Annotated in this window: 85 protein-coding genes and 1 tRNA gene (2 of these 86 only partly in view); 29 read left to right on the top strand and 57 right to left on the bottom strand. The window is 67.8% G+C overall.

Going from position 1 to position 115,343, the window contains the following annotated elements:
* From lgt to YM304_RS16975, 4 genes are all read left to right on the top strand, one after another.
* On the top strand, nt 1–473 hold the final stretch of the coding sequence (gene lgt / locus YM304_RS16990; protein ID WP_015442949.1) for a prolipoprotein diacylglyceryl transferase. Its footprint begins 487 nt before the window's first position; only the last 473 of its 960 coding nucleotides appear in the window; its start codon lies off the left edge, out of view; the stop codon is at nt 471–473.
* Between the two features lie 146 nt (nt 474–619).
* Complete coding sequence (locus tag YM304_RS16985) at nt 620–2,731, top strand: alpha-galactosidase (RefSeq protein ID WP_041298392.1); 2,112 nt, start codon at nt 620–622, stop codon at nt 2,729–2,731.
* 146 nt (nt 2,732–2,877) lie between these two features.
* Nucleotides 2,878–5,535 (top strand): hypothetical protein, encoded by a 2,658-nt coding sequence (locus tag YM304_RS16980; protein ID WP_015442947.1) that lies wholly within the window; start codon nt 2,878–2,880, stop codon nt 5,533–5,535.
* A complete protein-coding gene (locus YM304_RS16975) occupies nt 5,532–6,701 on the top strand; it encodes a GNAT family N-acetyltransferase (protein ID WP_015442946.1) in 1,170 nt (389 codons plus the stop codon). The genes YM304_RS16980 and YM304_RS16975 overlap by 4 nt, the downstream gene beginning before the upstream one ends.
* A gap of 262 nt (nt 6,702–6,963) precedes the next feature.
* On the opposite strand, the gene YM304_RS16970 is transcribed toward YM304_RS16975, so the two are convergent.
* Together YM304_RS16970 and YM304_RS16965 are read right to left on the bottom strand one after the other, a co-directional pair.
* A complete protein-coding gene (locus YM304_RS16970; RefSeq protein WP_015442945.1) occupies nt 6,964–8,091 on the bottom strand; it encodes a citrate/2-methylcitrate synthase in 1,128 nt (375 codons plus the stop codon).
* A 99-nt stretch (nt 8,092–8,190) separates the two neighbouring features.
* On the bottom strand, nt 8,191–8,919 hold the full coding sequence (locus YM304_RS16965; protein ID WP_154723516.1) for an SCO6745 family protein: 729 nt from the start codon (nt 8,917–8,919) through the stop codon (nt 8,191–8,193).
* A gap of 82 nt (nt 8,920–9,001) precedes the next feature.
* Here YM304_RS16965 and gatC point away from each other — a divergent pair, with 82 nt between their 5' ends.
* The 4 genes from gatC to YM304_RS16945 all read left to right on the top strand — a co-directional run bounded on the left by gatC (nt 9,002) and on the right by YM304_RS16945 (nt 12,944).
* Nucleotides 9,002–9,316 carry an Asp-tRNA(Asn)/Glu-tRNA(Gln) amidotransferase subunit GatC gene (gene gatC, locus YM304_RS16960; protein ID WP_015442943.1) on the top strand — a complete coding sequence of 105 codons (315 nt, stop codon included), beginning with the start codon at nt 9,002–9,004 and terminating at the stop codon, nt 9,314–9,316.
* Nucleotides 9,316–10,764, top strand: a complete 1,449-nt coding sequence (gene gatA / locus YM304_RS16955; protein ID WP_015442942.1) for an Asp-tRNA(Asn)/Glu-tRNA(Gln) amidotransferase subunit GatA — start codon at nt 9,316–9,318, stop codon at nt 10,762–10,764. The genes gatC and gatA overlap by 1 nt, the downstream gene beginning before the upstream one ends.
* A 59-nt stretch (nt 10,765–10,823) precedes the next feature.
* Entirely contained in the window at nt 10,824–12,230 is a 1,407-nt protein-coding gene (gatB, locus tag YM304_RS16950; protein ID WP_041300430.1) for an Asp-tRNA(Asn)/Glu-tRNA(Gln) amidotransferase subunit GatB, read from the top strand.
* 87 nt (nt 12,231–12,317) lie between these two features.
* Nucleotides 12,318–12,944 (top strand): DedA family protein, encoded by a 627-nt coding sequence (locus tag YM304_RS16945; RefSeq protein WP_015442940.1) that lies wholly within the window; start codon nt 12,318–12,320, stop codon nt 12,942–12,944.
* A gap of 45 nt (nt 12,945–12,989) precedes the next feature.
* On the opposite strand, the gene YM304_RS16940 is transcribed toward YM304_RS16945, so the two are convergent.
* Nucleotides 12,990–15,077, bottom strand: a complete 2,088-nt coding sequence (locus YM304_RS16940) for a YecA family protein (RefSeq protein WP_015442939.1) — start codon at nt 15,075–15,077, stop codon at nt 12,990–12,992.
* Between the two features lie 63 nt (nt 15,078–15,140).
* Entirely contained in the window at nt 15,141–15,962 is an 822-nt protein-coding gene (locus YM304_RS16935) for an alpha/beta hydrolase (RefSeq protein ID WP_015442938.1), read from the bottom strand.
* Between the two features lie 317 nt (nt 15,963–16,279).
* On the opposite strand from YM304_RS16935, the gene YM304_RS16930 reads away from it, so the two are divergent.
* Entirely contained in the window at nt 16,280–27,097 is a 10,818-nt protein-coding gene (locus tag YM304_RS16930) for an SdrD B-like domain-containing protein (protein WP_015442937.1), read from the top strand.
* Between the two features lie 75 nt (nt 27,098–27,172).
* Here YM304_RS16930 and YM304_RS16925 read toward each other — a convergent pair whose 3' ends face one another.
* The 4 genes from YM304_RS16925 to YM304_RS16905 all read right to left on the bottom strand — a co-directional run bounded on the left by YM304_RS16925 (nt 27,173) and on the right by YM304_RS16905 (nt 30,493).
* A complete protein-coding gene (locus YM304_RS16925; protein WP_015442936.1) occupies nt 27,173–28,225 on the bottom strand; it encodes a hypothetical protein in 1,053 nt (350 codons plus the stop codon).
* 19 nt (nt 28,226–28,244) lie between these two features.
* Nucleotides 28,245–28,769 (bottom strand): LemA family protein, encoded by a 525-nt coding sequence (locus YM304_RS16920; protein WP_015442935.1) that lies wholly within the window; start codon nt 28,767–28,769, stop codon nt 28,245–28,247.
* Nucleotides 28,769–29,449, bottom strand: coding sequence for a hypothetical protein (locus tag YM304_RS22930; protein ID WP_015442934.1), 681 nt, complete (start codon nt 29,447–29,449; stop codon nt 28,769–28,771). Before YM304_RS22930 ends, YM304_RS16920 begins: the two co-directional genes overlap by 1 nt.
* A 192-nt stretch (nt 29,450–29,641) precedes the next feature.
* The gene (locus YM304_RS16905) at nt 29,642–30,493 is read right to left on the bottom strand and encodes an AraC family transcriptional regulator (RefSeq protein ID WP_015442933.1); all 852 of its coding nucleotides are present in this window, start codon (nt 30,491–30,493) and stop codon (nt 29,642–29,644) included.
* Between the two features lie 94 nt (nt 30,494–30,587).
* On the opposite strand from YM304_RS16905, the gene YM304_RS16900 reads away from it, so the two are divergent.
* Entirely contained in the window at nt 30,588–31,436 is an 849-nt protein-coding gene (locus YM304_RS16900; RefSeq protein ID WP_015442932.1) for a VOC family protein, read from the top strand.
* A gap of 56 nt (nt 31,437–31,492) precedes the next feature.
* On the opposite strand, the gene YM304_RS16895 is transcribed toward YM304_RS16900, so the two are convergent.
* The 3 genes from YM304_RS16895 to YM304_RS25105 all read right to left on the bottom strand — a co-directional run bounded on the left by YM304_RS16895 (nt 31,493) and on the right by YM304_RS25105 (nt 33,851).
* Nucleotides 31,493–32,155, bottom strand: a complete 663-nt coding sequence (locus tag YM304_RS16895; RefSeq protein WP_015442931.1) for a hypothetical protein — start codon at nt 32,153–32,155, stop codon at nt 31,493–31,495.
* A gap of 76 nt (nt 32,156–32,231) precedes the next feature.
* Entirely contained in the window at nt 32,232–33,377 is a 1,146-nt protein-coding gene (locus tag YM304_RS16890; protein WP_015442930.1) for a cation:proton antiporter, read from the bottom strand.
* A gap of 27 nt (nt 33,378–33,404) precedes the next feature.
* Complete coding sequence (locus YM304_RS25105; protein ID WP_051071479.1) at nt 33,405–33,851, bottom strand: cation:proton antiporter regulatory subunit; 447 nt, start codon at nt 33,849–33,851, stop codon at nt 33,405–33,407.
* 184 nt (nt 33,852–34,035) lie between these two features.
* Between YM304_RS25105 and ilvD the strand changes: the two genes are divergently transcribed.
* From ilvD to YM304_RS22925, 3 genes are all read left to right on the top strand, one after another.
* Nucleotides 34,036–35,745, top strand: a complete 1,710-nt coding sequence (gene ilvD, locus YM304_RS16880) for a dihydroxy-acid dehydratase (RefSeq protein WP_015442928.1) — start codon at nt 34,036–34,038, stop codon at nt 35,743–35,745.
* Nucleotides 35,746–35,786: 41 nt separating this feature from the next.
* On the top strand, nt 35,787–35,975 hold the full coding sequence (locus YM304_RS16875) for a hypothetical protein (RefSeq protein WP_015442927.1): 189 nt from the start codon (nt 35,787–35,789) through the stop codon (nt 35,973–35,975).
* Between the two features lie 62 nt (nt 35,976–36,037).
* Complete coding sequence (locus tag YM304_RS22925; RefSeq protein WP_015442926.1) at nt 36,038–36,883, top strand: transposase; 846 nt, start codon at nt 36,038–36,040, stop codon at nt 36,881–36,883.
* Between the two features lie 34 nt (nt 36,884–36,917).
* Here the strand turns inward: YM304_RS22925 and YM304_RS16865 are convergent, their stop codons facing one another.
* Nucleotides 36,918–38,171: a serine hydrolase domain-containing protein gene (locus YM304_RS16865; RefSeq protein WP_041300418.1), complete on the bottom strand. Its 1,254-nt coding sequence runs from the start codon at nt 38,169–38,171 to the stop codon at nt 36,918–36,920.
* 83 nt (nt 38,172–38,254) lie between these two features.
* Here YM304_RS16865 and YM304_RS16860 point away from each other — a divergent pair, with 83 nt between their 5' ends.
* Complete coding sequence (locus YM304_RS16860; RefSeq protein WP_162142101.1) at nt 38,255–44,479, top strand: Ig-like domain-containing alpha-2-macroglobulin family protein; 6,225 nt, start codon at nt 38,255–38,257, stop codon at nt 44,477–44,479.
* A 10-nt stretch (nt 44,480–44,489) separates the two neighbouring features.
* Here the strand turns inward: YM304_RS16860 and YM304_RS16855 are convergent, their stop codons facing one another.
* Both YM304_RS16855 and YM304_RS16850 read right to left on the bottom strand, forming a co-directional pair.
* Complete coding sequence (locus YM304_RS16855; protein WP_015442923.1) at nt 44,490–44,852, bottom strand: DUF3054 domain-containing protein; 363 nt, start codon at nt 44,850–44,852, stop codon at nt 44,490–44,492.
* A 10-nt stretch (nt 44,853–44,862) separates the two neighbouring features.
* On the bottom strand, nt 44,863–45,378 hold the full coding sequence (locus tag YM304_RS16850; RefSeq protein ID WP_015442922.1) for a flavin reductase family protein: 516 nt from the start codon (nt 45,376–45,378) through the stop codon (nt 44,863–44,865).
* Between the two features lie 65 nt (nt 45,379–45,443).
* Here YM304_RS16850 and YM304_RS24845 point away from each other — a divergent pair, with 65 nt between their 5' ends.
* The 3 genes from YM304_RS24845 (at nt 45,444) to YM304_RS16835 (ending at nt 47,839) form a co-directional block, all read left to right on the top strand.
* Entirely contained in the window at nt 45,444–45,917 is a 474-nt protein-coding gene (locus YM304_RS24845) for a 5-formyltetrahydrofolate cyclo-ligase (RefSeq protein WP_015442921.1), read from the top strand.
* Nucleotides 45,918–45,977: 60 nt separating this feature from the next.
* Nucleotides 45,978–46,964 carry a threonine dehydratase gene (locus YM304_RS16840; protein WP_015442920.1) on the top strand — a complete coding sequence of 329 codons (987 nt, stop codon included), beginning with the start codon at nt 45,978–45,980 and terminating at the stop codon, nt 46,962–46,964.
* Between the two features lie 86 nt (nt 46,965–47,050).
* Nucleotides 47,051–47,839, top strand: coding sequence for a hypothetical protein (locus YM304_RS16835; RefSeq protein WP_015442919.1), 789 nt, complete (start codon nt 47,051–47,053; stop codon nt 47,837–47,839).
* Between the two features lie 38 nt (nt 47,840–47,877).
* Here the strand turns inward: YM304_RS16835 and YM304_RS16830 are convergent, their stop codons facing one another.
* Nucleotides 47,878–48,750, bottom strand: coding sequence for a LysR family transcriptional regulator (locus YM304_RS16830; RefSeq protein ID WP_015442918.1), 873 nt, complete (start codon nt 48,748–48,750; stop codon nt 47,878–47,880).
* A 61-nt stretch (nt 48,751–48,811) separates the two neighbouring features.
* On the opposite strand from YM304_RS16830, the gene YM304_RS16825 reads away from it, so the two are divergent.
* A complete protein-coding gene (locus tag YM304_RS16825) occupies nt 48,812–50,122 on the top strand; it encodes an inositol-3-phosphate synthase (protein ID WP_015442917.1) in 1,311 nt (436 codons plus the stop codon).
* Between the two features lie 344 nt (nt 50,123–50,466).
* On the opposite strand, the gene YM304_RS22915 is transcribed toward YM304_RS16825, so the two are convergent.
* A complete protein-coding gene (locus YM304_RS22915; protein WP_051071478.1) occupies nt 50,467–51,261 on the bottom strand; it encodes a transposase in 795 nt (264 codons plus the stop codon).
* A 210-nt stretch (nt 51,262–51,471) separates the two neighbouring features.
* Between YM304_RS22915 and YM304_RS16815 the strand changes: the two genes are divergently transcribed.
* Complete coding sequence (locus YM304_RS16815) at nt 51,472–52,320, top strand: bifunctional 5,10-methylenetetrahydrofolate dehydrogenase/5,10-methenyltetrahydrofolate cyclohydrolase (protein ID WP_015442915.1); 849 nt, start codon at nt 51,472–51,474, stop codon at nt 52,318–52,320.
* Nucleotides 52,321–52,455: 135 nt separating this feature from the next.
* On the opposite strand, the gene YM304_RS25100 is transcribed toward YM304_RS16815, so the two are convergent.
* Nucleotides 52,456–53,163 carry a hypothetical protein gene (locus tag YM304_RS25100; protein WP_162142099.1) on the bottom strand — a complete coding sequence of 236 codons (708 nt, stop codon included), beginning with the start codon at nt 53,161–53,163 and terminating at the stop codon, nt 52,456–52,458.
* Here YM304_RS25100 and YM304_RS16810 point away from each other — a divergent pair.
* Entirely contained in the window at nt 53,144–60,172 is a 7,029-nt protein-coding gene (locus YM304_RS16810) for an SdrD B-like domain-containing protein (protein WP_162142098.1), read from the top strand. The genes YM304_RS25100 and YM304_RS16810 overlap by 20 nt on opposite strands.
* A gap of 108 nt (nt 60,173–60,280) precedes the next feature.
* Here YM304_RS16810 and YM304_RS22910 read toward each other — a convergent pair whose 3' ends face one another.
* Nucleotides 60,281–61,138: a LytR C-terminal domain-containing protein gene (locus YM304_RS22910; protein WP_154723511.1), complete on the bottom strand. Its 858-nt coding sequence runs from the start codon at nt 61,136–61,138 to the stop codon at nt 60,281–60,283.
* A 192-nt stretch (nt 61,139–61,330) separates the two neighbouring features.
* Between YM304_RS22910 and YM304_RS16800 the strand changes: the two genes are divergently transcribed.
* Nucleotides 61,331–62,089: an enoyl-CoA hydratase gene (locus tag YM304_RS16800; RefSeq protein WP_015442912.1), complete on the top strand. Its 759-nt coding sequence runs from the start codon at nt 61,331–61,333 to the stop codon at nt 62,087–62,089.
* A gap of 39 nt (nt 62,090–62,128) precedes the next feature.
* On the opposite strand, the gene YM304_RS16795 is transcribed toward YM304_RS16800, so the two are convergent.
* The gene (locus YM304_RS16795; protein ID WP_015442911.1) at nt 62,129–65,284 is read right to left on the bottom strand and encodes a transglutaminaseTgpA domain-containing protein; all 3,156 of its coding nucleotides are present in this window, start codon (nt 65,282–65,284) and stop codon (nt 62,129–62,131) included.
* 67 nt (nt 65,285–65,351) lie between these two features.
* On the bottom strand, nt 65,352–66,398 hold the full coding sequence (locus YM304_RS16790) for an AAA family ATPase (protein WP_015442910.1): 1,047 nt from the start codon (nt 66,396–66,398) through the stop codon (nt 65,352–65,354).
* A gap of 344 nt (nt 66,399–66,742) precedes the next feature.
* Here YM304_RS16790 and YM304_RS16785 point away from each other — a divergent pair, with 344 nt between their 5' ends.
* Nucleotides 66,743–67,078 carry a hypothetical protein gene (locus tag YM304_RS16785; protein ID WP_015442909.1) on the top strand — a complete coding sequence of 112 codons (336 nt, stop codon included), beginning with the start codon at nt 66,743–66,745 and terminating at the stop codon, nt 67,076–67,078.
* Between the two features lie 98 nt (nt 67,079–67,176).
* Here YM304_RS16785 and YM304_RS16780 read toward each other — a convergent pair whose 3' ends face one another.
* Nucleotides 67,177–70,707 carry an indolepyruvate ferredoxin oxidoreductase family protein gene (locus YM304_RS16780; protein ID WP_015442908.1) on the bottom strand — a complete coding sequence of 1,177 codons (3,531 nt, stop codon included), beginning with the start codon at nt 70,705–70,707 and terminating at the stop codon, nt 67,177–67,179.
* On the opposite strand from YM304_RS16780, the gene YM304_RS16775 reads away from it, so the two are divergent.
* Nucleotides 70,667–71,275, top strand: coding sequence for an Lrp/AsnC family transcriptional regulator (locus YM304_RS16775; protein WP_197536897.1), 609 nt, complete (start codon nt 70,667–70,669; stop codon nt 71,273–71,275). The genes YM304_RS16780 and YM304_RS16775 overlap by 41 nt on opposite strands.
* A 30-nt stretch (nt 71,276–71,305) precedes the next feature.
* On the opposite strand, the gene YM304_RS16770 is transcribed toward YM304_RS16775, so the two are convergent.
* From YM304_RS16770 to YM304_RS22905, 5 genes are read right to left on the bottom strand one after another with little or no spacing between them, the layout of a single operon-like run.
* On the bottom strand, nt 71,306–71,944 hold the full coding sequence (locus YM304_RS16770) for a GNAT family N-acetyltransferase (RefSeq protein ID WP_154723509.1): 639 nt from the start codon (nt 71,942–71,944) through the stop codon (nt 71,306–71,308).
* Entirely contained in the window at nt 71,934–72,452 is a 519-nt protein-coding gene (locus tag YM304_RS16765) for a hypothetical protein (protein WP_015442905.1), read from the bottom strand. The genes YM304_RS16770 and YM304_RS16765 overlap by 11 nt, the downstream gene beginning before the upstream one ends.
* Complete coding sequence (locus YM304_RS16760; protein ID WP_015442904.1) at nt 72,449–72,919, bottom strand: DUF501 domain-containing protein; 471 nt, start codon at nt 72,917–72,919, stop codon at nt 72,449–72,451. Before YM304_RS16760 ends, YM304_RS16765 begins: the two co-directional genes overlap by 4 nt.
* Complete coding sequence (locus tag YM304_RS16755; protein WP_015442903.1) at nt 72,919–73,611, bottom strand: SRPBCC family protein; 693 nt, start codon at nt 73,609–73,611, stop codon at nt 72,919–72,921. Before YM304_RS16755 ends, YM304_RS16760 begins: the two co-directional genes overlap by 1 nt.
* Complete coding sequence (locus YM304_RS22905; RefSeq protein ID WP_162142097.1) at nt 73,578–74,276, bottom strand: nucleotidyltransferase family protein; 699 nt, start codon at nt 74,274–74,276, stop codon at nt 73,578–73,580. Before YM304_RS22905 ends, YM304_RS16755 begins: the two co-directional genes overlap by 34 nt.
* Before the next feature lie 240 nt (nt 74,277–74,516).
* On the opposite strand from YM304_RS22905, the gene YM304_RS22900 reads away from it, so the two are divergent.
* The gene (locus tag YM304_RS22900; RefSeq protein WP_015442901.1) at nt 74,517–75,203 is read left to right on the top strand and encodes a C40 family peptidase; all 687 of its coding nucleotides are present in this window, start codon (nt 74,517–74,519) and stop codon (nt 75,201–75,203) included.
* A 132-nt stretch (nt 75,204–75,335) separates the two neighbouring features.
* On the opposite strand, the gene YM304_RS16740 is transcribed toward YM304_RS22900, so the two are convergent.
* The 4 genes from YM304_RS16740 to YM304_RS16730 all read right to left on the bottom strand — a co-directional run bounded on the left by YM304_RS16740 (nt 75,336) and on the right by YM304_RS16730 (nt 78,688).
* Nucleotides 75,336–76,148 (bottom strand): XdhC family protein, encoded by an 813-nt coding sequence (locus YM304_RS16740; protein WP_015442900.1) that lies wholly within the window; start codon nt 76,146–76,148, stop codon nt 75,336–75,338.
* Nucleotides 76,145–76,462: an XdhC family protein gene (locus YM304_RS25440; protein ID WP_070105374.1), complete on the bottom strand. Its 318-nt coding sequence runs from the start codon at nt 76,460–76,462 to the stop codon at nt 76,145–76,147. The genes YM304_RS16740 and YM304_RS25440 overlap by 4 nt, the downstream gene beginning before the upstream one ends.
* 172 nt (nt 76,463–76,634) lie before the next feature.
* Nucleotides 76,635–77,783 (bottom strand): vWA domain-containing protein, encoded by a 1,149-nt coding sequence (locus YM304_RS16735; protein WP_015442898.1) that lies wholly within the window; start codon nt 77,781–77,783, stop codon nt 76,635–76,637.
* Nucleotides 77,780–78,688, bottom strand: a complete 909-nt coding sequence (locus YM304_RS16730) for an AAA family ATPase (RefSeq protein ID WP_015442897.1) — start codon at nt 78,686–78,688, stop codon at nt 77,780–77,782. The genes YM304_RS16735 and YM304_RS16730 overlap by 4 nt, the downstream gene beginning before the upstream one ends.
* A 68-nt stretch (nt 78,689–78,756) precedes the next feature.
* Between YM304_RS16730 and YM304_RS16725 the strand changes: the two genes are divergently transcribed.
* Both YM304_RS16725 and YM304_RS24145 read left to right on the top strand, forming a co-directional pair.
* Nucleotides 78,757–80,544, top strand: a complete 1,788-nt coding sequence (locus YM304_RS16725) for an alpha-amylase family glycosyl hydrolase (protein ID WP_015442896.1) — start codon at nt 78,757–78,759, stop codon at nt 80,542–80,544.
* Nucleotides 80,545–80,615: 71 nt separating this feature from the next.
* Complete coding sequence (locus tag YM304_RS24145; protein WP_015442895.1) at nt 80,616–81,347, top strand: SDR family oxidoreductase; 732 nt, start codon at nt 80,616–80,618, stop codon at nt 81,345–81,347.
* Here YM304_RS24145 and YM304_RS22895 read toward each other — a convergent pair.
* The 11 genes from YM304_RS22895 to YM304_RS16670 form a co-directional block, all read right to left on the bottom strand.
* Complete coding sequence (locus YM304_RS22895) at nt 81,255–82,262, bottom strand: phosphatase PAP2 family protein (RefSeq protein ID WP_015442894.1); 1,008 nt, start codon at nt 82,260–82,262, stop codon at nt 81,255–81,257. The two genes, YM304_RS24145 and YM304_RS22895, sit on opposite strands and share 93 nt — an antisense overlap.
* Before the next feature lie 108 nt (nt 82,263–82,370).
* Nucleotides 82,371–83,195, bottom strand: a complete 825-nt coding sequence (locus YM304_RS16715) for an FAD binding domain-containing protein (RefSeq protein ID WP_015442893.1) — start codon at nt 83,193–83,195, stop codon at nt 82,371–82,373.
* Between the two features lie 76 nt (nt 83,196–83,271).
* Entirely contained in the window at nt 83,272–85,674 is a 2,403-nt protein-coding gene (locus YM304_RS16710) for a xanthine dehydrogenase family protein molybdopterin-binding subunit (protein ID WP_015442892.1), read from the bottom strand.
* A gap of 96 nt (nt 85,675–85,770) precedes the next feature.
* The gene (locus YM304_RS16705) at nt 85,771–86,229 is read right to left on the bottom strand and encodes a (2Fe-2S)-binding protein (protein WP_015442891.1); all 459 of its coding nucleotides are present in this window, start codon (nt 86,227–86,229) and stop codon (nt 85,771–85,773) included.
* Between the two features lie 144 nt (nt 86,230–86,373).
* Nucleotides 86,374–87,258, bottom strand: coding sequence for a cobalamin-binding protein (locus tag YM304_RS16700; protein WP_015442890.1), 885 nt, complete (start codon nt 87,256–87,258; stop codon nt 86,374–86,376).
* Nucleotides 87,259–87,318: 60 nt separating this feature from the next.
* Nucleotides 87,319–87,750, bottom strand: a complete 432-nt coding sequence (locus YM304_RS16695) for a hypothetical protein (protein ID WP_015442889.1) — start codon at nt 87,748–87,750, stop codon at nt 87,319–87,321.
* A complete protein-coding gene (locus tag YM304_RS16690; RefSeq protein ID WP_015442888.1) occupies nt 87,747–88,442 on the bottom strand; it encodes an HAD hydrolase-like protein in 696 nt (231 codons plus the stop codon). Before YM304_RS16690 ends, YM304_RS16695 begins: the two co-directional genes overlap by 4 nt.
* Nucleotides 88,439–89,431 carry a potassium channel family protein gene (locus YM304_RS16685; RefSeq protein WP_015442887.1) on the bottom strand — a complete coding sequence of 331 codons (993 nt, stop codon included), beginning with the start codon at nt 89,429–89,431 and terminating at the stop codon, nt 88,439–88,441. The genes YM304_RS16690 and YM304_RS16685 overlap by 4 nt, the downstream gene beginning before the upstream one ends.
* Before the next feature lie 195 nt (nt 89,432–89,626).
* Entirely contained in the window at nt 89,627–90,160 is a 534-nt protein-coding gene (locus YM304_RS16680) for a TetR/AcrR family transcriptional regulator (protein WP_154723507.1), read from the bottom strand.
* 67 nt (nt 90,161–90,227) lie between these two features.
* On the bottom strand, nt 90,228–90,800 hold the full coding sequence (locus tag YM304_RS16675) for an HD domain-containing protein (protein ID WP_015442885.1): 573 nt from the start codon (nt 90,798–90,800) through the stop codon (nt 90,228–90,230).
* 60 nt (nt 90,801–90,860) lie between these two features.
* Entirely contained in the window at nt 90,861–93,155 is a 2,295-nt protein-coding gene (locus tag YM304_RS16670) for a xanthine dehydrogenase family protein molybdopterin-binding subunit (protein ID WP_015442884.1), read from the bottom strand.
* Between the two features lie 447 nt (nt 93,156–93,602).
* Here YM304_RS16670 and YM304_RS16665 point away from each other — a divergent pair, with 447 nt between their 5' ends.
* Nucleotides 93,603–96,521: an FAD-binding and (Fe-S)-binding domain-containing protein gene (locus YM304_RS16665; protein WP_162142096.1), complete on the top strand. Its 2,919-nt coding sequence runs from the start codon at nt 93,603–93,605 to the stop codon at nt 96,519–96,521.
* Between the two features lie 34 nt (nt 96,522–96,555).
* On the opposite strand, the gene YM304_RS16660 is transcribed toward YM304_RS16665, so the two are convergent.
* The 6 genes from YM304_RS16660 to YM304_RS16635 form a co-directional block, all read right to left on the bottom strand.
* Nucleotides 96,556–97,065, bottom strand: a complete 510-nt coding sequence (locus tag YM304_RS16660) for an FtsB family cell division protein (RefSeq protein WP_015442882.1) — start codon at nt 97,063–97,065, stop codon at nt 96,556–96,558.
* A gap of 97 nt (nt 97,066–97,162) precedes the next feature.
* Nucleotides 97,163–97,951: an Fpg/Nei family DNA glycosylase gene (locus YM304_RS16655; RefSeq protein ID WP_015442881.1), complete on the bottom strand. Its 789-nt coding sequence runs from the start codon at nt 97,949–97,951 to the stop codon at nt 97,163–97,165.
* Nucleotides 97,938–98,660, bottom strand: a complete 723-nt coding sequence (locus tag YM304_RS22890) for a hypothetical protein (protein ID WP_015442880.1) — start codon at nt 98,658–98,660, stop codon at nt 97,938–97,940. Before YM304_RS22890 ends, YM304_RS16655 begins: the two co-directional genes overlap by 14 nt.
* Complete coding sequence (locus YM304_RS16645; protein ID WP_015442879.1) at nt 98,657–99,127, bottom strand: SRPBCC family protein; 471 nt, start codon at nt 99,125–99,127, stop codon at nt 98,657–98,659. The genes YM304_RS22890 and YM304_RS16645 overlap by 4 nt, the downstream gene beginning before the upstream one ends.
* Nucleotides 99,128–99,209: 82 nt before the next feature.
* A complete protein-coding gene (eno, locus tag YM304_RS16640; protein ID WP_015442878.1) occupies nt 99,210–100,490 on the bottom strand; it encodes a phosphopyruvate hydratase in 1,281 nt (426 codons plus the stop codon).
* Entirely contained in the window at nt 100,483–101,790 is a 1,308-nt protein-coding gene (locus tag YM304_RS16635) for a DUF4032 domain-containing protein (protein WP_015442877.1), read from the bottom strand. Before YM304_RS16635 ends, eno begins: the two co-directional genes overlap by 8 nt.
* Before the next feature lie 83 nt (nt 101,791–101,873).
* Between YM304_RS16635 and YM304_RS16630 the strand changes: the two genes are divergently transcribed.
* Entirely contained in the window at nt 101,874–103,712 is a 1,839-nt protein-coding gene (locus YM304_RS16630) for a hypothetical protein (protein ID WP_015442876.1), read from the top strand.
* Between the two features lie 33 nt (nt 103,713–103,745).
* Here YM304_RS16630 and mazG read toward each other — a convergent pair whose 3' ends face one another.
* The 8 genes from mazG to YM304_RS16590 form a co-directional block, all read right to left on the bottom strand.
* Nucleotides 103,746–105,233, bottom strand: coding sequence for a nucleoside triphosphate pyrophosphohydrolase (gene mazG, locus YM304_RS16625; protein WP_015442875.1), 1,488 nt, complete (start codon nt 105,231–105,233; stop codon nt 103,746–103,748).
* On the bottom strand, nt 105,230–105,988 hold the full coding sequence (locus tag YM304_RS16620; protein WP_015442874.1) for a hypothetical protein: 759 nt from the start codon (nt 105,986–105,988) through the stop codon (nt 105,230–105,232). The genes mazG and YM304_RS16620 overlap by 4 nt, the downstream gene beginning before the upstream one ends.
* A 73-nt stretch (nt 105,989–106,061) precedes the next feature.
* Nucleotides 106,062–109,535, bottom strand: coding sequence for a transcription-repair coupling factor (mfd, locus tag YM304_RS16615; RefSeq protein ID WP_015442873.1), 3,474 nt, complete (start codon nt 109,533–109,535; stop codon nt 106,062–106,064).
* Nucleotides 109,536–109,616: 81 nt separating this feature from the next.
* Nucleotides 109,617–110,237, bottom strand: a complete 621-nt coding sequence (gene pth / locus YM304_RS16610; RefSeq protein WP_041298389.1) for an aminoacyl-tRNA hydrolase — start codon at nt 110,235–110,237, stop codon at nt 109,617–109,619.
* A gap of 76 nt (nt 110,238–110,313) precedes the next feature.
* Nucleotides 110,314–110,985, bottom strand: a complete 672-nt coding sequence (locus YM304_RS16605) for a 50S ribosomal protein L25 (RefSeq protein ID WP_015442871.1) — start codon at nt 110,983–110,985, stop codon at nt 110,314–110,316.
* A 431-nt stretch (nt 110,986–111,416) separates the two neighbouring features.
* The gene (locus YM304_RS16600) at nt 111,417–112,406 is read right to left on the bottom strand and encodes a ribose-phosphate diphosphokinase (RefSeq protein ID WP_015442870.1); all 990 of its coding nucleotides are present in this window, start codon (nt 112,404–112,406) and stop codon (nt 111,417–111,419) included.
* A 38-nt stretch (nt 112,407–112,444) separates the two neighbouring features.
* A complete protein-coding gene (locus YM304_RS16595; protein WP_015442869.1) occupies nt 112,445–113,530 on the bottom strand; it encodes a bifunctional UDP-N-acetylglucosamine diphosphorylase/glucosamine-1-phosphate N-acetyltransferase GlmU in 1,086 nt (361 codons plus the stop codon).
* Nucleotides 113,531–113,729: 199 nt separating this feature from the next.
* Nucleotides 113,730–113,800 (bottom strand) — tRNA-Gln (locus YM304_RS16590).
* Between the two features lie 110 nt (nt 113,801–113,910).
* Here YM304_RS16590 and YM304_RS24135 point away from each other — a divergent pair.
* The gene (locus tag YM304_RS24135; protein ID WP_015442868.1) at nt 113,911–114,003 is read left to right on the top strand and encodes a 30S ribosomal protein bS22; all 93 of its coding nucleotides are present in this window, start codon (nt 113,911–113,913) and stop codon (nt 114,001–114,003) included.
* Between the two features lie 38 nt (nt 114,004–114,041).
* Here the strand turns inward: YM304_RS24135 and YM304_RS16585 are convergent, their stop codons facing one another.
* Both YM304_RS16585 and rsmA read right to left on the bottom strand, forming a co-directional pair.
* Complete coding sequence (locus YM304_RS16585) at nt 114,042–114,794, bottom strand: 4-(cytidine 5'-diphospho)-2-C-methyl-D-erythritol kinase (RefSeq protein ID WP_015442867.1); 753 nt, start codon at nt 114,792–114,794, stop codon at nt 114,042–114,044.
* Between the two features lie 5 nt (nt 114,795–114,799).
* A protein-coding gene (gene rsmA / locus YM304_RS16580) for a 16S rRNA (adenine(1518)-N(6)/adenine(1519)-N(6))-dimethyltransferase RsmA (RefSeq protein ID WP_015442866.1) crosses the window boundary here: on the bottom strand, nt 114,800–115,343 show its 3' portion. Its footprint extends 290 nt past the window's final position; only the last 544 of its 834 coding nucleotides appear in the window; its start codon lies off the right edge, out of view; the stop codon is at nt 114,800–114,802.

The following is a 115,343-nucleotide window of genomic DNA, read 5'->3' as shown; positions in this document are numbered from 1 at the left end:
AGATCGACGCCGACCACCTCGTCCGCAACCCGGCCACCGGCGAGTTCTTCGAGCTCGGCACCACGTTCCATCCGACATTCCTCTACGAACTCCTGTGGAGTCTCGGCATCGTCGCCGTCCTGCTCTTCATCGACCGTCGCCGAGCGAACGGCGAACGCCCACCCGCCAACGGCTCACTCATGGGTCTCTACCTCGCCGGGTACGGACTCGGTCGATTCTGGGTCGAAGGGCTGCGCGTCGACCCGGCCGACGAGATCGGCCCGTTCCGCTGGAACCAGTGGGTCGCCCTCGCCGGCATCGTCGGCGGTCTCGCCCTGTGGGCCGCGTTGCGCAACCGTCCCGCCGCCGAGCGCCCAGCTGCCGACGACGATCCGCTCGACGACGACCGCCACGAACAACTCGACCTCAGCGACGTCGTGAGCGTCCCCGCCGACAGCGACGCGGACGACTCCGCTTCGACCACCGACGACTGACCGACGACGATCACGCCGCTCCCGGAGCGACGTCATCGACCAGTCCAGACCTGTTCGACCTGTCGAGGCTTGTCGAGGCGTCGCGGACCGGCTGGCGTGGTGTCAAACGTCGGTAGCGTGCTGGCGTCAACGTGGACAGGGGAGTCATGTCGAAGATCGTTCGTCTGGTGCAAGAGCACGCCGAAGTCGTCGTCGACGTGTCGACCGGTGCGCCGAACATCGTCCACTGGGGAGCGCCACTCGGTGACCACGCCGACGCCGACGCGATCGCTCGGGCGCTCGACCGGCCGGTCGTGCACGGCAGCCTCGACACGGTCGCGCCGATCACGGTGGTGCCCGAGCACGGGTCGGGCTTCCCCGGTCGTCCCGGACTGAACGGACGACGAGGGGGCGGCCGCTCGTGGGCCCCCAGGTTCGTCACGCAGACCCACTCGCACATCGGCAACACCGTCATCGTCGACGCCATCGACGAGGTCGCCGGACTCGCGCTGACCACCAACATCACCCTCGACCACGCCCTCCGGGTCAACGTCACGCTCGAGAACATCGGCGACCGTCGCTACTCGCTCGACTCGCTCGTCGTCACCGTGCCGCTCCCCGAACACGCCGATGAACTCCTCACGTTCGACGGCCGGTGGGCGCGCGAGTTCCATCCCGTCCGCCGAGACTGGACCAGCGGGTCGATGCTCGTGGAGAACCGGCGCGGTCGAACGTCGCACGAGGCGGTGCCGACCGTGTTCGCCGGTCGGCGCGGGTTCGGCGAGTGGCACGGTGACGTGTGGGGCGTCCACGTCGCCTGGTCGGGCAACCACCAGCTGTACGCCGAACGGCTGCCCGACGGTCGGCGATACGTCCAAGGCGGCGAGCTGCTCCACCCGGGCGAAGTCGTGCTCGAACCCGGCGACACCTACACCACACCCGACGTCGTCGGCGTCCACTCGCCCGACGGGCTCACGGCCGCCACATGGGGCTACCACCGCTCGATCCGCAGCCTCCGTGTGCATCCCACCACGCCGCGGCCCGTGCTGCTCAACACGTGGGAAGCGGTCTACTTCGACCACGACATCGACAGACTCCGCGCACTCGCGTCGACCGCTGCCGACCTCGGCATCGAACGCTTCGTCCTCGACGACGGTTGGTTCGGTTCACGCCGCGACGACCGCAGCGGGCTCGGCGACTGGTTCGTCTCCGACGACGTGTACCCCGACGGGCTCGGCCCGCTCATCGATCACGTCACCGGACTCGGCATGGAGTTCGGCATCTGGGTCGAACCCGAGATGGTCAACCCCGACAGCGACCTCTTCCGCGACCATCCCGACTGGGCGCTGGTCACGCCCGACTACGAGCCGGTGCTCGGCCGGCGGCAACTCGTGCTCGATCTCGCCAACCCTGCCGCCTTCGATCACGTCCTGGGACAACTCGACGCACTCCTGCGGGACCATCGCATCTCGTTCGTCAAATGGGACATGAACCGCGACCACGTCCACGGCTCGGGAGTCGACGGCGCAGCAGGATCGCGGGCGCAGACGCTGGCGGTGTACCGGCTCGTCGACGAGCTTCGTACCCGCCATCCGACGGTCGAGATCGAATCGTGTGCGAGCGGTGGCGGGCGGATCGACCACGAGATCCTTCGCCGCACCGAGCGAGTCTGGACGAGCGACTGCAACGACGCGCTCGAACGCCAGACCATCCAGCGTGGTGCCTCGATGCTGATCCCGCCCGAGGTGATGGGCGCCCACATCGGCCCGCCGAGGGCGCACACCACCGGGCGCACACAGACGCTGTCGTTCCGGGCGGCGACCGCGATGTTCGGTCACCTCGGCGTCGAATGGGACATCACCCGCTTGTCGGATGACGAGTCGGCGGGTCTGCGGTCGGTCATCGCGATGTACAAGGAGTACCGCGGGCTGCTGCACAGCGGTGACGTCGTCCGCTTCGACACCGACGAGGGATACGTCGCACACGGTGTGTACGCGCCCGATCGCTCGGAGGGCATCGTGTCGTTCGCCCAACTCACCACCACGCAGAGCCTGATGTCGCCGCCGTTGCGGCTGCCCGGCCTCGACGCCGAGGAGTCGTATCGCGTCGAGCATCTTCGACTCCCGCGCGAACGCTGGGGGAGCGCCGGCGCCCAGCCCGGGTGGTTGGCGGACAAGGGTGGCGTCGTGCTCACCGGACGACAGTTGGCCACCCACGGCATCCGACCTCCGACCCTGCACCCGGAGTCGGCCGTGCTCTTCACCCTGACCAGGCTGTAGTCGCTGCGCATCGGTCGCTCGGAGGCCGGTCGCCTCGGGCCTTCGCTCGCGTTGCTCGACCCGACGCGGCCAAGACTGGATGTTGGCATCTCCTGCCGCGCGGAATCTGTTCGATGAGTCGGTGCGTCTGATCTAGCTTGCGGGAGGTGGGGGATCAGCGATCGCCGAGCAAGTGGTGGGCACTCGGTGCGCTGCTGCCGCTCGTGCCGTTCGCCCTCATCGGCCGTCTCGCTCCCACGCACCTGCTCAGTCGGCTCTACTTCTCCGGCGACCCGTGTCGCTGGGAGGTCGCGGCACACGGCGGGTTCGAAGCGTTCGTCGACAGCGGCCTCGAGTGTGAGGCATTCATCCGCTCGGACGCGTCCGCTGCGCTCTTCGACCCGAGCGGTCTCGACGACGTGCGTGGCGCGCTCGTGCTCGACCTCGCGTTCGCCGCGACGTTCGCCGTCGTCGGCTTCCTCCTGCTGAGGGCAGGGCACCGTCACTGGGCGCCCCGCCGACGTCGCGGCGACCGGTGGCTGTGGCGACACATGCCGAAGATCGCGGTCGCCGCCGGACTGCTCGACCTCGTCGAAACGAGCGGGCAGCTCGTCTGGCTCGATCGTCGCCCACCCGAACTCGTCACCTGGCTGATCGCGTCGATCGCCTGGTGGAAGTGGGCCATGTACGCGCTCGCGCTCGTCGGGTTCTTCGGCCTCGTCCTCGGACCCGTCACCGCCCGCGGCATCCGACCGGTGATGAACAAGCTGCTCGGACTCGTCGATCGCGTCTTCGACGACGGGGTACCGATCGATGCCACGCCGCCCGACCGTGTCACGCGTCCCGAACCGGAAGAACGACTGGGCATCACCGCGTCAGGCGGAGGCATCCGATCGGCGGCCGTGATGGCCGGTCTCTTCAAGGGCCTGGCGCGTGACGGGACGCTGCAGCGAGCAACCTGGCTCCACGCCGTGTCGGGCGGAGGATTCACCTCGGGCGGTTGGCGCGCGTCGAGCGTCGCTCGTGACGAGGTCGACCTGTTCTCCGATCGTCCACCGCCAGACCCGCGAGGCAGCACGTCACACCCGTGGATGACGAGCTTGCGCACGCGGCGGCGCTACCTCGACAACGGCACCTGGTCGATCGTGGGTGGAGTGATCGGTGTCGTCGTGCGCACCATCATCGTGCTCGGCAGCGTCGTCGCAGCGGCGGTGCTCGTCGGCTGGGCGGTCGGATGGCTGACCGGGTCGGCAGCCATCCATCCCGGATTCTCCAACCGTCTCGACCCGACCGAATTCGCCGACCTGTACACGTGGCGTCTCGTGCTTCCCGGTCTCGTCCCGGTCGCGATCGCCGTCGGCGTGTTCGTCTGGAGCCGAACCAGTCCCGATCAGCGACTGCGCAAACAGGCCGACGGATTCTCGATCGCCCTCGGTTCGCTGGGCGTGTTGCTGCTCGTGTTGCTCGTTGCGATTCCGATCGGCATCTGGGTCGGCCGACCGTTGCTCGATTCCGGCCTCGACGCCAGCACCGACACGCCCGGCAGCGGCGCCGAGTCGAGTGCCCGGTGGGTCGGCCTGTTCTCCTCGGCGGGGCTCGCCGCCGCGGTGTGGCGAATGCTGCAGGCCGAGGTCACGCGACGTTGGAGTCGACTCGGCGGTGTCTTTCTCGTCGTCGGGCTGCTCGCGCTCGCCGGCAAGGTCGCCGACGATCGAGCGAACGGCGAGGGTTTCTTCAGCGTCTGGTGGGTGCCGGTCGTGGCGGTCGCGTGGCTGGTGTTCGCCGACGTGTTCCCGAGCCACCGCCTCACCCTCAACGGCATCTACCGCAAGCGCCTCGCCGAGACCTTCCTGCTCGGACGTGGCGACACGCCACCGCTCGACACGATCCCGTACAGCCAGGAGCCGGTGTGGCCGTACTATGCCGGCGCCGACGGCCCCGAACTCGTTCTGTGCGGCACCGCACAGTCGACCCGACTCGAACTCGGCGGACTCCCGGCGCTCGGCTTCGCGTTCCGCCCGTCAGGAGTCAGTCTGTACGGCAACGATCACGGGTTCCCGACGTCGCGGTATCCGACGGGTTCGTCGTGGCAGGGATTTCCTCGCCGATGGACGGTGTCGCGCTCGATGGCGCTGGCGGGAGCGGCGTTCTCGTCCGCGATGGGTCGACAGTCGTACGGCTCGACCAACGCGCTGCTCGCCGCGGTCAACCTGCGCCTCGGCATGTGGGTCCCCAATCCCCGCCGCCACGACTGGTTCGACAGCGACACGCCCGACCGCAACGGCGTGCCGTACCCGCCGCCGCGCGTCCACCTCGGCTACTTCGTGAAAGAACTGTTCAATCGGTACGACGCCCGCGACGACGCCTTCGTCTACGTCACCGACGGCGGCCACCGAGACAACCTCGGGGTCGTGGAACAACTCCGAGAGCATCCCGACCGGATGATCATCCTCGACGCGAGCGGCGACCAGCGTGGTGGTTTCGGCACGATGCGCCAAGCGATCGCTCTGGCCGATGTCGAACTCGACGTACAGATCGACCTCGACTGGGAACCGCTGCTCTGGCCGGAACACGACGTCCCGCAGGACTGCATCACGACCGGTACCGCCCGCTTCCGTGACGGCAGTGGGCACGAAACTGCGATCGTCTACGCCAAGGCGCAGGTGTGCGACACGACGCCGGCGTCGCTTCGCCAGTTCGGCGCCACCGATCCCCGCTTCCCCGATTACTCGACCGGTGATCAGTTCCTCACCGAAGAGCAGTGGGACCGGCTCGTGGAATTCGGTGGACACATGGCCGACCGGATCCGTACGTTCATCTCGTGACGCTGACGTATCGAGTCCCGACCGACGACGATTTCGATGCGCTGTTGCGGCGCGACGAGGAAGCCTTCGGTGACGTGTTCGACGATGCTGCTCGCCTCGCAGCGCGTGACGCCGTCGATCTCGACCGGTTTCGGATGGTGCTCGACGGCCGCGACGTGGTCGGGCTGGCGGGCAGCTTCGAGATGGAGCTCACCCTTCCCGGCCTCGCGGTGGTTCCGCTCGGCGGCACGACCTGGGTGTCGGTGGCGCCGACGCACCGCCGCCAAGGGATCCTGCGTCGACTGCTCGACGACGTCCACCGCGACATCGCCGATCGAGGCGCGCCGATCGCCGGGCTGATCTCGAGCGAGGGCGGCATCTACGAGCGCTTCGGCTACGGCATTGCCACGCGATCTCGGGTCACCACGATCGACCGTCGTCTCGTGTCGATCGCTCCTGACTTCGTGCCAGCGCCTGGCTCGGTCCGCTTGGTCGATCCGATGGAACTCGTCGACGAACTGGTCGAGATCCACACGCGGTATCGCCGTGCCCGCGCCGGCGAGGTCGATCGAAGTGGCGCGGTGATGAAGCGTCGGCTTCATCGACTCGGTGCCGGTGTGCGCTGCGCGCTGCACGCGGACGGGTATGCGCTGTGGAAGATCGTGAGCAACTGGGGCAATGCCGAACCGCAGCACCGTCTCGATCTCGGCGAACTGACCGCGTGCACGGCCGACGCTCATGTCGCGCTCTGGCACGTGGTGTTGTCGCACGACCTCGTCGGGCCGATCCGTTCGGAACAGGCGATCGGGCTCGACGATCCGTTGCCGTACCTGCTCACCGATCAACGAGCGGTCCGGACCGACGCGGTGCACGACATGTTGTGGCTGCGACCCGACGACGTCGGTCGGCTGTTCGCCGAGCGCAGCTATCGCGTCGACGACACGTTCGTCATCGAAGTGAACGACACCGGCGAGCGCTGGCGGGTGACGGCGGATGATGCCGAGCCGACCGACACCGCCGCCGACCTCGTCTCCACACGTGCGGGTCTCGGCTCGCTGCTGCTCGGCGGCACGTCGGTCACCGAACTCGCCCGCGGCCGCCGCGTCGAGATCGACCCGGCCCTGCTGGGGCGCGCCGACGCCTTCTTCGGCTGGTCCCCAACCCCCCGCTGCACCACCATGTTCTGACGGAAGACCGAGGGTGATTTCTGCCCAGGCTCGATGTGTACGCGTGAGGGTGATTCCTGCCCAGGCAAATTGTCGTCGCGTGGGGGTGATTTCTGCCCAGGCCAAATGTCGTCGCGTGGGGGTGATTTCTGCCCAGGCTCGATGTGTACGCGTGGGGGTGATTTTTGCCCAGGCTCGATGTGGTCGCGTGGGGGTGATTTCTGCCCAGGCTCGATGTGTACGCGTGGGGGTGATTTTTGGCCTGGCTCGATGTGGTCGCTTGTCAGGTGCGGACGGGGCGGGCGAGGCCGCGGTAGCGGACCGGGCGTTCGTCGAGTTCTTCGAGGTAGTGCGCGGTCCAGCCTGCGGTTCGGGCGATGGCGAACAACGGGGTGTCGGCCGGGAAGCCGCCCACGAAGTGCAGCGCGCCGAGCGCCAGGTCGATGTTGGGATGCTGCGGCACCGACGCTCCCGCCTCGACGAGCAGCGACTCGACGATCGGGAGACGGCGCTGTGGATCGGGGAGTTGCCGCACCTTGCCGAGCAACAGATCGAACCGCGGGTCACGCTGTCGATAGATCTTGTGTCCGAACCCTGCGATCCGTTGCCGTGCAGCGCGAAGTTCGTCGAGCACGACGCGCGCCCCGCGCTCCTCGGCATCGACGAGCAGATCGTGGGCGAAACGCGCCGCCGATCCGTGCAGCGCACCTTCGACCGTTGCCAACCCAGCGAGCATCGCCGCACCCGGTGACGAGCGAACCGACGCAGCGACTCGCACCGCCAACGTGCTCGTGGCCAACTCGTGGTCGGCCAACAGCACGAGGGCCGAGTTGACCGCCTCGACCAGTTCGGTCGGGGGATCCGGGTGCCACGTGCGCGTCAGGCGACGTGCGAACGTTCCGGTGGTCTCGGCATTGCCGAAGTGCGGCGGGATCGAGGCGAGGAATGCCCTGGCGAACTCGGGCGCGTCGTCGTTGGGGCCCGACCGGATCAACGCCGTGGCGAGCACCATCAGCTCGGTCACGTCGAGGTGCTGTGACGCCTCGATGCCGTCGACCGCCCGCCACACCGGCGTCGAACGGGGGAGTGACCGGGTCCACAGCAGTTCGGCAACACGCTCGAACGGCTCGTCGATCAGCGACTCGACCGACCGGTTGCGGTAGGAGAGGCCGTCCTCGTTGAGCTGAGTGACCGAACTGGCGATGAGGACGTCGATCGTCGGCGGCGGTGCTTTCGACACCCGCTTGCTGCGCGTGTTCAACGCGTCGAGTTCGGCGACGTCGAACAGGGAGGCGCGCCCGTCGGCGGCCGTGACACGGCTCACGCGGCCGCGACTTACGTAGGCGTAGAGCGTCGGCAGCGACACGCCGAGACGGCGGGCTGCTTCGGGAGCTCGGACGAAGGTGGTCACGTGTCCACTCTGACCCACCGCGGCGCGTAGATCAACGTTGATTCGGTCAACGTTGACGCGTCGAGCATCGGCGTCGCGCCGACGAGCGTCTCGCTCGGGTCAGACGCCGAGTGCCGCTGCCATCGCTCGAGTGCCGGCGACCAGCGCCTCCGACTGAGCTTCGCTGAGCGGGAAGAAGGCGTTCAGCAACATCGTGTTCGTCGCCTCCTCGGCCGCTGCCATGCGCTCGTCGCCGTCGATCGGTACCGCGGGCGCTTCCTCCCAGCCGAACATCGCGACGTCGCCGGGACGCTTGATGGCGTGGGCCTGCGCATCGGTCAGCCCGTTCGCGAGCACGGCGCACAGATGAGCGCTGCCACGGAGTTCGCGGAGCACCGCAGCTTTCTGCATCGCGCATGCCGCCGGCTCGTCGGCGCAGTTCATGCCGGAGATGCCGGCGAACAGCGGGAGGCCCGCCGGGCTGGCCGCGCTGATGACGACGTCGGCTGCCTCGATGTACGCCTCGAGCCCGTCGAGCCCGGCGAAGTGTTCGGCGCCGCGCTTGCCGCACTCGTCGAAATAGGCCTGCGCACAGGTCAGCGGGTCGATGGTCTGCTTCGCGCTGTTGTAGATCTTGTCGATCAGCGACGGGTGAAAGTAGCCGAACGCCGACGACACGACCGCCGCCGACACGTCGCCGAGCACTCCGGCACGGCCGAGCACGTAGAAGCGGAAACCGTCGAGCCCCAGTTCCTTGCCGGCCGCCACCGTCTTCGGGTCGAAGTAGAACGCCGCGCCGATGTTTCCCGTCGGGCCGGCGATGGTGGTGATGGTGTCTTCGGGAGTCATCACGCCATCGTTGTGCATGGCGACCCACGCGGTCGAAACGAAGCCGGGCCTCCGAATCGGGGCCCAGATAGCCTCACCCGCTGTGACGTCTCCAGAACCCACTCGAATCACGCCGGAGGCGGTGGCCAAAGTGGCAAGCCTCGCTCGGCTCACGTTGACCGACGACGAGTTGCACCAGGCGACCGATGAGTTGGGCGCGATGCTCGACCACTTCGCCGACATCGATGCACTCGATCTCGACGACGTCGAGCCGATGATGCAGCCGACACCGCTCGCCAACGTCATGCGTGACGACGTCGTCGGGGTGATGCTCGACCGCGACGAAGTGCTCGCCGCCGCACCGGTCGCGGAAGACGGACGATTCCGGGTGCCGCCGATCATCGGACTGGACGACTGATGAGCGAGCAGATCCAGACCGCAACGCAGATCGCCTGGAACGTCCGCAACGGCGTCACCAAGGCGACCGACGTCGTCGAGGCGCACCTCGCCCAGATCGATGCTCGCGAGGGCGAGGTCCACGCCTTCAACCTCGTGCTCGCCGACGAAGCGCGAGCGCGAGCCGCCGAGATCGACGACATGGTCACCGTCGGCCGCGACCCGGGCCTCCTCGCCGGCGTGCCCGTCGCGCTCAAAGACAACATGTGCACTCGCGGGGTCCCGACCACGTGCTCGTCGAAGATCCTCGACGGATGGAAGCCGCCGTACGACGCCACGGTCGTCACCCGTCTGGCCGAGGCCGGCGCCGTCACGATCGGCAAGACCAACCTCGACGAGTTCGCCATGGGGTCGTCGACCGAGAACTCCGCGTTCGGGCCCACCTACAACCCGCGCGACCTCAGTCGCGTGCCCGGCGGTTCGTCGGGCGGCTCGGCTGCTGCGGTCGCCGCCGAGTTCGCTCCGGTCAGCCTGGGGTCCGACACCGGCGGGTCGATCCGCCAGCCCGCAGCGCTCTGCGGCGTGGTCGGCGTCAAGCCCACATACGGATCGGTGAGCCGACTCGGCCTCATCGCGTTCGGATCGTCGCTCGATCAGATCGGGCCGTTCGCCCACACCGTGGCCGACGCAGCGCTCACCCTCGAAGCCATCTCCGGCCACGACGCTGGTGACTCGACGAGCATCCAGCAGGGTCCGCTCGACCTCACTCGCCAACTCGAATTCGGCGTCGCCGGTCTGCGTATCGGCCGCATCACCGATCTGCCCGAAGGTGCCAGCCCCGACGTGCAGGAACGCCTCGAGGTCGCCTTCGACACGCTCCGTTCGGCAGGCGCCGAGATCGTCGACGTCGAAGTACCGGCGTTCGGCTACGGGCTCACCGCCTACTACCTGATCGCCCCGGCCGAAGCGTCGAGCAACCTCGCCCGCTTCGACGGCGTCCGCTTCGGCCACCGCGTCGACGCTGCCGACACCAACTCGATGTACATGGCCACGCGCACCGACGGCTTCGGCGCCGAGGTGAAGCGGCGCATCATGCTCGGCACGTACGCGCTGTCGGCCGGCTACTACGACGCCTACTACGGGCGGGCACAGAAGGTCCGCCGCCTCATCGCCAACGACTTCGCCGCGGCCTACGCCAAGGCCGACGTGCTGCTCACCCCGGCGTCGCCCACCGTTGCGTTCGAAGTCGGCGACAAGTCGTCCGACCCGCTTGCGATGTACCTGTGCGACACGTACACGATCCCGTCGAACCTCACCGGCGACCCCGGCATGAGCGTGCCGTTCGGTACGGGCGAGCACGGCCTCCCGGTGGGCGTGCAGATCCTCGCACCGGCACTGAAGGACCCGGTGATGTTCCAGGCCGCACACGTCCTCGAGCAGCACATGCAACACGAAGGAGGTGCGTCATGAGCATCGTCTACGCGAACGACGACGGCTACTTCCCGTCGAACGACGAACACGAGAAGTGGATGCACGACGGCTACGAGATGGTCGTCGGGCTCGAAGTCCACGTCGAACTCGCCACCGCCACCAAGCTGTTCTCGGCGTCGCCGAACCGTTTCGGTGACGAGCCGAACACCAACATCGACCCGGTCACGCTCGGGCTCCCCGGTGCGCTCCCGGTGCTCAACCGGCAGGCGGTGGAGTTGGCGATGCGGCTCGGACTGGCACTCAACTGCCGGGTGCAGAAGTCGACGTTTGCCCGCAAGAACTACTTCTACCCCGACATGCCCAAGGCGTATCAGATCAGCCAGTACGACGAGCCGATCACCGCCGACGGCTGGCTCGACCTGCCCGACGGGTTCCGCGTCGGCATCGAACGCGGTCACCTCGAGGAAGACACCGGCAAGTCGACGCACGTGGGTGGCACGGGTGGCCGGATCCACGGCTCCGACTACTCGCTGATCGACTTCAACCGCGCCGGCGTTCCGCTCGTCGAGGTCGTGTCGCGGCCCGACATCCGACATCCCGAGCAGGCCAAGGCGTACGTGTCGGAGCTGCGTGCGATCCTCGTCGCCATCGGGGCGTCCGACGCCAAGATGGAGGAGGGCTCGATGCGCGTCGACGCCAACGTGTCGGTGCGCAAGCCCGGCGCCGACTTCGGCACGCGATGCGAGATCAAGAACGTCAACTCGGTGCGTTCCGTCGGTCGGGCGATCGAGTACGAGGCGAAGCGCCAGATCCTGCTCATCGAGAGTGGCGAGAAGGTCGTCCAGCAGACCCGTCACTGGGACGAGAACGACGGCAAGACCCACACGCTGCGGTCGAAGGAAGACGCCGACGACTACCGCTACTTCCGCGAACCCGATCTCGTCGTGGTCGATCCCGATCCCGAGTGGATCGAGCGGGTGCGCGCTGCGCTGCCGGTCCTGCCGGCCGAACGGCGTCGACTCCTCGCCGAGGCTGCGGGCGTCGCGACCGACAGCGAGGCGGTCATGGTGGTCGTCGAGCGCGGTCAGGACTCCTACGTCCTCGAAGTCGCCAAGTTGGGCGGCGATGCGGCGATCGCGCTCAAACACGTGAAGGAACTCGCCGAGGCGGGCGACATCCCGGCGGTCGACATGGCCGAGCTGACGACGATGGAGTCGTCGGGGGCGCTCACCGCCACGCAGGCCAAGCAGGTCGTCGCCGAGATGGTCGAGAGCGGTGGCACCGCCGCCGACATCGCCGCGGCGAAGGGCTTCGAGGCCATGGACACGTCCGAGCTCGAAGCGATGGTCGACGCGGCGATCGCCGAGCAGCCCGACGCGTGGGAGAAGTTCTGCGCGGGTGAGGGCAAGGCGATGGGTGCGCTCGTCGGCGCGGTGATGAAGGCGTCGAAGGGGCAGGCCGACGGCAAGGCCGTCACCGCCCTCCTCAACCAGAAGAAGCCCTGACCCGGACGGTTCGTCTCAGAGACAAACCGTCCGGATCGACATCTCGACGCGTTTCGGGGCTGGTGACGTCTACGATCTGGCGCACGCATGCTGGCGAACATCATCACCGACCTCACCGACAAGCTGGACGAGTTCTCGTCGAACTGGTGGTTCCTGCTCGTCATCTTCATCATCGCCCTGCTCGACTCGATCATCCCGGTCGTGCCGAGCGAGACGACGGTCATCATCGGCGGCGTCGCCGCGGGGCAAGGCAACCAGAACATCGCCCTCGTGATCTTCGCTGGTGCGTTCGGTGCCTTCTGCGGAGACAACATCGCCTATTGGATCGGTGACAAGTTCAAACGCCGGGTCTACGCGTGGGCCGACAAGAAGCCCTCTCGGCGAGATCGACTCGACGGCGCCGCCCGCCAGATCAAGAAGCGGGGCGGGATGCTGCTCATCACCGCACGGTTCATTCCGGGCGGACGCACCATCCTGACGGTCTCGTCGGGCGTCACCGAACAGCCGCGTCGCTGGTTCATGGCGTGGATCGCCGTGGCCACCACGATCTGGGCGTCGTATGCCGGCCTGCTCGGGTTCTTCTTCGGCAAGCAGTTCGAAGACAACCACACGCTCGCGTTCTGGCTGGCGTTCGCCACGGCACTGAGTATCACCGGACTGATCGAACTCGTCCGTTGGCTCCGTGAGCGGCGCAAGCGGCCGGCCGCCGCCTGAGCGACCTGCGTTGCGGCCGCATGGCCTACGCCACTGGGGACGCGCTCAGGACTCGCCGGCGGTGCCGCCGAGTTCGGCGATGAGGTTCTCGAGTTCGGTGAGATCGAGGCTGTCGTTGAACATCTCGGCCATCTCGTCGTGCGTCTCGGCCGCCTCGAAGATCGAGCCGATCGTGATCGCCACCGTCTCGACCTGTCGGGTGGCGAACCCCTGCAGGAGCGGCTCGACCATGTCGTCGTTGATCGGGATGAACCCGCTGTAGGCGCGATACGAGTCGCCGACGGGCACGAGCCGCCCGATCATGCACCAACCCTGTTCGAGGGGTTCTTCGGGGATCGATTCGCGAACCGTCAGACGCGAGCGGGTCGACAGGTCGATGAGGTCGAGCGCCTCGTGCGTCGACCGGGCCACCTCGAACACGCTGCGCTGACTCTCGGCCCAGGCCTCGGCCAGGGCGACTTCATCGGCCGGGAGCAGGGCGCGTTTGGCGTCGAGGAATCGGCCGGCGAGCCCGGCCTCGTGGAGCGCCATGTCGGTCGGGAGATACGACTGCGTGACCATGCGGCGCAGCCCCGGATCGGTGACGTCGCCGAGGATGTCGTCGGCGATGGCGGTGGGAAGGTGCGGTGCGACGAGCCCGAGGTAGCGCATCATCTTGACGTACAGCCAGCTGGCCCGGTGCTCGATCGTGTGGAGCTCGTTGCCGAGGTGACACTGCTTGTACTTGCGCCCGGAGCCGCAGGGGCAACGGTCGTTTCGGCCGGCCATCGGTTTCGGTCGGAGTGCGACGAAGGGAGCGATCTCCTCGGCCAACTCGACGCCGAACCCGTGGGTCGCGTTGACCGGATCGAACGGCGCGTCGAGGTCGATCTCACCTTCGACGCCCGCTCGGTCGAGCAAACGGCGGGCTTCGATCGGATTCGACCGATCGGCCTCGATGGCTGCGAGATCGGCCAAGACCAGCGCATGCTCCGAGTCGGCGACCCGCTCCAGCACGTCGACGGCCTCGGTCGTCTGCCCGTTGATCGAGAGCTGACGAGCACGCAGCCACGACACGCCGGCCAGAGGTTCGTCGCCGAAGGCGTCGACGAGGTGATCGACGATGTCCTGGAGCGGCTCGCCGGGCTGCTCCAGGTCGGTCCAGTGATCCCACGCGGCTTCGGCGACGTCGGCGTCGTCGAGCATCGTCGCGACGAGTTGCAGTGCGCTGGCGACCTCGTCGGGAGTGTCGCCGAGCGCGAGTTCGCCGGTGTCGGTGCGCGCCGTCGCGGCGCCTGTCAGGAGCACGAACATGTTCGCCTGGGCGCGGGTGAGCCCGTACTCGATCTCGGTTCGTCGAAGTCGGAACTCGTCGTCGAGCAGGGTCCAGTCGGTGCCGACGGGACCGACGAGGCGGTGACCGTGCAATTCGAGGTCAGCGGCGGCGAGGAGGTCGGGGATCGGGGTGAGTGGCGCCGAGCGATGCTGTTCGGGTTCGGCGATGAGCATGTCGATGATGACGTCGTGGCTCGACGCGGTGACGACGTCGGCCGGCTCGTCGGCCAGGATGCCGGTGAGTGATTCGGTGCGTGCACAGCGTTCGAACGCGGCACGCACCGCGGCGATCTGTTCGTCGGATGGCGCCACGCTCGTGCCGGTGGCGAGCTGCACGGTGTGTTCGTCGACCAGCGTGACGGCGGCGACGCCGTCGGCGTACTGCTCGAGCGAACCCTGTGGCCAGATGACGACCTCGCGGTCGACCCCGTCGACGTCGAAGCCGTTGGTGCCGAGCGCTCCGAGCGGCGTGCCCTCGGCGTCGACGACCGTGACCTCGCCTCGGGCGAACCACCCGGACAGCGCGGTGAGGTGTGGGTCGGCGAGCAGGTGGTCGTCGGCCGCGTCGGCGTCGTCGATCGGAACGTTCCAGGTGACCGCCCGGGCAACGGCCGGGAGGTAGGCGATGCGCCCGTCGATGAGGCGCGTCAGCGACTCGTCCAGTTGCGTCACGTGCGTCAACTCGTCGACGCCATGGGCGTCGGTGGGCCACGTCGTGACACCGCGTTCGGCGAAGGCGGCCCTCAGTTCGTCGACCGTCATCGCCGATGCGCCGAGGACGTCGATCACCGAGTCGAGTGTTGTCGTGGGGTCAGCCATCGCTCCAGGCTGTCGCCGCCGTCGCCCGATCGCTACCGTTCGGCGCGGATTGCGTCGAACGCGTCAGGCCAGGCGGTCGTCGAGCCAGGCGACGATGGCGGCGAGGACCTCGTCGCGCTCGGGCTCGTTCATGCACTCGTGTCGAAGACCGTCCCAGACTCTGCGAGTGACGTTCGGCAGCGCAGCGAGTGGCTCGGAGGCGCTCGGCGGGACGAGGGTGTCGTCGGATCCGTGGAACACGTAGGTCGGTACCTGCAGCCGAGCGAGCGAGTCGTTGGCCGCTCCCATCGCGCGCAGAGTCTCACGGCCGAGGCGCGCCGTCGACGACGACTCGCGCAGCGGGTCGGTCTCGTAGGCGCGCTGTACCTGCTCGTCTCGTGACAGCACGCTGCCGTCGAAGTCGGCAGGGAGCCGCAGGCCCGGCAGGATGGTGCCGACCGCAGGAGCCAGCGTGCGCTGCCAAGCGGGAAGCTCGGCAGCAAGCGCCGGCGAGCTGAGCACGGCCAGGTCGGGTTGCGGACGGTCGCTCACGAGGTACGTCGTGGCGACGAGTCCGCCGAGCGAGTGGCCCATCAAGATCACGGGAAGCTCGAGCGCTCGCTGTCGGACGACGAACGACTCGAGGTCGCCGACGAAATCGTCGAACGAATCGACGTAGGCGCGGCGACCTTCGCTCAGGCCGAACCCTCGCTGGTCGTACGAGACGACGTCGACTCCCGCGGTCGCGAATGTGGCGCCGACGTGCTCGTACCGACCGGAGTGCTCACCGATGCCGTGCACGAGCACCATCGCGGCCCGAGCTGGTGTGGCGGCGGGGGCCCAGTGCCGGACGAGGAGTTCGAGCCCGTCGACCGTCGAAGCGTGAGACGTGGTCGACGCGATCATCGACGCTGATGCTACCGCTGCGAGTCCACGTCGAAGAGAGCAGGCGAGTGGCGACAGCGACCGTCCACCGGACGGTTTGTCTCTGAGACAAAGCGTCCGGGTGGGCATCCCCCGGAACCGTCAGGGAATTGACTACCGTTTTGCCCGTCACTTGCCCGATCCTCCCTCAACACCAGGTCAGGCCCCGAAAAACTTCTCGGAGTTTGTGTCGACATCCTTCAAGTTGTCGTGGGACCTGCCGAAACAACACTGGTGCGTACGCGCGCCGTGCTGTCGCCCCGCCCGCGGCAGCTGCATCGAAAACCGGAGCCCCCCACATGAAGACCATGATTCGTACCGCCGTCGTCGGCGGACTCGCCGCGAGCGCGATCGCCGTCCCGTCGGCACTGCCGACCCCGATCGTCGAAGCGGCAGGAGACCCCGATGTCGTGCTCACGAAGGCGATGCCCGAGGAAGTGTTGTACGGCGACCCGATCACGGCGACGTTGACCGCCACGACCGCCGCAGGGGAGACGACCGACGGCTACAACCTCAGCTTCACCGACACGTTGCCGGAGGGTGCGGTCTTCGCAGGGTCGGATCCATCGCCGAGTCGGATCATCGATCTGCCCGGGGCGAACGGCACGGCGATCGTGTGGGAGAACGTCGCCGACCTGCTCGCGGGTGCATCGGTGAGCCTGTCGTACACGTTCACCATCGATGAGACGGAATTCGACATCGGCGACGACGTGGTGAACTCCGCCGGGGCGTACGTGAGCAGCAACCCGCGCGACATTCCCGACTTCGACTCGGAGGGCGCCAACATCGCCAACGCGCAGACCGACGGTTCCGACACGGCGATCGCCGCCACCACGCTCATGCCGTTCGAACTGCGAAAGACCGCGCAGGGCGACGAGAACGAGCTGCTCCGCGGCGTGCACGATCACAAGACGATCTTCACGCTCACGGTCGACAACAACCAACTGGTCGGCTCGAGCGATTTCACCCTCGTCGACTACCTCCCCGCAGGGCTCGAGTTCCTCGAATGCGGCGACGTCGACAACTCGTCACCGGGCGAGGAGTACCCCACCTCCGGCCGCATCGACGGCACGCCGGCCCCGACCCCGATCATGCCGATCCCGTGTCCGGTCCCGACGTCGGTCACGACGGTCACCGATCCGGTCCACGACGGCACGGCGCTTCCGCCGGGCGTCTACACGCGCGTCGAGTGGGACGCAGCGACGCTGATCGCCGCGTCGCCGACCGACGACCTGACCCCGACCGGCCTCGCCCCCACCGAGAGTTTCAGCATCTACTACGTCGCAGCGGTTCCGCTGCGTGAGAACGTGCAGGCGTCGCTCACCGACACGGCAGCGAACCTCGACAACAACACGGGTCCGCTGACGTACGACGAGCAGGAACTCGTCAACCGGGCGTTCACCGGCGGCACGACCGACGGCGACGACTACACCGACGACGACCGCGCGCTGGTCACCGCCGAAGACCTCAGCATCCACAAGAACGTCGACAACGGCACGTTCACCCACGGGGCCAGCGCCGAATGGGAGTTCACGGTCGAGTCGAGCGAGTACCACCTGTCGACCGACACCGTGATCACCGTCACCGACACGATCCCGAACGGGCTCGAGTACACCTCGTCGAGCCTGCCGCCCTCCGCAGGTCCGACGCCTGGCCCCGTCGGCGGAGGCCCGGTCGACGGCACGCAGATCGTCGAGTGGCAGCTCCCGGCGTTCACGGCACCCAACGGTGTCGTCACGTGGACGCTGGCCACCACCGCGCTCGCCGACTACCGCGCGCCGCTCAGCGGCCCGGTCGCAGCGAACGATGCGTGGTCGAACACGGTCGTGCTCACCGCTGACGCGACGATCATGACCGACAACGACGGGTCGAGCACGCCGAACCTGCCGGTGCCGGACGACTCGGCAGCGAGTCAGGCCGCCGACGACGTCACGATCGTGAAGGAGGTCGCCGATCCGGTCGCCGGGACGGTCACGTGTGGCGACGGATCGGCGCTGACCTTCACCGAGGACGTCGCCTACGACTACCGAGCCGGCGACCGCGTCTGCTGGCGTCTCACGGTCGAGTTCCCGCTCAACCTCGACACGCTCTCGCCGCTCATCAAGGACTACCTGCCCGGCGGCTACGCCTACGAGAGCTGGGACTTCGGAGCGAACAACGACTTCGGCGTTCCCGGCGGCGGCGGCGCTCCCGCCGGTGTGAACTTCACCTCGACTGTCGATGACATCGCCGAAGGAATCCTCATCTGGGACCTCGAAGATGCCGAACCCGTCGGATCGACCTTCGAAGTCGTCGTGTCGACGCTGATCACCGGTGGTGCCGCACTCACGAACGCCGACATCACCCGCAACCTGATGAAGTTCAGCTACCAGAACACGGCGAACAGCCTGTTCCAGGATCGCAGCGACGCCGATGCTCGCTACGTCGAACCCGTACTCTCGATCGCCAAGGGACACACACCCGGTGGTCGCTTCCTCGGAGGCGAGACGGTCGACTACACCGTCACGGTCACCAACCAGGGCTTCCTCGACGCCGACAACGCCACGATCACCGACGCGCTCCCCGCCGGGATCACGTGTGACGACGTCACCCTCACCGCGGTCGGAGCGCCGGCGGCGGTCACGTGTCCGTCCGGCACGTCGACCATCACCTGGACCGGCATCGACATCGCAGCCGCAACCGAAGAGGCACCGGTCGGATCGGGCGTCGTCGAGACCCCGGGAAGCACCGCGCTGACCTACTCGGTGTTGCTCCCGATCACGCTCAACCCGAACACCAGCCTCACCAACACGGCGACCCTCGTCGACTACCAGACCGCCACGAACACCGGCACGCCCAACGACTGGACCTCGGGCGAGACCGCCACCGACACCATCCAGATCGTCGACGCGACGATCGCCAAGACCCGCACCACCGGGACCACGCAGACCGGTAACAACGCGGCGAGCCAGGCGACGATCGGCGAGACGATCACCTACACCGTCACGGCCACGATCCCCGGTGGCACCACCACGACCAGCGGCGTGATCAGCGACACGATGCCGGCCGGCATCCGACTCGACAACGCCACCGTCACGCTCAACGGCGGCGCCGCACCGGGAACGTTCGTGAGCGACGCCACCGGCTTCACGTTGACGCTGCCCTCCCCGTACACCAACAACGCCGGCAGCGACGTGTTCGTCTTCACCCTCACGACCACCGTCACCGACGTGCCGGGAAACGTCGGACCGGGCTCGAGGAACAACGTGGCACGGCTCGTCTGGAGTGCCGGCAACCGCACCGCGAATGCGTCGACCAACATCGTGGAGCCGTCTCCGACCGTCTCGAAGGCCAACAACACCGGTGACGACCTCGTCACCCCGGGCGAGTTCGTCCAGTACACCCTCACGGTCGCCACGACCGGATCGGCAGCCAACGACGTGGTCATCGTCGACACCCTGCCCGATGACGTGATTCCACTGGTCGGACCCGGCCCTGCCGCAGACGTGGCCGACGGCGGAACCGTCGCCAGCGGTGGCGAATGGGACCTCGGCACACGGACGATCACCTGGGACCAGGCCGACATCGCGGGCCTCGCGACGGTGAGCGCCGGGAGTCCGGTGACGATCGTCTACGACACCCGCATCAACAACCCGCTCACCGGCGACATCCGACTCACGAACAACGTCGACCTCACCGCGACCTCGATGCCCGGAGCCGACCCGGACGAGCGCACCTACACGGCCAGCGCAACCGACACGGTGGTCGCTCCCAGCATCTCGGTGCTCACCAAGACTGCCGATCCGACGACCGCCACCGTGGGTGACACGGTCGACTACACCGTCACCGTCGGCATCCCCGCCGACGTGATCGGCTACGACCTCACGATCCTCGACGACCTGCCCGCCGGAACCGAGTACGAATCTCTCGTCTCGGTCTCGTGCAGCGAGCCGGCGGCGGCGCCATGTGCCCCGGCTCGGTCAGCATCGGAACTGAGCGCTGACGGCGACACCGGCACGATCGGCTTCTACGTCGGCGACGTCAACCCCGGCTCACCCGAGGCACAGACGATCACGCTCGTCTACCGCGTCCGTGTGCTCGACGATGACGTCAACGTGGTCGCTCCCGCCGACCTCGACAACTCGGCTCGCTCGCTCCACAACATCACGAACAAGATCGCGGGCACGCCGACCGGTATCCCCGCCGGACCGTTCGACAACGAATCCGCCGAGCGGGTCGGCACGGTCGGCGTGGTCGAACCCACGCTCGTGATCGACAAGGACATCGCCGGACAGACCGGCGACTCCGACACCCGACGCCACCAGCCCGGCGACACCGCCACGTTCACCGTCCGCGTCGAGAACACCGGAACCTCCCCGGCGTACGACGTCGTGGTGACCGACACCCCCGACAGCCGGCTCACCGACTTCACGCCGGCGGCAGGCGTCTCGACGTCAGCGCTCACCGATGGTGACCAGAGCGACGGCACGCTCGGCTGGTTCATCGCCGGCCCGATCCAACCGGGCGCGGCCAACGCGATCACGCTCACCTACACACTCGACATCCCGAACACGCTCGGCCCTGCCGACGAAGTCGTGTCCGGCTTCGAAGTGACCAACACCGCCGACATCCCGCAGTACTTCGGTCATCCCGAAACGACTCGGACGGCGAACCCGACCATCGCCTACCGCGAGTACGGCGCCGGTGACTACGACGTCACTCCCGACACCGTCAACATCGAACTCGACCTGGCTCGCATCGGCGATCGCGTCTGGTACGACATCAACGGCGACGGCGTCCAGGATCTGGGCGAGCCGGGCCTCAACGGCGTCGACATCACCGTGACCTATTTCGGCCCCAACGGCGTCGCCGGTGGTGGCGACGACGAGACGTTCACCGCCATCACCTCGGGCAATGGCGACTGGCAGGTCATCGAACTGCCCGGCGGCGCCTACCGGGTCGACGTCGACAGCACCGACGTACCGGCAGGTATGAGTCCCTCGTGGGACCTCGACGACCTGCTCGCATCGCCCGACGGCGACTGGGACGGCACGCTCGCCCAGAACGGCGACCGTGACGACGTCGACGCCGGATTCACCGGCAGCGGCTCGATCGGCAACCTCGTCTGGTTCGACCAAGACCTCAGCGGGGCGCAGAACAGTCCCGAGCCTGGCCTCGGCGGCATCGACGTGACCCTCGTGTGGGCCGGTCCCGACAACGACCTGGGAACCCCCGGCGACAACGTCACCTACACCGACACCACCACGGCGACCGGGGCGTACCTCTTCGAGCAGTTGCCCGCGGGCGACTTCCAGATCACGGTCGACGGCAGCGACCTGCCGACCGGCATGTCGTTCGTCTCCGACCCCGACGCCGGCACCGCCGACGGCGTGTCGACGACCACGCTCACGGCCACCGGCCCAGGCGTGGACGACCTCACCCAGGACTTCGGCGCTGCCGGCTCGCTCACGATCGGCGACACCGTCTATCTCGATCGCGACGGCAGCGGCGACCAGGCAGTCACCGGCGAGCCCGGCCTCGAAGGCGTCACGGTCACGCTGACCTACGCGGGCGCCGACGGCATCCTCGGCAACGCCGACGACATCGTCTTCACCGACGTCACCGACACCAACGGTGAGTACGGCTTCGCCAACCTGCCGCCCGAGGACTACCGCGTCACGGTCACCGGCCCGCTCCCGAGTGGATCGGTCAACTCCGACGACCCCGACACCGCCGGAACCGGCGACAGCACCAGCGTCGTGGCACTGACCGTCGACGACGAGGATCAGGACTTCGGCTACTCCGCGGACTCCGAGATCGGCGACCGCGTCTGGTGGGACCTCGACCGAGACGGCGTGCAAGATGCCGGTGAACCCGGCATCAACGGCGCGACCATCACGGTCACCTACCTCGGCCCCGACGGCCTCGCCGCCGGCGGAGACGACCTCGTCTTCACCACCACCACGAGTGGCGACGGCGACTGGTCGATCACCAACATCCCCGATGGGGAATACACGGTTGCGGTCACCGCAGGCATTCCGGCCGGCTTCGACCAGACCTACGACGACGACGGCATCGCCACACCGAGCACCAGCAGCACGACGCTGACGACCCTCGACGACGACCAGGACTTCGGCTACGCCGGCAACTCGTCGATCGGCGACACCATCTGGCTCGATCGCGATGGCGACGGCACGATCAACGGCGACGAGACGGGCATCCCCGATGTCACCGTCACCGTCACCTGGGCCGGCCCCGACGGCGACCTCGGTACCACTGGCGACAACGAAGTGTTCACTCGAGTCACCGATGACGACGGCCTGTACTCGGTCGTCGGTCTTCCCGCCGGCACGTACGAGGTCGAGGTCGACACCGCGACGCTGCCCGGCAACGTGTCGGTGACCTACGACGTGGTCAACGGAACGACCACACCGTCGAGCACGGCGGTCGTGACGCTCGGAACCGCGGAAGATCTCGACACCGTCGACTTCGGCTACCAGGGTGACTCGTCGATCGGCGACACCATCTACTGGGACCGCAACGGCGATGGCGACCAGGACACGCCCGGCGACAGCACCGACGAGCCCGGTCTCGAAGGCGTCACCGTCCAACTCGTGTGGGCCGGCCCCGACGGCGACCTCCTCACCACCGACGACAACGCCACCTACACCACGCTCACCGACAGCGACGGCAACTATCTCTTCGATGGTTTGCCCGAAGGCGAGTACGAGGTCAACGTCATCGCCGGCCTTCCTGCCGGGATGACGAACACCGATGACGAAGACGGCGACAACGACTCGTCGACGCCCGTCACCCTCGGAGCCGCCGACGATCACGACACCGCCGACTTCGGCTACAACGGGTCGGCCACGATCGGCGACACCGTCTACCTCGATCTCGACGGCAACGCCGAACAGGCGGCCACCGGCGAGCCCGGCGTGCCCGGGCAGACGGTGACCCTCAACTTCGAAGGTGCCGACGGCACGCTCGGCACGCCCGACGACATCGTGCTGGCCACGGTGACCGACGCCAACGGCGAGTACGAGTTCACGAACCTGCCCGACGGAGAGTTCCGCGTCACGGTCGTCGGCGGCATCACCGACGATGCTTCCAACTCCGAAGATCCGGACGGTGGCACGCCGAACCAGTCCGACGTGGTCATCGCCGGCGGCGTCGACGACCTCGATCAGGACTTCGGCTACGAGGGCGACAACGCGCTCGGCGACACCATCTGGTGGGACATGAACCGTGACGGGGTCATCGACCCGGTCGCCGACGAACCACGCCTCGCGGGCGTCGACGTCCGCATCACCTACGCGGGAGCCGACGGCATCCTCGGTGGCGCAGGCGCAGCCGACGACATCGTCATCTCCACCGAGACGACCGGCGCCGCCGGTGACTACTCGGTCGACCGACTGCCGAACGGCGACTACAGCGTCGAGGTCATCACCTCGACCCTGCCTGCCGGCATGGACAACACGTACGACGCCGATGGCGGCACGGCGACGCCGAACGACATCAGCTTCGTCAACCTGCCCGGCGCCACCGACAACGACCTCCAGGACTTCGGCTACGCCGGAACCGGGTCGATCGGCGACCTGGTCTACTTCGACCGTGACGGCGACGGCGTCCGCGGCGCACCGCTCGACGAGCCCGGCATCGCCGGCGTCGAAGTGACGCTCACGTTCGCCGGTGCCGACGGCATCCTCGGCGGCGCTGGCGCAGCCGACGACATCGTCGTCACGCAGATCGCCGGCTCCGATGGCGAGTACGACTTCACCGGTCTTCCGGCGGGCGACTACACCGTCGAGGTCACGAACGGCATTCCGACCACGGCCGTCAACTCCGACGATCCCGACGTACCGGGCGAGCCCGACGTCGGCGACAGCAGCTCCTCGGTCACGCTCGCAGCGGGCGAAGACAACGATGACCAGGACTTCGGCTACGACGTCGAAGCCGGGCTCGGCGACCGCGTCTGGTGGGACTTCGACCGCGACGGCGTTCAGGACGAGGCGACTCCGGGCAGCCCGCGCGAACCGGGCATCAACGGCGTCGAGGTCACCGTCACCTACTTCGGTCTCGACGGCGTTCGCGACCTGCCCGGCGACCCCGACCCCGACGACGAGGTGTTCGTCACCACCACAAGTGGCGACGGCAACTGGATGGTCAACGACATCCCCGAGGGCAACTACGCCGTCGAACTGACGGGTGGCCTGCCTGCCGGCTTCACCAACACCTACGACCCCGACACCGGGCTTCCGGGCGCCGACGGCAACGCCGAACTCGCCGGGCACACCGGCCTGAACGTGGCGCAGGACTTCGGTCTCGCCGGCGACTCGTCGATCGGTGACACCGTGTGGCTCGACCTCGACGGCGACGGCACGATCAACGGCCAAGAAGTCGGCCTCGAAGGCGTCACCGTGAACCTCACGTGGGGCGGCCCCGATGGGATCGTCGGCGGTGCCAACGGTGCCGACGACGTCGTCATCGCCGTGGTCACCGACGCCAACGGCAACTACAGCTTCGAGGGTCTCCCCGCCGGCGAGTACGTCGTCACGGTCGACCCGGCCTCGTTGCCCGACGGCCTCACCCCGTCGTTCGACCTCGACGGCGACATCACGACGCCCGACGGTTCGACGCCGGTCACCCTCGGCGCGGCCGAAGACATCGACACCGTCGACTTCGGTTACCAGGGCAGTTCGTCCATCGGCGACACGATCTTCTTCGATCGTGACCGTGACGGCACCCAGCAGGTGGGTGGAAACGGCGACGAGCCCGGCCTCGCCGGCGTCGTCGTCACGCTCACCTGGGAAGGCGAGAACGGGATCTTCGGCGACGCCGACGACGAGATGTTCACCACCTTCACCGACACCGACGGCTTCTACGAGTTCACCGGCCTCCCGGCCGGACAGTTCCAGGTCGATGTCGACACCACGCCGACCGGCGGTCTGCCGGTCGCGGTGACGAACACGGTCGACGAGGACGGCAACAACAACTCGTCGACGCCGGTCGTCCTGGGCGTCGACGACGTCCACGACACCACCGACTTCGGCTACGCCGGCGTCGCCTCGATCGGCGACACGATCTTCATCGATCTCGACGGTGACGGCGAGCAGACCGGCGACGAGCCGGGCGTGCCCGGACAGACCGTGACGCTCACCGGCGATCAGGGCACGTTCACCACCGTGACCAACGCCGACGGCATGTACAGCTTCGACAACCTGCCCGACGGCGACTACATCGTCACCGTGGTCGGCGGGATCGTCGACACCGCCGTCAACACCGGCGACCCCGACAGCGCCGTCGGCGCCGGCGACAGCACCGCGGCGGTCACCATCTCCGGTGGCGTCCCCAACGACGAGCAGGACTTCGGCTACCAGGGAACCGCCGCACTCGGCGACACGCTCTACTTCGACGTCGACGACGATGGCGTCGACGACGGCGCAGCGACCGAACCACGCCTCGACGGCGTCGACGTGGTCGTGGTCTGGTTCGGACCCGACGGCGTTGCCGGCGGCGGCGACGACGTCGTCATCCCGACCGACCCGACCAACAGCGACGGCGTGTACAACGTCACCGGTCTCCCCGCCGGCACCTACAGCGTCACCCCCGACGAGGGCGACATCCTGCCGGGTCTGGAGGCCACGGTCGACGCCGATGGCGGAGCCGACGGCACGAGCACGGTCACGCTCGCCGACGGAGAGGTCGACCTCGACCAGGACTTCGCCTACACCGGCACCGGCTCGATCGGTGACACGGTGTGGCTCGACCTGAACGACGACGGATTCCTCGACGACGGCGAACCAGGACTCGAAGGCGTCACGGTCACGATCACCTGGCTCGGACCCGACGGCGTTGCCGGCGGCGACGACGATGTCGTCTACACGACCACGGTCGCCGACGATGGCAGCTACCTCGTCGAGAACCTGCCGGCAGGCGAGTACACCGTCGAACTGTCGGGCGTGCCCGGCGGGCTCACCGGTGCCACCTCGTCGGCCACGACGTTGGCTCCCGGCGAAGACGACCTCGACCAGGACTTCCCGTTCATCGGCAGCGCCAGCGTCGGTGACACGGTCTTCCTCGACGTCGACGACGACGGCGTGCAAGACAGCGGAGAACCGGGCGTCGGTGGCGTCACCGTCACCGTCACGTCGTCGGGTTCCGACGGCGAACTCGGCACCGACGACGATCTCGTCATCGTCACCACCACGGCGCCCGACGGCACCTACACGGTGACCGGCCTTCCCTCCGGCCCGACGCAGGTCGCGGTCGACCCGGGGACGCTGTTGCCGGGGACCGTGCCGACCTCCGACGCCGACGGCGACGACCCGAGCGTGTCGACGATCGACCTCGAGGCAGGGGAGAACGACGTCGACCAGGACTTCGCCATCGCCGGCGACGGTGTCATCACCGGCACGGTCATCGACGAAGGCGACGGCTCGGGAATCCCGAACGTGACGATCACCATCACCTACGACGGGCCCGACGGACCCCTCGTCATCGTCACGACCAGCGGCCCTGACGGCGGCTACGAGGTCACCGGCCTCCCCGTCGGCGACTACACCGTCGAGATCCTGATGGAGGATCAGCCCGACGGCTACATCCCGACGGCGCCGACCAGCGTCGACGTCACGGTCACCGCGAGCGACCCGACGCCGCCGAACGTCGACTTCCCGTTCGTCGAGCCGGGCTCGATCGGCCGGACCATCTTCATCGACATGAACAACAACGGTGTCCAAGACGCCGGTGAAGGCGGCGCTTCGGGCGTCACGGTCACGCTGCTCGACGAAGACGGCAACGTCGTCGCCACCACCGAGACCGACGAGGACGGCAACTTCCTGTTCGACGATCTGCCACCCGGCACGTACACGGTCGTGCTCGACCCCGACACGTTCCCCCACGGCCTCGGTCTCACCGTCGATCCCGACGGCAATCCCGACGGTCGCTTCGTGGTCACGATCGGACCGGGTGAAGACAGCCGGGCCGCCGTGTTCGGTCTGGCCCCGCCGGTGCTGCCCCGCACGGGTTCGGGCGTCGGCGTGCTCCTGCGGATGGCGGCACTGCTGCTGGCCGCCGGTGCGGTGCTGATGCTGCTGCGTCGTCGCCGTGACGACGACGTCATCACGATGAAGCTGTAGAACACCTTCGAGCGTCATCGGTGACACGGATCTCCGTGTCGCCGGTGGCGCCTGCGACGGCCTCGCCGGTGAGCGTCAGTTCGCTCGGAGATCGGGGAAGCGCTGATACGTGTCGATCAGCAGATCGACGATGTCGGGGAGCTGTGGTTGCTCGTCGCTCCGCAGCAACCCTCGCTCGCGCAGGTCGCCGAGTAGACGCCGCTCGATCTCCGCGATCGTGAGCGTTCCGCGAGCCGCCTCGAAGGCGCGCTGAGCCTCGGCGTTCTCGAACCAGTACGCCTTCCACGAGATCGAGATCCGAACGGCGTCGACCGGGTAGCCGCCGATGCGCTCGCCGTCGGGAGCGCTCATGACCCACTCGCCGTCGTGGTGGTGCAGCGTTGCGCCGGCGACGATGTCGACCGGCGCGGGTTCGTCGTCGGCGCCGACCCGTTCGACGCCGTGGTAGATGGAGTCGGTGTCGAGCACCATCGCCGTGTTGTCGGTCGCCTCGAACCGCCGCGGCGCGCCGTCGGGCCCGTCGGGGAAATAGCGCAGCGCGCCGCCGGGGGCGTCACCGAAGTACGAGATGCCGGTGGTGATCGGCACCCGGAGGTCTTCGAACAGCCCGCTGGCGCGCATCACGACGAGCAACCACTGCGGCGTGATCGCCCGCTCGGCCCCGGCGAACTCCGGCACGTCGATGTGGACCGCCAGCTCCTGGCCCGGGACGAGCAGGTTGAGGTAGAGGATCGCCGGTGCGACGACCGCCTCGCCGCCGTTGTCGCCGTAGATCGAGCGCGCGGCGTCACGCAGCGCCGGCAGCGTGTTGAGGGCCTCGAAGCCGGGGACGACGACCCGGTCGGCGTGCATCAGCGTCGACCGGAAGTAGCCCGTCCGCCGGATCAGCGTCGACGGTGGTTCCTGCACACCCGCGTAGCCGCCGGTCGTGATGTAGTTCCGCGCGGCGTCGTAACGCTCTGCGACCTTCGACTCGAGTTCGCCGCTCGACTTCTCGGCCGCGTACAACCCGTACGGCCCGCCGGCCAGGATCCCCGCGTTGATCGCCGCCGCCTCGTCGGGCGCCATCAACGGATCGAGGTGCACGTGCTGCCGTTCGGCTGCCACTCGGGTCAGGAGGTGCGTCATGGGCTCTGGTGTAGCAGAGTCAGTCGGGATCGAAATACGCCGCGCGCTCGAATCCGTGGCGGGCTGCGACGAGGTTCGAGGGGAACGCCTCGGTGCGACGATTCAGCTCGGCGACCTTGATGTTGTAGAAGCGCCGGGCTGCCCCGATGCGATCCTCGGTCATCGCGAGTTCGTGCTGCAACGTGAGGAAGTTCTGTTGCGTGTCGAGCGCCGGGTACCGCTCCCGGAGTGCGACCACGGCGCGAGCAGCGGCCGCGAGCTGCTGTTCGGGTTCGGAACGAGCATGTGCGGTGTGAGCCGCCTGGGCAGCCGACCGCTCCTTCGCGACGAGGTCGTCGAGCAGGCGTCGTTCGTGCGCCGCCGCGCCGCGGACGCTCTCGACGAGGGGCGGGATCAGCGCGTGACGTCGCTCGAGTTCGGTGTCGATCGTGGCCCACGAGTCGGCGACGACCTGCCGAGCGGCGACGAGGCGATTGAACGAGAGCAGGTAGGCGAGCGCCAGTGCGCCGAGTACCACGACGACGGCGATGAGCAGGTTGATCATCACGCCTTGTTGTACAGGGTCTGCAACACGCGTGGGAAACGTTCGGGCACGGTGACCGCCCACTCGAGGTAGTCGAGCATGGCGTTCGGGTCGAGACGCCCGCTGACCTCGATCAGCAGGAGGTCGTCTCGGAGTTCGTAGTCGGACGTCGAGGCATACCCCTGCTCGTCGAGGAACCAGTTGATCGCGGCGCCGTCGAGGAGAGTGACGGCGAAGCGTTCGTCGTCACTGTCCACCTTGAACCGTTTGTTGAACCGCTCCGACTCGACCTCGATGTCACGGCGCCCGACCGCGCGAGCCAGCTTCGAGAAGAGTCCTTCTCGACCGATCGTCGTGTGCGGGGCACGGAACGGAAGCGTCACGACCGCGCACGTGTGGTGGTAGGTCGACGTCCGGTGACCACCGTCGCCGTCGGACCGGCGCACCTTGTAGGTGAACTCGAACACGGTGTTGCGGTCCTCGGGCTTCGTGAACCGCATCGAGATGTGTCGCGAGTCCCCCTTGCGCAGCAGATCGAACCCGCTGAACGGCACCGCAGCCCGGTCGACCACGACCCGATAGCCGCGCGCTGCCGCCGCGCTGATCGCGGCCTCCTTGCGCTTCTTGTTCCGGAGGTATCGGTAGCCCTGCAGCGCGCCGAACACCACGAGGGCGAGCACGATGAGTGAGGCGGGGTCCATGTGCCTCATCATGCCAATCGAGGCGCTGCTGGTGCGCCGCATTCGTTCTCAGCGGTGGGTCGCCACCTCGGTGTGTCGACGACCTCCGGCCGATCGTTCGGATGCCGAGCAGGTCGTGCGTGGGCGCTGCGGTCGCCGACCGCGCCGGATCGTTTGTCGAGCTCGCCTCGGCAATCCGGCTGCCATGAACTGCTAGAGGTCGTACTCGCGGACCGAGGCCCGGAACGCCGAGGGCGTCGTGCCGGTCTCACGGCGGAAGTACTTCACGAAGTTCGTCGCCTCGTCGAATCCGAGCTGTTGGCTGACCGTAGCGACGGTGTCGTCGGTGAGCGCGAGTCGACGTCTTGCTTCGAGCACGATGCGAGCGACGATGACGTCTTTGGCCGAGACATCCGCGATCCCACGACATGCTCGGTTGAGCGTTCTCGCTGAACAGCCGAGCGTGTGTGCGTACGGGGCCACGAGGTGCCAGCGTCGGTATCCGTCGTCGACGGCGGAGCGGTAGTCGCGATAGCGCCGCAGCACGTTCGGATCGACGAGTTGGTGTGTGGTCGCCGCGCTCACGCCGAGCGCGAGGCGACTGACGAGCACCGCGGTCTGGATCTCGAGGAGCTGCCCCACCTGCTGGCGATCCACGGGCAGCTTCGCGTCGGCGTCCATTCGATCGAACAACTCGGCGACCGCGCCGGCGGCTTCGTGGTCGAGGCGTACGTGCGCAGGCAGCTCGTGCGTGTCGTCGGCGACGAGATGTCCGCTGACGATCAGCATCCAGCCCGTCCAGTTGCTCGGAGGTCCGAAGCGATGGACCTGCCCGGGGGAGATCACGAGGCATGACCCGCCGACCAGCTCGTGCGTCTCGAAGTCGACCACATGGGTGTACGACCCGGACCGGACAGAGATGAAGCACTGGAAGTCGATGCGCTCGAAACCACGGTGTGGATCCGATGCGACGCGGGCCCGTAGCTCGGCTGCGTCGATCAGCTCGATGTGGAGCCGGTACGCGTCGTCGTGCGGGCGATAGCGAACCGGGACGACGTCGACCATGTCCGATTCTTACCATCATTGGCCCCGTTCTGACCTTGCCTCCATCGACGGCGTGCTTCAGGCTCGAACCAGGAACCGAACGAAGGGGAAGCGAATGGACATACGAGGTCTGGGCTACATCGGAATCACCGCTGAAGACGTCGACGAGTGGCGCCCGTACGGTGAGATGTTGGGCGCAGCGGTGGCCGACGACCGCGCCGGGCTCCGATTGCGGTTCGACGAACGGCCGTACCGCGTGCTCGTCGGAGCAGGCGCCGACGGCCTGGCGTTCGCCGGATGGGAGCTACCGGACTCGGCGGCGCTCGAATCGGCCGCCGCCCAGCTGACGGCGGCGGGACTCACGATCGATCGTGGCTCGGTCGAGGAGTGCGAGCATCGGTTGGTCCGAGGGCTGTTGCGTGTCACCGACCCTGGCGGTTTCGTACTCGAACTGTTCCACGGGCCGATCCTCGATCATCGGCGCTTCGTCTCGCCGGCGGGCATCAGCGGGTTCACGATGGGAGCTCATGGCATGGGGCACATCGTGCTCGGCACCCCCGCACTCGACGCTTCGATCAGCTTCTACACCAGCGTGCTCGGCTTCCAGATCAGCGACTACTGGCGACCCGGAGACGAGGACGTGGTCTTCCTCCGGTGCAACCAGCGGCACCACAGCCTCGCGCTCGTCCCGGCACCCGAACCGGCGCTCTACCACTTCATGGTCGAGGCTCGGACGCTCGACGACGTCGGCTACACGCTCGACCGTCACATCGATGCGGGAACACCGATCTCGATGACCCTCGGCAAGCACACCAACGATCACATGGTGTCGTTCTACAGCCGCTCTCCCGCAGGGTTCGACGTCGAGTTCGGATGCGGCGGCCTCCTCGTCGACGACGCGACGTGGACCGTGACCCAGATCACCGAGCCGAGCTTCTGGGGCCACCGTTCCCCGACTGCATAGCCACGTCGAGGTGGGCGCACCGAGTCCGTACCGCGGAGAGCATCAGCCGGGCTCGGTCAGATCGGGTAGAGCGAGGTGAGCACCTCGGGGAGGTGGCCCGGTATTCCGACGGCCCAGTCGTGGAAGCCGAAGAAGAACTCGTGGTCCATCCGATCGGTGATGCACAGCATCCACGGACCCCAGAACTCGAAGCGGACCGCGTGCGCAGCGTTGCCACGGAGGAACCAGTCGATGGCACGCCCGTCGAGCATCGTGATGGCGAACCGTTCGTCGTCGCTGTCGACTCGGTACAGGTCGTTGAACCGCGGCGACTCGACCTCGATGTCGCGGCGCCCGAGGCGCGCCCCGAGCTTCGACCAGAAACCTTCCGGACCGATCTTCGTGTGCGGCGCAGCGAACGGCAGCGACACCAGCGCACAGGTGTGTCGATGCGTCTGAGCGGTGTCGCCGCTCCCGGTCGTGTACTCGTACGCGAACACCGAGTCGTGTTTGCCGGGCCGCCAGAACTGGAACGACACCTTCTTCGACTTGCCGCGCTCGAACAGGTCGAAGCGCAGCTCGGGTGGTCCCTTGGTGGAGGGGTCGACCTGGAATCCGTAGCGCGCCGCCATCGCGACGGCCGCGGCGACTCTGCGCAGCCGCGCCCGCCTGATGATCAGGAATGCCACGCCCAGGCCGGCAGCCAACACGGCCAACGTCACCAACGAAACGACGTCCATTCCTCCCGACGGTAGCGACCGAGGTCGCAGTCGTCGTTCAGTCGGCCTCGCGCCTCTCGGCGTCTTGGCAAGCGCGTCAGGTGGCGAGCTTCGCCGCGAGCGGGCCGACGATCGCGGTGACGAGCACGTAGCCGGCGGCGAGCGCACCGAGTTCGGGGCCGTCGGCGAGGTCGGCGCCGAGCGCTGCGATGACGATGGAGAACTCACCGCGAGCGATCAACGCGGTGCCGACACGGAGGCGACCACGTTTGCCGGCACCGATCCGGCGGGCGGCGTACCAGCCGGTGCCGATCTTCGTCGCCGAGGTGACGACGGCGAGAGCGAGGGCCGGCAGCGCTGCGTCGAACAGGTCGGCCGGATCGATCTGAAACGAGAAGAAGACGAAGAACGTCGCGGCGAACAGGTCGCGGAGCGGCGCGATGAGACGGTGAGCTCGGTCGGCGACGGCACCCGACAGCGCGATGCCGACGAGGAACGCGCCGATCGCTCCCGACACCTCGAGCGACTGGGCGCCGCCGGCGACGAGCAGGATGAGCCCGAACACGGCGAGCAGCAACGATTCGTCCGATCCGCCACCGAGCGCCGACGTGAGATGCTCACCCCAGCGGAGGGCGGCGAAGAGGATGATCAGCACGGTGACGATCGCGATCGTCACGCTCGTGGCCATGGCAAGCGCCGTGCCGCCGACGATCAGGGCCGCCACCACCGGCAGGTAGACCGCCATCGCCAGGTCTTCGATGACGAGGAGGTTGAGGATCGCCGGGGTCTCGCGGTTGGCCAGACGGCCGAGGTCGGCGAGCACCTTCGAGATCACACCCGACGACGAGATCCAGGTGACGCCGCCGAGCAGCGTGGCCGCGATCGGATCCCAACCGAGCAACATGCCGAGCGCGAAGCCGGGCAGCGCATTGCTCGCCATGTCGACCAAGCCCGGCGGAACGCCGGTGCGCAGCCCGTTCTTCAGCTCGGCCTGCGAGTACTCGAGGCCGAGGGTGAACAGGAGCAGCAACACGCCGATCTCGGCGGTGAGCGAGATGAACTCCTCGCTGACGCTGACCCGAGCGATGCCGCCGTCGCCGAACGCGAGGCCGGCGATCAGATACAGCGGAACGGCGGTGACGCCGATCCGCCCGGCGAGCCGCGAGACCAACGCGAGTCCGAGCGCGACGGCGCCGACCTCGAGAAAGGCGAGCGCTGCTTCAGCGCTTCCCGCAGCCAGCATGAAGTCGTGCCTCCGCCCGAGGCCGAGTCAGCTCGCGGCGAGCAGATCGTGGAGAGCGGCCAACCCCTCGAGGGTGCCGACGGCGACGATGACGTCGTCTTCTTCGAACACGAACTCCGGCCCGGGAGCGGGAATCGTCGAGTCGTCGCGAACCACGGCAACGATCGACGACCCGGTTCGCGTGCGGTAGGCGCCGTCGCCGATCGACGTCGAGATCGCCGGTGACCCGGTGTGCACCGTGAGCCACTCGATGCCGAGGCCTTCGATCTCGTGCAGCACCGCGCCGACGCTCTCGGTCACCTGGCTCGTACCGAGCAACTCCGACATCGTCTGCGTGTCGTTGGACGTGAGCGTCACCATCGTGGTGCAGGCGTCGGGGTCGTCGGTGTTGTACGCCACGATCTCTCGGCGGCCGTCGCGATAGACGAGCACGCCGACGTCACGGCCTTCCTCGGTGGTGAAGTCATGACGCACCCCAACCCCGGGGAGCTTGGTCTCTCGCACAACAGGCATGCCACAGTCTGCCCCACAACCAGCGAACCTGGTTATTTCCATCCCGGATGGAAATAACCAGGACGGAAATGACCAGGTGGCGTCGCTGAGGGTGGTGGCCAGCACACCAGGTGGCGGGTTGCGCTGCGCCGCTACTCTCGCAGGCATGAGCGACAACGCACCGAACACCCCTGTCGACGTCAAGCCACGGTCGCGTGACGTCACCGACGGCATGCAGAAAGCGCCCTCGCGTTCGATGCTCCGCGCGGTCGGCATGGGCGACGACGACTGGGAGAAGCCCCAGGTCGCCATCGCGTCGTCGTGGAACGAAGTCACCCCGTGCAACATGACGCTGCGCAAGCTCGCCGAGCACGCCAAGGCCGGCGTCAACGCAGCCGGCGGATTCGGCATGGAGTTCGGCACGATCACGGTCTCCGACGGCATCTCGATGGGCCACGAAGGCATGAGAGCTTCATTGGTGTCGAGAGAGGTCATCACCGACTCGGTCGAAACCGTCATGCACGCCGAGCGCCTCGACGGGTTCGTCGGACTCGCCGGCTGCGACAAGTCGATCCCCGGCATGCTCATGGCCGCCGCCCGTCTCGACCTCGCCTCGGTGTTCGTGTACAACGGCTCGATCATGCCGGGCGAACACAACGGCAAGGCGCTCGACATCACGTCGGTGTTCGAAGCGGTCGGTGCCCACGCCGCCGGCACAATCGACGACGCCGAACTGCACGACATCGAAGTCAAGGCGTGCCCCGGTGAAGGCGCGTGCGGTGGCATGTTCACCGCCAACACGATGAGCTCGATCGCCGAAGCGCTCGGGATGAGCCTCCCCGGTTCGGCCTCGCCACCCGCGATCGACTCGCGCCGCGAAGACGACGCACGTCGTGCCGGTGAGGCATGCGTGCGACTTCTGGAAAAGGGCCTCACGCCGCGCAAGATCATGACGAAGGCGGCGTTCGAGAACGCGATCGCGCTCACCTCGGCGCTCGGCGGATCGACCAACGCCGTCCTCCACCTCCTCGCCATCGCGAACGAGGCGGGCGTCGCGCTCGAACTCGACGACTTCAACCGGATCGCCGATCGCGTGCCGCACATCGCCGACATGACCCCGGGCGGCAAGTTCCACATGAGCGACCTCGACAAGGTCGGCGGCGTGCCGATGGTGCTCAAGCACTTGCTCGACCACGGCATGCTCAACGGTGACTGCATGACCGTCACGGGCAAGACCATGGCCGAGAATCTCGCCGAGATGGACCTGCCCGGCCCGGACGGTGTGGTCGTGCACCCGATCGATGCGCCGATCCACAGCGAGGGTGGCATCAACATCCTGACCGGATCGCTCGCACCACAGGGCTCGGTCGTCAAGGTCGCCGGTCTCACCGCCGACCAGATGCACTTCGAAGGCCCGGCTCGCGTGTACGACGACGAGTCGTTCGCGATGGAGGCGATCCTCGCCGGCGAGATCAACGCGGGCGACGTGATCGTCATCCGCTACGAGGGCCCCAAGGGCGGCCCGGGTATGCGCGAGATGCTCGCCATCACCGGCGCCCTCAAGGGAGCCGGCCGCGGCGGCGACTGCGCGCTCATCACCGACGGTCGCTTCTCCGGCGGCACGTGGGGATTCTGCATCGGTCACGTGGCCCCCGAGGCCGTCGACGGTGGGCCGATCGCGTTCATCGAGGAGGGCGACCGGATCCTCATCGACGTGCCGACGAAGCGTCTCGACCTGCTCGTCGACGACGACGTGCTCGAGCAGCGCAAGCAGGGTTGGCAGCCGAACGCTCCTCGCTACACCACCGGCGTGCTCGGCAAGTACGCCCGCCTGGTGCAGGGCGCCGAGACCGGAGCGATCACCAACCCACTCTGACCCGGGTCGAGGGAGCCGACGCTCCGACCTAGCCTGTGCCCATGGCGAACCCTGGTGGAGTACGTGGATTCGGAGCGACGGTCGTCGGTTGGCTGATCGTCGCCGTCATCGTCTACTTCTTCTTCGGGTTCCTCATCGGCACGATTCGCTGGGTCTTCCGCTTCATCGTGGTCGTCGTGCTGATCGGCGCGCTGCTCACCGTCTGGTTCAAACTCCGCGGCGACGATTAGCGGACGGTTTGTCTCAGAGACAAACCGTCCGGCTGTGACAGGGCTGTGCGCATGATCGGTCGATGGGCTATCCCGATCGCATCATCCCCGACGGCAGCATCCATCACGTCATGAATCGTGGCGTGGCTCGCCAACCGATCTTCTTCACCGACAAGCACCGCATCGAGTTCGGTCGACTCCTCGCCGAGATCCACGAGCGCTTCGGCATCGAAGTGCTGGCCTATTGCCTCATGGGCAACCACTATCACCTGATCGTGAGGTGCCCGGCGGGACGATTGTCGGAGGCGATGCAGCACCTCGGTTCGACCTTCGTGCGCCATGTGAACGACGAGGTCGGGCGCGACGGTCCGCTGTTTCGCAGCCGATTCAAGTCGATCCTCGTCGACAGCGACCGGTATCTGCTTCGAGCGGTTCGCTACGTCCATCGCAACGCACTCGACCTCGCCGGGGTCACGTCACCGGCCGGCTATCGCTGGTCGAGCCACCGGGCCTACCTCGGGCACCGCCGCAGTCCCGAGTTCCTCGACACGAGCGTCGTGCTCGAGATGTTCGGCAACGACGTGGCTCGATTCGATCGCTTCGTCTGCGATAGCGAGATCCGACACCCATCAGCCGATCGCCCCGATCTCGCCGACCTGCGTCACACGATCGAACTCGCAGCGATGGTCGCCGACGACGCCGACGACACCTCGTCGGCATCGATCGTGCGGTCGGCCTCGATGCTGCTCACCGAGATGCTGACCGGCGCCGAACGTCAGCAGTGGATCGACGAACTGGGCGTGCCGAACCGCGAGGCGCTGCGCAAGGCGATGGGGCGGGCCCGGCAACGGATGGCGTCGATGGTGATGCTCGCCGATGTGATGGAGTTCGTCGCCAACGAGTTCGGCTTGGCCCGACCCGCAGCCTGACCCGGACGGTTTGTCTCTGAGACAAACCGTCCGGTCAGTCGGCGAGGGACTGATACACGAGCTGCTGGAGGAGGCCGCGGATGGGGTAGGTGCTCGACGGGAGGAGTTGGGTGAGGAACACTGCGATGAGGTCTTCGTGGGGGTCGACCCAGAACGCGGTGCTCGCGGCACCGCCCCACGCGAACGAACCCTCGGAGCCGATGATCTTGTGCTCGGCGCTCTCGAGTTCGACCGAGAAACCGAGGCCGAAGCCCATCCCGCTGAACTCGGTCTCGGCGAACAGCGGGCGGCCGAACGCTTCGAGCTCGGCGCCGCCGGGAAGATGGTTGCGGGTCATGTAGTCGACCGTGCGCGATCCGAGGATGCGCACGCCGTCGAGTTCGCCGCCGTTGAGCAGCATCTGCGCGAAGCGCAGGTAGTCGGCCGCCGTACCGCAGAGCCCACCGCCACCGCCGAGCATCGTCGGCTTCTTGTCGAGCGGCGCCGACGGCATGACCGCGGCATTCGCCGACGGCCCGTCGCCCCGGGCGTTGCCCGTCGGCTTGGGGAAGTAGAGCTCGGCGAACCGATCCTGCTTCGACGGGTCGACCCAGAACTCGGTGTCGGTCATCCCGAGCGGATCGAGGATTCGTTCGCGGAAGAACTCGTCGAGCGACTGACCCGAGATCACCTCGACCACGCGACCCAACACGTCGGTCGACACCCCGTACAACCATTCGCTGCCCGGCTGGAACGCCAACGGCAGTGCAGCCCACGCGTCGCACGCGCCTTCGAGGTCCATGCCCTTCGGCATGCCCCACTCGAACCCGGCCTGGCGGTACAGCGCGTCAGTCACGTGGTTGTTGTGGAACCCGTACGTGAGGCCCGACGTGTGCGTGAGCAGATGCCAGATGCGCATGGGCTCGGTGAGCGCCTCGGTCACCGGGGCGACGAACGAACCCGACCGATACACACGGCTCTCGCCGAACGACGGGATGAACTTCGACACCGGGTCCTTGAGCTGGAACCGGCCCTCCTCGTAGAGGATCATCGCCGCCACCGACGTGATCGGCTTCGTCATCGAGAACATCCGCACGATGGTGTCCGTCGACCACTCGGTGCCCTCCGCGATGTTGCGCAGCCCGTAGGTCGACTCGTACGCCAACTGCCCGTGTCGCATGATCGCCACCTGCCAGCCCGGCAGTCGACCGTCGTCGACGTACGGACGGAAATGGTCGTCGATCCGAGCGAAGCGGGACGGGTCGAAGCCCAACGACGACGGATCTGCGGTGACCTGCGGGTTGCTCATCGGGCCAGCGTTGCAGATTGTGTCGCGAGTCGGGAACCGGAACCGATCGGGCATCGTCCAAGCTCCGGATGGAACGACGTAGCGTGAACGCACGGAGGTGCACGATGGAGCACGGCAGCCGCACGAAGCCCAACCGCATGAAGCGCAGCATCGGAGTACTCGCCGCAGGGGCGATGTTCGCTGCAGCGTGTACCGGTGGGGGAGGGTCGAGTTCCGACACCTTGCCGACCGGACCGAGCACCACCGGCCCCGGTGGCGCCACCAACACGCCCGTCGGCACCACGACCGCGACCGGGTCATCCGGCGCCACGAGCACCGACGACACGTCCGGCCGGCTCGGGTTCCGTCTCAGCGAAGGACAATCGTCGGCTGCGGAGCCCGCACCGATCGAGCCCACCGACGGCACGCTGCTCACCTCGGCCGAGATCGACGCCGTCCTCGATCGCCTGCCCGAATGGGACCTTCCCGACGACGACACCCAAGAGTTCAATCGACCGGTCGCCTCGCTCGGCCCGCCGCTCGTCGGAGACACCATCGCCACACCGTTCCCGCCGGCACCCGACGAGCCGACCACCCCACCCGACGTCGCGTCCGAACCACTCGACGTGCTCCGCTTTCAGCCGGAAGGCCCCGTCGACGTCGCGCCGTTCCTGTCGCTGACCTTCAACGAGCCGATGGTCCCGCTGGCCACCCTCGAGCAGCTCGACGCGGTCGACGTGCCGGTCGAGATGTCGCCCGCCGTCGACGGCCGCTGGCGGTGGATCGGCACGCGCACCCTTCGCTTCGAAGTGTTGCCCGAGGCCGACACGAGCATCGATCGCCTGCCGGCTGCCACCGAGTTCACCGTCACGGTGCCCGCCGGAACCGAGTCGGCGAACGGGGCGGTGCTCGCCGATGCCTTCTCGTTCTCGTTCTCGACGCCACCAGCGGACCTCGAGTGGGTCACGGGACTCAGTGACTCGATGCCGCTCGAGCCGGTGTTCGTCGCACAGTTCGACCAGCGCGTCGACAGCGACGCGATCGTCGAGCTGATCGACTTCTCGGCCGGCGACGTGATCGACGTACGTCTCGCCACCGACGCCGAGATCGAGGCCGACGACAGCGCTCGCAACGTGATGGCCGGGGCGCTGCCGAACCGCAGCGTGGCCTTCGTGCCGGTTGCTCCGCTCGCACCCGACACCGCCGTGTCGATCTCGATCGGCCCCGGCATCCCGTCGCTCGAAGGTCCGCTCACCAGCAGCGCTGCGTACAGCGACGCCGGCCGCACCTACGCACCGCTCACCGTCACCGACCGCAACTGCGGGTACGGCGACTGCCGCCCGTTCAGCCCGTTCATCATCGAGTTCAACAACTCGCTCGACCCCGAGCTGTTCGACCCGGCCACGGTCCGGGTCGAACCGGCCGTGCCCGGTCTGCGCGCCGAGGTGTCGGGATCACAGCTCGTCGTCCGCGGTGCCACCTCCGGCAACACCACCTACACCGTCTCGGTCGCCGCCGAGCTCACCGACGTGTTCGGGCAGACGCTCGGCGAGCTCTACACCACCGACTTCTCGGTCGGACCGGCGCAGCCGTTCCTCACCGGACCGAACCGTCGCTTCGTCACCACCGACCCGTTCGCACCGACGCCGAGCCTCGCGTACACCAGCGTCAACCACGACGAGCTGTACGTCACCGCGTGGCGGGTCGACCCGTCGCAGTATCGAGACTTCGAGACGTACGTCGACTCGCTCTACGACCGCGACGCACCACGTGACCCCGAGTGGACCCCGGCGCTCACCGCGGTCATCGACATCGACGCCGACCCCGACGAGATCACCGAGACCGTGGTCGACCTGGGCGACGCGTTCGAGGTGTCGGACGGCCCGATCGTCGTCCGCGTCGAAACCGACCCCGACCTCACCCCCGACGACGACGAGTACTGGCAGAACCAGCCGATCATCACCTGGGTGCAGTCGACCACGCTCGGCGTCGACGCGTTCGTCGGCAGCGACGAGTTGATCGTCTGGACCACCGACCTCCTCACCGGCGATCCGGTGCCGAACGCCGCGGTCGAACTCGTCGGTACGAGCCGGACGACCACGACCGATGCCGACGGACTCGCCCGCGTCGACCTCGACGGTCAGGCGATCAGCGGGCTCGTCGCCACGGCCGACGGTGCCACCGGGATGCTTCCCGCCGGATGGTTCGACGGCTGGCAGGCATCGGAGCGCGGAAGCGAGAGCCGGTGGTACGTCATCGACGACCGCGGCGTCTACCGCCCTGGTGAAACCGTCCGGGTCGCCGGGTTCGTTCGCGAGATCGACGCCGCCGACGCCCAACTCGCACTCGTCGCCGGCGATCAGACCGTGCAGTACACGGTCTTCGACCCGCAGGGCAACGAGTTGGTCGTCGACACGGCCGACGTCAACGCGCTCGGCGGTTTCAACCTGACCTTCGAGGTGCCCGAGGAATCGAACACCGGGTACGCCTACATCGACATGCGTCTCGCCGGAGCCGAGCGATACAACACCAATCACCAGTTCCAGATCCAAGACTTCCGCACCCCCGAGTTCGAGGTCACGGCGCGCACCGAGTCTCCCGCTCCGTACTACGTCGGCGAGCCCGCCACCGTGGCCGTCGACGCGGCGTACTACGCCGGTGGGCCGCTGCCGAACGCCGACGTGAACTGGACCGTCTCGACGCTCGAGACCTCGTTCACGCCGCCGAACCGTGGCGACTTCAACTTCGGCATCTGGACGCCCTGGTGGTACCGCAGCTACGACGTCTACTCCGACGGTGGCGCCTATTACGAGGACGACTACTACTTCGACGAGTGCTTCGACTGCTTCCCGACGTCGGACGATCGCATTCGTGAGTTCTCCGGAACCACGAACGGCAACGGGTCGCACTTCCTGCAGATCGACTTCGAAGCCGCCGACGCCGACGGAGCACCGGTCGACCAGCCGTCGTCGGTCACCGCGGAGGCGACCGTCTTCGACGTGAACCGCCAGGCGTTCTCGTCGCGGACGAACGTGCTCGTCCACCCGGCGTCGTACTACGTGGGACTCCGGAGCGAGCGAGCATTCGTCCGCAAGGGCGAACCGCTCGAGATCGACGTGATCGTCGCCGATGTCGATGGTGCGGCGATCGCCGGCCGCGAGGTCGAGGTCGTCGCCGGACGACTCGAGTACGGCTACGACGGCGGTCGCTACACCGAACTGCTCGTCGACGAGCAGACCTGCACGGTCACCTCCGATGCGAGCGACGAGGGCGTTCGCTGCGAGTTCGCCACCGAACTCGGCGGCCAGTACCGGATCACCGCGGTCGTCGCCGACGACGCCGGTCGCACCAACCGTGCCGTGTTCACCCAGTGGGTGTCGGGCTCCACCGCACCGCCGTCGCGCAACCTCGAACAGGGCGAGGTCACGATCGTTCCCGACGCCGAGACGTACGCACCCGGCGACACCGCCGAACTGCTCGTGCAGGCGCCGTTCGCTCCGGCGACCGGACTCGTCACCGTCACCCGAGCCGGCATCGAGTCGACCCAGGTGATCGACGCTCCCGACGGGTCAGCCGTCGTGACCGTCCCGATCGCCGACGACGACATCCCCAACCTGCAGGTGCAGGTCGACATGGTCGGTTCGGCCGAGCGGGTCGGCGACGACGGCACGCCCCTGCCCGACGCGCCGCGTCGCCCGGCGTTCGCCGTCGGCCAGATCGGCCTCCAGATCCCGCCCGTCTCACGCACGCTCGACGTCACGGCCACGCCAGCGTCAGCCGATGTGTCGCCGGGGTCGGCGACCACGATCGACGTCGCCGTGGTCGACGCCGGCGGTGCGCCCGTGGCAGGTGCCGGTGTGGTCGTGATCGCCGTCGACGAGGCCGTGCTGTCGCTCAGCGACTACACGCTCCGCGACCCGATCTCGACGTTCTACCAAGGCGTGGGCACGCAACTGTCTCCTGAACTCGTGCGACGCAGCATCATCCTCGCCAATCCCGACCTGCTCGATGCCGGCATCGACCAGGGAGTCGTCGACGAGAGTGAGGACGGCGCGATGGCCGAGGCGCCTGCCGACGAGGAGGCGATGGAGGAGTCGGCCGGTGCTCCGGCCGCAGCCGACACGGTCGGCCGGGCCGCCACCGATGGCGCCGCGGCAGCGACGCCGATCGACGTCCGCTCGAACTTCGACGCACTCGCCGTGTTCGCCCCCGACGAAACGACCGGTCCAGACGGCACGATCACCGTCGACGTCGAACTTCCCGACAACGTCACCCGCTACCGCATCATGGCGGTGGCCGTCGACGGCGTCGACGAGTTCGGGTCGGGGGAGTCGTCGCTCACCGCCCGGCTGCCCATCACGGTGCGCCCGTCGGCACCGCGCTTCTTGAACTTCGGTGACCGGTTCGAGTTGCCGGTCGTGGTGCAGAACCAGACCGACGAAGCGGTCGAGGTCGACATCGCCCTCGAAGTCGCCAACCTCGACCTCGACGACGCAACGGCGTCGTCGACCGACGGCGATGCCGCGACCGGCAAGCGGGTCACGATCTCGGCCAACGACCGAGTCGAGGTCCGATTCCCCACCTCGGCAGTCGAGGTCGGCACCGCTCGGTTCCGGGTGGCCACGGTCAGCGGCGACTTCGCCGACGCCGCCGAGATCGACCTGCCGGTCTACACCCCGGCCACGGCCGAAGCGTTCGCCACCTACGGCGTGCTCGACGGCGACGACGCGATCGCCCAACCGCTTCTCGCTCCCGACGGCGTGTTCCCGCAGTTCGGTGGGCTCGAGATCACCACGTCGTCGACCGCCCTGCAGGCGCTCACCGACGCCGTGCTCTACCTCTACGACTACGACTACGAGTCGGCCGACGGCTACGCCGCTCGACTGATGGGCGTCGCCGCACTCCGCGACGTACTCGATGCGTTCGACGCCGACGGTCTTCCCGACGTCGACACGCTCAACGCCTCGGTCGGTCGTGACATCGAACGGCTGCAAGCGCTCCAGAACGGCGACGGCGGCTTCCCGTACTGGCAACGCAACCGTGAGTCGGTGCCGTGGGTGTCGATCATGTCGGCACACGCGCTCGTGCTCGCTCGCGACAACGGCTACACGGTCGACGAGAACGTGCTGTCGTTCGCACTGCAACACCTCGCCGACATCGAGAGCTACATCCCCGCCGTCTACGGCCAGGAGACGCGTGACTCGATCAGCGCCTACGCCCTCTACGTACGCGACCTCGCCGGGCAGCGCGACAGCGCCAAGGCGATCGACCTGTATCGCCGCTCGGGTGGCGTCGACGGCACGCTGCAGGTCGACGGCCTCGCCCGGCTCTGGCCGGTGCTCGACGACACCGGAGCACGCGACGAGATCGAGCGCGAGATCGCGAACCGTGCGGTCGAGACTCCTGCCGCAGCGACCTTCGCCACGAGTTACGGCGAAGACGCGTATCTGATCGCGCACTCCGACCGCCGAACCGATGGCATCGTGCTCGGCGCGCTCGTCTCCGAGACACCCGACAACGACCTGATCCCTAAGGTGGTCACCGGTCTGCTCGGCAACCAGAACCGCGGGCGTTGGCGCAACGTCTACGAGAACGTGTTCATCCTCCTCTCGCTCAACGAGTACTTCGGCACGTTCGAATCGGTCGACCCCGACTTCATCGCCCGTGCCTGGCTCGGCGACACGTACGCCGCCGAGACCGAGTTCCGTGGACGCTCGACCGACTCGTTCCTCACCGAGGTGCCGATGGCCGAGCTGGTCGACGCCGGCGACACCGACCTGGTGATCGACAAGGACGGCGCCGGGCGCCTCTACTACCGACTCGGGCTGCGCTACGCCCCCGACGACCTCGATCTCGACCCCCGTGACGAAGGATTCGTCGTCGAGCGGGTCTACGAGGCCATCGACGATCCGAGCGATGTCGTTCGCAACGACGACGGATCGTGGACGGTGAAGGCCGGCGCCTCGGTTCGAGTGCGGCTCACGATGGTCGCCGACGCCCGCCGCACGCACGTGGCGTTGATCGACGGGATGCCCGCCGGGTTCGAAGCGGTCAACCCGGCGTTCGCCACGTCGGTCACCGTGCCGCTGAGCGACCCGTCGGCACGCAGCGGCTACTGGTGGTGGCAGTGGTACGAGCACCAGAACCTGCGTGACGACCGCGCCGAGGCGTTCACGTCGTACCTCCCGGCCGGCACGTTCGAGTACACGTACGTGGCACGGGCGACGACGCCAGGCGACTTCGTCGTGCCGCCGACCCGAGCCGAAGAGATCTACGCGCCGGAGGTGTTCGGCCGGTCGGCATCCGATCGCGTCGTCATCGTCGACTGAACCGGCGCGATCAGGCGGCGACGCGGCGAGCGATGAAGCGCCAGCCGTTGAGGAAGGTGCCGAGAAACACCGACGCGACGATCACGAACGAGAGCGCCGTGCCCTCGTCGAAGAAGAAGCGGCGACACAACATGCCGACCGCCACGGTCGTGACCCAGATGATCAGTCCGGCGCGCCACGCGATCGGTTGTTTCCACACCTGCGCCGCGAGCCACGCCACGACGAGACCGATCACGAACGGTGCGGCCGTGTCGACGAGTCCGGCCACACCGGGGTTCTCGTCGTGGTTGCGTCGACCGATCGCGACGAACACCACGACGACGAACACGTCGACGCCGACAGCGGTCTCGACGCGTCGCAGCAGTTGACTCATCCGAGTCGGCTCAGCCCTCGGCCGCGAATCCGCCGAGGGTGCCCTTGAAGAACAGCAGCGGCAGCGGGGGCTCGCCGTCGTGGTCGGCGTCGGCATCGAGCGCGCCGACGCGACCGAGTACGAAGTGGTGGTCGCCCATGTCGTAGACCTCTTCGACGGTGCAGTCGATCCAGCACACCGCGCGTTCGAGGATCGGCGAACCCGACGGCGACGGACGCCACTCGACGCCCTCGAAACGGGTGTCGTCGGTGCCCGACTTGGCGAACTTCCAGCAGAGGTCGGCCTGCTCGGAGCCGAGCACGTTGACACAGAAGCCGCCCGACGCCGACATCAGGTCCCAGGTGGTCGAGCCGATCTGTGGGAGGAATCCGACCAGCGGCGGGTCGAGCGACACCGACGTGAACGACCCGATCGTGAACCCGACGGGTCCGTCGGGGCCCATGCCCGTGACGATCGTGACGCCGGTGGGGAAGTGACCCATCACCGTGCGGAAGTGGCCGGAATCGAATGCGTGGTCGTCGCTCATCGACACGGACTGTATTCGCTCCGATCCCGCGCGCCGATATCCCCGTCGGCGATACCGTCGCGTTCGTGGACGCCGGGGGAGACGACGCAGCGACTGCAGCGGCCAAGCGGAGCCTGCGCCGCGAGGCGCGAGAGCGCCGCAAAGCACTGACCGATCGCCACGAGCGCTCGGCGCGGTTGACCCGCACGCTGATCGCCCATCCCGCGGTGATCGATGCGGATCGGGTCATGGCCTACTCGGCCATGGGGAGTGAGGTCGACACGGCGATGTTCGTCGCGTGGTGCATCGAACACGGCAAGGCGGTGCTGATGCCCGAAGACGGCGTCGACCCGTCGTGGCCCGACGTGGTGATCGTGCCCGGTCTCGCGTTCACGCTCGATGGTCACCGCTGCGGGCAGGGAGGGGGGTGGTACGACCGGTTCCTTCCTGGGATCCGCGCCGACTGCGTCACGATCGGAGTCGGTTTCCGCGTTCAACTCGTCGACGAGTTGCCGATCGGCCCGTTCGACCAGTCGCTCGACATCGTGCTCACCGACTGAGGCATCCACTCGGCCCGCAACCGGCTTGCGCGATCCGATGGTGATGCGACAGGGTGCGGCATGGGCAACTTGGGGTTCACGCTCGACGAACTCGACCGGGCCGCTCGGATCGTGGGCCAGCACGTGCCGCCGACTCCGCACTATGACTGGCCGCTCCTGAGCGAGCACGCCGGGTCGCGAGTCACTGTCAAACACGAGAACCACACGCCGGTCGGCGCCTTCAAGGTGCGCGGCGGCCTGGTGTATTTCGATCGCCTCGTGCGCGAACGCCCCGAGGTGGCTGGTGTGGTGAGTGCGACTCGCGGGAACCACGGTCAGAGTCTCGCGTTCGCCGGACGCCTCGCCGAGCGATCCGTCACCATCTTCGTCCCACGGGGCAACAGCGTCGAGAAGAACGCGGCGATGCGCGCACTCGGCGCCACCGTCATCGAACACGGTGACGACTTCCAGGTCGCTCGCGAAGCATCCATCGAGCACGCCGCAGCGCACGGTCTCGAAGCGGTGCCCCCGTTTCACCGCGACCTCGTCCTCGGCGTGGCGACGTACGCACGCGAACTGTTCGACGCGGTGACGGGCGATCCGATCGACACCATCTACGTCCCGATCGGCATGGGAAGCGGCATCAACGCGATCATCGAAGTCCGCGACCTGCTCGGTCTCGACACCGCCGTCGTCGGCGTCGTGTCGGAGAACGCGCCGGCGTCGAAGTTGTCGTTCGAAGCAGGGGAGGTCCGGACCACCGAGACCGCCGCGACGTTCGTCGACGGTGTGGCGACCCGTTCCCCCGACGCCGACTCGATCGCCGGCATCGTTTCGGGAGCCGCTCGCGTGATCGCCGTGTCCGACGACGCAGTCGCCGACGCGATGCGCACGATCTTCCGCACGACGCACAACGTCGCGGAGTCGGCCGGCGCCATTGCGCTCGCCGGTCTCCTGTCGGAATCACCCGCACAGCGAGGGAACCACAGCGCGTTCGTGCTCTGCGGCGGCAACGTCGACACCGACCAGTTCGCCGAGGTGCTCTCGGGTGGCACTCCGGTCGTTTGACGCGGTCGGGAGGCTGTGACAGTCACCGGCACGGCGTCGTCGCTAAATACGGTGCTCCGGGTCCGTCGGTTTGCCACACTGTCGACATGAACCCTCGTCACCGCCTTGCCGCACTCGCCTCCGTCGCCGTTCTGGCGCTCGCCGCCTGCGGGGGAAGCGAAGACAGCGCCAGCGACGAGGGCGCCGGGGAAGTGCTCGACGAGGCCACGACCACCGTCGAGACCACCACCACGACCACGGCCCCACTGACCGGGGGCGGCGGTTCGGCCGACACGGCCGAACCGGAGACCACCGAGCCGGACGCGTCCGAGCCGGAGACCACCGAGGCGGAAGAGCCGCCGACCACCGTCCCGACACCGGAGACCACCGAGGCGCCCGCACCCGACACGACCGTCCCGGCAGAGCCCGACGAGGCGTGCCTCGAAGGTGCCTGGGTGATCACCACCGAGCAGTTGAACTCGTACTACTCAGCGCTGGCGGCCAACAGCGGTGGCGGCCTCACGCTCGGAGCCGACGGCGTCGTCAACGTCACGTTCCTCGATGGCGAGTACCAGTACACGGCCGATTTCGGCATCACTGTCGACGTGAGCGGAACCGGCGGAACCGGTGATGCCGTCGGCACGGTCAACGGAAGCTACGAGATCGTCGACGACAACGTCATCGCCGCCACGACGCTGTCGAGCGATCTGACCATCACGGTGCAAGTGGCCGGTCAGACGATCGACGGCAGCGACATGGGCAACGGACTCATCAACTCGGCACCGATCAACAACGCCGAGTTCTTCTGCGGTTCCGGCGGTGAGGGGCCGACCGTGATGTTCCAGTCGGGGCCGTCGACCGACCAGCGCCACCCGGTCGTCCTGCAAGCGGCCTGAGTCGACGACCCGAACGGTTCGCCACACCGGCGAGTCGGTCAGGTCGACCGTCGAAACCGCTCGAGCAGTTCATCGACCGCAGGGTCCGACACGGCGCCGCTCCGCCGTGCGAGGACCAGTTGGCGGTCGAGTAGGTGGGCGCCACCCGGCGCAGCGTCGCCGTCGCTCACCCGCCCCTGGCTCTCGGGCAACACCGTCCATCCCATGCCCAGCAGGACCATCTCGCGCAACACGTCCGGCTGGTGCGACTCGGCCGCCACCACCACGCTCGCTCCGAGCGAGCGCAGGTGATCCTCGACCAGACGCCGAGTATGCGATCCGTCCGGGAACAGGACCCACGGCCCCCACTCCTCCGGAGGGCCGAGTCGTTGCCCCGGTGGGGCGAAGACGTGGAGTCCTTCGGTCAGCAATGGCTCAGTCACGATGCCTGGTCGTGGCTCCGGTGGCTCCACACACGCGACGGCGTCGAGGTCGCCGTCGATCAACTGGTCGAGTAGGCGTCGCGACGGTGCGACGGTCAAGGTGAGCGTCACGTCGTGGCGGTCGGTTCGGAATCGACGGAGCGAATCACGAAGGTGGGCGACCGCCGCCACGTCGATCAGCCCCAAGCGCACCGAACCCGACTGGGCCGTGCGGAGACGGTCCGACCAGCGCGCGAGGTCGGTCGTGAGCGCCACCACCTGACGGGCGTGGTCGAGCACGGGGATCGCCGCCGACCGCAACAGTCGCCGCCGGCCGGACGCCTCGAAGAGTTTGACGCCGACTCTCCGTTCGAGTTCTGCCAGGCCCTGCGACAACGCGGACGGGCTGACGCCGACGTCGGCGGCCGCAGCGGCCCACGTCGGTGAATCGGCGACCGCCACCAGGTACTCCAGTTGGCGGATCGAGAGGTCGGGGAGGTTGCCTCGCACCCCACGCAGAATAGTTCAGACATACTTCACTGACTCGACTCTCTGTCAACGGTTGCTTAGCATGGCGGCCATGACAGTTCGACAGATCGCGCCCGCCACCGGAAAGCTCGGCGTGTTGACGCCCGGCATGGGAGCCGTGGCCTCCACGTTCATCGCCGGCGTCATCGCCGCCCGCGAAGGCATCTCCGCACCGATCGGTTCCGTGTCGCAGATGGCGCACATCCGCCTCGGCACCAAGGAAGAGAACCGCAACCCGCTGATCAAGGAATTCGTGCCGCTCGCCGACCTCGGCGACATCGTCTTCGGCGGCTGGGACCCGATCTCGCCCAACGCCATGGAAGCGGCCAAGACCGCCGGTGTGCTCGAAGGCAAAGACCTCGACTCGATCTCCGCGGAGATGGAAGGCATCGTGCCGATGGAGGCCGTGTTCGACCAGCGTTGGGTGAGCCGTCTCGAGGGCGTGCGCGTGAAGGACATCCCCAACAAGTGGGATCAGGCCGAAGCACTCATCGCCGACATGGCGCGCTTCAAGGAAGAGAACGGCTGCGACCGTCTCGTCATCGTGTGGTGTGGCTCGACCGAGGCCTACCAGGAGCCGTCGGCGGTCCACGACACGGTGGCGTCGTTCGAGCAGGGCCTGCGCGACAACGACGACAACATCTCGCCGTCGCAGATCTACTGCTACGCCGCACTGCAGAGCGACGTGCCGTACGCCAACGGTGCGCCGAACCTCACGACCGACCTGCCCTGCATGATCGAACTGTCGAAGACCAACGGCGTCCCGATCGCCGGCAAGGACTTCAAGACCGGCCAGACCCTGATGAAGACCCTCCTCGCCCCGGGCTTCAAGGCTCGCATGCTCGGTGTGCGCGGCTGGTTCTCGACCAACATCCTCGGCAACCGCGACGGCGAAGTGCTCGACGATCCCGAGAACTTCAAGTCGAAGGAAGTCTCCAAGCTCGGCGTGCTCGACGGCATCCTGCAGCCCGAGGTCTACCCCGACCTGTACGGCAACATCGACCACGTCGTGCGCATCAACTACTACCCGCCCCGTGGCGACAACAAGGAGGGCTGGGACAACATCGACATCTTCGGTTGGCTCGGCTACCCGATGCAGATCAAGGTCGACTTCCTCTGCCGTGACTCGATCCTCGCAGCGCCGATCGTGCTCGACCTCGCGCTCTTCATGGACCTCGCACATCGTGCCGGTGAGAGCGGCGTGCAGGAATGGCTGAGCTTCTACCTGAAGGCCCCGCAGGCCGCGGGCGACGTGCCGGCCGAGGCCGACCTGTTCATCCAGCAGACCAAGCTGAAGAACACGCTGCGCGAATGGATGGGCGAGCAGCCCGTCACGCACTCCGAAGCCGGCTGATCCCCCGGCTCCTCGGAGCCACCGATCTCGAACGAAGTGGGACGTCCGCACCGGGCGTCCCACTTCGCCATTTTCGCCACCCGAGGATGATTTCTGCCCAGGCCAAATGTCGTCGCGTGAGGGTGATTTCTGCCCAGGCTCGATGTCGTCGCGTGGGGGTGATTTCTGCCCAGGCAAATTGTCGTCGCGTGGGGGTGATTTCTGCCCAGGCCAAATGTCGTCGCGTGGGGGTGATTTCTGCCCAGGCTCAGAATCGTCGCGTGGGGATGATTTTTGCCCAGGCAAATTGTCGTCGCGTGGGGGTGATTTCTGCCCAGGCTCGATGTCGTCGCGTGGCTCGAGGGTCAGCGCACGGGGAGGCTGTCGAAGATCCGCTGGCGGAGGATCTGGAAGCGGGGGTCTCTGGCGAGTCGTCGTCGAGCAAGGTGTGCCTTGTTGCGCACGGTGCCCTCGTCGATGGCGAGCGCGGCGGCGATCTCCGCAGTCGTGCCGGCTCGGAGCTCCACCGCCAGGAGAATCGTGACGAGCCGGGTCGGAAGCCGTGTGGTGGGGGCTGCGTCGACGACCGACTCGACGGCGAGCCTGATCTCGTCGAGGGATGTGGTCGTCTGCGGCGGCAAGAACGCGAACGGCAGCCGGTCACCACGCTGGGGTCGAAGAACGCGCTTGCGATGTCGGACCGGGTCGAGGAGTCGTTCGAGTGGGTCGGTGCAGAGCATCGCCGGTGCTCGGCGCTCGCCGGTGTACACCGCGAAGCTTGAGTACGGATACTCGACCAGCTTCGACGTCCCCGTGATCTCCAGCGGATTGCGATGGATGTATCTCACGGTCTGCAAGAGCTGCGCATCGCTCTCGATCGGTGTCGCCCAGAAGCGTGGCTCCCAGAGCGGACCTACTCGGTCGGTGATGGCGTTGAAGTGTCGAGCGTAGAGCCCGAGCGTCTCGCCGATCGCGGCTGACACGTCGCCGTCGCGATTGCGAACGAGCGCATGAACGTGGTTGGTCATCCAGGCGTACGCCAGCAACTCGACCTGGTGTTTGCGAAACGCATCGTCGAGCCGTCGTTCGAAGATGGCTCGATCACTCGGGCGTTCGAACACGTCCTGACGGTCGACCCCACGGCTGACGACGTGGAGCATGGGAGTGGCATGTAGTTCCTTGTGTTTTCTCGGCATGACCGACAGAGGGTCGTGAGCAGCGGAAAAGGGAAAACGGTGAGGGTGATTTCTGCCCAGGCTCGATGTCGTCGCGTGGGGGTGAGTTTTGGCCAGGCTCGATGTGGTCGCGTGGGGGTGATTTTTGGACTGGCTCGATGTGGTCGTGAGTGGTGCGGAACTAGCGTGCGGGGCATGACGGCGACGTTGATGGACGGAAACTCACTGCGCGACGAGATCATCGCGGGGCTGGCGACGCAGATCGAGCAGATGGGGTCACCAGCCATCTGCCTGGCGACGGTGCTCGTCGGCGACGACGGTCCGTCGCAGCGCTACGTCAAGTCCAAGCACAAGAAGGCGGGGGAGGCCGGCATGGTGTCGCGCCACCACGGCCTCGATGCCGACGCCACGCAAGAGGAGGTCGAGGCCGTCGTCCGAGAGTTGGCGGACGATCCGTCGGTGCACGGCATCTTGGTGCAGCTTCCGCTTCCCGACGGTCTCGATCCCGAACCCGTGCTCGACCTCATCCCGGCCGAGAAGGACGTCGACGGCCTCACCGAACGTTCGATGGGGCGCCTGGTTCGCAATCGTCCTGGGCTCGTGAGCTGTACACCGCTCGGCGTCCTCCGACTTCTGGAAAAATATTCTGTGCCCACGAGCGGAGCACGCGCAGTGGTCGTCGGACGCTCGACCCTCGTCGGACTGCCACTGTCACTTCTCCTGAACCGAAAAGGTGTGGATGCGACCGTCACGATGGCGCACTCTCGCACCGCCGACATGGCGGCCGTCGTCCGCGAGGCCGACATCGTCGTGGGTGCCGCGGGTCAGGCCCGCATGATCACCGCCGACATGGTCAAGCCGGGGGCCGCCGTGATCGACGTCGGTGTGTCGCGGACCGAAGCGGGAATCGTCGGAGACGTCGATTTCGATGCCGTTGCCGAAGTCGCCGGCTGGATCACGCCCATGCCGGGCGGCACCGGGCCGATGACGATCGCGTGTCTGCTCGAGAACACACTGACAGCAGCACGACTCCAAGGACTGTGAGCCCGCCACCAGCGCCTGTCCGCTGGTGACGGCGACATTCACCAGACAGTCACCGTCGAGAGCGCTGAAGCCACCCTCGTGTCACGGCCCGATCGAGCCTGCCACGCTGGCCACAGACCGTGGCTGAAGACCACCTCATACTGGCATCCTCCTGCCAAAACGGACACGTTCCGAGGTCGATGACCACCGAGCGAAGTGGACATGCAGCATGTCACTTCTTATGCTCCCCGCTGGCGGAAATCGAAAACGAGCGGAGGATCGCATCGTGAACACGCGTATCGGGGGCGGAATCGCCCGACTCGCATGTGTGGGCCTGATCGGCGGATCGGCATTCACACTGAGCAACACATCAGCATCCGGGAGCGACTGGGTCGAACCAGCGCGCCAACCGGTGTCGTTCGTCGCGGGGTCGGTCGAAGACCCCGATGCGCCGCCGACCTCCGACGCGCCGCCGACCACCGATGCTCCGCCCACCACCGACCCGGGCCCCACGACGACGTCGCCGGAGACGACCACGAGCGTCCCGGCTTCGACGACCACGGTCCCGAGCCCGACGACGACGGTCCCTGGTTCGACGACGACGGTGCCCGGTTCGGCGACGACGGTGCCCGGATCGACCACGACGGTGCCGAATCCGACGACGACGCTTCCTGGCCCGACGACCACGACGGTGCCGAACCCGACGACCACGACGGCCCCGGGCTCGACCACGACGACGCTCCCTGGTTCGACGACGACCACGACGGTTCCGGGTCCGACGACCACGGTCCCCGGTTCGACGACGACCACCACGACCTCGACCAGCAGCACCACCACGACCGTCGTGCCGACGACATCGAGCATCGGCGACCGGGTCTGGCTCGATCGCAATGCGGACGGGGTGCAGGACCCCGGCGAGCCCGGACTCAACCGCGTCGACCTGGTCGTCGTCCACCTCGGCCCGAACGGGGCGCCGGGAGGCGGCGACGACGTGTCGTACGACGCCACCACGTCCGGCGACGGCGACTGGACCGTCGCAGGGCTCCCCGCCGGAAAGTACGTCGTCACGGTCACCGGCGGACTTCCCGCGGGCGTGGAGGCCACGTACGACGCCGACAGCGCCATCGGTTCGGCCGACCAGACGTCGATGGTCGTCATCGACGGCGACGAGGTGAACCAAGACTTCGGCTACACCCATCGCGCCGCGATCGGCGACACCGTGTTCTCCGACAACAACCTCAACGGCGTCCAGGACGCTCGCGAGTACGGCGCCTACGGCATCGAGATCCGAGTCACCGACCTCGGGGCCGACGGAGCGCGCGGTGGCGGCGACGACTCCATCGTGGGGACCTACACCACGAACAGCCTCGGCGAGTACCTCGCACCGGGACTCCTCGACGGCACGTACGCAGTCGACATCGTCGGCGGACTGCCCGACGGGGTCGAGTTCACCGTCGACCCGCAGGGCACGACCGATCCCGATGGGCTCAGCATCACCACGATCACCGGCGGTCGTGACGACCTGACCCAGGACTTCGGTTACACGCCGACCGTCGTCGGCAACAACACCATCGGCGACACGGTGTTCCACGACGCCAACCGCAACGGCATCGACGACGGGCCCGACACCGACCCGCGACTCGCAGGCGTCGGTGTTCGCATCACGTTTCTCGGAGAGGACCGGGAAGTCGGCGGCGGCGACGACGTGGTCATCGGGACCTTCCTCACCGACGACACGGGCCGCTATCAGGCGACCGGGCTCCCCGACGGGCGTTACCTCGTCGAGGTCGTGAGCGGGCTTCCCGCCGGCTTCGAGCCGACGGTCGACCCGCAGGGCACCGTGGACCCAGACGGCCGCAGCACGGTGACCCTGGCCAACGAGAGCACCAACCGCGACCAGGACTTCGGTTTCGCGGGCACCATCGCCGGCTCGAGCTCGATCGGTGACAGCGTCTATCTCGACGCAGACCTCGACGGGGTGCAGGACGATCCGAGCGACGAACCCGGAATCCCGAGCGTTCGCGTCACGCTGGTCGCCGCCGGACCGGATGGTGACTTCGGAACGCCCGACGACGTGATCGACGAACGGTTCACCGACGAGCAGGGCAACTACCTGTTCGACGGCCTGTCGGCCGGCGAGTACCGAGTGATCGTCGACGAGTCGACCGTGCCGGCAGCGCTGCGCAACACCGACGACGAAGACGGCGACAACGACGGCGCGAGCCCGGTGACCCTCGGCGACGACGACGCGCACCTCACGGCCGACTTCGGCTACGGAGAGGACCCGGTCGTGCTGCTTGGTTCGATCGGTGATCGCATCTACCTCGACACGAACGGCGACGGCGTGCAGGGCGATCCGACCGACGAACCCGGACTCGCCGGCGTCGTGGTCCGCCTCACGAGCGGCGGCAGCGACGGGCAGCTCGGCACCGCCGACGACGTCGCGGCCGAGCAGGAGACCGGCCTCGACGGCAGCTACCTCTTCGACGAGCTTCCGGCCAACGAGTACCGCATCGATGTCATCGGTGGCGTCGTCAACCGGCTCGTCAACACCGACGACCCCGATGGTGGCGGCGACTCCAGCAGTGTCGTGACCCTCGGTGAGGGCGATGATCGGACCGATCAGGACTTCGGCTACGACCCCGGCGATCCGGCGGATGCCTTCCTCGGTGATCGGGTCTGGTTCGACACCAACCGCAATGGCGTCCAGGAGTCCGGCGAACCCGGGCTCAACGGCGTCACGGTCACGCTGACGCTGCCCGACGGCACCACCCGCGCCACCACCACGTCGGGGAACGGCGACTACCTCTTCACCGATCTCGAGCCCGGCGAGTACACGGTGACCGTCGGTGACGGCCTGCCCAGAGGCGTCGTGCCGACCTACGACGCCGACGACCGCATCGCAGGGCCCGACGGCGCTTCGACCACCGACCTCGCCACCTCCGACCTCGACCAGGACTTCGGATACGTCGGCACCGGATCGATCGGCGACACCGTCTTCTACGACCTCGACGTCGACGGCGTGCAAGACGACGGAGAGCCCGGTGTTCCAGGCGTCCCCGTCACCGTGATCGGCGCCGGTTTCGACGGCGAATTCGGCACCTCCGACGACATCACCGTCACCGCGACGACCGACGACACCGGCAACTACACCGTCGGCGGTCTCCCGGCCGGTGACTACGTGGTGGCGATCGACGACGGCTCGCTGCCCGACGGCACCGAGATCGTCACCGACCCCGACGGCGATGCCGACGGCACTGCCTCGGTCACCCTGGCCCCCGGCGAATCCGATGACGAGCAGGACTTCGGCGTCGCCATCGTCGGTTCGATCGGCGACACGATCTTCCTCGACACGAACGGCGATGGGGACCAGGGCGACCCGGCCGACGAGCCGGGTCTCGGCGGCGTCACCGTGACGCTCACCGATGACAACGGAACGGTGCGAACCACCACGACCGACGACGATGGCACGTACCTCTTCGACGGTCTGCCGGCAGGCGACTACACCGTCACGGTGACCGGCGGACTGCCCGCCAACGTCGACAACACGGCTGATCCCGACGGCAACGCCGCCGGTGGCGAGCTCGGCGACTCGACGAGCGACGTCACGCTGCTTCCGGGCGACGACGATCTCGATCAGGACTTCGGCTACGACACCGGCGATCCGACCGATGCGGTGCTCGGCGACCGCGTGTGGTTCGACGTCGACCGCGATGGCGAGCAGGACGCCGGCGAGCCCGGCATCAACGGCGTGACCGTCACGGCGACCGACGGCGACGGCGCCACCTTCACCGCGATCACTGCAGGCGACGGCGACTACCTGTTCACCGAGCTGACCGACGGTACGTACACGGTCACCGTGACCGATGGGATTCCGGCCGGCTTCGGCCCCACCGCCGACTCCGACACCCCGGCCGACGGCACGAACAGCGCCGGTGACGAGACCTCGACCACCGACCTCGTCTCGGTCGACCTCGCACAGGACTTCGGCTACGCCGGTAACTCCTCGCTCGGCGATCTCATCTGGATCGACCGAGACGGCGACGGCGTGCTGGACGATGACGAAGTCGGTCTTCCCGGCGTCCGCGTCACGGTCACGTGGGCCGGGCCGGACGGCCAGGTCGGCACCGACGACGACGTCACACTCACCGCCACGACCGACGAGAACGGCGAGTACCTCGTCGAGGGGCTGCCCGCCGGGAGCTACCAGGTGTCGGTCGACGAGACCTCGCTGCCGGATGGTGCTCAGCAGACCTACGGGTTGGCCGGTGGCAACGAGGCGCCTCAGTCGAGCGTGGTGGTCGCACTTGCCGCCGACACCGACCGCGACGACGTCGACTTCGCCTACCGCGGCGACAGCTCGATCGGCGACACGGTCTTCCTCGACCTCGATGAAGACGGCACCCGAGGCGACGACGAGCCCGGCATCCCGGGCGTCACCGTCGTCCTCGCCGTCGGCGGCGTCACGTTCACCGACGTCACCGACGAGAACGGTGAGTACCTGTTCGACGGGCTGTTCCCCGGCGACCACGTCGTCGAGGTGGACGAGACGACGCTGCCCGACGATCTCCGGATCACGGTCGACGAAGACGGTGGCGTCGCTGCCGACGGTGGCGACCCCGACGGAACGACCCCGGTCGAGTTGGGTGTCGACGACCAGCACCTCACGGCGGACTTCGGCTATGCGAACGAGCCCGGCGGGCGCATCGGCGACACGGTGTTCCTCGATCTCGATGGCAACGGCGTGCAAGACGACGGTGAGCCGGGCCTCCCCGGCCAGGCGGTCACACTCGTCGGCGACAACGGCGTCACCGAGGGCGTCGTCACCGACGGGAACGGCGAGTACCTCTTCGAGGGCTTGCCCGACGGGTCCTACACGGTCATCGTCGACGGCGGCATCGTCGACCTGGCGAACAACTCCGCCGACCCGGACGGCGGCACACCGAACACGTCCGACGTGGTCATCGACGCCGACGACCGCGAGCATCTCGATCAGGACTTCGGCTACGTCGGCCCGAACAGCGTCGGCGACACGATCTTCTTCGACGCCGATGCCGATGGCATCGACGGTGACGGCGCCGACGAGCCGGGCCTCCCGGGTGTCGACGTGGTCGTCACGTGGGCCGGCCCCGACGGCGAGTTCGGTACCGGTGACGATGTCGCACTCCCTGCGGCGACCACCGACGACGACGGTGAGTACGTCGTGGCCGGGCTGCCCGACGGCACCTTCACGGTTGCCGTCGACGAGTCGACGCTGCCCGATGCGGTGAACCCGACGGTCGACGTCGGCGATGCGGCCGGCGGCAACCCCGACGCTCCGGTCGACGGCGTGTCGACCGTCGTGCTCGGCGATGAGGGCGACGGCCCGGAGGACGACCGCGACCAAGACTTCGGCTACGTCTCGGGCGGATCGATCTCGGGCACCGTGGTGCTCGACCTCGACGGCGACGAGACCCGCGATGCGGGTGAGCCCGGCCTCGGTGGAATCCGCGTCGTGCTGACGCTGCCCGACGGCACGGAGCGCGAGACCTTCACCGATGAGCTCGGTGGTTACTCGTTCCCCGGCCTGCAGGCGGGCGACTATGTGGTGACGGTCGACGAGTCGACGGTGCCCGGCGGCACCGTTGCGAGCATCGACCCCGACGACCGTGCCGACGGCACCACCGAGGTGACCCTCGAATCGAACGACGATGTCGTCGACGTCGACTTCGGGTACGTCGGCAGTGGCGAGATCGGCGGGGTCACCTTCCTCGACCTCGCCGGCGACGGCGTTCAGGATCCCGCCGATCCGGTGGTGCCCGGCCAGTCGGTCACGGTCACCTGGGCCGGTCCCGACGGCGAGTTCGGCACCGCTGACGACCTCGACGTCTCGACCAGCACCGACGACGATGGCGCTTATCTGGTCGACGGTCTTCCCGACGGCGACTACATCGTGTCGGTCGGCCCCGACGGGCTGCCCTCGTCCGCGATCAACACGGCCGATCCCGACGGTGGCGAACCGAACGTCTCCGAGGTCACGCTCGGCGACGACGGACGCTCCGAACTCGACGAGGACTTCGGCTACCAGGGCGACAACTCGATCGGTGACACCGTCTACGTCGATGCGAACGGCAACGGCGAGCAAGACGACGCGTCGATCGACACACCGGTGGAAGGTGCGCTCGTCACGATCACCTGGGCGGGACCCGACGGCGAACTCGGCACGAGCGACGACGTCGTCATCGAGTCGACCACCGACGCCGACGGCATCTACGGCGCATCGGGCCTGCCCGACGGCTCGTACACCGTGGTGGTCGATCCCGAGACGCTGCCATCCGGCACGGCTCCACTCGTCGACCCCGACGGCGGCGCCCCCGACGGGCAGAGCGCCGTCGAACTGACCGGCGGCACGAACGCCGACGATCAGGACTTCGGCATCGGTGGCGGCGCCACGATCGGCGACGAGGTCTGGCTCGACCTCGACGGTGACGGCGAGCGCGACCTGGGTGAGCCCGGGCTCACGGGTGCCACGGTCACCGCCACCTACCTCGGCGCCGACGGCGTTCCGGGTGGTGGCGACGACGTCGTGTTCACCACGACGGTCGACGACGCGGGCAACTATCTGTTCGACGACATCCCGGCCGGCACCTACGACATCCGCATCACCGAACTGCCTGCCGGCATGTTCCCGACCGCCGACCCTGACGGCGGTGACGACAACACGTCACGCGTGAGCGTCGGGCTCGACGAAGAAGACCTCGAACAGGACTTCGGATACGTCGGTTCCGCCGGCGTCGGCGACGAGATCTTCCTCGATCTCGACAGCGACGGGGTCCGCGATCCGAACGAGCCGGGCATCGCGGGCGTCGGCGTCACCGTGACCTCAGCCGGTGTCGACGGCGTGCTCGGCACCGACGACGACCTCGTGGTCACGACGACCACCGACGAGGACGGCCGGTACATCGTCGAAGGACTGCCGCCGGGGCCGACGCAGGTCACCTATGACGCCGGTGATCTGCCGGAGGGCGTCGAGCCGCTCGGCGACCTCGACGGCGATGCTCCGACCAGCACGACCATCACGCTGAACTCTGGCGAGACCATCCGTGACGTCGACTTCCCCGTCGGGGGCGACGGCATCATCTGCGGAACGATCTTCGACGACACCGACGGTGACGGCGTCCAAGACGCCGGTGAGCCCGGCCTTCCGGGTGTCACCGTCGAGGTCACCTGGCAGGGACCCGATGGTGCCGTCGTGGTGGCGGTCGTCACCGACGCCAACGGTGACTGGTGCCTCGAGAACCTCCCGCCGGGCGACTACTCGGTCGAGGTCGATCCGGCCACCCTGCCCCCGGGCAGCACCGACGGCGGCGGTCCGAACACCGTCGTGCTCGGTGTCGGTGGCGAGGCAGACATCGATGTCGGCACCACGCCGTCGGGCGGGATCTTCGGTGGCGTTTTCAACGACACCAATGGCAACGGTCAGCGGGATCCGGGCGAGACCGGTACTCCCGACGTGACCGTGATCCTCGTGGCCGCCAGCGGCGACGAGGCCGATCGGACCAGCACCGATTCCGACGGCAACTACGAGTTCGAGAACCTGCCGCCCGGCACCTACACGGTCATCGTCGATCCGGCCACCGTGCCGCCCGGCACCGCCATCATCACCGAGACCGACGGCGTCGTCGACGGTCGGACCACGGTGCAGGTGACCCCCGGGAGAACCGCCATCGGAGGCGGCTTCGGCGTCGGTTCCGACCGAGTCGCCGTGCTCCCGACGACCGGTTCGAGCGGTACGAACATGCTGCTGCGCGTGGCGTTCGCCTCGATCGTCGCCGGTCTGATGCTGGCGCTGTTCCGCCGCCGCGGTGACGACGTGCTCGGTCGAGTTCGCTGACGTCGCTGATTCCGCCCCGTTTCGGCTCGACGCGTTCCGCCACGCGTCGGGTCGGAATCGGGCGCCGGCTCCAGCGCTCGACGCTCAGCTCACGAGTCGGCGCTCAGCTCACGGGTTGAGGCTGTCGAGGGTCTTGTCGGCCTGATTGGTGCCGAGGAGCAGGAGGACGTCGCCGTCGAGTTCGCTCGTCTCGGTCGGGATCTCGTCGGGCATGGGCTCGACCTCGACACCCCCGAGCGCGGCGGCGAGGGCTTCGGCATCGTCCTGGGCGCCCTCGGCGTCGGTGTAGTGCACGACCGACTCGGCCAACTGCACCACGCCGTTGGTCGGTTCGCCGACGTTGAATCCGGCATCGTCGAGTCGGGTCGACATGCGCCCGGCCGACCCGCTGACGCCACTCGCATTGGCCACGACGATCACCAGACCGTTGGTCTCGACGTCGGCTGTGTCGGTCGTACCGCTCAACTCGGCGAGCGTGCGGTCGGCCTGGTTGTTGCCGAGCAACACCAGCACCTGGCCGCCGTCGAGTTCGCCGGTCTCGGTCGGGATCTCGTCGGGCATGGCGAGGGCATCGACGTCGCCGAGGGCTCGAGCGACCGATTCGGCGACCGCCTGCGCGCCGTCGTCGTCGGTGTAGTACACGACCGACTCGTCGAGCTTCTCGGCTCCGTTCGTGGGCGTGCCGGTGGTGAACCCACTGAGGCCGAGCTGGTCGGACATCCGGCCGGCGGTGCCGCCGACGATGCTCGCGTTCGCGACGACGACCGTGGCGCCCTCGGTGACGAGCGGTGCGACGGTGGTGGTGGTCGTGGTCGACGACGTGGTCGAGGTCGCCTCGGGTTCGGGTTCGGGCTCGGTCACCTCGGCGACGGTGGTCGTGGTCGTCGAGGCCGAATCATCGCCGCCGCCGCATGCGGCGATGAACAGGCAACCGGCGAGCGCAGCAGGGACTGTCCGTTTGAACATGTTCACAAGTCTTGTCGATCGGGCGTTCGCGATCGCGGCAGGCCCGGATCATCTGGCAGATGCGAGACAGCAATGATCGTCGGCGTCGTTCAGATCGACGCCGATTCGAGGGTCGGCGACAGGCTGTCGACACGCAGTCGACGTGCCCGCAGCTCTTCTGCGAATCGAGTCGGGTCTGACAGACTCGGCGGCATGTCACTCGTGCTCACCGATATCCGCGACGGCGTCGCAACGCTCACCCTCAACAACCCGGAGGAGCGCAACACGCTGACCGCTCCCATGGTCGACGAGATCATCTCGGCGATGGACGACATCGAGAACGACACGAACGTCGGTGCCCTCGTGGTCACGGGTGCGCCGCCGTCGTTCTGCGCCGGAGCGAACCTGGGCAACCTGTCCGAAGCCACAGGCGACAGCCTCGGCAAGATCTACGAAGGCTTCCTCCGGATCGCCCGGAGCCCGCTGCCGACCCTTGCCGCGGTGAACGGTGCCGCCGTCGGCGCCGGCATGAACCTGGCCCTGGGCTGCGATGTCCGCATCGTCGCCGACGAAGCGAAGATCGACACCCGCTTCCTCCAGCTCGGCATCCATCCCGGCGGTGGACACACCTGGATGTTCCGCCGGATCGCCGGCCCGCAGGCGGCGATGGCCGCGGTGGTGTTCGGTCAGGTCCTCGACGGCAAGGAGGCCGAGCGCATCGGGCTCGCCTACAAGTCGGTGCCGCGTGACGAACTCGCCGCGGTCGCCCAGGAGTTCGCGGCCGGAGCGGCATCGGCGCCACGCGAGCTCGCGATTCGTACGAAGGCGACCGTGCTGGCCATGGCCGACATCGACAATCACCCCGACGCCGTCGCGCGTGAACTCGAGCCGCAGCTCTGGTCGACGCAGCAGCCGTGGTTCGCCGAGCGCATGGCCGCGCTCAAGGCGAAGATCAGCTCGAAGAACAAGTGACGAGCGAGTAGGGCCGTCGGTCGAGGCGCGGTCGGTCGTTCAGCGACTGCGACGCAGTTGTCGCTCGAGGTCGCGGATCGAACGCGCCGTGACGCGCTGGTCGTCGTCGCTCGGTGTGAACGTCGGGTCGAACGCGACGCGGTCGAGCATCTCGCCGACGGCGTGCGGGTCGACCGCTCGTGGCGGGTCGTCGACGCTGCTCGCTGCCTCATCGACGCGGTGCGACACGTCGTCGGCCACGTCTCGCGCGGTGCGAGCCTCGGGAGCAAGCGCCGCGAACCGGTCGTGGAGCAATCCCCACGGCCCACGTTCGCGCCGGCGCCGGAGTTCGGCCAGGCCGCGCACCGCGCCCAAGGCGAGTCCGACGAGCAGAGCGGCGAGCGCGATCTCGACGGGTCGCGACGTGATGCCGGCGATCACCGCGTCGGCCACGTCGTTGCCGACGGTGGAGGCTTCGGTGTCGCCGGCGAGCGGAACCGAGGCCGTCGGGTCGAAGGCCTGCCAGCCGGTCTCGGGGAACCAGACCTCGACCCAGGCGTGAGCGTCGCTGGCTCGAACCTTCCACACGCCCGACACCTGGTCGCGTTCGCCCGGGATGTAGCCGGTCGCCAGGCGGGCCGGTACGCCCTGCGAGCGGAGCATGACCACCAACGACGACGCGATCTGCTCGCAGAACCCTCGTCGTGACTCGAACAGGTAGTCGTCGACGGCGTCGGCGCCGTCGGCGGGCACCGGGGCGTTGATGTCGTATTCGGTGTTGGTCGAGAGCCAGCGCTCGTAGGCGAGGATCGTGTCGTAGGTCGACCCATCGACACGCAGCTGCTCGGCGAGATCGATCGTGCGTTGCGTCGTCGAGTCGGGGATCGTGAGGAACGCGGTGAGGAGCTCGTCGCTGCGGTTGTCGGTGAGTTCGTCGAATCGTTCGGCGAGGTCGCCCTGGGCTCGAAGCATCTCGGGCGTCACCTGCACGCGCTGCGACACGACGGTGTAGATCGTTCCGGCCGTGAGCGTGCGGTCGGCACGGAGTGCGCCGTCTGGTCGCGTGTTGATGTTGCCGTCGAACACGATCGTCTCGGGCCGCGACGCGGCGAACACCACATTCGGCAGGTCGGACTCGACGTGGAAGGTCTGCACGAACTCCTCGGTGGGAGTGCCTCGTCGCGCCAGGTCGCCGAGCGTCGGCTCGACCGAGATCTGCGGGCCTTCGACCGTCGGTCCATCGGCGCCGGTGATGCGCCACGTCCGGCCGTCGAACTCGGTGAAGGTCTGACCCCGCCAGAAGGCCGGCTCGGGCGCGCGGACACGCATGACGATCTCGTCGCCGAGATCACCGCGCACCGACGTGTCGAGCGTTTCGGAGAAACCGGGATAGCCGGCGACCTCGCCGAGCGCACCGCGGTTCGGTGCGTCGGTGACGCCGTTCGACGGGGGAGGTGTGTTGCCTTCCGGGCCGGCGAGTGCTCCCGCGTCGGGCAGCGCCTCGCTGTTCGAGACGGCGGGAAGGCCGAGGCTCGCCGGGCCGTCGGGGATCGGGACGAGACTGGCGAGTCCGAAGGCCACCATCGTGGAGAGGGCGAACCAGGCGATGCCGCGTCCAGCGCGTCGACGAGACGTACGCGCGTCGACCCGCTCGCGGGTTGGAGACGTGCGTGCCGAGAGGGTCGCGAGCGACACGAGCGCAGCGATTCCCCAGGCGAGCATCCACCAGCCGACTCGGTCGTCGATGCGGAGGCCGGCGGCGTAAGCGACCACCACGCCGGTGATCGCGAGATGGACCCGCACGGAACGGCGACTCAGACTCTCGGCACCGTGCAGCACGAGCAGCAGCATCAAGAGGTCGGGCATCGGGCCACGGAGCGCCTCGATCAGCCCCCCGATGCCGGAGGCCTGCACCGCGATGCGGGCGAGTGCGCCGATGGCGATCGCCATGATCGTCACCCGCAGCCACGCCGGCGGGGTCTGTGCCCGAAGGCGAACCGCGAGGGCTGCGCCCACCGCGATGCCGAGCGTGGCAGCCACGCGCGTGATCATCGTGGCATCGAGTGCTCCGAGCAGCATGTTGAGTGCGATCGCTGCTGCTGCAGCGGTCCACCATCTCGGTACCGGGTCGACCAGTTCGTCTTCGGAGCGATATCCCGACAACGACCAGTTGCGCTTCCAGATCGAGACTCGCTCGCATGCGGTCGCGGTCGCCGGTCGGCGATCGGCGGCGAGCGTCGACCACCGTGCCGCGTCGTCGCCATCGCGCACCTCGACGGTGTCGCCGTCAGGCAGTTCGACGTACACCTCGTGGCCGTGGCGGAGGCCCTGCTCGAGGGTCCAGCGGAGGCGAGCGGGGTCACTGTCGAGCGGAATCGTCCAGCGGGTCTCGACCGCTGACCGACGTGCGCGAGCGACGATGCTGCCCGACCGGATCGTGGACGGCCAGTGAATCGCCTGATCGCTCTCGCCCTGGCGCCAGGGGCGGATGCCGTCGATGTCGCCGATCGGGCGACCGCGCCCGTCGGTCGACGAGCCGTCGTCGGTCGAGGCTCGTTCGTCGACGTCGAGCGTGGGTGCGGACGAGGCGGGCGCGACGTGCAGCCGGATCGGCACCCGCACCGTGCGCTTCCACCAGAGCAGGCCGGCGGTTCCGTTGGTCTCGATCGTCGCGTCGAGCCGTGTCACGGTTCCGGCGCGGTGCATCGTGAACTCGGCCGTCATCGTGTCGCCGCGATGGCCGAGTTCAACGCGGGTGACCGCGTCGCTTGCCGCTGCCCGCACGGTGGCGTACAGGGGGCTTCGGCTCGGGGCGTCGTCGTCGTGGCGGATGCGGAGATCGAATACGTCGTCGGTCGTGACGAGCGTGGGCGTCGTGACGTCGATCGTGCCGATCGACCGGAGCCGGACCCACCCGGACAGCATCGACGCGGCGAGCGCCACGGCGGTCACGACGAGGAGGAGCACCACGGCGGCAGCACCGGTGAGGCGGGCGATGGCGACACCGACGAGCCAGGCGCCGATGAACGCTCCAGCCCCCGGTGCCAGACCGCCGGGGCGTCGCCGTCCGACCCGCAGGTCGCCGTGGTCGGCAGGATCGTCGGCGTCGCGGGGACGCTGCTCGCCGGCCCGTGGCGGATCGTGACGTTCGGTGGCGCCGGGCGCGTCGGTGCTCGAGTCGGAGGAGGGGAGCGGTTGCTCGAGCAGCGAGCTCATCGGGTCGGGTGGCGGGCCAGGTGATGGTGGTGGGTCAGGTGCCGGGATCGGTTGGTAGGCGATGGCGTCAGGCGGTGGGGACCGGGACGGCGGCGAGACATTCTTCGATCGCTTGGCGGCCGGCGGTGGTCGATCCGCCGCTCTCCATCACCAGGATGCGGTGTGCGAGCGAGGCGACGGCCACGCGCGCGACGTCGTCGGGAACCACGTAGGTGCGGCCGGAGAGTGCTGCCCGGGCACGGGCCAATCCGACGAGTGACACGCCGGCCCGGGTGGATGCTCCGAGCCGTACGGCGGGGTGTTGGCGAGTGGCGCCGAGGAGTGCGACCACGTACTCGCCGACGGCGTCCGACACCTGAACCGAGGCGACCTCGTCTTGAACGACCGCGATGACGTCGGGGGTCGTGAGCGGGTCGATGGCGCGCAGCATCGTGCGGCCGCGTCGCCCGGTGACGACATCGAGTTCGAACTCTGCCGACGCGCGACCGGGTGTGACGACAGCGGCGAAGCGATCGAGCGATCCTTCTCCGAGTCCGTACGTGCCGGCGATCTCGATCGGATTCTGTGTGGCGACGAGCATGAACGGACTGGGGAGTCGATGGCTCGTCCCGTCGACCGTGACGGTCGCTTCCTCGGCGGCTTCGAGCAAGGCCGACTGAGTGCGCGGCGTCGCCCTGTTGAGTTCGTCGAACACGACGACGTTCGCGAACACCGGTCCGGGACGGAACTCGAGTCGGGTGCTGCCGGCGGCGTCGCTGATCGGCATCATCGAGCCGGTCACGTCGCCGGGGAGCAGGTCTGGCGTTCCCTGGATGCGTCCGAAGGTGCCGCCCACGGCCCGCGCGAGCACTTGCGCGAGCAAGGTCTTGCCGACACCCGGAATGTCTTCGATGAGGAGGTGGCCGCGAGCGAAGAGGGTGGCGACGGCGATCTCGGCGACCGCGTGTTGTCCGGCGACGACCGCGTCGATGGCGCTCACCAGTCGGGCGCCGAGTTCGGCGGCGTTCGCAGTTGGCGGCGCGGCCGGGCGGGCGTCGGCCGCGGCGGCGGTCGCCGTGGATGTCGCATCGCTGGTCAGCGCGTCGTTCGCCAAGGGAGGTGGGGGGAGCTGCACACTGGTTCATCGGTCGCTCCGGCTCGCCGCTTGACCTTCGGCGGGGGCCGACGCTCGAGGTTTCGTGCCTGTTTTCCGGTCTCGGCTCCGGCGACCCTGACTCGATGGGCGCTCGGCCGCGGGCCACCGACCATCCGAGCGGGGAACGCACGGATCTGGTGGACCAGCCGGAAGATCACGCAACGCGCCGCAGATTGCACGCACAGTGACGTGACCGTGGTCACGGAAAATCGCGCACGATCGTTACACGAGTCAAACGCACGGGAAACAGAACATGACCTACTGTGGTGATCACAACAACCGAAACCACCGTGGCCAACCGGCCACAAAGTAGGAGGTCACCAATGAGCCAGCGCAACCGCGACACGGATGTGCCGACACTGCCACGACAGGAACGCCGGGCCCACGCTCACAGCGAGCGGCACCGGATCCACGTCGAACTGCAGAACGTCGCACAGACCGTCTCGGCAGGTATCGAGCCGGAGGACGTGCACGAACCAGGCTCCGCCTGGAAGCCGATGCACCGACACGATGCGGAGGTCGCCAAGAGCAAGCTCGCCAAGCGGGGCCGCGTGAAGCGCCATTGGAAGACGAAGATGTGGAAGCGCCGCACACAGATGCGCCAAGAGAAGATCGACGCCTGGAAGATGGCTCGGGAGAACCCCACACTCGCCGGGTGATCCCACCCGCTTCGACGGTCCCCTAGTGAGAGGCGCCGCCACGACCTGGTCATCCAGGTCGGGGCGGCGTTTCGGGTTTTCGGCCGACGTGTCTGCGGTCAGCGGGCGGCCCGGCGGGCCTCGACCGCGGCGCGATACTCCTCGACTCGACGCAGCTTGAGCGCCTCGTACCCGCGGATCGACATCGGCAACGACAGCGCAGCCGTCGAGGCGGCCAGGGCGTCGGGGTCGTCGTCACGGCCGGCCAGCCAGTGCATCTCTTCGTGCACGAGCGAGCGGTATTCGTCGACGAGCGCTCGTTCGGTTCGGCGCATCTCGGTCGCTCCGAACGGGTCGAGCTTCGTACCGCGGAGACGCTTCCCCTTCGCCAGGGCGGTCATGAGCGGACGCCCGACCTTTGCCGGGATGCCCAGCTTCGAGTCGCGGCCGAGCGCTTTGAGCATCGGCGGGTGCAGGCGCCAGGTGACGGTGGCACCGGCGCCGCCGACCGCTTCTGCCGCGGCGGTCGACTCGGACGCGATCAGCAGTCGGGCGACCTCGTACTCGTCCTTGTACGCCATGAGCTTGTGCAGCGATCGGGCGACAACGGGCACGAGCGACGGTGCCGTCGTGGCAACACGCTCGAGTTCGGAGAGGAAGGTGGCGGCGTACTTCGCGTGCTGATAGCCGACGAGGTCGGCAGTGAGCATGTGGAGCTCGGCCTCCTGATCGGCGTCGTCGGTGAGGGCGCTCACACGCTTGGCGAGTCTGCTCGGAAGCGGCGGCACCTCGACGATCGGGGCCAGGCCGGCTCGCGATGCCGCAGGCGTCTCGACGCTGTCGGGGTCGACGATCCAGGCGCGCCCCCAACGGAACGCGTCGATGTTCGCCTCGACGTGGACGCCGTTGAGTCGAATCGCCTGCTCGATCGACTCGCTCGAGATCGGCAGGACGCCGTGCTGAACGGCCATGCCGATGACGAACGTGTTCGCGGTGGTGGCGTTGCCGAGCAGCCGCTCCATCAGTGCTCCGGCGTCGGCGAGGCGGGTCGCGTCGGGGTCGGTCGCCGTGTCGAGCCGTGCCCGTTGCGTGGCGAGCTCGTCGACGCGGAGCTCGGGCTTGCCGACCATCGCCCCGGTCGGGGTCGAGGTGGTCGAACCGACGGCGACGGTGTGGTCGGCTCGACATGCGACCAGCGTCCGGTCGGTCACCGAGGCGAGCAGGTCGAAGGCGAGGAGTACGTCGGCCGTGCTCGCTCCGAGGAGGTTGGAGGTCGGAGCATCGGCGAGGCGCAGGCGGATGTCGCTGGTGACCGGACCCGCCTTCTGCGACAGTCCGGTCTGGTCGAGGCCGCGAGCATCGAAGCCGTCGAGCATCGCTGCCGTGGAGATGACCTGCGCTGCGGTGACCACACCGGTGCCGCCGATGCCGGCGATGCGAAGATCGAGATGGTCGCTGGGGACGCGGAGCGTGGGGGCGGGGAGATCGGTCGGTGGGGTGAGTCGCCCGACTTCGACTGGCGGCGCGTCGGGGTCGGCCTCGACGGTCATGAAGCTCGGGCAGTCACCGTCGAGGCACGAGAAGTCGAGGTTGCAGGTGGTCTGGTCGATCGTGGTCTTGACGCCGAGCGGCGTGTCGATCGTCTGCACCGACAGGCAGTTGCTGACTTCGCCGCAGTCTCCGCAGGCCTCGCAGATCCGGTGGTTGATGACCACCCGCTGGGTGGGGGTGGTGATCCTGTCGCGCTTGCGGAGTCGGCGAGCTTGGGCGGCGCACGCTTGGTCGTGGATGAGCACGGTGACGCCCGGAACCTTCGCCAGCACCTCCTGCGCCTCGACGATCCGCTCGCGATTCCACACCTCGACGGTGCCGGCGCTGTCACGCGGCAACTCGACGCCCTTGTAGTCGTCGAGGTCGTCGGTGGTGATGATCACCCGCTTCACGCCGTGGCCGATCAGGATGCCGGCGATCGTCGGCACGTCGAGGTCGCCGACCGCGTCCTGTCCACCCGTCATCGCGACGGTCCCGTTGTAGAGCAGCTTGTAGGTGATGGTGTCGCCGGCGGCGATGGCTGCCTGCACGGCGAGTTGGCCGGAGTGGAAGAACGTGCCGTCGCCGAGGTTCTGGATGAAGTGCTCGCGGTCGACGAACGGGCTCATCCCGGTCCACTGCGCGCCTTCGCCGCCCATCTGGGTGATGCCGGCCATGTTGCCGACCTTGTCCTCGTCCATGGTCAGCGCCATCGTGTGGCAGCCGACGCCGGCGCCCACGAGCACGTCGCCGTCGGGAACCTTCGTGCCCCAGTTGTGTGGGCAGCCCGAGCAGAAGTAGGGCGCTCGCTCGACCGTGAGCGGGATGAGCACCCGGTCGCGCTGTGCCGGTGGCGGCGGAGCGAGGCGGTCACCGATCCGCCGCTCGAGGCGCTTGCGCAGCTGCGGTGTGATCGTGTCGGCGTACAGCGGGCCGTGGTTGGGCATCAGCGAGTCGCCGCGCTCGTCTCGCTTCCCGACGACGAGCGGTGGGTTGGTGGTGCCGTACAGCGCATCCTTCAGGTACAGCTCGAGCGTCGGGTCCTTCTCCTCGACGACGACGAGTTCTTCCAGCCCTTCGGCGAAGCGTCGGGTCGTGGCGATGTCGAACGGGAGCGGCACGCGGATCTGATAGAGCCGGATGCCGGCGTTGCTGATGTCGTCGTCGGTGACGAGGCCGAGGCGACGGAGCGACTCACGGAGTTCGCTGAACGTGTGCCCGGTGGCGGCCAGCCCGATCCAGGCGCTCGGGCCGGGGTCGACGACCACCCGGTTGAGTTGATTCGCCGCGAGGTACCGCTGGGCGCGCTCCATCCGTGTCGTGCGGATGTCGAGCTCGATGTCCATGTTGTGCGGCGGGAGGAGCCGCATGTCGGGGACGTGAAACTCGGCGGCGCCCTCGATGTGCATGTCGGGGATGACGATGTCGGTGCGATACGTGCGGACATCGACGGTGCCCGAGCCGTCGGCGACGGGAGCGACGATCTTCATCGCCGTCCAGAGACCGGTCGCCCGGCTCATCGCGATGGCGTGACGACCGAGGTCGAGCGCGTCTTGCACGTCGGCTGGATAGAAGACGGGCAGGTGCAGGTCGAGGAGGGCGAGATCGGAGCTCGACGGCACCACCGAACTCTTCGCGCCGGGGTCGTCGCCGACGAGCACGACCGCACCGCCGTGACGGGACGTGCCACCGAACACTCCGTGGCGAAGCGCATCGCACGATCGGTCGAGGCCCTGAGCCTTGCCGTACCAGAGGCCGAGCACACCGTCGTACTTGGCGTCGGGTTGCGCTTCGACGAGCTGTGTGCCCATCACGGCGGTGGCGGCGAGTTCCTCGTTGACGCTCGGACGAACGACGAAGGGCAGTTCGGGTCGCGCCGCGGCGGCGCGAGCGAAGTCGCCGTCGATGCCGCCGAGCGGTGAGCCGGGGTAGCCGGAGGCGAAGGCGGCGGTGTTGAGACCGTCGGCGCGGTCGGCGCGGAGTTGCTCGATCGGCAGCCGGGACAGCGCTTGTACGCCGGTCATGAACACACGGCCTTCGTCGGCCAGATATCGGTCGCTGAGCTGATACTCGCTGTCGGTGCTCGAAGTGTGCGTGTCGGGCCTGTCGATGGTGGTCACGGCGCCCCCGTTCGTGTCGTGCCGGTGGACACACTGTTTCAAACAGTCGGCGATCACGCAAGAAATCCGCAGAAGATTCTGCCAGAATGACGAAATGCCGAACATCGACGCGAAAAACGCCGAAATTCTCCGTCTGCTCCAAGCAAACGGACGGCGCTCGAACCGGTCGCTGGCCGACGAGATCGACATGTCGGCGTCGTCGACGCTCGAGCGCGTGCGCGATCTCGAACGCGACGGCGTCATCACCGGCTACCACGCCGAGATCGACCCGCGCTCGGTCGGCCGGGCCATCGACGCGATGATCTCGGTGCGCGTGGTCCCCAAGACGCGTGAGTTGGTCGGCAACGTGGTCGAACAGATCTACTCGCTGCCCGAGACCGTGTCGGTGTCGTTGATGTCGGGTGAGTACGACCTGATGGTCCACGTCAGCGTCGCCGACACCGCCAGCCTGCGCGCCGTGGTGGTCGATCAGATCGCGGAGATCCGCGGTGTGGTCGACGAGCGGACCAGCATCATGTTCGAACACCGTCGCAAGCGAGTGCTCGAACCGCTCATGCCCGCAACGTGACGGTTCGCGTCGTCGGCGACGTTCGACTCGTCAGCCGGAGATCCAGGCGGAGACGAGTTCGCTGCGACGCGTCGTCCACTCTTCGCTGGTGATGCCGTACCGGATGTGGTCTTCCCACTCGCCGTTGATCTCGAGGTAGCGCTGCGCGGTTCCTTCGTCTCGGATGCCGAGCTTCTCGACGATCCGTCGGCTGCGATGGTTGCGTGGCACGATGCAGATCTCGACTCGGTGCAGTCCCAACTGTTCGAACGCGAACTGCAGGACGAGCACCACGCCCTCGGCGGTGTAGCCGTTGCCTGCGTGGGCTTGATCGATCCAGTACCCGACGGTGCACGACTGCATGGCGCCGCGGATCACGTTGTTGAGGTTGACCTCGCCGGCGATCTGCTGGTCGACGAAGATGCCGAACTGGTACGCGGTGCCGGCCGCCCGGTCGCGGTCACGCTGGAGGCATCGTGACGAGAAGGCCGAACGGTCGGTGGTCGGATCGGGCTGATGCGCTTGGCGACTCGGCTCCCACACCGTGAGCCATTCGCCGTTGCGTTGCCGCACCTCGCTCCACGACCGGAAGTCGTTGGGGGCGAGTGGTCGGAGCATGATGCGCTTGCCGTACAGGCGCAGCGGTGCGAGCGACCGAGAAGGATGACGCAGCACCATGTCAGTCGTCACCGGAGGTCGGGGCGGTGGGCGTGTCGGCGACGTACGCGTGTTGGAGGTCGAGGCGTCGGACGATCGCCAGGATCACGCAGCAGGTCCCGATGATCGACTCGACGTGGTCGGGGTCGAGGCCCGGGTTGTCGCGTCGGTCGGCGATCGACTCGCCGACGAGCGTGCGGAACACCTCGTCGGCATCGGCACGCTGCAAGACGTAGCCGTCGGGCACCGTGGTCGAGCCGACCTCGACTCGAGCGACTTCGAGCGCGTGTCGTCCGCTGAACGACACGGACGGGGCGGCGGCGACCATCGGGGTGTCGAGGATGACGTCGTCGAAGTGGTCGGCGACGATGCCGAGTGCGTTGGTGAGTTGTGCCGGTGACGGTCGGTCGGCGCGCTCGAGTTCACCGTCGACCAACGACAACGGCCCGATCGGCATCGACCAGTCGCCCCCGCCCGTCATCGTGATCTGCACGGTTCGGTCGTCGATGTGGACGGTGAGTCCACCGGGGTCGGGGTTCACGAGCCGGCCTCCGAGGGGGCGGCGGTGCCGATGGGCGGCGGAATGCGCGCCAGCGTCCACTTGCCGATCTCGTCGTCGCCGGTGGCGAGTTCGTGTGCGACGTGTGCATGTAGACACTTCACCCCGGTGCGGGTGCCACCGACCCCGCCGTACGGGACGGGGCCGTCGTGATCGGCGGGAATCGCTGCCTGACGCTCGTCGTGGTATCGCTGGTGGATGGCATCGATGACGGCATCGTCGAGTTCTGCCTCGACCTGGTTGACACCGCCGGCCGCTTCGACGCGGCTGACGGCTTTGACGTGCTCGGCACCCACGAGGTAGTAGCGCGTCGGCATGGGCGTTCCGTCGTCGAGAAACGGGGCGTTGCGAACGACGATCGGGTCGCCGTCGTCGGCGCGCACGACGACGTCGAACTGGCCGCGTGGGCGTCGCCCGAGAAGCTCTTCGACCCGAGCGAGGTCGTCCATCAGCTCCGGCGGCGACGGAGGAAGAACAAGATCACCAGCAGCGCGGCGAAGGCGGGTGCCGCGCGCTTGATGATCGAGCCGCCGCTCACGTCCATGAGGTCGATCGGCTCGGCGGCCGGACCGTTGATCTTGCGAACCTTGGGCTCGTCGTCGGCGGCCTCGACCGCAGGAGCGGCTTCGGTGGGTGCTTCGGTGTCGGCTGCGGGTGCAGCATCGCCGACGCCGTCCTGGTCGATCATCTCGTTGAGGTTCTCGGCGAACTGATCGATGAGCTTGGCGCTCACGTCGCCGAGGATGCCGCGCCCGAACTGGGCGACCTTGCCGGTGATGTGCAGGTCGGTCGTGACGACGACCTTCGTGCTGGTGGGGGAGAGGCTCTCGGCCTGCGCGGTGATGTCGGCCGAGGCGTTGCCGCGCCCGCCCGTGTCGCGGCCCTTGCCCTTGATGACGGCGCGGTAGTTCTCGTCGTCACGCTCGACGAAGTGGGCGTCGCCCTTGAACTGCGTCGAGATCGCACCGAGCTTGACCTTGACGACGCCACGGTAGACCTCGCCCTTCTCGTCGTCGTGCGCGATCTCCTGCAGCTCGGCGCCCGGCAGGCACGGAGCGATCTTCTCCACGTTCGTGATGATCGGCCACGCCTCGGCGATCGGGCGATTCACGGTGAATTCGTTGACGAGTTGTTCTGCCATCGGCGGAGATCCTCTGTGGTGTCGATGTCGTCGGATGAACCAGAGCACGCTACTTCAACCACGAGGTCGGGGCGAAGCCGCATCAGACTGCGTGCGCCTTCGTCGCCCTCGTCGGGAAGCAGCTCCCAGAGTTCAGTTCCGACTGCGACGGGGTTGCCGCGCCGCCCATCGTACGAGGCAACGGTGATGGTCGCACCCGCACTCGCGGCGGCGACCGTGCGCCACGCGGCGCTGGTGACACCGGGCTGATCGCCGAGGCCGAACACGACGCGATCGGCGCCGAGTCGTCGTGCTGCGTCGATGCCGACCTGTACCGACGTGGCCTGCCCGTCGGCCCAGCGCGGGTTGTGCGCGACGGTGACGGCAGGTTGTTCGTCGGTGGGCGACGTGCGACCGGACGTCTCGCCGGGTCGCTGGTCGGACGGACCGGATGTTCCGGGTGACGCTGCGCGGCCGGGGGCGAGCAGCGCGTCGAGATCGGCGGCACCCGTCACCACGACCACCGGGCCGATGTCGGCGGCGACCAACGATGCCAGGGCACGTTCGACGACGGTCTCGGACGGTCGGTCGCGAGTGGCGTCGAGGCGGGCGAGGAGCTTGTGGGTCGGGCCGGTGAAGCGCGATCCGGCGCCGGCGGCCAGCAGCACTCCGACGACGTTCGGCATCGCCACAGTGTGCCGATAGCGGCGGCGCGAGTCGCGCTCGTCGGATGTTGCGAGTGGACGATCGAGATGGTCCGTCATGTGAACGACACAGAAAGTCGCGATTTCGACTTGAGTATTTCGATTGTGTGACGATATGTTACCTAGCTGTCACGAGAGCTCGTGGCAGTTGGCATCGCCACGATCGAGACAATGGCGTCTTGGTCAGATGTCTCGACACCTTCGAGATTCTTTCTGACACACATGAACTCCACTTCTTCCTTTGCCCTGCGCGCTCGCAAGTTCGCCCGGTCGGCCGCAGCGGCAACCGCAGCGATCGGCCTGTGCGCAACGCTGACGCTCACCGACGGCTCGACCGCTTCGGCGTCCGATGGCGAACTCCCGGTCAACGCACTCGCTGCCGAGATCACGGCGTCCGCCGATCAGGCGGTCGCTGCGCTCGATGCCTACGAGGCGAGCGGCGACGCCGCCGACGCTCGCACGTTCGCCTGGCACCGGGCGATCACCGCCCGGTACACCGCACAGCAGCTCGGTTACGACGAACTCGCCATGGTCGACGCCTGGGGTTCTGCTCCGCTCGATCACCAGCGGGCGGTACTCGGCGCGCTGACGCAGGTCGGCGTTCCGTATCGCACGAACTCGAGCGTTGAAGGCGAAGGTTTCGACTGCTCCGGCCTCACCGCCTACGCCTGGGACGGCGCCGGTGTCGAGTTGTACCGCCAGAGCGGCAGCCAGATCTCCGAAGCCGAATCGGTGTCGCGTGAAACGGCGAAGGCCGGCGACCTGGTCCACTACCCGGGTCACGTCATGCTCTACCTCGGCGTCGATGACGCGATCGTGCACAGCGTGAGCACGGGTCGCACCGTCGAGATCGACACGATCTCCGCCAGCCGACGCAACACCGTCAGCTGGGGCGACCCCACCGCCTGACCCGCCCACCATCTCTGGTTTCACCCCCGTCATCCGTCACGGATGACGGATCTGCGGGTCAAAACGCTCCCACCCCCACCGGTTTTGCTCCTGGAATCGGTCAGGGATGACGGATCTGCGGGGCAAAACTGGTCAGGAGTGGATGGGGCCGGTGCTGTCTTTGAGGCTGGGGACCATCTTGCCGGTCCGGCGAGCGATGATCTCGGCGCAGATGCTCACCGCGGTCTCCTCGGGCGTCCGTGCCCCGATGTCGAGGCCGATGGGTGAGAGCAGCCGATCGAGCTGCTCGCTGGTGAGCCCGACATCGGCCAGACGCTCCATGCGCTTGGCGTGCGTCTTGCGGCTCCCCATCACCCCGATGTAGCCCACCCGCGTCGCCAACGCACCCTGCACCGCGGGAACGTCGAACTTCGGATCGTGGGTGAGGATGCACACGGCGTCGCGTGGGGTCAGGTCGGCGCCGAGCTCGTCGAACATCGGTGTCGGCCAGGTGACGCGTACGGCATCGGCCATCGGGAAGCGCCGCTTGGTCGCGAACACCTCGCGCGCGTCGCACACCGTGACCCGGTAGCCGAGCACCTTGGCGACTCGAGCGAGTGCTGCGGTGAAGTCGACCGCGCCGAAGATCCACATCTGCGGGGGCGGAGCGTGCGACTCGACGAACACGCGGATCGTGGGCTGGTCGACGAGGTCTTCCGGCGTGGTCTGGCCTTCGGGGCCGTAGCTGCGGACTCCCGAGCGGGCGGCTTCGAGTTCGGCGAGTGCGTCACGACCCACCACTCGGTCGAGTTCGGGGTGCCCGAGTGACCCGATGGGGTCGGCGCCGTCGGTGGTGACGAGCAACTTGGCGCCGACGTGTGGCCCGTCGATCACGGTGGCGAGGGCGACGGGCTCCTCGGCCTCGATGAGGGCGGCGTAGCGGTCGAAGATCGGGGCGTCGCTCACCAGGCCAACTCCTCGATGAACAGGTGGATCGTGCCGCCACAGGTGAGCCCGACGGCGAACGCCTCGTCGTCGGAGTACCCGAACGTGACCACGCGCGGCTCGGTGGTGCCGTCGAGGATCGAGAGGGCTTCGCCGACGACCGCGCCTTCGACGCACCCGCCGCTCACGCTGCCGGCCACTTCTCCCGACTCGGTCACCGCCATGGCGGCACCAGGCAGTCGCGGGCCCGAACCTTCGATGTCGACCACTCTGGCCACGGCGATCCGTTCGCCGGCGGCCCTCCATCGGGCGATGTCGCCCAAGAGATCTTTCATGCGTTCATCCTCGCTGCTCGTGGGCCGATTCGCACGCCGTTCGCCGCGCCCGGCCACCTGTCCCTGAGACGAAGGCGCAGCGGGCCGACTGCATGTTTCTTTTCGTCCCGGTCCGAAGGAAACAAGCGGTTGTTTCTTTTCGTCCCGGTCCGAGGGAAACAAGCGGGGGTGGTCACTGGCCGATCACCCGCGTGAGTTCTTCCATCGCAGCGATCGAGTGACCTTCGACGAAGTGGTCGACGTGCGGGAGTGCGGCGGCCATCCCTCTCGCGAGCGGGGCGTAGCCGGGGGTGACCTTGAGCGGGTTGACCCACACGAGTCGGTGGGTCACCCGGTGCATGCGCTCCATCTGTTCGGACAGTTCGTCGGGATCGCCGCGATCCCAGCCGTCGGACAGGATGACCACGATCGAGTTGCGTGCCAGTCCGCGCACTCCCCACTGGTCGTTGAACTCGCGTAGGCCGTCGCCGAGACGGGTGCCGCCGCTCCAGTCGGTGACTCGCTCCGAGGCCGCCGACAACGCCACGTCGGGGTCGCGGCTGCCGAGCTCGCGGGTGATGCGGGTGAGTCGCGTGCCGAGCGCGAACGCCTCGACCTTCTGACGGCCGGCCACCGCGGCGTGGACGAAACGCAGCAGCGCCCGGGCGTATGGCTCCATCGAGCCGCTCACGTCGAGCAGCAACACGAGTCGCCGGAGCCGAGTGCTCGGCCGTCGGAAGTGCCGCTCGATCGGCTCGCCACCCGAGCGGATCGCCGTCTGCATCGTGCGTCGGATGTCGGGCTTCGGCGTCATCCGCTTCGACGGTTCGAGTCGCAGCGACGACCGAGGCGAGCCGACGAGTCGCAGCTGCGACATCAGGTCGTGAGCGTGCTGGAGTTCGTCGTCGCTGTACTGCGCGAAGTCCTTGTGCCGCAGCACTTCGGTCGACGAGAAGCGGAGTTCGATCGTGGGATCGTCGTTGGCCTCACCCGACTCGGCGCCGTCGTCGTCATCGTCGTCGTCGGTGTCGACGGCGATCGTGATCGACAGCGGTTCGTCGTCGACGAGGTCGAGTGGAGCGGTGCGGCCGTCGAAGAACACGGCGAACGCCCGGTCGAAGATCTCGATGTCTTCGGGGCGTCGCGCGAGCGTGGCGCGTCCGGCCCAGTAGGTGTTCGACCGGTCGTCGAGGCCCAGTTCGCAGAGCGCATCGGCGAACGTGTGAGTGCAACTCGTCGGCACCTTCATGCCGGCACCGCGCAACACCCGGGTGAAGGCGACGGCGATCCGCGCCGGGTCGGACCGGTGCATGACGGAGTCCGGAGGCGCGGTGCTGGTCACCCGTTCAGCAGACCCTTTTCGAACGCCTCTTTGACGATCGAGGCGACGCCGTGCTGTTCGACCCGCTGGTGGTCTTCTCGGTACTTGAGGACGGCGCCGAGCGTGTTCGACACGACGCGTTCGTCGAGTGCGGTGGCGCCGAGGCGGCCGAGCGCGTTGGCCCAGTCGATCGTCTCGGCCACCCCCGGCGGCTTGTAGAGGTTGAGGCGGCGCAGCGCTTCGACGGCGCGAGCGACCTGCTCGGCCAGCTCGTCGGCGACGCCCGGCACGCGCAGCTTGACGATGGCCACCTCGCGCTCGAAGCCGGGATGGTCGACCCAGTGGTAGAGGCAGCGCCGCTTGAGCGCGTCGTGGACGTCGCGGGTGCGGTTGGAGGTGAGCACGACGAGCGGGGGCTTCTCGGCTCGGAACACGCCGACTTCGGGCACCGTGATCTGGAAGTCGGACAGCACCTCGAGGAGGTAGGCCTCGAACTCGTCGTCGGCACGGTCGACCTCGTCGATCAGCAGCACCGGCGGCGGTCCTTCGACCGGTTCGAGCGCTCGCAGCAGGGCCCGCTTCACCATGAACCGCTCGCCGTACACCTCGTTCTCGAGATCGGTCGAACTCATCGTCTGCGTCTCGCCGGTCGCCTCGGCGGCACGCAGGTGCAGCAGTTGGCGGGCGTAGTCCCAGTCGTACACCGCCTGCGACACGTCGATGCCCTCGTAGCACTGCAGTCGGATCAGTTCGCCACCGGTCGCGGCGGCCAGCGCCTTGGCCAGTTCGGTCTTGCCGACGCCGGCTTCGCCTTCGAGCAGCAGTGGGCGCTTGAGGGTCATCGCGAGGAAGACGGAGGTGGCGATGCCCTCGTCGGGCAGATACCCCTGATTCGAGAGAGCCGTGCTGACGTCGTCCGGGGTCACGTCGCCCGACGTTACCGCAGCCTGCTCGATCTGGTCTCGTCTGCGTCGGCGGGTGGCACGATGGGGGCGTGGAGATCAGGATCTACTCGCCGCACGCCGAGCGCATGACGCTGCTCGTCGACGGCGACGCCGAGACCGACCTGCGGCGCGAGCGCGACCATTGGGTCGGTGAGGTGCGCGACGGCGCCGAGTACGGCGTGCGCGCCGTCGGACCGGAATGGCGACGGTTCGATCCCGACCGTCTGCTGATCGACCCCCGGGCGACCGAGGTCGCGTTCTCTCCGCAGCACACACGAGCGGCATCCCGACCAGGGGCGGCGAACAACATCGGCAGTGCTCCTCGAGCGGTGGCTCGATCGTGGCCCGCGCCTCGACCGCAGCGCCCCACCTCTCGACCCCTGGTCGTCGACGAACTCCACGTTCGCGGCATGACGAGGCGCCGCGACCGGCCCGACGCCGGAACGTATCGAGCGCTCGCCGACGAACTGCAGCGGCTCGCCGAACTCGGCGTGAGCGTCGTCGAACTCCTCCCGGTCCACCAGTTCGATCCGGGTGAGGACAACTACTGGGGCTACATGCCGCTCGTCTTCGGAGCCGTGCATCGGCAGTACGCAGCGACCGCCGACGCGGCCACCGAACTCGCCGACCTCGTCACCGCGGCGCACGAGCACGACATCGAGGTCTGGATCGACGTCGTGTTCAACCACTCGACCGAAGAAGACGAGCACGGGCCCACCTACAACCTGCGCGGCCTCGACGACCGCGACTACTACGTGGTGAACGACGACGGCTCGTACGTCAACGAGGCCGGAACCGGCAACATCATCGATGCGTCGTCTCCGGCGGCGCAGCGGCTGATCATGGAGGCGCTCGACCGGTTCGCCGATCTCGGCATCGACGGCTTCCGCTTCGACCTCGCCTCGGTGTTGGCACGTGACCCGACGTTCGTCCGCTCGATCGGCGACTGGGCGGAGCGGCGCGGCGTTCGCCTGATCGCCGAACCGTGGGACATCGCCCGCTACATGGTCGGCCGGTCGTGGCCCGATCGCCGCTGGATGCAGTGGAACGACCGCTTCCGCGACGACATGCGCGGGTTCCTGCGTGGCGAACCGGGTCTGGTGCCGGCGGTGATCCAGCGGGTGCAGGCGAGTCCCGACCTGTTCGACTCGCCCGCCACGACCGTCAACTTCCTCACCGCGCACGACGGGTTCACGATGTACGACCTCGTCGCGTACGACCGCAAGCACAACGATGCCAACGGTTGGAACGGTGCCGATGGCCCCGACGAGAACCGCTCGTGGAACTGCGGTTGGGAAGGCGACGTCGGCGTTCCGGAGTCGGTGATGTCGCTGCGTCGCCGCCAACTCCGCAACGCGTGGACGTTGCTCGCGCTGAGCCACGGCACCCCGATGTTCGTGGCGGGCGACGAGTTCGCCCGAACGCAGCACGGCAACAACAACCCGTATCGCCTCGACGACGAGACCTCGTGGGTCGACTGGCAGCGACGAGACGACTGGGGCGAGCTCGAAGAGTTCGCCCGGCGCATGTTGGCGTTCCGGGCGGAGCGGGAGGTGTTCGCCGAGACCTCCTGGTGGAGCGACGAGATCGAGTGGTTCGGCACCGAGGGCGGCCCCGATCTCGAACACCACTCTCGATCGGTGGCGTGGCATCTCCCGGGCCTGTACGTGATGGCCAACATGTGGTGGGAACCCCTCGACTTCGCCGTGCAGGCCCCCGGTCGCTGGCAGCGGACGATCGACACGACGCTCGAATCGGGGTTCGCCCCGACGCCGACTCCGGCCGGCACGTCGGTCACCGTCGGAGCGCGATCGATCGTGGTGCTCACGTCGCCATAGCCGGCAGCGGCGCCGGTGATCGCGCCGCGCCGAACACTCGGCTGCCGATCGCCGGGTTCTACAGTCGGCGCATGGACTTGGGGATTGCAGGACGTCGGGCGGCGGTGGCCGCCGGATCATCAGGGCTCGGACTCGGCACGGCGAAGGCGTTGGCCGCGGAAGGTGCGAGCGTCGTCATCTGTGGCCGCGATGCGCGTCGACTCGCGAGTGCCGCTGAAGAGATCGGGCACGGATGTCGCGCTGTGGTCGCCGATGTCGGCACTCCCGACGGCGCTGCCGGTTTCGTCGCCGACGCTGAGATCGCGCTCGGCGGTCCGGTCGACATCCTCGTGCCGAACGCGGGCGGCCCACCGCCCGGCACCTTCGAGTCGACCCCTGTCGATGCCTACCCGGCAGCGATCGACCTGTCGCTGATGTCGGTCGTGGCGATGTGCAAGGCCGCGGTGCCGGGCATGCAGGAGCGGGGATGGGGCCGCGTCGTGGCGATCACTTCGGTGTCGGTCCGTCAGCCGATCGCGAACATCATCCTGTCGAACACGGCTCGTGCCGGAGCGACGGCGTTCTTGAAGACGCTCGCCCTCGAAGTGGCCGAGAGCGGGGTCACGGTCAACTCGGTGCAGCCGGGAACCCACGACACGCCGCGCATCAAGGGGCTGTTCGACGAGGCGACGCGTGCGCAGATTCGACTCGGCGACGCCGACGACTTCGGATCAATCGTGGCGTTCCTGTGTTCCGACCAGGCCAAGTTCACCACCGGTGTCCAACTCCACGTCGACGGTGGCAGCTACCTCGGGCTCCAGTGACTCGTCGCGTCGAGCCCAGCGGGCTTCGAGACGGTTCCACACCCAGAAGCTGAGGCCGACGATCAGCCAGGCCGCGACGGCGTCGGCGAAGTAGTGCTCGCCGAAGTACATGAGCGACACGGCCATGGTCGCCGGGTACAGCAACATGAGGCTGCGCCAGCGCCAGTCGGTGACCCAGCGGAACATGAACACGACGAAGAAGAGCGAGAAGCCCGAGTGCAGCGACGGCATCGCTGCGACCGGGTTGGCCCAGTCTCGCCCGGTGTCCCAGGCGTCGACGGCGGCGTCGAGGCCGAGGTAGCGCCACCCGTTGCCGGTCGGCCGGCGCAGCGGTGGCAGCGCGTCGTAGCCGAAGGCGGGGTCGCCGGCCATCCACGGCGGTGCGGTCGGCACGACGACGAACATCGCACAGCCGACGAAGAGCAACGTCGCGAACCGGCGCATGTAGCGCACCCACTGTTCACGGTTGAAGAACCAGAGCAGGGCGATGGTGACGGGCGGGACGATGAAGTGCGAGTAGTAGACCATCGAGCCGACGACGTCGTACCAGCGCACCGTGCCGGGAGGTGCGAGGAATCGCTGCTGGAGTTCGACGACGCCGTCGGCACCGAAGAAGAACGCACGGTCGATGTTGCGGACCGACTCGACCTGGATGGGGAAGTCCAGCCCGTCGGCGAGACCTCGGCTCTCGGCGTAGGCCAGCCACATGGCGGCGAACAACAGGTAGTCGCGGAGCGACTCGACCCAGCATCGCCAGGGCCGGCCGACCGAGGCGACGGCGAAGAACAGCGCCATCGACGACAGCACGAGGACGTGGTTGATGATGATGCCGCGGGTGAAGAACCAGGCGACATAGCCGACGCCGAACAGTGCGACCAGGCTCAGCCTGATCGTCCGCCAACGCTCATCCGTCATCCGTGCGACGCTACCTCCCCGCGTCGCCCCGGAGATCTCGCTTGTTTCCTTCGGACCAGGTCGAAAAGAAACAACCGGGTCCGCTCTGAGATCGGGCGATCTGGCCCGTCAGGAGGAGGCGGCTTCGAGGGCGCGGCGGGTGAGCACTCGTGCGAGGTGTTCGCGGTACTCGACGCTGGCGTTGAGGTCGGCGGTCGGGTCGCAGCCCACCGCGGCCTGTGCGGCGGCGTCTTCGATCGAGGCGCCACTGGCGAGGGCCTCGCTCACGGCGGTGGCGAGGATCGGCACCGATCCCATGTTGACGAGCCCGATGCCCGAGCTGCCGTTGCCGTGCCAGGCGGCGACGCCGACGATGGCCCAGTCCTGCGCACGACGGTTGAACTTCTGGAAGCTCCAGCCGGCCCCGTCCATCTTCGGCACGCGGATCTCGGTGAGCATCTCGTCGGCCGCCAGGTCGGTCGTGAGGAAGCCCTTGTAGAAGTCGCCCGCAGCGATCTCGCGAGTGCCGTTGGGGCCCTGAGCGACGTAGGTGGCGCCGAGGGCGAGGGTGGTCGCGGGCAGGTCGGAGGCGGAGTCGCTGTGGGCGATGGAGCCGCCGATCGTGCCGCGGTGGCGGACCTGCGGGTCACCGACGTGCGAAGCGGCGTGCGCCAGGAGCGGCACGTGCTGCTTGAGCAGGTCGGAGTTCTCGACGTCCATGTGGCGGGTGAGGGCGCCGATGGCGATCGTGTCGCCGTCTTCGCGGATGTACGACAGGTCGTTCAGGCGACCGATGTCGATGAGCACGGTCGGTTGCGCGAGGCGCAGCTTCATGAGCGGCAGCAGGCTGTGGCCACCGGCGAGGAACTTGGACTCGTCGCCGTGCTGGCCGATGAGGCTGATGGCCTCTTCGGCGGATTCTGCTCGGACGTACTCGAATGCTGCGGGGATCACTGGTTGGGCTCCTGGGTGGTGAAAAGCGTGCTGGACGAAATGTAGACGGTGAACAGGGGTGAGGGCGAAGAGGCGGTCACGATCGAGCGTCTTCGATCGCCTGCCAGACCTTGAGCGGGGTGGCGGGCATCTGGATGTCGGTGACGCCGAGGCCCGACAGCGCGTCGACGACGGCGTTCATCACGCATGGCGCAGCGCCGATCGTGCCGGCCTCGCCGACGCCTTTGACGCCGAGCGGATTGGTGGGCGACGGGGTGACGCTCTCGCCGGTGGTGATGTTCGGAACATCACTCGCAGCAGGCACGAGGTACTCGGCGAGCGTCGACGACTGGAGGTTGCCGTCGTCGTCGTAGCGAGCTTCTTCCCACAACGCCTGGGCGAGCCCTTGGACGACGCCGCCGTGGACCTGACCTTCGACGATCAACGGGTTGACCTGCACGCCACAGTCGTCGACGGCGACGTACTGGAGCACCTCGGTGCGACCCGTCTCGGTGTCGATCTCGACGGCGCACATGTGCGTGCCGAACGGCCACGAGAAGTTGGGTGGGTCGTAGGTGACCTGTTCTTCGAGGTTGGGTTCGAGCCCGTCGGGCAGATCGTGCGCGGTGAACGCTTCGAAGGCGACGGCGGCGAGTGGCATCTCCTTGTCGGGCTGCCCGGCGACTCGGAACACGCCACCGGAGAACTCGAGGTCGTCAGGGTTGGCCTCCATCTGGTGGGCAGCGATCTGCTTGGCCTTGTCGATGACCTTGTCGCACGCCATGCCGACGGCGACGCCACCGACGGGCAGCGAGCGTGACCCGTACGTGTCGAGTCCGAGCGGGGCGATGGCGGTGTCGGAGTGGAGGACGTCGACGTCGGCAGGGTCGACGCCGAACTTCTCGGCGGCGATCATCGACCACGAGGTCTCGTGGCCTTGACCGTGCGGCGACGTGCCGGTGACGACCTGGATCTTCGAGGTGGGCAGCACACGAACGGTCGCCGACTCCCAACCGCCCGCCGAGTAGTTGAGGGAGGCCAGCACGCGTGACGGTGCGAGACCGCACATCTCGAAGTACGTCGACACGCCGATGCCGAGCCGTTTGCGGGCGCCGGGCACGTTCTGTTCGGCCTGGCGAGCGCGGAGCCCGGCGTAGTCGAGCAGACCTTCGGCGACCGTTGCGGCCTTGTCGTGGTCACCGGAGTCGTAGACCAGGCCGGTGTAGGCCTCGTACGGGTACTTGACGGTCGGGATGAAGTTGCGGCGTCGCAGTTCGAGCGGGTCGATGCCCATCTTGCGAGCGAGCGCGTCCATCGCATGCTCGATCGCGTAGGTGGCCTCGGGGCGTCCGGCACCGCGATAGGCGTCGGTCGGCGTCATGTTGGTGAACACCGACGTACACGAGAAGTCGAACGCCTTGGGGAGTTCGTACACCCCGGCGTAGAGGAACGCGCCGAGCAGCGGCACGCCGGGAGCGACGAGTTGCAGGTAGCCGCCCATGTCGCCGATGAGGCGTACGCGCAGGCCGGTGAGTTTGCCGTTCTCATCGGCGGCGAGCTCGATGTCTTGGATCTGGGCGCGGCCGTGGATGGTGGCCTGTGCGTTCTCGCTGCGCTCTTCGTTCCAGCGCACGGGTTTGCCGACCTTGCGGGCGAGACCGACGCACAGGAGCTCCTCGGCGTACACGTTGAGCTTCGAACCGAACCCGCCACCGACGGCTGGGCACACCACGCGCATCTGCTGTTCGGGGATGCCGAGCGTGAGCGCCGTCATCACCTTGAGGATGTGCGGCACCTGCGTCGACGAGTACAGCGTCATGTTGCCGCCGAACGGTTCGGGCTGGGCGACCACGGCCCGCGGCTCCATCGCCATCGGGATCAGACGCTGCTGGACGTAGCGCTCCTTGACGACGTACGCGGAGTTCTGCATGGCGGCTTCGCAGTCGCCCTCGTTCTCCTCGATGACGAGCGGCCACGTGTAGGAGGCGTTGGTGCCGAGTTCGTCGTGGATCACGACCCGGTCGCTGAGCGCGTCCTCGAGATCGGTGATGGCTTCGAGCGGCTCGTACTCGACGTCGATCAGTTCGAGCGCATCGTGGGCGATGGCATCGGTCTCGGCCAGGACGCACGCCACGCCGTCGCCGACGTACACCGCCTTGTCGACGGCGAGCGGATAGTGCGCCGGGTTCTTCATGTCATCGGTGACCGGCCACGCACACGGCATCGGTGATGCCCAGGTGTCACGCAGGTCGGCACCGGTGTACACGGCGTGGACGCCGTCGAGTGCGAGTGCCGCCGACGTGTCGATCGAGCCGATCGTCGCATGCGCGTACGGGCTCCGCAGCACGGCCATGTACAAGGCGCCGGGCACCTTCATGTCGTTCGCGAAGACGGCCTCTCCGGTGAGGAGCGCCGGGTCTTCCTTGCGCAACAGCCTCGTGCCGAGCACGTTGTTGCCCAGAGCGTTGTTGCCGGTTGCTGGATCTTCGGTGATGGTCATACGTTGAACCCCCAGTTCACGTGTCCGCCGAATGGATGTCGACCCGACGCCGCCGTTCCCCCGAACGACGACGTCAGATGATGTTGCTGATGCTGATCAGGCGCTCGCCGCGGCGAGCACCGACTTCACGATGTTGTGGTACCCGGTGCAGCGGCACAGGTTGCCTTCGAGGCCGAGGCGCACCTCTTCCTCGGTCGGGTTGGCGTTCTCGTCGAGGAGGCTCGTGGCGGCCATGACCATGCCGGGCGTGCAGTAGCCGCACTGGAGGCCGTGGTTCTCCATGAATGCCTGCTGCATCGGGTGGAGGGTGCCGTCGGCGGCAGCCATGCCTTCGATCGTGCGCACCTCTTGGCCGTCGGCCTGAGCGGCGAGCAACGTGCAGCTCTTGACGGCTTCACCGTTGAGGTGGACCGAGCAGGCGCCACACGACGAGGTGTCGCAGCCGATGTTGGTGCCGGTGAGGCCGGCGTGCTCACGGATGTAGTGGACGAGCAGGGTGCGCGCCTCGACATCGTGCTTCTGTTCTTCGCCGTTGATCGTGATGGTGACTTCCACGAAAACCCCCAAATGGTTCTGTGCTCTCGGATGGGTGCAGGCGCCGGTGCGGCCGCGGCCACCATCATGCCTCATTTGCGAGGGGCGCGGTTCAATCGGGGCCGGGAGGCACCGGATTCGTTGCTCGAGAGGCGTGCGGCGATGTCAGCGGATCCGTCGGACGGCGTGCTCGAACGAACCGCCGTCGGTCGGATGGAACACGCTCGCGAGTGCCTCGACACCGTCGATCAGTCGGGGGCCGGGGCGTACGACGAGCCCGTCGGCGTCGATCGCCCAGACCTCGGCCCGCGCGGGCAGTTCGGGCAGGGCCGCGACCGCTTGCGCTGCGGCGTCGTCGAGGCGGAACCCGCACGGCGACACCACGACGATGTCGGGATCGGCGTCACGGATGGCCTCCCACGTGGTGGGCACCGACCGTCCGCCACGCTCGGCGTGCACGGGATTGCCACCGGCGGCGACGACGAGGTCGGGGACCCAGTGTCCGGCGAGGAACGGGGGCTCCGACCACTCGAGCACGAACACGTTCGGCATCGTGCGTCCGGCGATGCGGTCGGCCACGGCCTGCAATCGCTCCCGCAGCTGGGCGACGAGCGCATCGGATCGATCGGTGGTGCCCGTCGACGCACCGACCGCTCGAATCGTGTCGAGCACGTCGTCGAGCGTGTGTGGGTCGAGGGTCACCACGTCGGCGGAACAGCCGAGCTGCTCGAGCGCGGTGCTCGCCTCACCGGCGGGGAGCGCGCACACCCGGCAGAGGTCCTGGGTCAGGACGTGCGTCGGGTCGCAATCACGGAAAAGGTCGGTGTCGAGCCGGTAGAGGTCGTCACCAGCGGCGATCTTTTCGCGTACGAGTGCGTCGATCTGTTCGGGAGCGAGACCGTGCGTGTCGAGTCCACCGACCACCACGTTGCGGTCGAGGCGCGGGTCGGGTGGGAAGTCGCACTCGAAGGTGACGCCGACGAGTTGGTCGGCGAGCCCGAGGGCGTGGACGATCTCGGTGGCCGAGGGCAGCAACGACACGATGCGCATGTGAGCAGTGTGGCTCACGGACGCTGATTCCGGACGTGGCGGGCGACGACCCGCCCGAACTCAGGTGAAGAGCTCGATCGTGTCCTTGATCGTGAGGTAGATCAGGAACCCGATGATGATCGTGCCGAAGATCGTGTAGTGCCAGCGCTTCGAGTGGTCGGCGCGCCAGAAGCGGCGGATCGAGTACACGATCGAGATCATCGCGATGACGCCGACCGGGATGGCGATCCACGGGCCGACCGCCTTCGCGATGCCCACGGCGGGCAGCACGAACGGCAGGATGATGTACATCAGCAAGCAGCGGCACGTCGTGTACGCCAGCGACTTCTGGAACGCCGAGCGAGCCTCGGCGGCAGTGGAGGTCTTGCCTTCCGGCAGGCGGAGCAAGCGTCGCATGAAGCGATCGGCCGGCGACGACGACTGGACCCGGATCGGGTCGGTCACGGGCGCCCCGGTGATCGCGTTGTCGGAGGTGTCGGCCGTGGTGCTCATGACTCCCTGGAACGGTAGGTCGCAGCGACGGCCGGCACAACTTCGGCAGGCGTGTCGACGACCACACGGGCACCGGCGTGGCGCAACTCGTCGTGCGAACCGAACCCCCACGACACGCCGATGCAGTCGATGGCGTTCATGTGCGCACCTTCGACATCGTGGTCTCGGTCGCCGATCATCACCACGTGGTCGAGCGCGATGCGGTCGTGTGAGCTGACGCCGAGACGGTTGAACGCTTCGGTGATCACTTCGGCCTTCGTCCGCCGACCCGAGCCGATCTCGACCGACGAGCCCACCTGGGTACGGAAGTACGGCGTGAGGCCGAAGTGCTCGGTGATGCGAACGGCCAGGTGCTCGGGCTTGGCCGTGGCCAACGTCAACGTGTGGCCGGCCGACTTCAGCTCGTCCATCATCTCGATCACGCCGTCGTACAGGCGGTTCTCGAACAGACCGACGTCCTCGTACCGCACGCGATAGGCCTCGATGACCTGTTCGATGTCGTGGACGTCGATGCCGTGCTCGGGAAAGCTCACTTCGAACGGCGGGCCGATCATCGACCGGATCATCTCGTCGGTCGGCTCGGGATATCCGCATTCGGCGAATGCGTACCGGAGCGATCTTCCGATGCCGGGTTCGGAGTCGGTGAGCGTGCCGTCGAGATCGAGGAGGACGTGGGTGGTGGGAACGATCATGCCGGGGCCACCAACTTTGCCATGCGCGCCAGGTCTTCGTGCGTACCGACCGCGATGACGACGTGATGGTGTTCGATGCGGCTGTCGCCGTTGGGGTTGGTGGTGAAGCGCCCGTCGGCGTCACGCAGCGCGAGCACGAGGGCCCCGCTCGCTTCTCGCAGGTTGGCTTGGCGGAGCGTCTTGCCGGCGATGGGGGAGTCGCGGTCGATGTCGAACTCCTGCATGCGGAACTCGAGCGATCGTTCGTGCATCACCACGTCGACGAACTCGGCGACGTTCGGGCTGGCGACGAAGGAGGCCATGCGCGCCGCGCCGAGCTCTTGTGGGTTCACCACCCGGTCGGCGCCCGCATGCTCGAGCTTGGAGACGCTCTCGTCGGAACGGGCGCGGGCGACGATGAACAGCGAAGGAGCGAGGTCGCGACCCGACAGCGTCACGAACAGGTTGGCGGCATCGCCGTCGAGCGCTGCGATGAGTGACTTCGCCCGCTCGATCCCGGCATCGCGCAACACGTTGTCGCTCGTGGCATCGCCCAGCACCGTCGGATATGGCACGTCTCGTACTCGCTCGGGGTCGGCATCGACCACCACGACGCGCTCTCCGGAGGCCTCGAGGTCGTGCGCCACGGCGGCACCGACACGTCCCCAGCCGCACACGATCGAGTGCCCACTCATGTTCTTGATCTGACGATCCATACGTCTTCTCCCGACGAAGTCTTTGAGTTGCCCCTCGACGACCGCTTGGACGACGAGGGTGAACGAGTACAGCACCGTCGACACGCCGACGATGATCAACACCATCGTGAACCACTTCTCGGCGGTGCCGAACTCTTCGAGCTCGCGGAACCCGACGGTGGTGATCGTCGTGATGGTCTGGTACATCGCGTCGAGCAGCGTGAAGCCGAACGCCCAGTAGCCGAGGGTGCCGAAGATCATCACGCTCAGCACCATGCCGACCGCGACTCTGATTCGGTCGGCGGCGGATCTCATCGTCCGCCGAGCGCTACGTGCAGCCAGCGTCTGCTGCCACCGTCGAGCGATCCCACCGGCGAAAACCTACTTGCTCGTGAGGTGGCTGGGTCGCCATTCGCGTCGAGTTCGCCGCCGGGCCGAGCAGCGGACGGAGGAGTGTCGTCGTCGTGTGTTCGTTGAGTGGCATTCGACCGAATGCCCGGCGGCGTGCCGTCAAGCGAGCAATCGGTTGATCGCCATCCGCCAACCAGCGGTGATCTCGTCGAGATCTCTGTCGAGTCGCCGTCGCAACACGTCGTAACTCTCGAAGCTCATCACCACCGTCAGCGAATCGAGCGTCATCGCCGCGTCGGTGTCGGACATCTTCGACAGTTCGGGCTCGAAGTGCTCGGCGGCTGCTTCACGGAAGAGGTGGAGAACCTCGTCGAGCATGACGTTGAGATCTGGCGCGAGGAAGACGCGCATCCGGGCGACGCGACCGACGTAACGGACGCGTTCGAGCAGTTCGAGCCGCGCCGTGATGATGTGTTCGATGCGCTGCTCGAGCGGTCCGACACCGATCTGGTCGAGGCCGGGGAGATCCGACACGTCGCGGAACGACATGGCGATCGCCTGACGCGTCAGGTCGGCGATGTCGTCGAAGTATCGGAAGATCGATCGTTCGGGGATGCCTGATCGCTCGACGATCTTGGGCATCGACGGGTTGACGTCGCCGTCGTTGATGATGTCGAGTGTGGCGCGGAGCACCACCTCGCGCTTCGCTTGGAGCCGTGCGGCTCGTCGTGCGATTGCTTCCGCTGACTGCGGTCGACGCTCAACCCCCACGCAGAATCTGGCGGATCAAGGGCTCGTAGTGCTCGAGCGGGTTGCTGGTGTAGCTCGCGTCGAACGCGGTCTGGTCGTACTCGGCGCAGAACTCCTCGGTGTGGTCGAAGTACGGGCTGCCGCGGTGCTGCTCGCGGGCCTGGCCGTCGAGGCCGATGTAGTCCCAGAAGTAGTAGCCCTGGAACTCGCCGTGGTGCTTGACCATGAAGTGGTTGGCCTCCGACACGAACGGCTTCACGATGCCGGCCGCGATGTCGGGGTGGTTGTACGGGCTCAGCGTGTCGCCGATGTCGTGGATCAACGCGCAGAACACGTACTCGTCGTCTTTGTTCGCTCGCTCGGCGCGCGTGGCCGTCTGCAAGCTGTGCTCGAGACGATCGACCGGGAAGCCGCCGTGATCGGACTCGAGGTCACGCAGCAGACCGATCACTCGATCGGCCACGAACGACTGCGTCACTTCGAGCTGCGGGATGATCTTGGCCCAGTCGTCGGCGGTCGACTCCTCGAACGTCGTGAACGACGCTCGAAAGTGCTCGGTTGGTTGGGCTGCAGTGTCGGTCATGTCAACTCCTTTGTTGTACGACGGTGCACTTCGCTGCGGGTGGTTTCGATGTGGCGCGACTCAGTTCGCGGCGTCGGCGATGGCTTTCCAGACGCGCTCGGCGGTGGCCGGCATGTCGACGTGGCGGACGCCGAGGTGCTTGAGCGCATCACAGACTGCTGACTGCACAGCCGGGGTCGAGCCGATGGTGCCCGACTCGCCGATGCCCTTGACGCCCAGCGGGTTGGCCCACGTGGGGGTCTCCATGTGGACGACTTCGAAGCTCGGCAGTTCGGCGGCGGAGATCATCCCGTAGTCGGCGAGGTTCGACGTGACGGGGTTGCCGTCTTCGTCGTAGCGGACCTCTTCGAGCAACGCCTGGGCGGTGCCCTGGGCGATGCCGCCGTGGATCTGACCGTCGAGCAGGAGCGGGTTGACGACCTTGCCGGCGTCGTCGCAGGCGACCTGGCGGAGGTGCTTGACCTGGCCGGTCTCGGTGTCGACCTCGACGACCGAGACGTGGGCGCCGAACGGGAACGTCGCGGTCTCGGCGACGAACGTGGTCTGCAGGTCGAGCGCATCGTTCTGCTGCTTCGCGGCGACGGCGAGGTCGGCCCAGGTCTTCGACACGGCCGGGGTGCCGACGACGTGGAAGGCGCCCGAGTCCTTGTCGAGCACCACGTCGGCCTCGTCGGCTTCGAGCAGTTGCGCGGCGAGCTTCTGTGCCTTGTCGACGAGTTCTTGCGAGACCTTGTCGACGGCCACGCCGCCCTGCTGCAGCGAACGCGAGCCCATGGTGCCGCCGCCGGTGGCGACGAGGTCGGTGTCGCCGAAGACGAGCGAGAACTTGTCCATCGGGATACCGGTCTGCTCGCTGGCGATCATCGACCACGCGGTGTCGTGCCCCTGGCCCTGCGGGGTCGTGCCGGTGTAGATCGTGGCGGTGCCGTCGTCGTGGACTTCGATGCGAGCGTCTTCCTGCTTCGGGTCGACGCCTCCGGTGATCTCGACGTAGATGCTCACGCCGATACCGAGCTGCTTGGAGTCACCCGATGCACGGCGCGCTGCCTGCTGTTCACGCAGTTCGCTGTAGTTGGCCTTCTCGAGTGCTTTGTCGAGCGCGCCTTCGAAGTCGCCGACGTCGTAGGTCTGGCCGATGGTGGTGGTGTACGGCTCCATGAACTTCGGGATGAGGTTCTTGCGGCGCACGTCGGCGGGATCCATGTCGATCTCGGCGGCGTAGAGGTCCATCGCCCGCTCGATCGCCGCGGTCGCTTCCGGGCGACCGGCGCCGCGGTAGGCCGTGGTCGGCGTCGTGTTGGTGACGACCGAGGTGGTGCGCACCTCCATGTTCGGGATGTCGTAGACACCGGCCGCCATCGGTCGGGTCATGAACGGGGCGAGGATGGTGCCCATCCCGACGGCCGCGCCGGAGTCCTGGATCGCGTGGAGTTGGTAGTGCGTGACGTTGCCGTCGGCGGTGCCGCCGAGCGTGACGTACTGCAGCTGGGCACGGCCGTGGCCGAGCGACATCATCGATTCGCTGCGCGTCTCGCGCCAGCGGACCGGACGTCCGAGTGCCTTGGCGACGACGCCGAGGAGCATCTCCTCCGGGTACGGATCGATCTTGGCGCCGAAGCCGCCACCGACGTCGGGCGTGATGATGCGGACGTTCTCGGGTTCGACACCGTTGGCGGCGACGAACGGGTCCTTGATGCCCTGGGCGTGCTGCGTCGACACCCACTGGGTGAGCTTGTCGCCCTCCCACATGGCCGCCGAGGCGCGAGGCTCGAGCGGGCAGGGGGCGACGCGCTGGTTGAGGAATCGGCCGCTCACGACGACGTCGCAGTCCTTGAAGTACTCGGCCGCGTCGGTGTTCTCGGGGAGGCCGAGGGCGGTCGTGTCGAACACCGCGTTGGAGCCGGCGGCATCGTAGATGTGCACGTCGGATGCCAGTGCGGCCTCGAGATCGGTGTGTGCGGTCAGGAACTCGTAGTCGACGAACACCATCTCTGCGGCGTCGGTGGCCTGCTCCATGGTGTCGGCGACGACCACGGCGATGGGTTCGCCGACGTAGCGGACCTTGTCGCTGGCGAGCAGCGTGCGAGCTGCGGCGGGGTTGAACGGCGACGGGATGGGTTGCAGGCCGAGCGACTCGGCGGTGTGCACGGCGAGGACGCCGGGCATCTCGAGCGCTCCCGACACGTCGATCGATTCGATGGTGCCGTGGGCGACCGTGGAGCGGACGAAGGCAGCTTGCGCGGCGCCGGCGAGGCGAGGATCTTGCAGGTCGTCGGCGTAGACGCCCCCGGTCGTGAGGAACTTCGGATCTTCCTTGCGCTGAACCCGGTTACCGAGAATGCTGCCACCAGCCACGTGTGTCCCCTTAGCGATTGCTTGTCGTGCGATTGATCGGAGGCCGAACCGGCCCGTTGCACCAACGTAGTCGCGTCACCACCCCTGACACCCACGCAGGCGGTTCGCGCGCCACCCCACCCCACGACGACGACTCCTGCCCAGGCCATATGTGGTCGCGTGAGGATGATTTCTGCCCAGGCTCGATATGTACGCGTGGGGGTGATTTCTGCCCAGGCTCGATGTGTACGCGTGGGGGTGATTTTTGGCCAGGCTCAGAATCGTCGCGTGAGGGTGATTTCTGCCCAGGCTCGATGTGTACGCGTGGGGGTGATTTCTGGCCAGGCTCGATGTGTACGCGTGGGGGTGATTTCTGGCCAGGCTCAGAATCGTCGCGTGGGGGTGATTTTTGGCCAGGCTCGATGTGGTCGTGTGGGTGGGGGAGGGTGCTTGTGGGAGCATGGCGGGGTGGGTGAACTGGGCGAGTTGGTGGCTCGACTCGAACAGCGGGGCTTCGGCGGCGACGTCGAGACCGATGCGGCTGCTCGGGTCGTCTACGCGACCGACAACTCGGTGTACCAGCTCCCTCCGGCGGGGGTGGTCGTTCCCGCATCGACCGACGACCTCTCGATCATCGCGGCGGCGAACCACGAGCTCGATCAGCCGTTCGACCTGGTCGCACGAGGCGGCGGGACGGGCACGAACGGGCAGAGCCTGACCAACGGGCTCGTCGTCGACACCCGGCGACGGATGAACCAGATTTTGTCGGTCGACGCGGAGGCCCGGACCGCGGTCGTGCAGCCGGGCGTCGTGCTCGGCGAACTGAACGCGGCACTCGCCGAGCACGGCCTGTTCTTCGCACCGCACGTGTCGACCGCGACGCGAGCGACGATCGGCGGCATGGTGTCGACCGATGCTGCGGGCAAGGGCTCGCTCGTCCACGGACGAACGAACGGACACGTGCTGGCGATCGACGCCGTGCTCGCCGACGGGACCCGATGGACGTTCGGCACCATCACCGCCGACGAACTCCAACAGCTCGCTCGGCGCACCGATCTCGTCGGCGCCGTGCACCGGTCGATCGCCCGGGCGATCACCGATCTGGATGTTGAGGTATTCCCCGACCTGCCCAGAGGGTTCACCGGCTACAACCTCGCCGGCGTTGTGTCGGCGTCATCGCCTGACGTCGACCTCACGAAGATCCTGTGCGGCTCGGAAGGGACGCTGGCCCTGCTCGGCGAGATCACGATCCGCCTGACGCCGCTGCCCACCACGCCGCGCCTCGCCGTGGTCTCGTATCCCGACTTCGACGAGGCGATACGCGAGGCGAACCGTCTGAAGGTCACGGCGCCGGTCGCCATCGAATGCCTCGACGAGCGGACCATCGCACTGGCCGCTGCATCGCCGGCGTGGCCCCGCCTGCGAGCGCTCCTCGGCGTCGAGCCGAGCGGTGCGTTGTTGCTGATGGAGTACGAGGGCGACCGAGGCCTCGCCGAGCTTCGAGAGATCGTGGACCGAGCCGAGAGCCGCGTGGCGATCGCGACGACCAGCGATCCGGACGACATCGCCGCGGCGTGGAAGGTTCGGGCAGACGCGGTGGGGCTGCTCGGACAGGCGGTCGGTGGCCGCCGATCGGTCGCGTTCGTCGAGGACTGCGCGGTGCCGCCGGCGGTGCTGCCCGAGTTCGTCGCCGGCTTCCGGGAGATCCTCGACCGTCGCGGGCTCGGCTACGGCATGTTCGGACACGCCGACGTCGGTTGTCTGCACGTGCGCCCGGCGCTCGACCTGTACGACCCGACGCACGAGGCGATGCTGCGCGAGATCTCCGACGACGTGGCCGCACTGGTCGCCCGGCTCGGTGGCGTGCTCTGGGGCGAGCACGGTCGAGGGTTCCGAGGGGAGTACGTCGACCTGCCCGCCGACACGATACGCCGCATGCGCGAGGTCAAGTCGGGCTTCGACCCGGACGACGTGCTCAACCCGGGAAAGCTCTATCGACCGCTCGGTGGATCCGACCCACCTGCAACCGACCCACCTGCAACCGACCGACCTGGAGCCGACCAGTGGGCCGATGGCGTCGGAGAGATCGTGCGCATCGATGCCGTGCCGCTGCGGATCCATCGGGACCGTGACGTGGCGGTGGCCGAGCGGCAGCATTTCGACACGGCGTTCGGATGCAACGGCAACGGGATCTGCCATCACTGGGGTGAGGCCGAGGTGATGTGTCCGTCGTACAAGATCACCCTCGACCCGCGCCGTTCTCCGAAGGGTCGCGCCGACCTGCTGCGAGCGTGGCTCGCCGACCCGGACGACGACGCGCTGGCCGATGACGTCACCGAGTCGCTGCACGACTGTCTGTCGTGTGGAGCGTGCACCGGTCGCTGTCCGGTCGGGGTCGACATCCCGGAGTTGAAGTCGCGGTTCTTCGACCGTCGACCCGACCGGAGCCCACGACACCGAGTGAGGGCGGCGCTGCTCAGCCGATTCGAGGCGGCGACGCCGGTTGCGCAGGCCCTGGCGCGAGCGGTGAGGCCGCTGCAACGCGTTGTGTCGCCGGTGCTCGAGCGCGTGTTCGGGATCGTCGACCTGCCGACGGTGCCAGCGGGGCGTCTGTCGACGCGGCTGCGCCGGGTCGACGTCGAGATCGTGCCCGCGGGTGGCGACGTCGGCGATGCGACGGTCGTGATCGTTCCGGACGTGTTCACCGCCATGCTCGATCCCGACGTGTTGGTCGCGGCGATCGACGTGCTCCGCGCCGTGGGGGAGCGGCCCGCGGTCGCGGAGTTCAGGCCGTCGGGCAAGTTCGACCACGTGGTGGGTCGCCGTCGGCGATTCGCCGCAGCGGTGGCCGCACAGCGCGAGTTGATCGTTTCGTTCGACGAGTCGGGCGTCGACCTGATCACGATCGAACCGGCCGTGTCGCTCCTCGGCGCTCACGAGTACGCGGCGATCGACCCGACGTTTCCGCAGTCGGTCCGTTCGCTGCCCGAGTACGTGCGGGAGCGCCTCGGTCGGCTCCCGGACCTCGCCGGCGGCTCCGATCGCCGCGTCGAGCAGGTGGTGCAGCTGTTCGGGCACTGCACCGAGGTGAGCCTGGCGCCTTCGAACGTCGAGACGTACCGGGCGATGCTCGAAGCGGTCGGCTGTTCGGTCGACGTGGTGGCGACGACGTGCTGCGGGATGGCCGGGGTGTTCGGGCACCAGGCCGAGCGCCAGACGATGTCGGCAGCGCTCTTCGACCGTGGGTGGCGGGGAAGACTCGACGCGAGCGGCGCGTCGACGAACTGTGCGTCGGGGTACTCGTGTCGGTCGCAGGCGAAGCGATTCGGTTTCGCCGATGTGGTCCACCCGGTGCAGGTGATGGCCGAACTGCTGTCGGCGCTCTGACGTCGGGCGGGGCTGACGGCGGTGTGACGGAGCGTCAGTCGGCCGACGCGTCGTCGACCGGAGCAGGGCGCGGGCCGGCCGCCGTGGCGTCCATGATCTGCGTGACCGCGTTGTACGGCCACCCGTCGGGGAGATCGGTCGAGAGTTCGGGGAACGGGAGGATCGAGCTGCGCTCTTCGCCCTGTTCGACGTAGCCGTAGTCCTGTCGGGCGGCTTCGCGGATGCCGTCGTCGGTGCCGAGCCGATCGACTTCGGCTTGGAGTTCGGCGTTGACGCGGTTGAGTTCGTCGAGCTGCGCTTGGCGCTGGACGATGTCGGTGTCTTGGTCGCGCCACGTACCGATCGGCAGCACGAACACGGCGACGCTGGCCGCCACGATGACGCCGAGCGCGAGCAGGCCGGCGATCAGCGCCAGCTTGGGGCGACGCGAGATGCGCTTGTCGATGGGGATCGGACGGGTGAAGTCACCGAGCCGCGACGAGCCGGCGTCGGCCGACGCCCGGACGGGCGGCCGCTTGATCGACGTCGTGGCATTGCGAGGCACCGCACGAGTCTGGCAGGAGTTCAGGCACTTCGGCCGTCATGTCGCGAAAACAACAACCCTCACGTAGAGGTCGAGGTGCTGGCGCTGCTGCTGGCGCTCAGTGGTCGACGACCGGCTGACAGGTCGGACACCAGTAGGTCGAGCGCGCCGTGCGTTCCCCCGCCGCAGAGAAGGCGATGGCGTTGTCGCAGCGGCGGCAGGCGAATCGGTGGCGGCCGTACACGAACGTTCGCCCGGCATTGCCCGGCCCGGTCGTCGACCGGTACGGCCGTCCGCGGTTGGCCACGAGCTGGCGGTGTGCGACCGACCACAGGGCAGCGAGCCGAGCGTCGTCGAGGTCACCGATGGGCGTGAACGGGGCGATGCCGGCGACGAAGAGCGCCTCGCTCTTGAACACGTTGCCGACGCCCGCTGCGACACGTTGATCGAGCAGCATCTCGGCCACGGTCGTGTCGGGCGGCAGCCGGCGGCTGTTCGCGACGACGAGTTCGAGGTCGGCGTCGTCGTCGCTGAGATCGGGGCCGAGCTGATCGGCCGCCGACGTGCCCGATCCCTTGATGTGGGTCGAGATCTCGGGAGCGGCGAAACACAGCGCTCGACCGAGCCGGGTTTCGATCACGACGCGCAGCCGCGGATCGCGCGGGAGCGTTGAATCGAGGCCGGCGGCTCGCCATGACCCCGACATGCCCAGATGGGTGTGCAGCACCAGCCCTCGGCCGAACTCGATCAGGAGGTACTTGCCGACCGCGTCGACACTCTCGATCCTGTCGCCGACCCTCGGCCGGTAGCCGCGCAGCTTCTTGAACCAGAGGTCGGTCACGACCTGGTGCTCGAGGATGGGGGTGAGCACCTCGGCCGCTCGCCGAAGGGTGTCACCCTCGGGCATGGTCGTCGCCGATGTCGGAGTTCGCCAACACTTCGGTCTCGGCGCGCACCGGGCCCCGGCGCGAGCCTCCGGCCATCTTCACGGCGCGGTCGCAGGTGTGTGCCCACATGGCGGTCTGGACTTCGCGGGCGATGGGGGTGTCGACGTGGAGCCTGCGGAACCACCGATCGCCGGCGCGTGCCCACGACCGGATCACGAACGTCAGGTGATCGCCGTCGTCCGACGTCCGGAACCTGATCTGGCCGGCCTCCATGTGCCCGTCGCGCGTGGCGAGCACCGTCTCGGTCGGCGACTCGATCCGCACCAGCAACGGCCCGTTCCACGGTCCCGGGAGTTCGACGAGCACCTCCTCACCGTCGCGAAGGTGTCGGCTCGTCTCGCCCGTCGGTGCGTGGAAGCCGGCGAGGTGCTGCGGACAGAACTGATTCGGGTCGTCGCGAAACCGGTCCATGAGTTCGGCCGCCGTCATCGTCGCCTCGACGATCTCGACCGAGTAGGTGCGCATCAGCAGCGGGCCGACGCCGTCGAATCGAGTCTGCAGATCGTCGTCGCCGCCGGCGGTGACCGGCATCGGGGCGGGTTCGCTCAACGAGGTCACCTCGCGTTGGGTTCGTTCGAGGTGGCGTACTCGGGCGAGATGCTGCACCGCCATGATCGGCAGGCCGACGACGGCCCGTGCGGCGTTGCGCAGCGCCGTGAACGAACTCACGCTGCTCCGCCCGGCGACGCGAAGAACCTGGTGAGTTCGGCGTTGCGGAGTTCGATGAGTCTGGGGAGGTATCGCTCGAGCGCGACCTTCTCGGCGATGCGACCGAGCACACCGAGCGGAGCGGCGAACTCGACCGAGTCGATCATCAGGGTCGACCCGTCGTCGAGCGACTCGAAGACGTGCACGTGACGAAACGACTTGAACGGCCCCTTCTTCTGCTCGTCGACGAATCGATGGGGGCGTTCGTATTCGGTGATGGTGGACGTCATCGTCCACCAGATTCCGAAGTGGCGTGCCCGCCACGTCACCGTGTCGCCGAGCGCCATCTCACCGGACGTCACGCCACCGACGATCGATTCCTCGCTGTCTTTGAACGACTCGAGATGGAGGTCGACGTCGAGCGAGACGTCGAACGCACGCTCTGGTGTCGTCGGCAGCGTGGTGCGCCGTTCGAATTCGACCGTCATACCGTCACGCCGTCGTGCCGTCGTCTCATCGGATGTGGTCAGCGTCGTTCGTTCGCTACGGCGTCTCGGGCATCGGCCGACCTCAGCGGAGGGGAGCGAGGGCCGAACGGCCGCGGTACTCGGCGGAGTCGCCGAGGGCCGATTCGATGCGCAGCAACTGGTTGTACTTGGCGACGCGGTCGGAGCGAGCGGGAGCACCCGTCTTGATCTGGCCGCAGTTGGTGGCCACGGCGAGGTCGGCGATCGTGGCGTCTTCGGTCTCGCCCGAGCGGTGGCTCATCACCGAGGTGTAGCCGTGGCGGGTCGCCAGTTCGACCGTGTTGAGCGTCTCGGTCAACGAGCCGATCTGGTTCACCTTGATGAGGATCGAGTTGGCGACGGTCTTGTCGATACCGGTCTGGAGGCGCTCGACGTTGGTGACGAAGAGGTCGTCGCCCACGAGCTGGACACGGTCGCCGACGGCAGCGGTGAGCGTGGCCCAACCGTCCCAGTCGTTCTCGTCCATCGCATCTTCGATCGAGACGATCGGGTACGTGTCGACGAGGCGGGTCCAGTAGTCGGACATCTCGGTCGGGGAGAGGACCTTGCCCTCGCCCTTGAGCTGGTAGGCGCCGTCTTCGAAGATCTCGCTCACGGCAGGGTCGAGAGCGATGGCGATGTCGTCGCCGGGCGTGAAGCCGGCCTTCTCGATCGCTTCGAGCAGCACGGTGATCGCTTCCTCGTTCGAGTCGAGGTTCGGAGCGAAGCCGCCTTCGTCGCCGATGGCGGTCGACAGGCCGCGGTCGCCGATGACCTTCTTGAGGACGTGGTACGTCTCGGTGCCCCAGCGCAGTGCTTCGGAGAAGCTCGGAGCGCCCACCGGCATGATCATGAACTCCTGGAAGTCGATGGAGTTGTCGGCGTGGGCGCCGCCGTTGATGACGTTCATCATCGGCACGGGGAGCACGTGGGCGTTGGGTCCGCCGACGTACTGGTAGAGCGGCATGTCGAGTTCGATCGCTGCGGCCTTGGCGACGGCGAGGCTCGTGCCGAGGATGGCGTTCGCGCCGAGCCGGGCCTTGTTGTCGGTGCCGTCGAGGTCGAGCATGATCCGGTCGAGCTCGCGCTGGTCGAGTGCATCGAAGCCTTCGAGTGCGTCGGCGATCTCGTCGTTGACGAAACCGACGGCCGACAGCACGCCCTTGCCGTTGTAGCGCTCGCCGCCGTCACGGAGCTCGACGGCCTCGTGTTCACCGGTCGACGCGCCCGAGGGCACGGCGGCTCGGCCGAGGGCGCCGGAGTCGAGCATCACCTCGACCTCGACCGTCGGGTTGCCGCGGCTGTCGAGGATTTCGCGGCCGTTGATTCCGATGATCTCACTCATGAGGGTCGAAGGTATCCGAAGAATCGGTGGACGATTCGCCGAACGCGTCAGATGTCTGGCGTGAGATGTTGACCTCGTCGGGTGCCGAGGCGAGCACATCGGAGATGTACGACTCGAGGGCGGTCTCGAGCGGGATGTCGACGCGCGCCTCTTCCGACAGGAACCAGCGGTGTTCGAGCAGTTGGTGATAGATCTCGGCGGCCTGCAGCTTCGAGAACAACTCGGTCGGGATCTTCGACATCAGCGGTTCGAACCGGTCGTCGAGCCAGCGGACGGCGATGACGTTCTCGGGGAGCGGCCGAGCCGGTCGTCCGGTGGCCTCGGCGGCGGTGAGGCGCTCCTGGTGCATCTCGGCACCGAACGAACGGATGTCGTCGAGCATGCGCCGCGCCTGGTTCTCGCTGGTCTCGAGACCGGTGAGGTTGCGGAGCCGCTCGGCGTGGAAACCGTGCTCGACGACTCGGGGGATGTAGCGCATCCGGTCGCCTTCGGCGTCGTCGATGATCTCCATCTCCTCGACGTCGAAGCCCATCTGGTGAAGCCGTTGGAGCCGCTGGTCGATCTTGTACGTTTCGTCGGGCGAGAACTCGTCGCCCGCCGTCAGTTCGGTCCAGAGCGCCCGGTAGCGGTCTTCGATCTGCATCGACACGTCCCACGGGTCGATGTCGGCCTTGAGCCGCCCGCCGGCCTGGAGATCGAGCAAGCCGCCGGCAACGCTCTCGGTCGCGACCTGCAGGTCGAGCGTGCGTTGCCCGTCGGAGAGCTTGCCGTAGCGGGCGCCGGTCTCCATGTCGATGACGTATGCAGAGAGGGCACCGGCGTCGCGGCGGAACAGCGTGTTGGAGAGCGAGCAGTCGCCCCAGAAGAAGCCGGCGAGGTGGAGGCGCACGAGGAGTCCGACGAGCGCGTCGAGGACTCGCTCGCCGAGGTAGGGGATGGTGAGCCCCCGGCCCGACAGCAGGGTCCGGTACGGCAGCGAGTAGTCGAGGTGGCGGGTGACGAGCATGCCGTCGACCGGGATGCCTCCCGACACCTTGCCGGTGACCGCGGCGACGACCTCGACCGTGGGGAGTCCGGCGTCGGCGAGTTCGCGCAGCAGCCGATACTCACGATCGACGAGGAGGTCGGGGAGTTCCTTGATGACGTAGCTGGCGTCACCGAGCTCGATGAGGCGCACCACGTGGCGGTGGAGCCCGAGGACGCCGTGCATGTCGGGCAGCGTCCAATCGTCGAGACGGGTCGAGAACGGGAGTCCGGCGATGAGTGGGTGATCCGACGGACTGGTGAGATGCACGCGCATCTCTCAAGTGTGGTCGAAGAATTCGGTCCGAGCTTTCTCAACTTCTGCTCAAGATCACGCGTCGGCGTGCCGATCTTCACACCATGCAACACGAAGGTCTGCCGCCAGGGCCGCAGTCGACGCCGACAGAGCTCAAGGTCGCCGCTGCTCCTTCGTGGACCCCCGAAGGCGACTCGAACGACGTTCCGAACGCTCCGAACGCTCCGAAAAAGCCTGCTGCCGCGACGCGTGAGTCGGCGCGGCGCGTGCCGATCAACGCGTGGTTCGTCCGCTGGCTTGCGATCAGCGCCGGCGCGTTGGCAATCGGTGGCACCGGATGGCAGATCGCCAACGTCGTCGACGGCGACACCTGGTCGGGGCGGCTCTCGTTGCTCACCACCGCTGCAGCCGTCGTCGCCGGCCTCAGCGTGCTGGCGTGGACCTGGATCATCGTCGAGAACGCCAGACGGCTGCTCTCGATCGCGAGCACACACGAGCCGCCCGATCCGATGCAGGCTCTCGCGGCGTGGATCGCCCCGTTCGTCGTGGCGGCCGCAGCGGGCCTGTCGATCGTGTTCCTGCACTCACGGCTGTCGGCGACCGAGACCGCCGAAGCCTCGCCCGTCCCACTCGCCATCGCGCTCGCCGCGATCATCGTGACGATGCTCGTCATGTACCGTCCGCTCTACGTGCTGTCGGGCGTCACGCGCCGACTGGGTTTCGCGTCGGTGGAGCTCGCCCGTTGGTACTGGGTGCCGGTCGCGCTGGCGATCGTCGGATCGCTCAGCCTCATCGCGCTGAACCTCGGTGGTGCGTACGGCGACGATTTCGACGGCGTCGCACCCGCCTGGGCGCTCGGCGTCGTGGCCGTTCCTCCGACCCTCATCGTGTTCGGGCTCGCCATCCGCGGCGGCCGTTCGGTCGAAGACGCCGTGAGCCAGGCCTTCGATCGTCGAGCCGGCAAGAAGACCACCGGGGTCGGCCGAGGCCGCATGGGATTCTGGGCGCGAGCGCTCCGCGCCGACGCCCGTCCGCCGATCGACCGAGACCTGCGCCAACGCATCCGGTTGCTCCCCGGCACCGACGTCCTGCGCCTCGCCGTGGTCACATCGGTCGCAGCCCTCGCCTTGCTCAGCATCGTCGGTGCGATCATCATGTTCTTGTTCTGGCGTGAAGCCAGCAACGGCGTCCTGCTGCAGTCGCAGCAGGACCGTGCCTGGGACACGCTCGCCTCGTTGCAGCGTGTCGAACGCTCGATCGCGGCGCTGCTGCTCGTCGTCGTGACCATCTGGGCGTTCGTGTCGGTCATGAACGTTCGCCTGGCGACCGGTCGCCGCCGCAACCCGATCCTCGCCGCCATCGCGTGGCCCGCCGCCGCCTTCGGCATCTGGCGTGTCGCCGAGCGCATCGGCGACGACGAGCGCATCGGCGCAGTCGTCACCGGCTTCGTCCTGCAGGCGCTCATCCTCCTCGTCCCGTTCTTCCTGCTCGAGCGAGCGGCGGTGGCGGTGGCGGCAAGTCGCCAACCGATCCGTTTCGCCTACGGCATCGCCGTCATCCTGCTCGTGCACACGCAAGGCCTCGTCGGCCTGTCGACGCTCGACAACGGTTCGACCAGCGACGAGTTCGGCCGTCTGGCCGGCTACCTCGCGCTGGCCGCGCTCATCCAACTCGTGGGCACGCTTGCCATCACCGAGTCGAGCCACCTCGTTGCCGGTGGCGCTCGCCACGAGGCCGATCAACACAACTTCCTCGCCGCTCAGCGACGCGATGTCGAGGAGCGGGCCACGGCGGCTCACGAAGCCAAGGCTGCAGCGGAGGCCGCACGCACCGCCGAACACGCGGCCGTGGAGTCGGCGGCACGCCAGGCAGCGTCACATGCGGCCCCCGGTGGTTCGGGCAGCCGGACCACGATCGCCGCATCGAGCCCTCCACAGTTCTGACGGGCTGGTGGCGGCCGGTCACCGACGCGGTCGTCAGTCAGCCGTTGCGGCGGAGGCCTTGACGTCGTCCCACAGCGCGTCGAGCGTCGCGAGATCGGCGTCACGGAGATCGATCGAACGCTCGCGAGCCAGTCGTTCGACCCCTTCGAAACGCGTCCGGAACTTGTCGCTCGCCGCCCGCAACGCGAGTTCGGCGTCGATGCCCAGGTGACGAGCGACGTTGACGGTGGCGAACAGCAGGTCGCCGAGTTCGGCCGACGTCGCCGCATCGTCGTCGCCGGCCATCGCTTCGGCCAACTCCGCGGTCTCCTCGCCGACCTTCGGGAACGCTCCCGACACGTCAGGCCAGTCGAACCCGACCTTCGACGCCTTGCGGCCGACCTTGGCGGCGTACGACAACGCCGGGAGCGAACGCGGGATGCCGTCGAAGATCGACGTCCGACCCTTCTCGGCCTGCTTGATGTCGTCCCAGTTCGTGAGCACCGTGTCGGTGTCGTCGGCAACCGTGTCGGCGAACACGTGCGGGTGCCGTCGCACGAGCTTCTCGTGGATGCCCTGCGTGACGTCGGCGATCGTGAAGCGGCCTTCCTGCTCGGCGATCGTCGCGTGGAACTCGATCTGGAACAGCAGGTCGCCGAGTTCTTCGACGAGGTCGTCGTCGGACGCCGGGTCGTCGGGGTCGAGGTCGTGCAACGCGTCGACCACTTCGTAGGTCTCTTCGAGCAGGAACGGGATAAGCGTGTCGTGCGTCTGCTCGATGTCCCACGGGCACTGTTCGCGAAGGGTTCGGACCAGGTCGTGGAACCGGACGTACTCGCGCCCGACCGGGGCGGCGAGCTGCGGGATGTAGATCGAGGTGAGGTGGTCGGCGTCGACGGTGCGGTCGAGTTCGGCCCAGGTCGTGTCGACGACGACTTCGTCGGCGGTGCCGAGCGCCTGCAGGATCGTGACCCGTTCGTCGCCCGTGGCGTTCTCGACGGCCAGCTTGATGTCGGACAGCACCCAGTTGGCGTGCGTGTGGGCGACGAGGAGGGGGCCCGATTCGTCGGCGGCGGCCGTGGTGAACTCGTGGCCGTCGATCAGACGGACGCCGGCTTCGACGGGGTCGATGCCGAGCCGCGCCCATGCCACGTCGAGAAACGACATGGCGGGAAGAATCCGCAGCTCGATCGATGCGTCGGCACACGCGTCGCGCAGGTAGCGGACCGTGCGCTCGAGCACGAGCGGAGAGCCCGGCACGGCGTACAGGATCTCGCCGTGTTCGTCGGCAGCCGTGACGAGGCGCGCAGTGATCTCTCGGTACACGTCGTCGAAGTCGTCGGCCTGTTCGTAGAGATCGTCGTGGCTGGTCGCCCCGCCGGGAGCGTCGGCGACCAGGTGGGCCGACGGGTGGATCGCGGTGCGCAGATGGCGATGCGCGATGCGATCGATCGCTGCGAGCGTCTCGGCGGTCACGTGGTCGTCGCCGCCGGGACCGAGCCCGACGACGGTGATCGACGCCGGTGACCGAGCGTCGGTCATCCGCCGAGCGGCTGGATCGACGTGGTGATCGGATCGAAGTAGCCGTATCTCGAATCGATCATGATGTCGATCTCCTCGACGGCGAACACCGAACGGATCGACGAATCGACGACCGAACGATCGGTGTCGGCCAGTTCGTCGTAGGTGCGGAAGGCGACCACGATGCCACCGACCGGCGTGCCGAGTTGATCGGTGAGCGCCGACGAGCCGTACCGGTCGTCGCCGGAGAGGTCGAGGAGCACGCCGACCTCGGGAGCATCGGCCGCCTGCAGCACCGACAGGATGTCGACGCAGCCGATCTGCCCGGTGGTCGAATCGAGCGTGGTGTCGATGTTCTGCTCGGCGAAGACGTCGGCGAACTCGGCGCCGGCATCGAGTTCGGCAGCGGCGTCGACCGCGATCTCGGGCGTGTCGGTGACGACGATGGCGGGGCACACGACGCCCGACTCGGTGAGGCCACTGTCGAAGCGTGCGCCGATGGCAGCCTCGCTGATGTCGATCTCGTTGGGGTCGAGCAGGCCGTCACGAACCGCCGTCTCCTGTACCCAGTTCTGGATGAGCGTGCGGACCACGTCGGGTGGCAGGTCCTCACCTGCAGGGATGCCGGCGTCGACCGCGAGCGCGTCGAGGTCGTCGACGCTCAACTCGACGTCACCGACGCGAGCAACGGCATCGGCATCGGAGAAGGTGGTGCAGCCGCCGGCGAGCAGCGCAGCAGCGAGGGGAAGCAGGATCGTCAGACGTCGGCGGGTCACAGCAGGGGATCGTAATGAGTGACGAGATGATTGACGAGGCGGTTCGGTGGTCGCGCTCGGGATCGAGCTGCGCTCAGTCGTCGTCGGGGACGAGATCGCGGAAGAATCCGACCAGGAAGGTCGCTGCATCCTTGCCACGGGGGAGCGGGACGACCAACTGGTGCAGGTCTTCTTTGTACTTCGCGCCCTTCGACAGGCGACGCAGCCGCAGGGTTGCGCTCATCTTGAGTTCGATCGGCTGGATGCGAGCGTCGGACGACGTGATCTGCAGGTCGGTGACACCGAGGCGGTGGCACTCGGCGCGGAGGTAGCCGACCTGGAGCAGCGACTCGGCGGGTGCCGGAAGCGGGCCGTAGCGGTCTTCCCACTCGGCTCGGATGTCGTCGACCTGGGCCTGCGACGTGACGTCGGCGAGCCGGCGGTACGCCTCGAGCCGCGACTCCTCCTTCTTGACGTAGTCGTCGGGCAGGAACGAGTCGGTGGGCACGTCGAGCTTGATCTCGGTGGGAGCGTTCGGGAGCGGCTCGCCCTTCATCTCGCTCACGGCTTCGGTGACCATCTGGCAGTAGAGGTCGTAGCCCACGGCGGCGATGTGACCAGACTGCGACTCGCCGAGCAGGCTGCCGGCGCCGCGGATCTCGAGGTCACGCATCGCGATCTTGAAGCCCGAGCCGAGTTCGGTCGCCTCGCCGATCGTGCGGAGCCGCTCGTACGCCTCCTCGCTCAGCGTTTTGTCGCGCGGGTGGAAGAGGTAGGCGTAGGCGCGTTGGCCCGAGCGCCCGACACGGCCACGGAGTTGGTGCATCTGGCCGAGACCGAGCAGATCGGAGCGCTCGACGACGAGCGTGTTGACCGCCGGCATGTCGATGCCCGACTCGATGATCGTGGTGCAGACCAACACGTCGTACTGACCGTCCCAGAAGTCCTGGACGACGTTCTCGAGCGAGCCTTCGTCCATCTGCCCGTGGGCGATGGCGATGCGTGCTTCGGGCACGAGTTCGCGCAGCCGACTGGCCGCGCTGTCGATCGACCGGACCCGGTTGTGCACCCAGAACACCTGGCCTTCGCGCAGGAGTTCGCGACGGATCGCTTCGATCGCGACCCGCTCGTCGTACTCGCCCACATAGGTGAGGATCGGTTGACGCTCGGCGGGCGGTGTCTGCAGGAGCGAGAGGTCGCGGATGCCGACGAGCGACATCTCGAGCGAGCGCGGAATGGGCGTGGCGGAGAGCGTGAGGACGTCGACGTTCGTCTTCAGCTTCTTCATCTTCTCCTTGTGCTGCACGCCGAACCGCTGCTCTTCGTCGACGACGAGCAACCCGAGATCCTTGAAGTGGATGTCGGCGGCGAGCAGGCGGTGTGTGCCGATGACGCAGTCGACCTCACCGGATTTGACGTCGTTGACGACCTTCTTCGCCTGCGCGGCGGTGAGGAAGCGCGAGAGGACCTCGACGCGGATCGGGAACCCGGCGAATCGGTCGGCGAACGTGTTGCCGTGCTGCGTCGCCAGCAGTGTGGTGGGAGCGAGCACGGCGACCTGCTTGCCGTCTTGGATCGCCTTGAACGCGGCGCGGATCGCGATCTCGGTCTTGCCGAAACCGACGTCACCGCACACGAGGCGATCCATCGGGAACCCGCGCTCCATGTCGGCCTTGATCTCGTCGATCGCCGTGCGCTGGTCGGGAGTCTCGACGAACGGGAACGCATCTTCCATCTCGGCCTGCCACGGCGTGTCCATGGCGAACTGGTGGCCTTCGGCGGTGACGCGCTGCTGGTAGAGCAGCACGAGTTCCTGCGCGATCTGGCGGACCTCCGACTTGACCCGGCTCTTGGTCTTGGCGAAGTCGGAACCGCCGAGCTTGTGGAGCTTCGGGGCCTCTCCGCCGACGTACTGGCGGATCGTGTCGATCTGATCGGACGGAATGTAGAGCTTGTCGCCGCCCTTGTACGACAACAGCAGGTAGTCCCGTTCGACGCCACCGATCGCTCGCTTGACCATGCCGTCGTACTTGCCGACACCGTGCTGCTGGTGGACGACGTAGTCGCCGGCCTTGAGGTCTTCGAAGGTGCTCGCGGTCTCGCTGCGCTTGCGCGGCCGAGCCTGACGGTGTGCGCGACGCCGACCGGTCAGATCGGATTCGGCGACGATCGCGACCTTCGCGTTGGGGAGCGTGGCACCGCGATGCAGCGGGGCGACGATGATGCTGCCGCCCACCGGGATGTCGACCGTGAGGTCGGCCTTCGGACCGACGCGCAGCGCGAAGTCGAGCCCCTGGTCGAGCAGCATCGAGTGCAGACGTCGAGCCGATCCTTCGCCGTCGGCTGCGACCACGACGCGATACCCGTCGGCGATCAGATCGCGGAGCCGGTCGGTGAGGCCGGTGCCGTCACCGACGACGGGCCCCCAGCCCATCGCCTCGACGAGCGGCGTGTCGGGAGATTCGGGCGTGGAGTCGATCGACCAGAACGAACCGGCGCTCGCCAGGAGCACGTCGGGGTCGGCGTGCAGGCGGGGGAACGTCTTGTCGGGATCGCGAGCCCACGTCGATGCGAGGGTGCGCGCCAGATCGTCTTCCTCGGCGATGAGGTCGGCGGCTCGGTCGCGCATGCGCCGCGGTTCGAGCAGCACCACCTTGGCGTCGTCGGGCAGCACGTCGGTGAGCAGCACGTCGTCGTCGACGAGCCAGGGCAGCCACGACTCCATGCCGTCGAAGTGCGCACCCTCCGCGAGCCGCTCCCACTGCTCGCGCCCCCACGGCTCGGAGGCCATGAGCGTGCGAGCGCGCTCCTGCACGCGCTCGTCGGGGATCAGTTCGCGGGCGGGGAAGATCAGGGCTTCGTCGAGGTCGGCGACCGACCGTTGGTCGTTCACCCCGAACCGGGTGAGGCGATCGACCTCGTCACCCCACAGATCGATGCGGATCGGGGCGCTGGCGCGAGCCGGGTACACGTCGATGATCGCGCCGCGACGAGCGAACTCGCCGCGGTGCTCGACGAGCTCTTCGCGTCGATAGCCGAATCGCACCAGCGTCTTGACGAGGATGTCGGGGTCGATCTCGGTCTGCGGTCGGATGACGATCGGCTCGACGCTCATCGCGCCGGGACCGAGCTTCTGGAGCAGCGACCGAACGCCGGCCACGATCACCTTCGGGCACCGCTCCGGGTCGCGCAGCCGCCACAACACGTCGAGGCGTTGGCCCATGGTTTCGACGTTGGGGCTCACCCGCTCGAACGGCAGCGTCTCCCACCCGGGGAACAACGCGAGCTCGTCCGGGGCGACGAACTGCTGGAGGTCGTCGTGGAGCTGCGCGGCCATCGTGCCCGTCGGACAGGCGACCACCAGCGGTCGCCGGTTGGAGAGCCGAGCGAGCGCGGCGATCGAGATCGGCCGGGCCACTTCGACGACGGCGAGGCGCGCCCCAGGGTCGGCGAGGGCACGCGTGAGGCCCGGCTCGTCGCGGAGCAGGGGAGCGAGCGAGACCAGCGGAGCGATGCGCTCGGCGGAGTCCACCTCGCCGGCGATCAGGTCGTCAGCAACGTCGGTCATCGGTCTGGCCTGTTCTCTCGGAGGCCGCACCGGCCTCGGTGCAACGCGTCGTCGCGCGCATCGTCGTTGTCGTCACGAAGTTCACTTCTTCGTGTTGTAGCGCTGCATCGCCGCGTCGACGCCCTCCGCGATGATCATCTCGACCGCATCGGCCGCATCGGCGATGACGACGTCGATCAACTCACGCTGACGCTTCGGGAACGGCGCGAGCACGTGCACCTTGCCGACGTGCTTCGAGTCGGGTTTGCCGACCCCGATCCGCACCCGCAGGTAGTCCTGCGACTTGACGTGGTTGGTGATCGATCGGAGACCATTGTGACCGGCCAGTCCGCCACCGGCCTTGACCCGCAGATCGCCAGGCGGCAGATCGAGCTCGTCCTGGACGACGATGATCTGCTCGGGCGATTCGATGCGGTAGCGGCGCACCATGGCACCCACGGCTCGCCCCGACTCGTTCATGTACGTGATCGGAAACGCGAGCGCCACGCGTTCGTCACCGTCGGGCCCGTCGAAACGGGTCTCGGCGACCAACGCGTTGTCTCGCCCGCCCTTCAGCGTCGCATTGCGGCGATCGGCGAGCAGTCGGATCACTTCTTCGCCGACGTTGTGACGCGTCTTCGCGTACTTGTCTCCAGGGTTGCCCAGGCCCACCACGATCCAGTCGAACGGTGCGCCCTTGCCCTCTCGGCCGAACAGTCCCATGTTCACCCCTGCTCCGAAAAATGCGTGACCCGACGCGCAGCACGCGTCGGGTCACCCACGTTCTGAATTGCTCGGGTCACTCCTCGGAGGCGCCGTCGGCAGCGCTGTCGCCGCCTTCGGCTGCGTCTTCGGCACCCTCTTCGCCCTCGGCAGCGGCCTCTGCGGCCTCGGCCTCGGCGTCGAGCACCGGCGTACGCATGATCGAGACCGTGACGACGGCCGAATCGGGGTCGGACACGGTGCGAACACCCTCGGGGATGCTGAGGTCGCTGACCAGGATCGTGGTGTCCATGTCCATCTCCGACACGTCGAAGACGATCTCGTCGGGGATGTTGCGCGGCGTGGTGGCCACGACGAGCTCGGTCATGATCTGGTCGATGAGGCCGTTGTTGGACTCGACTTCCTTCGCCTCACCGGTGAGGTGGACCGGCACGGTGACGGTGATCTCTTCGTTCAGGTCGACCTGGATGAAGTCGATGTGCGCGATGTTGAGGCGCACCGGGTGACGCTGCACGTCCTTGATGAGCGAGGGGTACACCTCGCCATCGACGGTGAGGTCGACGATCGTGTTGAGGCCGGCGCTGCCCGAGACTGCCTGACGCAGATCGCGGCGGGCGACGCTGATGCTCAGCGGCTCCATTCCGTGTCCGTAGACGACGCCGGGGATCTTGTCGTCGGCGCGAAGGCGGCGCGATGCCGAGCTTCCGGTCTGGCGGCCTGATTCGGCGTGAAGGATGGTTTCAGTCATGGTGATCGTTGTCCAAACGGTTGCAGCGGGTGCCTACGAAATCTGATCATCCGTAAGTGCCGCTGTACGAAATACAGCAGCAGGCAACGCTATCCGTGTCGTTCGCCGCTTGCTCCTTGCTCGACCCGGTTCCGCGCGTCTGACCGGCTGCGCGGGATGGGCTCGCTCGGTGCTGTGGCGTGGTGTTGACGCTTGCTCCTTGCTGGCCTGGCTCGCGCCTCGTGACCGGCTGCGCCGGAAGGGCTGGAGCTCGGTGCTCGGCGACCTCCCTCGTTCCTCGGTCGACGTCGCCTCCGCTCCGACTCCATCCCTTCCTGCTTCGCCTCCCGCTGCGCGTTCCCGGCTGCGCGGCGTCGCTGCTGGGGTTGGAGGTGTTGGGGTTGGGTTTGGAGGTGGTGGGGTTGGGGTTGGTTTGGAGTGGCTGGTTGCTACTAGGCGAGGTTTTCGCCGTCGAAGATGTCGCTGACGCTGGTGTCGTCGAAGACGGCGCCGAGGGCTTCGGCGATCAGCGGGGCGACCGAGAGGATCTCGACGTTGGGAAGCTGCTTCTCGGAGGGGAGGGGCAGCGAGTTGGTGAGCACGAGACGCTCGATCGGCGCGTTCTTGAGGCGATCGACGGCGGGGCCCGAGAGCAGACCGTGGGTCGCCATCGCCCACACTTCCTTCGCGCCGCGCTTCTTGAGCAGTTCGGCGGCGGCGACGATCGTGCCACCGGTGTCGATCATGTCGTCGGTGAGGACGCAGGTGCGCCCGGCGACGTCGCCCATCACCTCCGCGGCCTCGGCCACGTTGGTCGTGCCCTTCGGGCGGCGCTTGTAGATGAACGCGAGGTCGGCGCCGCAGTCACCCAGGTGCTGGGCCATGCGCTCGGCGACCTTGATGCGGCCGGCGTCGGGCGACACGATGACCGGCTCGGTCGCGTGTTCGCGCACGTACTGCTCGAGCACCGGCATGGCGGTGAGATGATCGACGGGGCCGTCGAAGAAGCCCTGGATCTGACCGGAGTGCAGGTCGATCGAGATCATGCGCTTGGCGCCGGCGGCCTTGAACATGTCGGCGACCAGACGGGCGGTGATCGGCTCACGACCGGCAGCCTTGCGGTCTTGGCGGGCGTAGCCGTAGAACGGGCACACCGCCGTGATGCGCTTGGCCGAGGCACGTGACGCCGCGTCGATCATGATGAGGTGTTCCATGATCGAGTCGTTGACCGACCGGTCGTCGACGCCGTAGTGGGTCTGCATGACGAACACGTCGGTACCGCGAACCGACTCCCCGAAGCTGCAACGGACCTCTCCGTTCGCGAACTCCACCAGGTTGTCGTGACCGATCTCGATGTTGAGATGCGTGGCCACCTCCTCGGCGAGCGCAGGGTGCGTGCGCCCGGTGTAGAGCGCGAGTCGCTTCGTGGTGACTTTTTCCATGGGGTCCTTTGGGTCGCCGATGCGTGAGCGATCTGTCGCTATGCGCCGGAGGCAGTGTAGAACGCGCCGGTGGTCGCGTCCGAAGTGACAGACGAGCCGGCAGGGAGGTGGGCGTACGGGCCGACCACGGCGCCGGTCCCGATCTCGGCATCGGTGCCGACCGTGTGTGTGACGGTGGCGTCGCTGCCGACCGCACAGTCGACGAGTTGTGCGTCGGGGCCGATCTCGCAGCGGTCGCCGACGACCGTGGATCCCTGGAGCATCGTGCCCGGGTAGAGCGTGACGTCGCGGCCGATCGTGACCGTGACGTCGATGAACGTCTGGCGCGGGTCGAGCATCGTGACGCCGTTGAGCAGCCACCGGCGGTTGGTGCGAGCCCGGAGTTCGCGTTCGGCGAGGGCGAGCTGCCAGCGATCGTTGACGCCCTGCGTCTCGGCGGTCGGAGCTTGCACGCATCCGACCCGGTGTCCCATCCCGGCGAGCACCGACACGACGTCGGTGAGGTAGTACTCGCCCTGGGTGTTGTCGGTGGTGAGCCCGCGGAGGGCCGGCCCGAGCAGATCGCGGCGGAACGCGTAGATGCCGGTGTTCCACTCCTTGATGTCGAGTTCTTCGGGCGAGGCGTCACGCTGTTCGACGATGCGCAGCACTTGGCCGTCGGTCTTGCGGACCACACGGCCGTAGCCGGTCGGGTCGTCCATCACCGAGGTGAGCAGCGTGGCGGCGTTGCCGTTGGCGACGTGCGTGGCGACGAGTTCGTCGAGCGTTTCGGGGCGCAGCAGCGGCGCATCACCGTTGAGTACGACGATGGTCGACTCGTCGTCGTAGTCGTCGCCGTCGAACGCGGTCATGCCGATCGACGTGGCGTCGCCGGTGCCGTTCTGTTCGACCTGTTCGACGAACGCGACGTTGGCCCAGTCCGGTGCGAATTCGTGCACCTTCTTGGTGACCTGCTCGGCGCCGTGGCCGACGACGACGGCGGTGCGCTCGGGATGGAGCTTCTCGAGTGCGTGGATGACGTGCAGGACCATCGCTCGGCCGCAGATCATGTGCAGGGGCTTCGGTCGAGACGACCGCATCCGAGTCCCCTCGCCAGCGGCCAACACGATCGCGGAGACGCTCATATGCGTTCAGCGTACCGCCGGCAACCCACCGCGGACCGCGGCCGTCGCATGTCGGGCCGGGCGCTCTGTCGTGTGTCTCTGTGCGCCCAGGCAGCGCGCGGTGCGGTCGCTGCAGCGAGCGCCAGCGAGCAGAGCCGGCGTCGGTCTCGCCGCAGTGGCGTGGCGTCGCACGTCCCTGCGGGACCGACGAAGTGTTGCGTTCCGGGGAGAGGAATCGAACCCCTATTCTCGGCACCAAAAACCGCTGTCTTACCGTTAGACGACCCCGGACGGAGTGTGATGTCGACCGCGCGATCGCCCTCGAGCGAGCCGATTCGTCGACACCTGTCACGGTACAGCGCGTGTCGCGTCGTCACACGCCCGATAGCGTCGAGCGCCTTATGGGTTCTCTGATCAAGAAGCGCCGCAAGCGCATGCGCAAGAAGAAGCACAAGAAGATGCTCCGTCGCACGCGCCACCAGCGTCGCAAGTAGCAACAACCGACCGTCACCGCCGGCCGCTTTTCCGTTCGTTAGAACGCTGAGGCGACGGTTCTGGTGACCACCACCCGAGCGCCCTCGTCGACCAAGTCGCCGAGGGCGTCGTCGCGTCGTCCCTCGATGAACCACGTCGCCCCGCTGCCGGCGAGCGTGGGAGGCCGGCCGGCTCTCGCGGTGATCTCGTCGCGCCACCACTGCAACCGTGGTTCGACGACGAGCGCGGCAGCTTCGAGGTCGTTGGGGCCGTCGCCGGTGGGTCCGCCGAGGTCGTCCCAGGCTCGGTACGCCGCCGGAGTCCTCACCGCCAGCGGCGGAATGATCAGGGTGATCTCACGATCGACGTGAGGAAGCGGTTCGACGACTTCACCGATGCCGGCGACGCGGGCTCGTCCTCCGACCATGCAGAACGGGATGTCGGCGCCGAGCCGTGACGCGTCGACCAGCGACGATTCGTCGATGCCGAAGCCGCCCCAGCGAAGCACCGCCGCGGCGTCGGTCGAACCGCCACCGAGACCCCCACCATGAGGGATGTGCTTCGAGATGGTGACGTGTGCATCGCGCGCGACCATGGCGAGCGCACGGGCCACGAGGTTGGAGTCGTCGAGCGGCACGCCGTCGGAGAACGGTCCGTCGGCGGCAAGGCCGGAGCGGGCCGGGTCGATCGTGAGCACGTCGTGGAGTTCGAGGCTCACCATCTCGGCGTCGATGAGGTGGAAGCCGTCGTCGCGGATCCCCGTCATCGCGAGGCTCAGCGTCAGCTTGGCGTGGGCGCGCAACTCGATCATCGGAGTCAGCCGGAGGAGGGGAGCGGGCCGACCACCGACGACAGCCGCACCCAGGCGTCGACGTCGAGTTCTTCCGGACGAGCGGTCTCGGCGACGTCGGCGGCGACGAACTGCTCGGCGGTGACGATGCCGGCCAGCGACTTGCGAAGCATCTTGCGGCGCTGACCGAAGCCCTTCTTGACGAGCTCGAACATCGGCCCGGGGTCGATGTCGGGCGGCGTGCGACGGGTGATCTCGACCAGGGCCGACTCGACGTTCGGCTTCGGGAAGAACACCGCGGCGGGGACGTGGCCGACGATGCGCGCCGACCCCCAGAAGGCGGCCTTGACGCTGATGGCCCCGTAGGCGCTCGTGCGCGGTGCCGCCGCGAATCGTTCGGCGACCTCTCGCTGCACCATCACGAGGATGCGCTGGACGTGCGGAACCTCGTCGAGGATGTCGCACACGAGCGGCGTGCCCACGTTGTAGGGCAGGTTGGCGACGAGCGTCCAACCCCCGTCGACCTCGGGGTCGAGGAGTTCGAACCAGTCGGTGGCCATGGCGTCGGCT

It is taken from the genome of Ilumatobacter coccineus YM16-304, from assembly GCF_000348785.1.
GTDB lineage: Bacteria > Actinomycetota > Acidimicrobiia > Acidimicrobiales > Ilumatobacteraceae > Ilumatobacter_A > Ilumatobacter_A coccineus.
This window is presented reverse-complemented; position numbering and strand designations above follow the sequence as displayed.

Coding starts and splice junctions, on each gene's coding strand:
- YM304_RS16925 (WP_015442936.1), bottom strand. CDS start 28,225: ATGACGCACCTCCTGACCCGAGTGGCAGCCGAACGGCAGCACGTGCAC.
- YM304_RS22930 (WP_015442934.1), bottom strand. CDS start 29,449: ATGGACCCCGCCTCACTCATCGTGCTCGCCCTCGTGGTGTTCGGCGCG.
- YM304_RS16675 (WP_015442885.1), bottom strand. CDS start 90,800: ATGACCGACACTGCAGCCCAACCAACCGAGCACTTTCGAGCGTCGTTC.
- YM304_RS16895 (WP_015442931.1), bottom strand. CDS start 32,155: ATGGACGTCGTTTCGTTGGTGACGTTGGCCGTGTTGGCTGCCGGCCTG.
- YM304_RS16755 (WP_015442903.1), bottom strand. CDS start 73,611: ATGGCAGAACAACTCGTCAACGAATTCACCGTGAATCGCCCGATCGCC.
- YM304_RS16890 (WP_015442930.1), bottom strand. CDS start 33,377: ATGCTGGCTGCGGGAAGCGCTGAAGCAGCGCTCGCCTTTCTCGAGGTC.
- YM304_RS16930 (WP_015442937.1), top strand. CDS start 16,280: ATGAAGACCATGATTCGTACCGCCGTCGTCGGCGGACTCGCCGCGAGC.
- YM304_RS16595 (WP_015442869.1), bottom strand. CDS start 113,530: ATGAGCGTCTCCGCGATCGTGTTGGCCGCTGGCGAGGGGACTCGGATG.
- YM304_RS22900 (WP_015442901.1), top strand. CDS start 74,517: ATGAACTCCACTTCTTCCTTTGCCCTGCGCGCTCGCAAGTTCGCCCGG.
- YM304_RS16850 (WP_015442922.1), bottom strand. CDS start 45,378: ATGAGCGACGACCACGCATTCGATTCCGGCCACTTCCGCACGGTGATG.
- eno (WP_015442878.1), bottom strand. CDS start 100,490: ATGAGTGAGATCATCGGAATCAACGGCCGCGAAATCCTCGACAGCCGC.
- YM304_RS16585 (WP_015442867.1), bottom strand. CDS start 114,794: ATGATCGAGTTGCGCGCCCACGCCAAGCTGACGCTGAGCCTCGCGATG.
- YM304_RS16815 (WP_015442915.1), top strand. CDS start 51,472: ATGACGGCGACGTTGATGGACGGAAACTCACTGCGCGACGAGATCATC.
- YM304_RS22905 (WP_162142097.1), bottom strand. CDS start 74,276: ATGCCGAACGTCGTCGGAGTGCTGCTGGCCGCCGGCGCCGGATCGCGC.
- YM304_RS22915 (WP_051071478.1), bottom strand. CDS start 51,261: ATGCTCCACGTCGTCAGCCGTGGGGTCGACCGTCAGGACGTGTTCGAA.
- YM304_RS16800 (WP_015442912.1), top strand. CDS start 61,331: ATGTCACTCGTGCTCACCGATATCCGCGACGGCGTCGCAACGCTCACC.
- YM304_RS16630 (WP_015442876.1), top strand. CDS start 101,874: ATGCAACACGAAGGTCTGCCGCCAGGGCCGCAGTCGACGCCGACAGAG.
- YM304_RS16760 (WP_015442904.1), bottom strand. CDS start 72,919: ATGGACGACCTCGCTCGGGTCGAAGAGCTTCTCGGGCGACGCCCACGC.
- YM304_RS16685 (WP_015442887.1), bottom strand. CDS start 89,431: ATGAGATCCGCCGCCGACCGAATCAGAGTCGCGGTCGGCATGGTGCTG.
- YM304_RS16985 (WP_041298392.1), top strand. CDS start 620: ATGTCGAAGATCGTTCGTCTGGTGCAAGAGCACGCCGAAGTCGTCGTC.
- YM304_RS16795 (WP_015442911.1), bottom strand. CDS start 65,284: ATGAGCTCGCTGCTCGAGCAACCGCTCCCCTCCTCCGACTCGAGCACC.
- mfd (WP_015442873.1), bottom strand. CDS start 109,535: ATGACCGACGTTGCTGACGACCTGATCGCCGGCGAGGTGGACTCCGCC.
- YM304_RS16695 (WP_015442889.1), bottom strand. CDS start 87,750: ATGAGCACCACGGCCGACACCTCCGACAACGCGATCACCGGGGCGCCC.
- YM304_RS16700 (WP_015442890.1), bottom strand. CDS start 87,258: ATGCGCATCGTGTCGTTGCTGCCCTCGGCCACCGAGATCGTCCACGCC.
- YM304_RS16965 (WP_154723516.1), bottom strand. CDS start 8,919: ATGACTCCCGAAGACACCATCACCACCATCGCCGGCCCGACGGGAAAC.
- YM304_RS16605 (WP_015442871.1), bottom strand. CDS start 110,985: ATGACTGAAACCATCCTTCACGCCGAATCAGGCCGCCAGACCGGAAGC.
- mazG (WP_015442875.1), bottom strand. CDS start 105,233: ATGACCGACGCTCGGTCACCGGCGTCGATCACCGTCGTCGGGCTCGGT.
- YM304_RS22910 (WP_154723511.1), bottom strand. CDS start 61,138: ATGTTCAAACGGACAGTCCCTGCTGCGCTCGCCGGTTGCCTGTTCATC.
- ilvD (WP_015442928.1), top strand. CDS start 34,036: ATGAGCGACAACGCACCGAACACCCCTGTCGACGTCAAGCCACGGTCG.
- YM304_RS24145 (WP_015442895.1), top strand. CDS start 80,616: ATGGACTTGGGGATTGCAGGACGTCGGGCGGCGGTGGCCGCCGGATCA.
- YM304_RS16935 (WP_015442938.1), bottom strand. CDS start 15,962: ATGATCGCGTCGACCACGTCTCACGCTTCGACGGTCGACGGGCTCGAA.
- YM304_RS16655 (WP_015442881.1), bottom strand. CDS start 97,951: ATGCCCGAGGGTGACACCCTTCGGCGAGCGGCCGAGGTGCTCACCCCC.
- YM304_RS16920 (WP_015442935.1), bottom strand. CDS start 28,769: ATGATCAACCTGCTCATCGCCGTCGTCGTGGTACTCGGCGCACTGGCG.
- YM304_RS16945 (WP_015442940.1), top strand. CDS start 12,318: ATGCTGGCGAACATCATCACCGACCTCACCGACAAGCTGGACGAGTTC.
- YM304_RS16645 (WP_015442879.1), bottom strand. CDS start 99,127: ATGACGGTCGAATTCGAACGGCGCACCACGCTGCCGACGACACCAGAG.
- YM304_RS16900 (WP_015442932.1), top strand. CDS start 30,588: ATGGACATACGAGGTCTGGGCTACATCGGAATCACCGCTGAAGACGTC.
- YM304_RS22895 (WP_015442894.1), bottom strand. CDS start 82,262: ATGACGGATGAGCGTTGGCGGACGATCAGGCTGAGCCTGGTCGCACTG.
- YM304_RS16785 (WP_015442909.1), top strand. CDS start 66,743: ATGAGCCAGCGCAACCGCGACACGGATGTGCCGACACTGCCACGACAG.
- YM304_RS16600 (WP_015442870.1), bottom strand. CDS start 112,406: ATGGAAAAAGTCACCACGAAGCGACTCGCGCTCTACACCGGGCGCACG.
- YM304_RS16855 (WP_015442923.1), bottom strand. CDS start 44,852: ATGAGTCAACTGCTGCGACGCGTCGAGACCGCTGTCGGCGTCGACGTG.
- YM304_RS24135 (WP_015442868.1), top strand. CDS start 113,911: ATGGGTTCTCTGATCAAGAAGCGCCGCAAGCGCATGCGCAAGAAGAAG.
- pth (WP_041298389.1), bottom strand. CDS start 110,237: ATGGGACTGTTCGGCCGAGAGGGCAAGGGCGCACCGTTCGACTGGATC.
- YM304_RS16905 (WP_015442933.1), bottom strand. CDS start 30,493: ATGGTCGACGTCGTCCCGGTTCGCTATCGCCCGCACGACGACGCGTAC.
- YM304_RS25100 (WP_162142099.1), bottom strand. CDS start 53,163: ATGCTCGATGTCGTCGGCACGACGGTCGTGGTGGTGCTGCTGGTCGAG.
- YM304_RS16635 (WP_015442877.1), bottom strand. CDS start 101,790: ATGCGCGTGCATCTCACCAGTCCGTCGGATCACCCACTCATCGCCGGA.
- YM304_RS16835 (WP_015442919.1), top strand. CDS start 47,051: ATGAACCCTCGTCACCGCCTTGCCGCACTCGCCTCCGTCGCCGTTCTG.
- YM304_RS16875 (WP_015442927.1), top strand. CDS start 35,787: ATGGCGAACCCTGGTGGAGTACGTGGATTCGGAGCGACGGTCGTCGGT.
- YM304_RS22925 (WP_015442926.1), top strand. CDS start 36,038: ATGGGCTATCCCGATCGCATCATCCCCGACGGCAGCATCCATCACGTC.
- YM304_RS16865 (WP_041300418.1), bottom strand. CDS start 38,171: ATGAGCAACCCGCAGGTCACCGCAGATCCGTCGTCGTTGGGCTTCGAC.
- gatB (WP_041300430.1), top strand. CDS start 10,824: ATGCACGACGGCTACGAGATGGTCGTCGGGCTCGAAGTCCACGTCGAA.
- YM304_RS25440 (WP_070105374.1), bottom strand. CDS start 76,462: ATGAAAGATCTCTTGGGCGACATCGCCCGATGGAGGGCCGCCGGCGAA.
- YM304_RS16690 (WP_015442888.1), bottom strand. CDS start 88,442: ATGATCGTTCCCACCACCCACGTCCTCCTCGATCTCGACGGCACGCTC.
- YM304_RS16940 (WP_015442939.1), bottom strand. CDS start 15,077: ATGGCTGACCCCACGACAACACTCGACTCGGTGATCGACGTCCTCGGC.
- YM304_RS16825 (WP_015442917.1), top strand. CDS start 48,812: ATGGCGGCCATGACAGTTCGACAGATCGCGCCCGCCACCGGAAAGCTC.
- YM304_RS16840 (WP_015442920.1), top strand. CDS start 45,978: ATGGGCAACTTGGGGTTCACGCTCGACGAACTCGACCGGGCCGCTCGG.
- gatA (WP_015442942.1), top strand. CDS start 9,316: ATGAGCGAGCAGATCCAGACCGCAACGCAGATCGCCTGGAACGTCCGC.
- YM304_RS16710 (WP_015442892.1), bottom strand. CDS start 85,674: ATGACCATCACCGAAGATCCAGCAACCGGCAACAACGCTCTGGGCAAC.